Raw genomic sequence first — 112,851 nt, 5'->3', positions numbered from 1 at the left:
GGAAGGTGGTGCTGGTGACCGAGACCGGCCGCCACCGCTACCGCGTCACCGACAACCTCGTCGTCAGCTACGAGGACGTCGCCGAGAACGCCCGCGACATCTTCGGACAGACCGAGGAGTCGGCGGACGGGGCCCGGCTGATCCTGGTCACCTGCACCGACTACAACGGCACGGTCTACGAGAGCAACTCGATCGTCGTCGCCGAGCCGATCGCCTGACCGCCCGGCGAGCGGCGGGCGGTCAGCCGCCGGCGACGGCGGGGATGACCGAGACCTGGGTGCCGTCGGGGGTCGGTGTCGCCAGGTCGTCGAGGAAGCGCACGTCGTCGTTGCCGACGTAGACGTTGACGAAGCGGCGCAGCTTGCCGTCCTCGTCGACGATGCGGCCCTTGATCCCGGCGTACGACGCGTCGAGGTCGTCGAGCACGTCGGCCAGCGTCGCGCCCGCGGCGCTGACCTGGGACTCGCCGCCGGTGTAGGTGCGCAGGATGGTCGGGACGCGGACGGAGACGCTCACGGGGTTCCTCCTCGGCTTCGGGGGTCAGGCGCCCAGGCCGGTGGCCTGGAAGGCGGCGTACGACGGGTCGATCGTGGCGGCGGCGGAGACCCGGTCCGAGATGGAGTCGAGGGTCTTCAGGCCGTGGCCGGTGTTGATGACGACGGTGTCGAGGTCGGGGTCGAGCTGGCCGGTCTCGACGAGCTTCTTCAGGACGCCGACCGTCGTGCCGCCGGCGGTCTCGGTGAAGATGCCCTCGGTGCGGGCCAGCAGCACGATGCCGTCGCGGACCTCGTCGTCGGTGATGTCCTCCACCGCGCCGCCGGTCTCGCGGCAGATGTCGAGGACGTAGATGCCGTCGGCGGGGTTGCCGATCGCCAGGCTCTTGGCGATGGTGTCGGGCTTGACCGGGCGGATCGCGTCGACGCCGGCCTTGTAGGCGACCGAGACCGGCGAGCAGCCGGCTGCCTGGGCGCCGAAGACCCGGTAGGGCTTGTCCTCGACGAGGCCGAGCGCGATCAGCTCCTGGAACGCCTTGTGCACCTTGGTCAGCTGCGAGCCGGAGGCGACCGGGATCACGATCTGGTCGGGCAGCCGCCAGCCGAGCTGCTCGGCGATCTCGTAGCCCAGCGTCTTGGAGCCCTCGGCGTAGTAGGGACGCACGTTGACGTTGACGAACGCCCAGCCGTCCTCCTCGCCCGCGATCTCCGAGGCGAGCTTGTTGACGTCGTCGTAGTTGCCGTTCACGGCGACCAGCGAGTCGGTGAAGATCGCGGAGTTGACCTGCTTGGGCTGCTCGAGGTTGCTCGGGATGAACACCACGGTCCGGATGCCGGCGCGGGCGCCGGCCGCGGCCACGGCGTTGGCGAGGTTGCCGGTGGACGGGCAGGCGAAGACCTTGGCGTCCAGCTCGCGGGCCGCGCTCAGCGCACAGGCGACCACGCGGTCCTTGAAGGAGTTGGTGGGGTTGGTCGAGTCGTCCTTGACCCACAGGTTGGCGATGCCGAGCTCGGCGCCGAGGTTGTGGGCCTTGAGCAGCCGGGTGAACCCGGGCTCGGTGTTGGGGCTGGTCTCGATGTCGTCCGGCACCGGCAGCAGCGCCTTGTAGCGCCAGATGTTGCGCGGGCCGGCCTCGATCTGCTCGCGGGTCACGGCCGGGAAGGCGTAGGCGACCTCGAGCGGGCCGAAGCACTCCGGACACGCGTAGAAGGGGCCCAAGGTGACCTGGTGGCCGCACTCGCGGCACGCGAGGCCGGTGGCGTTGCCGAAGGCGCCCTCGCGGGGCCCGGCCGGGGCGGTACCCGGGGTGGTGTCGGTGGTGGTCTGGACGACGGTGCTCATGGATCCTCCTCCTCATCTTCCCCGGGGCGACCGTCGCACCCGGGCGGAATTAGCACCGTTTCCACTCTTCCGTCCGGATCTTCCGGAGGCGGAGGTCGAGTGGCGGTTGCCGGGACTTCACTGGGCCGTTCCCTCAGTCCCTCTTGATGAGCAGGGCTCACTCTAGACAGGGCCGTCTCAGCATGCGTCCACCGGTCCCGCCATCTGGACCGTCGAGGAGCGCAAACCTCGAGACTCGTGCCTCGCTCCCGCGACGCCGGGAGCCGCTACCCCGAGCGGCCGAGCAGCCGCAGCGCGTGCTCGGACGGCGAGCCGGGGGCGGCGCTGAGCAGGAGGAGGCGGTGGCCGGTGCCGTCGGCCACGGTGGTGACGGTGAAGGCGAGCTCGAGCGCTCCCACGACGGGGTGCCGGTAGCGCTTGGTGCCCTCGGTGCAGCTGCCGACGGGATGCTGCGCCCACAGCCGTGCGAAGTGGTCGCTGGCCATGCTCAGCTCTCCGACGAGCGAGGCGAGCGCCGGGTCTCCGGGGTGCTGACCGGCGACCAGCCGCAGGGACGCGACGGATCGGCGTGCCTCCTGCTCCCAGTCGTCGTGCAGCTCGCGGGTGTGGAGGTCGAGGAAGAGCATCCGCACCGTGTTCGGTCGGGTGGTGCGCTCCGCCGGCGCCTCGAGCGGCAGGTGACCGGCGAGGAGGGCGTGGGCGAGCCCGTTCCAGGCGAGCACGTCATTGCGCCGGTCCAGGGCCACGACGGGGACGTCGCCGACAGCGGCGACGAGCTGAGCGGTGCCGGCACCCAGCGACGCCGCCGGCGTGGGCGCCGGACGCGAGCGCGGGGCTCGCGCCAGTCGGTGCAGGTGACCGCGCTCGTCCTCGCTCAGCCGCAGCGCCCCCGCGACGGCGTCGAGCACCGACGCGGAGGCGCCGTCCCCCAGCCCTGCTCGAGGCGGGTGTAGTACGTCGGGCTGACCCCGGCCAGCTGGGCGAGCTCCTCGCGGCGCAGCCCCGGCACCCGCCGCCGGCCGTAGGACGTCACGCCGACCTCGGCGGGGTCCAGACCCGCGCGCCGGGCCCTCAGGAAGCTGCCGAGCTCGGTGTTGGACTCCACTCACCCACTGCCGCCCCGGATCACGGGCCGGAGGGTGACCCTGTCAGTGGTGGCCATGTCAGTGGTGGCCATGTCAGTGGTGGCCATGTCAGTGGTGGCCATGTCAGTGGTGGCCATGTCAGTGGTGGCCAGGGCGGTGGTGGGTCCGCCGGTCCTGCCCCGGCAGGGGCGTGGCACCCGTCGCCTCCCACGACCACCGTGGGTGACGGCCCGCACCGTGCGGGACCACCACGTCCCCGGAGGTAGTTCGTTGAGCTCGTCCCGCAACACCGCCCTCGTCGTCGGCGCCCACGGCGTCATCGGCTCGACCCTGCTCGACCACCTCGTGTCGCTGCCCGACTTCGACGTCGTGGGGCTCTCGCGCCGCGGCGGCCGCGACACCGCCTCGGTGCGACACGTCGCCGTCGACCTCCTCGACGCCGACGCCACCCGCGCGGCGCTCGCGCTCCACCCGGAGATCACCCACGTCTTCTACGCCGCGTTCCAGGACCGGCCCACGTGGTCCGAGCTGGTCGCACCGAACCTCGCGATGCTCGTCCACACCGTGGAGGCGGTCACCGCGGTCGCTGACGACCTCCGCCACGTGAGCCTGATGCAGGGCTATAAGGTGTACGGCGCGCACCTCGGGCCGTTCCAGACCCCGGCGCGCGAGGACGACCCCGGCCACCTGCCGCCGGAGTTCAACCTCGACCAGCAGCGCTACCTCGTCGAGCGCCGCGCCGGCCAGGCCTGGACCTGGTCGGCCCTGCGCCCGTCGGTCGTGTGCGGCACCGCGCTCGGCAACCCGATGAGCCTGGTCGCGGTCCTGGCCGTGTACGCCACGTTGAGCAAGGAGCTCGGCGTCCCGCTCCGCTTCCCCGGGCGCCCGGGGGCCTACGACACCCTGCTCGAGCTCACCGACGCCGGACTGCTGGCCCGGGCGACCGTCTGGGCGGCCACCGACCCCGCCGCGGCGGACCAGGCGTTCAACATCACCAACGGCGACCTGTTCCGGTGGAACCAGATGTGGCCCCACCTCGCCGAAGTCTTCGACATCCCCGTCGGGGCGCCGCTGCCGATGTCCCTCAGCGACGTGATGGCTGACAAGGAGCCGGTCTGGGACCGCGTCGTGGCCGAGCACGACCTCGCCCCCACGCCGTGGTCCGACGTGTCGTCGTGGCCGTTCGGGGACGCGGTGTTCTCCTGGGACTACGACTTCCTCAGCGACGGCTCCAAGGCCCGGCGCCACGGCTTCGTCGAGCACGTCGACACCCGGGTGATGTTCTCCGACCTGGTCGCCGACCTGCGGGCTCGGCGCGTCATCCCGTGAGCGGACCGCCCGACCCCGGGGACCCCTCACCGTCCCCGCTCGCCGCGTTCACCGGGACGCCACCTGGGCGCGGCCTGGGTGCCACCTCGCCGCAGTTGGGTCGACGTGATCGGCACGTGCCGGTCCCACCTGCCTCGGAGGACCCGTGACCCACCACCACCCGCACGACCACGCGCACGACCACGACCACGAGCACGACCACGAGCACGACCACGAGCACGCCGGACCGGACGACGCGGCGATCGTCGCGGCCGACCCGTCGGTGCCCGACGCCGAGCTGTCGGCGAACGAGCTGAGCCGCCGCGGCCTGATGCGCGCGGCGGGCGTCTTCGGCGCGGTCACCGCCGGCATGGCCGGGATGACCGGCGTCAGCCCGGCGACGGCGGCGGCCGCCGAGCGGGGCGAGCACCCCGGTGGCCCCGGACGCGGCGGCGCCCGGTTCTGGTTGGCCGGCGACCACCACATCCACACCCAGTTCAGCTCCGACGCGCAGTACCGGGTCATCGACCAGGCCCAGCACGCCGCGGCGTACGGCCTGGACTGGCTGGTCATCACCGACCACGGCGGCGCCACCCACGCCCGGATCGGCGTCGACCTCGTCAACCCCGAGATCCGCGCCGCCCGCGAGGAGCTGCCGGACACCCTGATCTTCCAGGGCCTGGAGTGGAACATCCCGGCCGCCGAGCACGGCACCGTGTTCGTCGCGCCGGGCCGCAACGAGGTCAGCGTGCTGAAGCAGTTCGAGAACGACTTCGACGGCAGCGTCAAGGGCGCCAGCGGCAACAGCCCGGCCAGCGAGCAGCTCGCCGTGGCGGGTGTCCAGTGGCTCGGGCAGCAGGTCGACCGCCGCCGCGTCGACGACGCGCTGTTCCTGGCCAACCACCCGGCCCGCAACGGCATCGACAGCCCCCACGAGATCCGCGCGTGGCGTGACGCCGACCCGCGGGTCGCCATCGGCTTCGAGGGCGCCCCGGGCCACCAGGCCGCCGGACTGCCGGCCGGGGTGGGTCCGGGCTCGGCCCGCGGCTTCTACGGCAACGCCCCGCGGCCCGACTCCTTCGTCGGCTACCCGCCCGAGAGCTACCGCACCTGGGGCGGCTTCGACTGGATGACCTCGACCGTCGGCGGCCTGTGGGACTCCCTGCTCTCCGAGGGCAAGCCGTGGTCGATCACCGCCAACTCCGACTCGCACGTGAACTGGACCGACACCTCCCGACGCCCCGACGGCTCGTCGTCGGAGCAGTTCAACCGCGACGGCCAGTACGGCGACCCGGTCTACTCGGGCGCGGTCAACCTCACCGCCGGCGACTTCTGGCCCGGCTTCTACAGCCGCACCCACGTCGGTGCCGCCACGCGCGGCTACCGCGACGTGATGCGCGGCATGCGCGACGGCCGGATCTGGGTCGACCACGGCGGGCTGGTCAAGTCGGTCGACGTCTCGGTCGTGGCCGGCCACGGCCGCGGGCGCGCCGAGACCCTGGGGGGCACCCTGCTGGCCAAGCGCGGCACCCGCGCCCGGCTGGTCGTCACCATCACCGCCCAGGACGTGCCGAACTGGTCGCAGTTCGTGCCGAGGCTCAACCGCGTCGACCTGGTCCGCGGCATCGTCGACCCGCGCCCCGCCCGGGCCGACCGCGACCTGTTCCTGGCCCCCGACACCCGGGTGGTCGAGCAGTGGGACACCTCGGGCCGCACCGGCACGTTCACCATCAGCCACGACCTCGGCCCGGTGGAGGAGCCGTTCTACGTGCGCCTGCGCGGCACCGACGGCAACCGGACGGCTCCCGGCTACCTCGGCCGCGACGTCGACCCGGAGGGTCCCGCCATCGACGTCGTCGGCGACGCCGACCCGTGGCGCGACCTGTGGTTCTACACCAACCCGGTCTGGGTCGTGCCGACCCGGTGACGACGCTCCTGGTCGCCGTCGACGCCGGTACCACCGACGTCGGCGGCGCCGAGCACCTCGTCGCCGTGCTCGACCGCGTGCTCCCCGCCGCCGACCCGTCGTACGTCGCGAGCACCCACGTGGTGCCCGGCGCGCGCACCGCGGTGGCGGCGTCGTGGGACACCGGCGGGCAGGACGCGTCCGCCGTCGGCGACTGGCCGGCGGCGGTGGGCGCGGCCGTGCCGGGGGCCCGGGTCGTGGTCACCGCCGACGGCCGCGAGGCCGCCGGCGACCCCGATGCCGTCGGTGCCCGCGCGGCCGCCGCGCAGCACGGCAGCCGGTCGGCCGGTCGGCTCGTCCGGTACGCCGGGCGCGAGGCCGTCGAGGCGCAGGTGGAGGTGGGCGAGGTGCTGGCCGGCACGCTCGTCGACGAGGTCCGTGAGCTCGGCGGCGGCCCCCTGCCGCCCTCGACCGAGGTCGACCTGCGCGAGTGGGCGCGGCCGACCTGGCACGACGGCCGGGCGGTGCTGCTGGTGCAGCGCGCCCGGTCCGGCCTCGTGCCGTTCGAGTCCCGCCACCAGATCGCCTGCTGCGCCGACCACTAGCGGCACCGTGGGGCGCAGCGGGGTGGGTCCTACGCGCGCAGCGCGGCGGCGTCGGCGGTGAGCTGGGCGAGCAGCCCGAGGACCCCCTCGGGACCCGGGACCACGACGTCGGAGAGGTCGAGCAGCGCGTTCTCCTCCTCCGAGGAGGAGCAGACCAGCAGGGTCGGCAGGCCGCCCTCGCCCAGCTCGCGGACGGCGTCGAAGGCCTCCAGGTCACCGAGGTCGTCGCCGGCGAAGAGGAAGCCACCCGCGTCGAGCTCGTCGACGAGCGTGCGCACGGCCTGGCCCTTGTGGACCCCGGGCGAGCGCACCTCGATGACCGAGCGGCCGGGCTCGACCACGAGGCCGTGGCGCGAGGCCAGCTCGCGCAGCGCGGGCAGCAGCCGCGCGAAGGCGCCCTCGGCGTCGTCGAGCCGCCGCGTGTGGACGGCGACCGCGAGCCCCTTGTCCTCGATCCACGCCTCGGCGGCGCCGGTGCGGCGCAGCACCCGCGGCAGCTCGCGCTCGAACGTCGCCAGCCCGGCGGGCGGGCGGGGTGAGACGACGCGGCGCTGCGTGGAGCTCCAGCGCTCGTTGCCGTACTGGCCGAACAGGTAGAGGTCCTTGCCGGCGTCGCCGATCGCGTTGCCGACCACCTCGAGGCCGCCGAGGTCGAGGGCCTGACGAGCCGGGCGACCGGTGATCACCGCGATCGCGCGCACCTGGGAGGCCAGGGCGGTGAGCACCGGCCCGGCGTCGGGGTGGATGTGCGCCCGGGTGGGGTCGTCGACGATCGGCGAGAGCGTGCCGTCGAAGTCGAGGCCGACGACGGTCTCGGCTGCCACGCGGACCAGTGCGGCGTACCGCTGCTCACCTCGCGGCGACGTGAACTCCACGAACCCACCCAACCAGACCCCGGCGACCTCCGGACGACGGGTGGGTGACCGGCAGGACGCGCCTCAGAGCTCGCCGGTGAGGATGACCGTGAGCCGGTCGAGCCTCATCGCGCCGTCGGCGGGGGCGGTGCGGTCGACGCCCAGGTCGAGCGCCAGCTGCTTGGCGGCACGCTCGAGCGGGGGCGGGAAGTAGACGGTGTTGGTGGGGATGGTGCCGTACCAGTTGTCGGTGCCGACGACCCTCCACCCGGCCTCGGCGGCGCGGTCGCCGACGGTGCCGGCGAGACCGCTGATGCCGGAGTTGTTGTAGACCTCGACGTAGACCGTGGCGCGGTCGACCGGGGGCGGCTTGCGCGGCTTGGGCCGGGGCTTGGCGGCCTCGGTGGTCGCGGTGTCCGACGGCGACGCCTCCTCGCGCACCGGGGCGACGATCTCGCGCTCGGCCGGCTCACCGCCGCGGGTGGCGACGAAGGCGACCACGGCCATCACGACCGCGACGATGCTCAGCAGCACGACCGGGGACGGGAAGACCACGCTGCGCTGGGAACCGGGCGTGGGACGGTCGCCCACGGCTCAGACCTCGAAACCGAGGCGCCGGGCCGAACGCTGCCGCTGCCGCTCGGAACGCAGCCGGCGCAGCCGGCGCACCAGGAGCGGGTCGGCCTCGAGGGCCTCGGGGCGGTCGATGAGCGCGTTGAGCACCTGGTAGTAGCGGGTGGAGCTCATGTCGAACTTCTCGCGGACCGCGGTCTCCTTGGCGCCGGCGTACTTCCACCACTGCCGCTCGAACTCGAGGATCTCGCGGTCGCGGTCGCTGAGGGACTCGACGGCGTCGCGCCCGCCGTCGGGTGCATCGTCGTGCCGCTGGGCTTCCATCGCTGGGTCTCCCGGGGAGGATCGGGCGCGGGTGGGTGGTCGGGCACCACTGTAGACGGCTAATCACACCGATGTCATTCAGACCGCCCGACACGCCGTACCGTGATCACATGGACGACGAGCGGACCATCGGGTGGGGCGTGCTGGCGACCGGCAAGATCGCCCGCAAGGTGGCCACCGACCTGGCCCTGGTGCCGGGTGCCCGGCTGGCTGCGGTCGGGTCGCGGTCGAGCGGCCCGGCCCAGACCTTCGCGGCGACGTACGGCGACGACGCCACGCGGGCCCACGGATCCTACGAGGACCTGGTGGCCGACCCCGACGTCGAGGTCGTCTACGTCGCGAGCCCGCACGCGCTCCACCTCGAGCACGCCCGGCTCGCCCTCGAGGCCGGCAAGCACGTCCTGTGCGAGAAGCCGCTCGCCGTGACCGTGGCCGAGGCCGAGCAGCTGGTGGCGCTGGCCCGCGAGCACGACCGGTTCCTGATGGAGGCGATGTGGACGGCGACCCACCCCGTCGTCCGCGCCGTGGCCGAGGGCCTGCGCGAAGGGCGGTACGGCGTCCCGCGCCACCTGCACGCCGAGCTCGGGTTCGTCGTCGACGCCGACCCGGGCGACCGGCTGCTCGACCCCGCGCTGGGCGCCGGGGCGATGCTCGACATGGGCATCTACCCGCTCACCCTGGCCCACCTGCTGCTCGGCGAGGCCGAGTCGCTGGCCGCGACGGCCACGCTGTCCGAGTCCGGCATCGACCTCGACGTCGCGGTCGCCGGTCGCTACCCCGGCGGCGCCCTGGCCACGATGACGGCCTCGATGACCTCGTGGTCCTCGCGGGCCGCGACCATCGCCACCGACCGCGGCCGGATCGACCTCGCCGACTTCCACCACCCGACCGCTGCCACCTGGACCGCCCTGGCCAAGGACGCCGACGGCGCCACCACCGCGGCCGAGCCCGTGCCCATCGAGGGAGCCGAGCCGGTGATCGGGGTCGGCTACGGCAACGAGCTCGCCGAGGTCGGCCGCTGCCTGCGCGCCGGCCTGCGCGAGAGCCCGCTGGTCCCGCACGCCCAGACCCTCACGCTGATGCGGCAGATGGAGGCGGTGCTGGCCTCGGTCGGCGTGCGCTACGCCTGACCCGGGCCCGCCGCCACCCGGGCGCGGGTGCCGAGCAGCGCGTCGGCCGTGCCGGCGTGCAGGGTCGCGCAGCCGCGCACCACCCACGGCAGGGTCACCAGCGCGACGACGCCGATGCCCAGCTGCAGCAGGCTCTCGTCGCGGCGACCCTCGCCCCAGCCGATCAGCTCGACCAGCGTCGTGTCCTGGTGGGGCAGCCACTGCTGCCAGAGCCAGTACGTCGTGCCGCCCACCGCGGCGGTCCACCAGGCGGTGACGACCGCGAACGCCACGGTGCCGGTCACCAGCGACACCACGGCCCACAGGCAGTCGAGCCACGACTGCGGGTCGCGCAGCGGGGTGAGCAGCCGCCGCAGCGGTGCGGCGTCGGCCGGCGCGACGACGTACGACGCGGGGGCGAGGTCGCGGCCCTGCAGCGTCACCAGGCGGTGCCGCTCGAGGTGGGCGAGCCCGCGCGCCAGGAGGACCGTGCCCACCAGCACCACCAGCCCGACCCAGACCACGACCAGGCCGACCCCGAGGGCCAGGCCGGGGACCACCACCGAGAAGCCGACGACACCCAGGACGAAGCCGGACACGACGTACGCCGTGTCGAGGCCGAGCCGGCGCACGAAGCCGGGAGCGTCACCGGTCCGGGTGGTGGGGGCGTCGGTGGCGGGCTGGTCGAGCGTGAGCGTCTGGTCCATGCCCGCAGCCTGGCGCGGCAGGCCGGGTCGGCGCGGTGGTGCAGGCACCCCTCTTCGCGGTGGTGCTGCCGGTGGGGCGGGTCCCCTCGGGTGAAGCCGGGCCGTCCCGGGTGACTAGGCTCGACGGGTGTCCGCAGACCTCGTGATCGTCGCCAACCGGCTCCCGGTCGACCGGGTCACGCTCCCCGACGGCACTCCCGGCTGGCGTCGTTCGCCCGGCGGCCTGGTGAGTGCGATCGAGCCGGTGATGCGTGCCAACGACGGCACCTGGATCGGCTGGCCCGGCAGCGACGACCAGGACCTCGAGCCGTTCGAGGACGACGGCCTGCGCCTGGTGCCGATCGGCCTCGAGCCGAGCGAGATCGAGCTGTTCTACGAGGGCTTCAGCAACGCCACGATCTGGCCGATCTACCACGACCTGGTGGCCAAGCCGGAGTTCCACCGCGAGTGGTGGGACAGCTACGTCAAGGTCAACGAGAAGTTCGCCGAGAAGGCGGTCTCGATCGCCTCCGAGGGCGCCACCGTGTGGGTGCACGACTACCAGCTGCAGCTGGTGCCGCAGATGCTGCGCGAGATGCGCCCCGACCTGCGCATCGGCTTCTACCTGCACATCCCGTTCCCCCCGGCCGAGCTGTTCCAGCAGCTGCCGTGGCGACGCCAGATCCTCGAGGGGCTGCTCGGCGCCGACCTGGTCGGCTTCCAGCTGCCCGGCGGTGCCCAGAACTTCGTGCGGCTCGTGCGGCAGCGGGTCGGTCACAAGACCCACCGCGACCTCGTCTACCTCCCCGACGGTCGCACCGTCCGCGCGATGGCGTTCCCGATCTCCATCGACGCCGGCGGCTTCGAGAAGCTCGCGCTCACCGACGCCGTCGTCGACCGCGCTGCCGAGATCCGCGAGGCGCTCGGCAACCCCCGCAAGATCTTCCTGGGCATCGACCGCCTCGACTACACCAAGGGCATCTACGCCCGGCTGCGCGCCTTCAGCGAGCTCATCGCCGACGGCCACTTCGACGTCGAGGACGCCGTGTTCGTGCAGGTCGCGGTGCCCTCGCGCGAGCAGGTCGAGCAGTACCGCATCCTGCGCGACGACATCGAGCGCCTCGTCGGCCGGATCAACGGCGACCTGGGCCGGATCGGGCGGCCGGCGATCAGCTACCTGCACACCTCCTACCCGCGCGAGGAGATGGCGGCGCTCTACACGGCCGCCGACATCATGGTCGTCACGCCCTACCGCGACGGCATGAACCTGGTCGCCAAGGAGTTCGTCGCCTGCCGCCCGCACGACGACGGGGCGCTGGTGCTCTCCGAGTTCGCCGGAGCCGCCGACGAGCTGCGGCAGGCCTGGCTGGTCAACCCCTACGACCTCAACGGCATGAAGTCGGCCCTCCTCGAGGCCTACCGTGCCGAGGACCGCGAGCTGACCCGCCGGATGAAGGCCATGCGCAAGACCATCCGCACCCACGACGTCGCCGCCTGGGCCGACTCGTTCATGGCCGAGCTGGCCACCGTCTCCCACAGTGCCCACGCCAAGGCCGTGCGTCCCGCCAAGCGCTCGTGACCGCCCGCGCCCCCCTGTGGGACGACGTCGTGCTGATGAGCGACGACGCCGTCACCTCGATCGCGGTGGTCGACGACGGCAGCCGGCTCGTCGACACCGACGGGGTGGTCGCGTTCACCGGCGAGACCCCCGAGGCCCGGCTGCTGCGGTCGCCCGTGCTCGACCGGCTCGCCGACGCGGCGTCGGCGCTGCCCGCCGACCTGGTGCTCGCGCTCAACGAGGGCTGGCGCCCCCCGGCCCTGCAGCGCCACTACTTCGAGCGGTACGCCGCCCGGCTGACGGCCGAGCGCCCCCACCTCGACGCCGACGCGGTGCGCCGCCTCGCGAGCCGGTTCATCGCACCCCCGGAGGTCGCGCCCCACACCGCCGGCGCGGCCGTCGACGTGCTGCTGCTCTCGCCCGAGGGCGAGGTGCTCGACGTCGGGTGCCCGGTCGACGCCGGCCCCGAGGACAGCGAGGGGCGCTGCTACACCGACCACCCCGGTGTCACCGGCGAGGCCCTGGCACTGCGGCGTGAGCTGGTGCGGGCGCTCAGCGGCGCCGGGCTGGTCAACTACCCCACCGAGTGGTGGCACTGGTCGTGGGGCGACCGCTACTGGGCGCACGCGACCGGCGCGACGCGCGCGGTGCTGGGCCCCGTCTCGCCCTGACCCGGACCTGACCCGGCCCTGACCCGGCCGACCCGGCCGACCCGGCCCCGGCGCTGCGAACCCGACGGTTCGACCCGGCCGCTCGCGGGTATCACGATCACGTGCCCGACGTCCCTCCGCCGCCGCCCCACGGCTCGCAGCCCCCCTACGGTCCCCCCTACGGACCGCCCGCCGGTCCGCCCTACGGACCGCCCGCCGGTCCGCCCTACGGCCAGCCCGCCGGTCCGCCCCACGGCCAGCCCGCGGGTCCCCCGCCGGCCTGGCGACCGCCGCCGCCCTCGGGTCCCCCGCCGTCGTACGGACCCCCGCCGGGGTACGGCCCCCCACCCCCGCGCAAGCGCCGGACCGGCCTGCTGGTCGCCGCCGTGGCCGTCGTGCTGCTGCTCATCGGCGGCGCCGTGACCGGGATCGTGCTGTGGCAGGAGGACGACGGCGACGACCCGCCGCCGACGGCCGCCACCGACCCGACGTCCGAGCCCACGGCCGACCCGTCGACCGCGAGCGAGCCCGCCGAGCCCGAGACGAGCGATGCACCGACCGAGCCGACCGAGCCCACCGAGCCGACGGAGCCCACCGACCCCGAGCCCGGCGACGGCCTCCCGGTCGACCCGCCGAGCGAGCCCGCCGAGCCCGCCGAGCCCGAGATCGGCCCGCTGAGCGACAAGCCGCTGAGCTACCGCGAGTTCGACGGTGACTGGGACTTCGCGTTCGGCGAGGTGAAGCTGCAGGCGACCTTCGAGCGCGGCGTCGACCACGACGGGTGCGCGCCGGCCGAGCGGGAGCAGGCCCTGGCCCGGATCGGCTGCGTCGACGCCACCGAGTGGAGCTACCGCGCCAAGCGCGGCAGCCTCGCGATGGCCCACCTCGTGCTCACCATGCGCAACCCCCAGGCGGCGACGCGCGCGATCGAGGACGACCGGATCACCGAGGAGTCGTGGCGGCTGCAGCCGTCGTCCTACCTGGCCAACCAGCCCGGGGCGTGGAAGGCGACGTCGGTCGGTCAGTTCGTCGTCCTGACCGTCGTCACGCACCAGCCGTCGGTCAAGGGACGGCAGGCGGCGACGTACCTCGACAACGGCAACTGGGACGTCAAGGGCGCGCTCGGCTTCCGCTTCTGAGGTACGACGCCGCGGCCGCAGGTACCTTCGGGGGGTGGACCTCATCCCCAAGCCCGACCAGCTGGTCTCGGCCGCGAGCAACGTCGCGCACCAGGTGTTCTACGGCGGGCTGGCCGACCTGCGGCCGATGCCGCGCACGCTGATCGACGACGGCACGCTGCGCGAGGTCTACCACTACCGGCCGCGCGCGACGGTGCAGGAGCAGGGCGACCCGGTGCTGCTCGTGACCCCGCTGGCCGCGCCCGCGACCTGCTACGACCTGCGCCGCGGATGCTCGCTGGTCGAGCACGTCGTCGACGCCGGGCGGCCGACGTACCTGGTGGAGTACGGCGAGGTCTCGTTCCGCGACCGCAACCTCGGGATGGAGCACTGGATCGAGGAGGTCGTGCCGACCGCGATCCGCGAGGTGTCGGCCCACGCCGGCGGCCGGCCGGTGCACGTGGTCGGGTGGAGCCTGGGCGGGGTGTTCTCGCTGCTCGCCGCGGCCGCCGACGACGCGCTGCCGATCGCGTCGCTGACCGTCCTCGGCGCCCCGGTCGACGTCAGCCAGGTGCCGCTGGTCGCGCCGCTGCGACCCCTGCTCAACCTCAGCAGCCCCGCGCGCGGACCGATCACCCGTGCCTACCAGGCCTTCGGCGGTGCGCCGGCGCCGCTGGTGCGCTGGGCCTACCAGCTCTCGTCGTTCCAGAAGCTGGTGACCAAGCCCGTCGCCAAGGCCACCCGCCTCGACGACCGGGAGTTCCTGGCGCAGCTGGAGGCGGTCGACCGGTTCACCGCCGCCATGACGGCCTACCCCGGCCGCACGTTCGGCCAGCTCTACCACCGCTTCGTCAAGGGCAACGCGCTGGTCGGCGGCACCTTCGACCTCGGCGCGACCACCGGTGAGGCGCCCTCGGGGCGCACCGTCTCCTTCGCCGACATCGACGTTCCCGTGCTGGTCTTCGCCGGCGCCACCGACGGGATCGCGCCGGTCAACGCCGTCAAGGCCGTCGTGCCGCTGCTCACCGGGTCCCCCGAGGTGCGCTTCGAGATCGTGCCCGGCGGCCACCTCGGGATGCTCACCGGCCGCGCCGCCCGCGACACCACCTGGGCCGTGCTCGACGAGTGGATCACCCAGTGGTCCACCGACGCCCCCGACGGCGACCCCGACGACACCTCCCCCGCGACCCCCGAGACCGCCGCGATCGGCACCGGGCGTCGTCGGCACGGCTCCGCGGCGTCGCGCGCCCTCACCCAGGGATAGTCCGAGACGTCATCGACGGGTGAGGAGCCGTCTCACGTCGATGGTGTCACGAACTATCCCCCGCCCCCCGCCCGAGATGGCCTAACCTCGGCGGGTGCCCGAGCCCGCGACCACGGACGCGACGGTGCTGCCGCGGCGGGTGCGGGTGGGCTACGGGCTGGGGTCGGTCGCGACGGGCGCGTTCGGCACCGTGCCCGGGTTGATGCTGCTGCCCTACCTCACCGACACCCTCGGGGTCGCCGCGGTCGTCGCCGGCGTGGTGGTGGTGCTCCCCAAGGCGTGGGACGTCGTCCTCAACCCGATCGCCGGGCGCATCAGCGACCGCACCTCCGACCCGCGCGGGCCGCGCCGGCCGTGGCTGCTGCGCGCCGGGATCGCGCTCGCACTCACCTTTGCGCTGCTCTTCGCCGGGCCCGACGTCGACTCGCGGGTGCTCGAGACCGCGTGGGTGCTCGTGGTGTTCCTGGCCTGCGCCTCGGCGTACGCGTTCTTCCAGGTGCCGTTCGTGGCGATGCCGGCCGAGATGACGCAGGGCTACGCCGAGCGCACCCGGCTGATGACCTGGCGGGTCGCCATCCTGGCCCTCACGATCCTGCTCGCCGGCGCCACGGCGCCCGCGCTGCGCGACGCCGTCGGCGGGCGTGACGGCTACCGGCTGATGGGCGTGGCGATGGCCCTGGTCATCCTCGTCGGTGTCGTCGGTGCCTACGTCGGCACCCGCGACGCCCCGGTCGGCACGGTGGACCCCGGCCCCGGGTCGTTGCGCGACCAGCTGCGCGTGGTCGCCGGTGCGCCGGCGTTCCGGTTGCTGCTGACGACGTGGGTGCTGCAGGCGCTGGCCACCGGCTGCATGCTCGCCGGGGTCGACTACCTCGCGGGCGACGTCCTCGGTCGCGACGGCGCGGCCACCGCCCTGTTCGTCTGCTTCGTGGGTCCCGCCCTGCTGCTGACACCGGTGTGGTCGGCGATCGGCGCGCGGGTCGGCAAGCAGCGCGGCTACGTCGCCGCCTCCGTCATCCTCGCCGTCGGCGCCGCGCTCGCCGCGACCGCGCAGGTGGCCCCGAGCGGCGTCGTGTTCGCGGCCGTCGCCCTGGTCGGCGTCGGCTACGCCGGCTGCCAGGTGTTCCCGCTGGCGATGCTGCCCGACGTGGCCGCCGCCGACGCCCGGGCGACCGGGGAGAACCGGGCCGGGGTCTACACCGGTGTCTGGACCGCCGGCGAGACCCTCGGCCTCGCGCTCGGGCCCGGGTTGTTCGCGCTCGTGCTGGCCCTCGGCTCCTACCGCTCCGGCACCGACGACGACCTCGCGCAGCCCGACAGCGCCCTCACCGCCATCACCCTCGGCTTCTCGCTGCTGCCGGCGCTGCTCGTGGTGGCCAGCCTGTGGTGGCTGACCCGCTACCGCCTCGACCGACCGGAGGAGCCCGCCTCGTGACCACCGACGTCCCCGCGCGGTTGCGCGCCCTGCAGAGCCGCGACCTGCCGGTCCACGGCGGACGCACCCTGGCCTACGTCTACGACTCCGGGCTCGCCGAGGTCGACCAGGTCGGGCGCGACGCCGTCGCCGCGTTCGCCGGGTCCAACGGGCTCGACCCGACGGCCTTCCCGAGCCTGCTCGCGATGGAGAACGACCTGGTCGGCTTCGCAGCGCGCCTGACCGACGGCCCCGACGGCCCCGACGGCGTGGTCGGCACCGTCACCTCCGGCGGCACCGAGTCGGTGCTGCTCGCCGTGCAGGGTGCCCGTGACGCCCACCGGGCCGCCCACCCCGACGTCGACCGGCCGGCGATGGTGCTGCCCGCGACGGCGCACGCGGCGTTCCACAAGGCCGCGCACTACTTCGGCGTCGAGGCCGTGCTCGTGCCCACCGGCGACGACTTCCGCGCCGACCTCGACGCGACCGCGCGGGCGCTCGACGAGCTGGGCGACCGGGCCGCGTTGGTGGTGGCCAGCGCGCCGTCGTACGCCCACGGCGTCGTCGACCCGGTCACCGGTCTCGCCGCGCTGGCCGCCGAGCGCGGGACCCGGTGCCACGTCGACGCCTGCATCGGCGGCTGGGTGCTGCCGTACGCCGCCCGGCTGGGCCGCGACGTGCCGCCGTGGACGTTCGCCGTCGCGGGTGTCACCTCGATCTCGGTCGACCTGCACAAGTACGCCTACGCGCCCAAGGGCACCTCGGTGCTGCTGCACCGCACCGCGGCCCTGCGCCGCCCGCAGCTCTTCGCGAGTGCTGCCTGGCCGGGCTACACGATGCTCAACTCGACCATGCAGTCGACGCGCTCGGGCGGGCCCCTGGCCGGCGCCTGGGCCGTGGTGCAGTCGATCGGGGACACGGGTTACGAGCTCCTCTCCCGCGAGGTCTTCGCCGCCGTCGACGCCATCGTGGCCGGGACCAGGGACATCCCCGGCCTGCACGTCGTCGTCCCGCCCGACTCCACGCTGGTCGCGCTGGCCACCGACGCGTCCTGCGACCCGTTCACCGTCTGCGACGAGATGGCCGTCCGCGGGTGGTACGTGCAGCCCCAGCTGTCCCACGCCGGCCGGCCCGCGACCATCCACCTCTCCGTCTCGGCGGCGACCCGGCCCCACGTCCCGGAGCTGCTCGGCGCGCTCGCCGACGCCGTGCGGGCCGCCCAGGACGCCGGGCCGGTCGCGGTCGACCCGGGCGTGGCGGCGTACGTCGCCGCGCTCGACCCCGCGACCCTGTCGGACGCCGACTTCGACGGGCTGCTGACCGCGGCCGGGCTCGTCGGCGAGGGCGACGACGGCGGGCTGGAGCTGCCGGGACGGATGGCCGAGGTCAACGCGCTGCTCGACCTCGCCACGCCGGCGCTGCGGGAGGCCGTGCTGGTCTCGTTCCTCGACCGCCTGCAGCGCCCGACGGGTCAGCCGGGTCAGCCGACCAGCGCCTCCACCGACGCCAGCGAGTAGTCGCCCGCGTCGGTGCCGAGGCCGCGTGCCACCTGGTGGGCGGTCGCGCAGCCGAGCCGGGCGGCGTCCTCGAGCGAGCGACCGAGGCCGACCCCGCGCAGGAACCCGGCGCTGAAGGCGTCGCCGCAGCCGGTGGTGTCGACGAGGTCCTCGGCCGCGACCGGGTAGGCCGGCACCTCGACCACGGCGTCAGCGGTGACGACCAGCGCGCCCCTCGAACCCTGCGTCAGGGCCACGCACGCCGCACCGGCCGCGACCAGCGCCCGGCCCCCCGCCACCAGGTCGGCCTCGCCGGTGAAGCCGCGCACCTGCTCGTCGTTGGGCAGCAGGTAGTCGGTGTGCGGCAGCACGTCGGCGATCCAGGCGAGCATGTCGGGGTCGCCGGGGGCGAGCACGTCGACCGAGGTGGTCATTCCCTGCTCGCGCGCCCACGCGAGCAGCTCGCCGGCGGCGGCGCCGCCGAGGAACTCCGGCCCGCCGAGGTGCAGGTGGGTGACGCCGGCGAGCCGGCTGCGGTCGAGGTCGTCGAGGGTGAACGCGCCGTTGGCGCCGATGCAGTGCCAGGCCGGCCGGTCGCCGCCCGGCCGCACCGGGATCACCGAGGCCGAGGTCTGGTGGTCGGCCTTGCGCACCAGGCCGCGGGTGTCGACGCCCTCCTGCCGCAGCAGGGCGGTCAGGACGGCGGCCAGCGGGTCGCTGCCGACGGCGCCGTACGACGCCACCTCGGCACCGAGGCGCGCGAGGACGAGTGCGGTGCCGCCGGCGGTGCCGGCGGCGGAGGTGCGGATGGTCTCGACGAGCTGGCCGTCGGAGCCGTCGGGGATCGACTCGATCCCGACGACGTGGGTGTCGAGCACGTGCACACCGACGCAGGCTGCTCTCACGGGGCGTCCTCCTGGGACTGGTCGGACGGGTCGGACTGCTGGACGGTCCCGTACCCGCGGGAGAGGGCGGCCAGGACGACGGCCTCCTGCTCGGCATCGGTGAGCACGCGCGGCGTGCCGAGGGCCGAGGCCCGGTGGTGCAGGGCGGCGAGCCACTCGAGCAGCACCGCGTGCTCCACCGCCTTGTCGAGGGTGGCCCCGATGGCGACGGAGCCGTGGTTGCCGAGCAGCGCCGCCTGCCGGCCCTCGAGCGCCGCCCGCACCGAGCCGGCGAGCTCGGAGGAGCCGAAGGTCGCGTACGGCGCCACCCGCACCGCCCCGCCGAGCAGCAGCTGCTGGTAGTGCAGGACCGGCAGCTCGGGCAGGACGCACGCCACCGCGGTCGACCACGGCGCGTGGGTGTGGACCACGGCCCCGACGCCGGGCTGGTCGGCGTACACGCCGAGGTGGAGCCCGAGCTCGGAGGTCGGCACCAGCCCCCCGTCGACGAGCGTGCCGTCGGGATCGACGAGGACCACCTCGTGGGGCCGGCAGTCGGCGAGCACGACCCCCGACGCCGTGACCGCCACCAGGTCGCGCACCCGCATGCTCACGTTGCCGGCGGTGCCGACCAGCAGGCCCTCGGCGGCCAGGCGCCGGGCGGCGGCGGCGACGTCGTCCCGGGCGCTCATCGGCGCGCTCCCGGCTCGACGGCGTAGCGCTCGAGGTAGGCGGTCAGCAGCACGATGCCTTCCTCGACCAGCGCGGCGTCGCCGCGGTGGTCGTGCTCGTAGGCGAGCTGGAAGACCCGGTCGCCGACCTCGATCGCCAGCACCGCCGCCTCGGGTGGGAAGTCGGGCCGGGCGAGCCCGCGGTCGATCGCGAGGTCGCGCAGGGCGTGGGCGATGCGCACGTTGTGCTCGCGGCCGAACGCGTGGACCGCGGAGTTGGTGCGGCCGCGCAGGTAGATCTCGACGAACGCCCGCCGGCGCTCGTAGACCTGGACGAACGCGCGCACGGCCGTCTCGACCAGCGTCGCCATGGTCAGGTCGCCCCGCTCGTCGACCGCGGCCAGGTCGGCGAGGACCTGCTCGTCCATCTCGGCCATGTCGCGCCCGGCGAGCGCGAGCAGCACGCCCTCCTTGTCGGCGAAGTACTGGTAGAGCGAGGCGACCGGCACCCCCGCGGCCACCGCGATCTGACGCGTGGTCAGTGCCTCGACGCCACGCTCGACGACCAGGCGCTCGGCGGCGTCGAGGATCGCCTCGACCCGGCGCCGGCTGCGTTCCTGCACCGGTTCGCGTCGTGCGGGTGCCTTCTCGACCGTCGCCATCTTCCTCTTCCGTCGTTGGACGGGCACAGCGTAAGGTACGAGACCCGAACATGACACATGTTCAGGTATGACGATCCAGGGAGCGTCCCCATGACCCACCTCGACCTCTCCCGCCGCACCCTCCTCGGCGGGGCCGGGCTCGGCACGGCGGCCCTGGGGGTGGGCGGCCTGACCGAGGCCGACGCCGCCGGGCGCCAGGGCCGGCTGCCGCGGCACGTCGACGTCGTCGTCGTAGGCGGCGGGCTCGCCGGCCTGGTCGCCGCCCGTGACGTCGCGCGCGGCGGACGGTCGGTGCTGCTGGTCGAGGCCCGCCGCCGCGTCGGCGGGCGGCTGCTCAACCACGAGCTGCGGACCAAGGGCGCCGTCATCGAGGCCGGCGGCGCGTTCATCGGCCCGACCCAGGACCACATCGCCCGGCTGGCCCGCGAGATGGGCGTGCCGACGTTCCGCGAGCACGTCCGGGGCAACAGTGTCTACGTCTCCTCGACGACCGGCCGGACGGAGTACCAGGGCACCGTCCCACCCGACCCCACGATCCTGGCCGACGCCGCGATCCTGCTCCAGCTCATCGACTCCTACGCCGCCGAGATCGCCGTCGACGCCCCGTGGAGCCACCCGCGCGCCCGGGAGTGGGACGCGATGTCGCTGCACGACTTCATCCGCGCCAGCTCGGTGCTCAACCCGGCCGGCGTCTCCAACCTCATCGAGTGCTGGAGCCAGCCCGGCTTCGGCGCCGACCCGCGCGAGCTCTCGTTCCTCTTCGTGCTCTGGTACGTCGCCTGCTCCGGCAACGAGCGCACCGTCGGCACCTTCGCCCGCAACTCCGACACCGTCGGCGGCGCGCAGGAGCGCCGGTTCGTCGGCGGCTCGCAGCTGGTGCCGCTGCGCCTGGCCAAGCGGCTCGGCGACATCGTCGCGCTCGACGCGCCGGTACGGCGCATCGAGCAGCGCGACCACCGGGTGCGGGTGCACACAGGTCGCGGCGTGGTCACCGCGCGCCGCGTCGTCGTCGCCGCTCCCCCGCCGATGGTGCTCGGCATCGACTGGTTCCCGCGGCTCCCCGACCGTCGCGCCCGGCTGCTGCGCAAGGCCCACATGGGGAAGCTGATGAAGTGCGACGCGGTCTACCGCACGCCGTTCTGGCGCGAGGACGGCCTCAACGGCTTCGGCATCAACGACGCCGGCGCCGCGCGCGCCGTCTTCGACAACTCCCCCCGCAACGGCGAGCCCGGCGTCCTCCTCGCCTTCGTCGGCGGCGACACCTGGCGCCGCTACGGTCGGCTGCCGCGCGACCAACGGCGGCGCGCGGTGCTCGAGGGCTTCGCCGAGATGTTCGGGCCACGGGCGCTGCGTCCGGTCGAGTACACCGAGCACGACTGGACCACCGAGCGCTGGACCGGTGGCGGGCCGACGGCCATCCACGCCGCCGACGGGTCCTTCCGCACCCTCGGCCCCGCGATCCGGCGGCCGTTCGGCCGGGTGCACTGGGCCGGCACGGAGACCTCGACGTACTGGAGCGGCTACATGGACGGCGCGGTGCGCTCGGGCGAGCGGGCCGCCGTCGAGGTGCTGGAGAGACTCCGGTGAGGCGGCTCGTCCTCCCGGTCCTGCTGGTCCTGGCGTCGTCACTGCTCGGGGTCGCGCCCGCCCCTGCGGCGCCGACCGCGGCCGCTGCGGCCGCTGCGGCCGCCGGGCCCCGCGCGGCGCCGGACGACCCGCGGTGGCAGACCCGGGTCTTCTCGCTCGTCCCGTCGCCGGGCTTCCCGGCGTACACCCACGTGGGCACCAACGGGCGCGTCTACGCCGGCACCTACGTCGCCGGCGACCGCCGCCGCTCGCGGGTCTTCGAGTGGCGCCGCGACGGCACCCTGCTGCGCTCGTGGACCGTGCCCGGGCAGCGGCTCGGCGCCGACCACGGCGTCCAGGTGGCCCAGCAGACCCGCGACGGCAAGCTCGTGCTGCTCGAGACCTCGACCCGGGCCGTGCTCACCCTCGACGTGCGCACGGGCCGGTTCCGGCGGGTCGCGACCCTGCCGCGCGGCGCCGTCCCCAACTACGCCACCTGGGGTCCGCGCCACCTCTTCGTCACCGACTACGCCCACGGCGTGGTCTACCGGGTCTTCCGCACCGGCCGGGTCCAGCGGTGGTTCACCTCACCGGCGCTGGAGGGCGTGGCCGGCTTCGGCACCACCGGCATCGTCTACCGGCCCCGGCAGCGCGACCTGCTGATCACCCAGCAGACGGTGTCCGACGGCAGCGCGGTGCCGACCAACGGCCGGCTCTACTCGCTGCCGCTGCGCCACGGCCGGCCCGGCCGCCTCCGCACCCTGTGGACCTCGCAGCCGACCGACCTGCCCGACGGCTTCGGCATCGGCCGCTCCGGACGCATCTACGTCGCCAACGCCGGCCTCACCGCCCAGCTCGTCGAGCTGTCGCCGACCGGGCGCGAGCTGCGCCGCTTCCCCGACGTCCCGTTCACCGGCGACAACGGGTCGCCGATCCCGTTCGACACCCCGTGCAGCGCGACGTTCCTCAGCACCCGGGTGCTGGTCGCCAACCAGTCCGCGATCGCCGGCGACGCCTCGCACCAGGCGATCCTCTCGGTCGAGGTCGGCGAGCGGGGCATGCGGCCCTTCATCCCCCGCTCGGCGACGTTCTCGGTGGGGCGGGGGTGAGGGCCGGCGCAGGATTCCCCGGCGCACCGGGAAACCTGCGCTCCGCGGGCAAGGCTTCACCCCCGAACCGCCAGGACAAGCCGCGAACCCCCACTAGCCTCGGCCCATGAGCGCGCTGGCCGGACTCGTCGACCGCGGGCTGATGGCCCCCGACTGGGCCGAGGCGTTGACCCCGGTCGACGACCGGGTGGCGGCGCTGCAGGAGTTCCTGCGTGGCGAGGTGGCGGCTGGGAGGGCCTACCTGCCGGCCGAGGACGCCGTCTTCCGGGCCTTCCGGGCACCGCTGGCCGGGGTCAAGGTGCTCGTCGTGGGCCAGGACCCCTACCCGACACCCGGGCACCCGATCGGGCTCAGCTTCGCCGTCGAGCGCCACGTGCGACCGCCGCCGCCAAGCCTGCGCAACATCTACGCCGAGCTGCAGGCCGACGTGGGCGTCGTACCCCCCGAGCACGGCGACCTCACCGGGTGGGCCGACCAGGGCGTGATGCTGCTCAACCGGGTCCTCACGGTGCAGTCGGGAGCCTCGGACTCCCACCGCGGGAAGGGCTGGGAGGAGGTGACCGACCGCGCGATCGGGGCGCTCGCCGACCGCGCGCGCGCCGGTACGCCGTTCGTCGCCGTGCTGTGGGGCAAGCCGGCGCAGTCGCTCGAGCCGCTGCTCGGCGGCGCGCCCTGCGTCCAGTCGGTGCACCCCTCGCCGCTCTCGGCCTGGCGCGGGTTCTCGGGATCGAGACCGTTCAGCCAGGTCGACACCCTGCTCGCCGGGCTCGGGCTGGAGCCGGTGCGGTGGGACGCGATCCGCGACGCGCCGGAATAAAGTGCAATTTTCAACTATTATGTCGACATGACCGATCGGATGCCCGCCCTCTACCTCGGCCACGGTGCGCCGCCGCTGCTCGACGACCCGGTGTGGTCGGGCCAGCTGGCCGCGTGGGCGCGCGACCTGCCGCGTCCGCGCGCGATCCTGATCGTCAGCGCCCACTGGGAGTCGGCGCCGGTCTCGCTCAGCGCGAGCCGGGCGCCGCTGGTCTACGACTTCGGCGGGTTCGACCGCAAGTACTACGAGATGACCTACGAGACCCCTGACGCCACCTGGCTCGCCGACCGGGTCGCGGCGATGATGCCGGCGTCCGAGCCCGTGCACCAGCACGCGCGGCGCGGACTCGACCACGGGGCCTGGGTGCCGCTGCGGATCATGTACCCCGCCGGCGACGTCCCCGTGCTGCAGATGTCGCTGCCCACCCACGACCCCGAGCGGCTGCTCGCCCTCGGCGCCCGGCTCCGCTCGCTGCGCGACGAGGGCGTGCTGATCGTCGGGTCGGGGTTCCTCACCCACGGGTTGCCGTTCCTGAAGGAGTTCCGCATCGAGGCCACGCCGCCCGGGTGGTCGCGCGAGTTCGACGCCTGGGCCGGGGAGGCCATGGCCCGCGGCGACGTCGACGCCCTCGCCGACTACGCCCACCGCGCGCCGGGCATGCCCTACGCCCACCCCACCGTCGAGCACTACTCGCCGCTCTTCGTCACCCTCGGCGCCGCCAGCGACCCCGCCGACCCCGGCATCCAGGTGATCGACGGGTTCTGGATGGGTCTGTCGAAGCGGTCGCTCCAGGTCGCCTAGTCGGCTGGTCGCCTAGCCGGCGCCGGTGATCTCGTCGAGCTCGACGAGGTCGTCCTCGGTCGGCGCCCAGGCCAGGGCGGCGGCGTTGCGGCGCACCTGGTCGCCCGAGGTGGCGCCCGAGATCACCGACGAGACGGCCGGCTGCGCGGCCAACCCGGCGATGGCGACGTCGATCGGCTCGAGGTCGCGCGCGGCGGCGTACGCCTCGAGGGCCTCGATCCGGTCCCAGTCGGCGTTCTCGAGCCACGCCGAGGGCGTGGAGGCGGCACGCGAGCCGGCGGGCGCGGCCTCACCGCGGCGGTACTTGCCGGTGAGCAGTCCGTACTCGAGCGGGAAGAACGGCAGCACGCCCAGGCCGTACTCCTCGCACGCCGGGACGACCTCCTCCTCGATCGTGCGGTCGAGCAGCGAGTAGCGGTTCTGCACGCTCACGAACCGCTCCAGCCCGCCGCTGCGCGAGGTCCACTCGGCGTCGGCCACCTGCCACCCGGCGAAGTTCGACGACCCGAGGTAGAGCACCTTGCCCTCGTGCACCAGGTCGGTCAGCACCGACAGCGTCTCCTCGATCGGGGTCACGCCGTCGGGCTCGTGCAGCTGGTAGAGGTCGATGTGGTCGGTGCGCAGCCGGCGCAGGCTCTCCTCGACGGCGCGACGCACGTAGCGCCGCGACGCCCGGACGCCGTGGTCGTCGCCGTAGGTCCCGCGCATGTCCATGCCGAACTTGGTGGCCAGCACGAAGTCGTCTCGGCGCCCCTGCATCGCCTCGCCGATGAGCTCCTCGCTGGCACCGGCCGGGTCGCCGTAGATGTCGGCCGTGTCGAGCAGCGTCACGCCGACGTCGGTCGCCGCGACGAGGATGTCGCGGACGCCGTCGAGGTCGACGCGCCTGCTGAACGCGTTGCACCCGACGCCGACCGCGCTCACCATGAGGCCCGAGTCGCCGAGGGGGCGGTAGTCCATGTCCAGGGTCATGCGTCGAGCCTAGGGCTGGGCGGGCCCCAGCAGGTCCCACGTGCCGCCGTGGAGGTCGCGGAAGACAGCGACGGTGCCGTACGGCTCGTGGCGCGGCTCCTCGAGGAACTCCACCCCGGCCTCGACCATCCGGCGGTGCTGGGTGGCGAAGTCGTCGACGTGCAGGAAGTGCCCGACGCGTCCACCCGCCTGGCGGCCCACCGCGGCGCACTGTTCCTCACCGTCGGCCACCGCCAGCAGCAGGCCGCTACCGCCGCCCGGCGGCCGGACGACGACCCAGCGCTTGGGCCGGCCGTCGTCGGTGGTGCTCGGGGAGTCCTCGGCCAGCTCGAAGCCGAGGGCACCGGTGAAGAAGGCGATGGCCTCGTCGTGGTCGGTGACCAGGAAGGTCGTCAGGTCGATGCGCACCCGGGACACCGTAGTCAGCGGAAGCGAGCACCCGCCTCCAGCGTCCGCAGCGCTCCCGGGAGCGCGACGACCGTGTTGACGAAGCCCGGCGCACAGTCGAGGTCGGGACGCACCGCGGCGCCCTCGAGGCCCCAGACCTTGGTGCCGTTGCGCTGCACCCACGACGTCGTACGCCGCACCCAGCGCACGTAGTCGGCGCCGAGCGAGGCGGGGTGGTCGGCCTGGCTCCCGATGTCTCCCGCGGTCAGGACGCCGTCGACGTGGGTGCCGCGCTGCCACAGCAGGACCGGCGCACGGTTGGAGTCGACGAGTCCGCGGGTCGAGCCGGCCGGCGGCGGCACCGGTGGAAGCTGCCGGTGCCGCGCGAAGATGCCCACCGCCGGCAGAGGGTCCGGGTCGTCGACCGTGCCGGGCAGGCCCACCAGCGGGATGGCGCCGAGCGCCGGCAGCGCGACCGTGAGCCGCTGGTGGAGCGCGACGTCGGCGGCGGCCAGGGGCGGGTCGGAGAGGTCGACGGCCGGCCACGGCCGCAGCTGCACCCCCTCGCGCTCGAAGCGTCCGACCAGCATCGCCTCGTCGTCCTCGGTGGCCAGGAAGTAGGCGGCTCCGACCACGGCTCAGACCCAGTAGGTGTCGTGGCGGACCATGAACTCCGCGCGCTGCTCCTCGGTCATCTCCTCGCCGCGGGCGAGCGTCTCGAAGTAGTCCTCGCGCGGGCCGCCGGGCGCGAACATCAGCAGCATCGAGGCGTGGTCGCTGCCCCGGAAGCCGTGCAGCCCGCCCTCGGGCACGTAGAGGAAGTCACCGGACCGCGCGGTGACCCACGCGCGCCCGTCGTAGAGGCGCACCTCGCCGGAGAGCACGTAGAACTGCTCGGAGATGGCGCGGTGGAAGTGCGGGTCGGGGCCGGTCTCGGTCTCGCCGAAGGTCCAGCGGTAGAGCCCGAACCGCCCGTCGGTGCGGTCGCCGGTGGCGAGGTACTCGCAGGTGCCGCCGGTGCGGTAGGTGATGTCGGGCGGCTCGGCGTCGCGGCGCAGCCACGCCGAGGCCTCGCCGGCCGGGCCGCGGTAGCGGTCGGGCGGGTAGTGCCGGTGCAGGGGCAGGGACATGGCCCTCACCCTGCCATTGCCGTTCGATCGCGCGGGAACGACACTTCTCGACGCCCCAGACCTGCCATTGCCGGTCGATCGCGCGGGAACGGCAACTCGCGAGGCCCAGACCTGCCATTGCCGTTCGATCGAACGGGAACGACACTTCTCGACGCCCCAGACCTGCCATTACCGTTCGATCGCGCGGGACTCCGACCCCGACCCTGACGACGCCTACCGGATCCGGGTCCGCCGCATCATCGTCAGCCCCTGCAGCATGCCCTTCACGTAGTCCTCGTAGGGCTGGCCCGGGCGCGGGCCCAGCACCTGCTTCTTGAGCACGGCGAGGTTCTGCACGTCGGTGTACTTCGTGAGGCCCTGGTCGCCGTGCCGAGCGCCGACGCCCGACTGCTTCACGCCGCCGGACGGCGTCGCCTTGGAGGCGTAGGCGGTGGCGAGGATGTCGTTGATGTTGACGTTGCCGGAGTGGATGCGCTTCCCGACGGCCGTCGCGGCGGCGATGTCGCTGCCCCACACCGAGGCGTTGAGGCCGTAGTCGGTGTCGTTGGCGAGCGCGACCGCCTCGTCGACGGTGCGGTAGCGGTGCAGGGCGACGACCGGCCCGAAGGTCTCGCAGGAGCCGGCAAGCATGTCGGGGGTGACGCCCTCCAGGATCGTCGGCTCGAAGAACGCCGGGCCGAGGTCGGGCCGGGCCCTGCCGCCGGCGAGCAGCGTCGCGCCCTTGGCCAGGGCGTCGTCGACGTGGGACTGCACGCGAGCCTGGTGGTCGGGCGAGACGAGGGAGCCCATCTCGGGACCGAAGTCGTACGACGCCCGCACGTCGAGCTCGCGGGCCCGGGCCACGAGCTTGTCGCGGAACTCGTCGTAGCGCGACTCCGGCAGGTAGATCCGCTCGATGTGCATGCAGATCTGGCCGGTGTTGCCGAAGACGCCGAAGACGGCGCCCTCGACGGCCTCGTCGATGTCGGCGTCGTCGAGGACGATCATCGGGTTCTTGCCGCCGAGCTCGAGGCAGCAGCCGATGAGGTTGCGTCCGGCGCGCTCGCCGATCGCTCGGCCGGTGGCGGTCGAGCCGGTGAACATCACGTAGTTGGCGTTGTCGATCAGGGTCGGGCCGACGTCGGGGCCCTCGCCGCAGACGACCTGGAACAGCCCCTTCGGCAGCCCGGCCTCCTCGAGCATCGTGATGCCCCACAGCGGCGAGAGCGCCGTCTTGTTGTCGGGCTTCAGCACGACGCCGTTGCCGGCGATGATCGCGGTGACCGCGTCGGAGATGCCGGTGGCGAACGGGAAGTTCCAGGGCGCGATCACCCCGACGACACCCTTGGGCTGGCGGATCGCGGTCGAGGTGGTGAGGAACGGGACCGGCCCGCCCTTGGTCACAGGAGCCAGCAGCCGCTTGGCGTGCTTGGCGTAGTGGCTCATCACCATCGGCGGGTCGCAGGACTCCTCGATGGCCATCCGTCGGTTCTTGCCGCTCTCGACCTGGATCAGGTCGGCGGTGGTCTCGGCGTTGCTCACGAACAGCGCGTGGGCCCGGCGGATCACCTTGAGCCGCTTGGCCAGCGGCCACTGCGACCACTCGGCCTGGGCGGCGCGGGCGGCGACGAAGGCCTGCTCGATGTCGGCCGGCGTCGACTGCGGCAGCTCGACGAGGACCTCGCCGGTGTAGACCTCGGTCAGCGGCCAGCGGCCGCCGCCCGTCGACGGCACCCGCGCGACGAGCCGCTCGAGGAAGGCGTCGGTGACCGACGCCGGGCGCTCCAGGGACGGCGTCCCGGTGCCGGTGCTGGTGGTCGTGCTGGTGCTGGTCATGTCAGCCCCTCCCGAGCACGAGGTCGGCCCCGCGCTCCCCGATCATGATGGCCGGTGCGTTGGTGTTGCCGCCGGTGATCGACGGCATGATCGAGGCGTCGCAGACGCGCAGGCCCTCGACGCCGCGCACGGTGAGGTCGGGCGAGACCACCGCGAGCTCGTCGACGCCCATCCGACAGGTGCCGACGCCGTGGTAGACCGACGTGGCGCGGTTGAGGATCGCGTCGCGCAGCGCCTGGCCCTTCAGCCCCGTGCCGGGGTGGATCTCCTCCTTGATCGAGCCACCGAACGCCGAGCCGGCCATGATGTCGCGCACCATCTCCGACCCCTCGGTGAGCACGTCGAGGTCGCCGGGGTCGGCGAGGTACTGGTAGTCGATCAGCGGCGCCGCGCTGGGGTCGGCCGACGCCAGGCGCAGGGTGCCGCGGCTGCGGGGGTAGATCAGCGTGGTGAGGACGGTCAGCGCCGTCCGCGGGTCGACGTCGTGGCGGATCGGCTCGTCCTGGTTGGGCGAGACGTAGGCCCACGGCAGCAGGTGCAGCTGGAGGTCGGGCAGGTTGCCGGTCGAGGGGGCCTGGGAGGTCTTGAGGAACGCGAGCACCTCGAAGACCGAGTTGGCCAGGAACGTCGTCCCGGGGCGGGCGACCTCGCGGACGATCCCCTGGGCGAAGTACGGCGCCGTGCCGCGGTTCTTGCTCGACGTCGCGTGGAAGGTCAGCGCGTGGAACATGTGGTCGTGCAGGTTGTCGCCCACCGGCAGGTCGGCGACGACCTGGATGCCGTGGTCCTTGAGGTGCTGGGCGTGACCGATGCCCGAGAGCATCAGCAGCTGCGCGGAGCCGACGAAGCCGGCCGAGAGGATGACCTCCTTGCCGGCCCGGATCGTGCGGGTGGCGCCGCCGCCGCGCTTGCTCACGTCGCGGACCTCGACGCCGGTCGCCCGGCCGCCGTCGACGACCACCTTGGTGACCAGCACCTCCGACTGCAGCTGCAGGGTGCGGGGGGCGAGGTCGTGGATGTAGCCGCGCGACGCGCTGTAGCGCAGACCCTTGGCGGCGTTCTGCTGCATCCGGCTCACGCCCTCCTGCGACTCCCCGTTGTAGTCGTCGAGGATCGGGCAGCCGGTGGCGTCGGCGGTGGCCTGGAGGAACTGCAGCGAGCCCTCCTGGGGGATCTTGTTGCGGGTGATCTTGATCGGGCCGCCCGCGCCCCGGAAGGCGTTCTCGCCGTCCTCGAAGTCCTCCATCTTCTTGTACGCCGCGTTGACGTTGTCGGCGTCCCAGCCCACGTTGCCCGCGGCGGCCCAGGAGTCGAAGTTGGCGCGGTTGCCGCGCACGTAGACCATGCCGTTGACCGAGCTCGAGCCACCGACGACCTTGCCGCGCGGGACCGGCATCTTGCGGTCGAGGATGTGCTTCTGCGGCACCGAGTAGTAGCCCCAGTCGACGGTCCGCTTGATCTCCGGCACCGAGTGCATCGGACCGATCATCCCGGGCTTCCTGGTCAGGAACTTCAGGTCGGTCTTCCCGGCCTCCAGCACGATCACGCTCGCGCCCGACTCGGCCAGGCGGCCGGCGATGGCCGCGCCCGAGCTGCCGGACCCCACCACGATGTAGTCGGCCTCGTTCTGGTACTCGGGCTTCTTCGCCATGCTCGTCCTCGCCACGCCGTCGGGTCTGCAGATGACAGAACTGTAACGCGTTCTAGTTTGTCTCAGCCAGCGTTTCGCCGCGCGTGCTGGCCGTGGGCGCAGGTGCGCGAGAATCGGCGTCGTGAAGATCCTGTCGATCCAGTCCTCGGTCGCCTACGGCCACGTCGGCAACTCCGCCGCGGTGTTCCCGCTGCAGCGGCTCGGCCACGAGGTCTGGCCCGTCCTCACCGTGCACTTCTCCAACCACACCGGGTACGGCGCGTGGCGCGGCCCGCTGCTCGACCCCGCCGACGTCCGCGAGGTGATCGCCGGCATCGACGACCGTGGCGTCCTCGGCACCGCCGACGCGGTGCTCTCGGGCTACCAGGGCGACCCCGCGGTCGGCATGGTCGTGCTCGACGCGGTCGCCCGCGTCAAGGAGCTCAACCCCGCCGCGGTCTACTGCTGCGACCCGGTGATGGGCGACGTGGGCCGCGGGATGTTCGTCAAGCCGGGCATCCCGGCGTACCTGCGCGACGAGGTCGTGCCGCGCGCCGACATCGTCACCCCCAACCACTTCGAGCTCGACTTCCTCGCCGGCCGCACCACGACCACGCTCGCCGAGGTGCTCGACGCCGCCGACGCCGTCCGCGCCACCGGGCCGAGCGACGTGCTCGTCACCTCGGTGCTGCACACCGACTCCGAGCCCGACACCCTCGACGTCGTCGCCGTCTCCGACGCCGGCGCCTGGGCGGTCACGACCCCGCTGCTGCCGATCACGCCCAACGGCTGCGGCGACGTCACCGCCGCGCTCTACCTGGCGCACCTGCGCACCACCGGCTCCCCCGCCCGGGCGCTCGAGCTCACCACCTCGGCGGTGTACGCCGTCCTGGAGGCCACGATCGCCGCCGGGACCCGCGAGATCCAGCTGGTCGCCGCCCAGGACGAGATCGCGTCGCCGCCGGAGCGGTTCGCGGCACGGCAGCTGCGCTGAGAGGTCTCGCGCACGAGGTGGAGCCGGTGGAGCCGGTGACAGGAGTCGAACCCGCGACATCTTCTTTACAAGAGAAGCGCTCTACCAACTGAGCTACACCGGCGTGCAGTCCAGATGCTAGTGCCCGTCAGCTCATGCCCCCGTCGAAGGCCAGCACCGACCCGGTGACCATCCGGGCCTCCCTCGAGGCCAGGTAGACCACCGCCGAGCCGATCTCGGCGGGGGCGATGCTGCGGCCGGGCAGCATCATCACCAGCCGGTCGGCGACCCGCGGGTCGAGGTCGTCGGGGAACCTGGCGGCCACCTCGTCGACCAGGGGCGTCGCGGTCGTGCCGGGGCAGATCGCGTTGACCCGGACCCGGTCGGGCGCCAGCTCGAGGGCGAGCGACCGCGTCATCATGGTCAGCCCGCCCTTGGCGGCGGAGTACGCCGCGGAGTACGGCTGCGGCACGTTGCCGGCCACCGACGACACGTTGACCACGCAGCCGCGGGAGGCCTTCAGCCAGGGCAGCGCCGCCTGCATCAGCATGAACGGGCCCTTGAGGTCGATCGCGTGCACGCGGTCCCACTCGGCGTCGGTGATGGTGTGGAACCGCCCGAACTGGACGACGCCGGCGACGTTGGCCAGCACGTCGATGCGGTCGCGCTCGGCGGTGACGGTGGCGATCGCCGCGTCGACGGCCGTCCGGTCGCTGACGTCGCAGGCCACGTGGGTCACGCCGTCGGGGACGCCCGGTGCGACGTCGAGGCCGAACACCGCGTCGCCGAGGTCGCGGAACAGCACCGCGGTGGCGTGGCCGATGCCCGACGCGGCCCCGGTGATGACGACGACTCTCGGCTCGCTCATGCTGGGACGGTACAACGCCGACTAGAACACGTTCTAGTCCTGCCGTCGCCGGACGGGTCTACGGTGAGCCCATGGCGCTCCACATCGTCGCCAACCGTCCCGACCCGGCGCTGCTCACCCTGCCCTGGGCGACGCCGCTCGAGGAGTGGACCGACGAGCACGTCGTCCCGCTCCCCCGTGGGCTGAGCCGGCACGTCGTCCGGATCGTCCGGCTGCGCGACCGCGTGTACGCCGTCAAGGAGACCGTCGAGGAGATCGCGTTCCGGGAGTACCGGCTGCTGCGCGACCTGCACCGGATGGGCCTGCCGGCCGTCGTGCCGCAGGGCGTCGTCACCGGCCGCACCGACACCGCCGGCGAGCCGCTGCCCAGCGCGCTGCTGACCGAGCACCTGCGGTTCTCCCTGCCCTACCGCAGCCTGTTCGCGCACGGCATGACCGCCGACAACCTGCCCTCGCTGGTCGACGCGGTGGTGGTGCTGCTGGTGCGGCTCCACCTCGCCGGCTTCTACTGGGGCGACGTGTCGCTGAGCAACGTGCTGTTCCGGCGCAGCGCCGGTGGGTTCGCGGCCTACCTGGTCGACGCCGAGACCGGTGAGCTGCGCCCCGAGCTGTCGACCGGGATGCGCGAGCACGACGTCACGGTGGCCACCGAGAACATCTTCGCCGAGCTCCTCGACCTCCAGGCCAGCGAGTTCGACGTCCAGGTCGCGGCCCACGACATCATCGACCTGCTCGCCGAGCGCTACGAGGCGCTGTGGTCCGAGCTCACCGGCGCGGAGGAGTTCGGGTCCGACGAGATGTGGCGCATCGAGCAGCGCATCGAACGGCTCAACGACCTCGGCTTCGACGTCGAGGAGCTCGAGATCATCACCGACATCGGCGGCGACTCGGTCCGCATCCAGCCGCGGGTGGTCGAGCTGGGCCACCACTGCCGCGAGCTGCAGGCCCTCACCGGCCTCAACGTCGAGGACGCCCAGGCCCGCCGGCTGCTCAACGACCTGGCGTCCTACACCGCCCACCGCGACCTGGGGCGCGAGGACCGCAGCCTGGTCGCGCACCGCTGGCTGACCGAGATCTACGAGCCGGTGACCACGCTGGTCCCGCCCCAGGCCCGCGGCAAGCTGGAGGCGCCCGAGGTGTTCCACGAGGTGCTGGTGCACCGGTGGTACCTCTCGGAGCGGGCCGGTCACGAGGTCGACATCCACGAGGCCGCCCGCGACTACGTCGCCAACGTGCTCAGCCACAAGCCCGAGGAGGTCGCGCTCGCGCCGCTGCCCGACGCGTGAGCGCCGGTGGGCCGTCCGGCGACCCACGCTGGTCGAGCCGAGGCAGCCTGCGGGAGTGGTCTCGAGACGGCCGTGGCCGGCCTCCTCGACCACCGTCGGTGACCCACGCTGGTCGAGCCGGGCGAGCGCCGGCGAGCCCGAGTCGAGACCCGGCGAGGGAAGGCACCCTGCGGGGTCTCGACTCGACCGCTCTCAGCGACCGGCCGTCGTACGACGCCTCAGGCGCGGGCCTGGCTGATCGCGTAGAGGCAGATGGAGGCGGCCACGCCGGCGTTGAGGGACTCCAGGCTGGTGGCCATCGGGATGGAGACCAGGTGGTCGCAGGTCTCGGAGACCAGGCGGGACAGGCCGCCGCCCTCGGCGCCGACGACCACGACGAGCGGGCCGCGGGCCAGGTCGGCGTCGGCCGCCAGGTCGGGGAGGGTGAGGTCGCCGTCGGCAGCGAGGCCGATGACGGTGAGGCCCTCCTCCTGGTACTCCTTGAGCTGGCGCGTCAGGTTGACCGTCTGCGCGACCGGGATGCGCGCGGCGGCACCGGCGCTGGTCTTCCACGCCGAGGCCGTCATACCGGCGGCCCGGCGCTCGGGGATCACCACGCCGTGGGCGCCGAGGCCCGAGGCGCTGCGGATGATCGCGCCCAGGTTGCGGGGGTCGGTGATCGAGTCGAGGACGACGATCAGCGGCTTCTCGCGGTTCTGCTCGGCCAGGTCGAGCAGGTCGTCGGGGTGGGCGTACGTGTACGGCGGGATGCGGGCCGCGAGGCCCTGGTGGACCGCGCCGTCGGTCATCCGGTCGAGCTCGCCCTTGCTGACCTCCAGCAGGCTGATGCCCTTGTCCTGGGCCAGCCGGAACGCCTCGCGCAGCCGCCCGTCGCGCTCGGCGCCCTCGGCGACGTACAGCCCGTTGACCGGGATGCCCTCGCGCAGCGCCTCGACGACGGAGTTGCGGCCGGCGACCCACTCGGCCTCGGTGCCCTTGCGGCGCGGACCGCCCTTGGACGCCGCACGCTTCTTGGCCTGCAGGGACTTGTGCGCCTTGTGGTACTCGCGCTCGGTGGCCTTGGGCGTCGGCCCCCGACCCTCGAGCCCGCGCTTGACGCGACCCCCGGACCCGGCGGTCGGCTTCTTGGCGGTCTTGCGGACCGATCCCTTGCGTTGCGAGTTACCTGGCATTACTTCAAGCTCCACTTCGGGCCGGACGGGGTGTCCTCCACCTCGATGCCGGCCGCCTTGATCTGGTCACGGATGGTGTCTGCGCGGGCGAAGTCCTTGGCCGCGCGGGCCTCGGCGCGCTGCTCGAGCAGGCTGGCGACGAGCACGTCGACGGCGGCGGTGAGCGCGGCGTCGTCGCCGCCGGTGGCCCAGGCGGGGTCGGCCGGGTCGAGGCCGAGGACGTCGAGCATCGCGCGGACCTGCGCGGCGTGCTCCCGCACGGCGGCGGGGTCGTCGGCGCGGTTGCCGTCGCGGACGGTGTCGAACAGGACGGCGACCGCGGCCGGCGTGCCGAGGTCGTCGTCCATGGCGGCGGCGAAGGCCTCGGGCACCTCGCCGACCTCGACCGCGCCGGCCTTGTCGAGGAAGGTCTCGATGCGCCGGAACCCGACGGCGGCCTCGTCGAGCGCCTCGAAGCTGAACTCGACGTGCGAGCGGTAGTGGGCGCTGACCATGTAGAACCGCAGCTCGATGCCGCGCACCCGCTCGAGCACCCGCGGCACCTGCAGCGAGTTGCCGAGGGACTTGCTCATCTTCTCGCCGGCGGTGGTGATCCACGCGTTGTGCATCCAGTACGACGCGAACGGGTGCCCGGCCGCGCGCGACTGCGCCTGCTCGTTCTCGTGGTGGGGGAAGCGCAGGTCGACGCCGCCGCCGTGGATGTCGAAGGCGTGGCCGAGGTACTTCCCGGCCATCGCGGAGCACTCGATGTGCCAGCCCGGGCGGCCCGGCCCGTAGGGGCTGGGCCAGGCGGCGGTCTCGGGCTCGCTGTCCTTCTTCCACCCCTTCCACAGCGCGAAGTCGCGCGGGTCGCGCTTGCCGCGCGGGTCGGCGTCGGTGGCCGGCTCCATGTCGTCGACGGCCTGCCCGGTGAGCTCGCCGTACGACGGCCACGAGCGGACGTCGAAGTAGACGTCGCCCGACCCGTCGTCGGCGGCGTAGGCGTGGCCGCGGGCGATCAGCGTCGAGATGAGCTCGAGCATCTCGGGCACGTGCCCGGTGGCGCCGGGCTCGTAGGTCGGCGGCTGGACGTTGATCGCCGCGAGCGCCCGGGTCAGCTCGGCGTGCATCGCGTAGGCGAGGTTGAACCACGGGCGGCCCTGCTCGGCCGCCTTGGCCAGGATCTTGTCGTCGATGTCGGTGACGTTGCGGATGAAGGTGACGTCGTAGCCGGTGTGGGTCAGCCAGCGCCGCAGCACGTCGAAGTTGACCGCCGACCGGACGTGCCCCACGTGCGGCTCGCTCTGCACCGTGAGGCCGCAGACGTAGATGCCCGCCCGACCCTCCTCGAGGGGGACGAAGTCGCGCACCTCGCGCGTCGCGGTGTCGTAGAGCCGGAATGCCACCCGCCGAGTCTAGGGACTGCGCGCCCGTGTCGCTCATCGGCGAAGCGTGTGACGCGTGGTACGGAAGTGACGTACGGTGACGCGGTGCGCCTTCCCCTCACCCGCGTCCTGCTCGGTACCGCCCTGCTGGGTTGCTACGTTGCCGTCGTGCCCAGCGGTACGACGACCGGCGTCACCGCAACCACCGCGAGCGCCGTGGCCCCCGTCGCGGCGCAGGGCCGGGCGATCGACTACCACCAGTGGGACTCCGCCGCCGAGCTCGCCACCGGACGTGCCTACGGCGCCCGCCTGGCCGGCGGCCGCGCGCAGTTCGAGACCTCCGCCGCCCGCCGCACGGTCGGCGCGACGACGTACGAGACCGCGCGGTGGGAGTCGGCGTGGGTCACCCCCGGCTTCGCGTTCACCGAGCTGATCCCGTCGTGGTCGGCCGTCACGCCGTCCGACAGCTTCGTGGAGGTGCGCGTGCGCGGCCGCAACGCGGCCGGCAGGACCTCGTCGTGGGACCTGATGGCGCGCTGGGCGCTGTGGGACTCCTACACCGAGCGCACCACCGACTCCGGCCAGGGCGACGACCTGGCCTCGGTCAACGTCGACACCTGGAAGGCACCGGCCGGGCTCACCTCCTGGCAGGTCCGCGTCGTCCTCGCCCGCCGGGCCGGTACGACGGCCCGGCCGTCGATCGACACGGTCGGCGCGGTCGCCTCGGCGCTGCCGAGCAGCACCCCCGCCGTGTCGAAGCCCGGCGTCGCCCGCGGCACCGTGCTCGACGTGCCGCGCTACTCCCAGATGATCCACCGCGGGCACTACCCGCAGTGGGGCAACGGCGGCGAGGCCTGGTGCTCGCCGACGTCGACCTCGATGGTGCTCGGCTACTACCGCCGCCTGCCGCGCGCGACGTCGTACAACTGGGTGCCGCGGGGGCACACCGACCCGTGGGTCGACTACGCCGCCCGGATGACCTACGACCACGACTACCGGGGCACCGGCAACTGGCCGTTCAACACCGCGTACGCCGCGCCGCTGGCCGGCAAGGCGTTCGTCACCCGGCTGCGCTCGCTGCGCGAGGCCGAGCGGTTCATCGCCGCCGGCATCCCGCTGGTCGCCTCGGTCTCGTTCGGGTCCGGTGAGCTCGACGGTGCGCCGATCGGCTCGACGGCCGGCCACCTGCTGGTCGTCGTGGGCTTCACCAGCGACGGCGACGTGGTGGTCAACGACCCGGCGGCCTCGACCCGGCGCGGCGTACGACGCACCTACGACCGCGCGCAGTTCGAGCGCGCCTGGCTGCCGCGGTCGGGCGGGCTGGTCTACGTGATCCGCGACGCCGCGCACCCGCTCCCGACGGGCTCGCCCGGCAACTGGTGACGCCGACGTCCGGTGGGCGGCTGGTCAGACGCCGTAGCCGCCGTCGACGTCGAGCTTCTGCCCGCTGACGAACCCCGCGCGGTCGGAGGCGAGGAAGCAGACGGCCTCGGCCACGTCGGCCGCCGTACCGAACCGGCGCAGCGGGATGTTGCGCCGGGTGACCTCCAGGTCGGCGTCGGACAGGTCACCGGAGGCCGTCAGCCGCTCGGCCATGCCGTCGGTGAGCATGCCGGGGCCGACGGCGTTGACGCGGACGCCGAAGCGGCCCTCCTCGGCCGCGAGCGCGCGCACCATCGCCTCGACGGCCGCCTTGGGCGCCGACGACAGCCCGTCGCGCACGGGGTAGCGCGCGGTGGCGGCGGTGGTGACCGCGACGACCGACCCGTGCGACGCGCGCAGGTGGGGCAGCGCGGCGTGCACGACGGCGAAGAACGCGGCGGCGTCGGCGGCGAGCTGGGCGGCCATCGCCACGGGGTCGACGCGGGACAGGTGGACCATCGGCACGTGCGGCCCGGCGGCGTGCACCAGCGTGTGCAGGCCGCCGCCATCGGCCGCGACGCGGTCGACGACGTCGGGCACCGACGCCAGGTCGTCGAGGTCGAGCCGGTACGCCGACCCGCCGGCAGGCGGCGTGCGCCGGTAGGTCACGGCGACCCGGGCGCCGCGGGCGGCCAGCATCGCGGCGACCGGTGCACCGAGGCCGCCGTTGCCGCCGACGACGAGCGCCACCCCGGCGCGGCCGCCGAAGTCGGTCACGCGACGCTGAACTCGACCGAGTGCCACCCGGTCGCGCCGTCGGGGAAGTCGTCGGCCACCACGGCCGTCTGCACCTCGCCGTCCTGGTCGGTCGCGCGGACCGTCACCACGTGGTCGCCGGACCCGAGGTCGGCGGTCGCCCGCCACTGGACCCACGTGTCGGTGCTCGGCACCCGCGCGAGCTCGGCCGCCGTCCAGGCGCCGCCGTCGACCTGCACCTCGACCGTGGCGATGCCGGTGTGCTGGTGCCAGGCCGTGCCGGCGATGACGACCTCGCCCGCGTCGACCTCGTCGCCGTCGCCGGGCACCTCGACGGTCGAGGACATCTTGACCGGGCCCAGCTCGCTCCACTCCTGGTCGGTCCAGTAGGCGCTGACCTGGTCGAACCGGGTGACCTCGAGGTCGACGACCCACTTCGTCGCCGAGACGTAGCCGTAGAGGCCGGGCACGATCGTGCGCACCGGGTAGCCGTGCTCCTTGGTCAGCGGCCGGCCGTTCATGGCGACGGCGAGCATCGCGTCGCGGTCGTCGGTCATGGCCTCGAGCGGCGTCGCGCAGGTCCAACCGTCGGAGGAGGTCTGCAGGACGGCGTCGGCCCCCGCCAGCGGACCGGCCTGGGCGAGGATCGGCGCGAGCCGCGCGCCGCTCCACCAGGCGTTGCCGACGAGGTCGCCGCCGACCTGGTTGGACACGCAGCTGAGCGTGATCCAGGCCTCCACGCCCTGACGCTCGACGAGGTCGTTGAAGGTCAGCTCGAGCTCGCGCTCGACCATGCCGTGGATCCGCAGGGTCCACTCCTCGGCCAGCAGCACGGGGTAGGAGAACGAGGTGTCGATCAGGTAGAAGTCGTCGGCCGGGGTCATCCAGGGCTGGACGCCCTCGACGCCGATCGGCGCCCCCTCGGGCACGTCGGGCTTGGTCACCGGGAGGCGCAGGGTGTCGCGCTCCTGCTTCTGCTTGCGGGCGTCCTGGCTGAGGAACCGCCCGGCGACTGCCGAGATGCCGGCCACGCCCACCACGGCGCCGACCGCGATCAGGAAGCCGCGGCGCCGGCCGCGCCAGGTCGCGCCGAAGACCTCGTGGTCCTCGAGCGACTGCAACCGCCGCAACCGCTCGCCGAGCAGCGACATGGCCAGGGACATCGCCGCGAAGCCGATCGCGAGCGCGAGCAGCTGCGGGAGGACGCCGGCGGTCGCGTCGAGGATGGCGACGACGCCGACGGCCGCCACGGCGCCGTAGCCGACCACCGGCACCCACCAGTGGCGCCGGGTCAGCCGGCCGATGACGGCGAAGACGACGGTGAGCACCACCATCGCGCCCGGCACGGTCAGCGCCTTGCCGTGGTGGTCGCGACCCCAGTTGACCAGGTCGGCCGGGGCGTGGGCGACGACCGCGTCGGCGACGGCGATGACGGCGTAGTTCTGGTTCCACCACTCGGCGAGCGCGTAGTCGACCGCCAGTCCGGCGAACCCGGCGACCACGCCGGCGAGCGACCAGGCGGCCGAGGACCTCTTCATGGCCGCATTGTGGCTCAGGCATGATCAGGACGTGACTTCCGCAGGGACACCGCTGCCGCGGACCGGCATCGGCGTCGACGTCCACCGCTACGCCGACGGCGTCCCGATGCGGCTCGCGGGGCTCTCCTTCCCCGACGAGCCGCGCGGCCTCGAGGGCCACTCCGACGCCGACGTCGCCGCGCACGCCGCCTGCGACGCCCTGCTCTCGGCCGCCGGCCTCGGCGACCTCGGCTCCAACTTCGGCACCAGCGAGCCCGCGTGGGCCGGCGCCGCCGGCGTCACGCTGCTCGCCGAGACCACCCGCCGCGTGCGCGAGGCCGGCTACGCCGTCGGCAACGTCGCGGTCCAGGTGATCGGCGACCGCCCCCGGCTCGGCGCCCGCAGGCGTGAGGCCGAGGAGGTCCTCTCCGCAGCGGTCGGCGCCCCCGTCTCGGTCGCGGCCACCACCACCGACGGCCTGGGCCTCACCGGCCGCGGCGAGGGCGCCGCCGCCATCGCCACCGCCCTGGTCGTCCCGCTCGGCTGACGCCGGTCGAGGAGGTCGGCCACGACCGTCTCGAGACCACTCCCACGCTGGTAGAGCCGGGCGAGGTACGCACCTTCCCCGTTCAGGCAGCAGCGGCCTTGCGGTGCCCGACCAGGACGACGCCCTCGACGACCCGGACGGCGTAGACCGGGACCGTGACGTGCGCGTCGTCGAGGCAGCGGCCGGTGCGCAGGTCGAAGGCGTGCTTGTGCGTCGGGGAGGCGACGAAGGGCACGCCGTGGCGGACCCCCACGATCCCGCGGGCGATCATCGAGGCCTTGGCGAAGGGGTCGTGGTTGCCGAGGGCGTAGACGGTGTCGTCGGCGCCGCGGAAGATCGCGACCGACTGACCGTGCACGAGCGCGGCGACCCCGCGCTCGACCTCGAGCTCCGCGATGCGGCACACGGGGTGCCACTCCTCCCGAGAGGGCGACCGGGGCGTCATGCTCCGGACCGTAGGTCGGCCCGGCACACCCCCACGTTTCGCCGTGTTACGGCCGTGAAAATGATGCGGACGGAGTCCCAGTACGGCGAACAGATCTGGCACTCGATCGACTGAGCGAGATACGCGGTACGTCAGCGAACGCCTTTCGAGCCACTGCAGAACGACGTGGTCTCCGCAGCCGCCCCAGGCCGACACTGACCGTCGATCAAGTCCCGGTCGCCGATCGGCTCAGACAGGTCGACCTGCACATCGACCGGGTCGTTGCTCGGGCACCGTCCACCGTCACGGTCGGCGGCTACCTCGAAGGTCACGATGATCTGATCTGGCCTGTAATCGACTCGGGGTTCAAGGACGTCACCGGTCACTCCGCTGTTGCAGCCGAGTCGCGAAACGGCTGCCGTGAAGGCTGTTGACGTCGGCGTGGGCCGTTCGCCTGGTGCGACGGACCAGACCGCCGGGTCACCGGAGGTCTCCACACCGTCTACGTCGGCGTCGGTCACCGTCACTGTGCGCGGTTCGCCGTTCTCGATCACGGTGAGTTCAGCCGGGGCCTCGGCGAGACCGTTGATGGTCGCCACCATGGCGGGAGGGTCTGCTGTGCACACCCGATCGGTGGTCGCGGCTAGCACCAGGGTAAGTGTCCCTCCGTCTTGTTCGACGGTGCCCGATGGAGGACATGAGCCGCTGTAACCGAACCGCGAGAGGTAGGTGATGGTTCGCGAGCGCGGCTCCCAACGGGCCGCGCCCGGTCGAATCTCGATGTTGAGTGCAAGCGGGTCGTAACGGGTCACGGTCACTGCGAGTTCTTGGGGTGCGTCCGGTGGGTTACTGGTTCCGACGTAGGCGAGCGTGATCGTCGAACCCGCCCGCACGGGGCTACCTACCTCAGGACTCGTTTCGAGCGGCTCCCGGCTGTTGCGGCCATCAGGTCCGTCGACCTGGAACCCGGCTCCTTCCAACGCGGCAACGCGTTGATTCACGGTCAGACCCCAGGTGAACGGCACAGTGGTCCAACCGTCAGGAAGAACCATGGCGCTGTCGAGAATCCGCTCAACCTGTGCAGCGGCTGCGTGGACATCACCTTCGTCATCGTCGGCCTGAACCCGAACCCGGATTCCGACGTTCTGGTCGTGGAAGGTCGCGCCGCCGAAGCAGGTTGGGGGTGCCACCTCCTCGCAGCTACGTTCCGTCCCGAACTCCGGCCCGCTACTCAGTGGCGCAAGCGTCACTCGGGCGTCGCCTCCGCCGCTCCTCTGACAGCGGACTGCGGCAGCCCCTGTGCCGTTGACGACCTCAGACGCCGCCTCGCTTCCGCAGGGCGAATCTGTGACCGGCCACTCGGCAGGGACAGCCACCACCACGCGGTTCATACCGATCCACTTCTCACCGGGCGGCGGGCCAGGGAACGGCTGTGCGTCCGAGGTGCTCGTGGCATCAGCGGCGTCCACAGACCTGTTGGGGCCTGCATCGGTTCCGGCGGTGGCGGCAACTGAAACTCCGGTAGCCAGCACCGCTACGACGGCAACGCTGGCGAAAATGGTGCGGCGTCGACGCTTGGCGGCATGTCCCGCGTCGATGACGGCCCGGACAGGCGGAGGACCGACGTGAAGGTTGTCGAGTTCCTCGATGGCCGGTGGTCGGTCGCCTGTGGTGTCGTCGGTCATGTCTGCGGTCCTTCGATGAGGTGGCTGTTGGTAGCGAGCTGGGCGACGGCTCTCGACAGGCGGCTCTTGACGGTGCCGGGGGCAATATCGAGCACGTCAGCGATCTGGGCTTCGGTGAGGTTGGCGTAGTAGCGCAGCACCACGGCTTCACGGTTGACGACGCTGAGGTCGTCAAGAGCACGCTGCACGGCGTCGGTGGTCGCGACCTGAACGGTCGCATCTTGGATCGCCTGGTCGGGAAGTGTCTCCGTGGGCTGTTCTCCCCACCAACGACGTCGACGGCTGTCGCGGTGACAGTTCAACAGGATGCGATAGACGTAGGCGTCGCGGTTGTCAGCGCGCTCAACCTTGCGCCATGCGTTGTAGCAGCGCAGCAGCGTTGTCTGGGCCAGGTCGTGGGCCTCATCGACAGTGCAGCCGAGGACCATGCCGGACCGCACGAGTGCACCCCATCGTGCGCTCGCGTAGGCCGAGAACTCCCCGTCTTGATCCAACTTCTTCTCCCGGCGATAGGTCCCCCTACTTGTCCGACGAGACGCTCGTAACCCCGGGTTCCATCAACACCAAACCAGGCACCTTGCGTTGCCGAAGTCGAACCGCTATCGCGCTGACCAGCGCGTAGTAGCTTTCTGTGTAAGTGCGGAGTTCCATCTCGCGCCCACACCAACGCTGGAGACCGAACCGGTCCGCGACCCGTGCAAGAACCTCGGCTCGCCCGCTTCGACGGCTGCTTCGTCATGAGCTCGCACGGCTTGCCCGACTCGTGGGGAACCGGGTCCGGAACCGGTCCGCAGTCGGATCCACCACCCCGGCAGGGGAGACCGGGCTCAATGGGACAGGTCAGCCTGTCGATACCCCCAGCATGGAACCCTCCCCAGCACGGAACCGCAGAGCGCGAGGACCGGCGTTCCTCAGCCTGGCCGTCGCCATGCTCCTCGGGCTCGCCACCCTTGCCGCCGTCACTGTCGCAGCTCCCTCTCCGGCGAACGCAGCAGCCAAACGCCTCACCGTCTCCCCCACCTCCTACGTCGCAGGACAGAACCTCACCTGGACCGGCAACGTCGGAGCCCGAGGAGTCCGCACCTTCGTGCTGCAGCTGCACATGGCGCGCCCGGGCGACCAGTGGACCACCATCCCGGGCTTGCGAGGCAAGACCCGCGCCGACGGCAGCTTCCGGTTCGCACACCTGGCCCCCGGCATGTTCGGGATCCTCTACCGCGTCAAGGCAGGCAGGTACACCTCAGCCGTCAAGACCTTCAACGCGAAGACTCAAGAGGTGGCGCTGGCTGTCACCGGCCAGGGCAACGGCGTCACCGGCGAACCTGGATTCGTCGACGAAGGTGACACCTTCGGCATCACCGCCGACACCACACCCAACGGCATCTTCCGCAGCCCTCAGACCAACGGGATCCCTGCGTTCCCCGGTCGAGTCCTCACCCTCCTCGAACGCGTCGACGGGGACACCTGGTCGCTGGTCGCCCGCACCAAGGCCAACAGTGACGGCGTCGGCTACTTCCAGAACCTCACCGCACCAGCGGGGATCGCTGCCTACAAGGTCCGCCAGGAGAACGTCACCACCGGCGGCAGCAAGATCGGTTGGACCCAGTCGTTCCCCCTCCACGTCCTTGTCGGACGTGAAGCACGGAGCTCCTACTACACGAGCCAGGACAACGCACCCAGCTCCACACCGGTCACCCCTTCCTACGGTGCCGGGGTCCGCGCAACACCCAACGCAGCCGCTACCCAGGGCTGGTACCCGGTCCTGTGGGACTTCGACTGGGAAGGCGGACAATCGCTGTCCAGTCCCCCTGGACGCGGTTCCAACCTCAAGGCCCGGTGGCTGGACTACTCCGACGGTTCCGGACGAGTCAGCAAGCACAACGGCGGCATCATGCTCGACAGCAAGCGCTACAACGGTGCAGGTCTGGGCGACTTCGGCACCACCAGAGCCACCATCCACCACGCTGGCGTCACCCAAGGACGTTGGGAAGCCCGCATGCGTGTACGCAGCGCCTTCGAGCGCGGCGGCAACCCCTACAACATCGTCGCCGAGCTCGTCCCCGCGCGGCCCTCCGACTACGCCTGCGGCACTCGCAACATCACCATCGCCAAGATCTCGCCGTTCTCGAAGAACTTCCAGTACGGCGCACGATCAAGTTCCTACCAGTGGACCGGCACCAGAGCAGCCACCAACGTGCCCGTGCACGCCTCAGATGCCTTCGGTGTCGAGCTCACCAGCAAGCGCATCACCTGGTTCCACAACGGAGAGCCCATCGGTACCGTCACCGACCCGGCCGCGATCCCCGGCGTCCCCATGACCTTCCGGTTCTCCCTCGAGGGCGACGGGCACCAGGAGATGGACCAGGCCAGTCTCATCTCAGACTGGGTGCGAGGTTTCCCGGTACACACCGGCAAGCACCCCGTCAGCCCCCACCGGCTCGCCCGCACCGGCGCAGCCACAGCCTGCTGAACGCGCACCACACAGGACCAGGACGGGTCTGCATCCCGGACGCGGCCAGGACAGACCCCCGGCGGCCCGGCGGGTCAGGCGCCGAGGCCGGCGGCGTCGCGATGGCCGAAGAGCCCGGGCAGGCCGCCGGTGGCGAGGAGGACGACGTGGTCGTCCCTGCCGATGTCGCCGGCGGCGACGGCCGCCACCAGCCCGGCCAGGGCGCGGCCGGAGTAGACGGGGTCGAGCACCAGGCCGTGGGTGCGGGCGGCGAGGACCAGGGCGTCGGCCGTGGCCGGGGTGAGGGTGTCGTAGCCGTCGCCCACCTGGCCGAGGTCCAGCCGCAGCTCCTCGGGGGCGACGTCCGTCCCCATCTCCGCCAGCAGGGTGGCGATGCGCTCGCGGGGGTCGGGGACGGCGCCGGCGTGGACACCCAGGACGCGGTGGTGCCCGAGCCCGGCGACGAGTCCGGCCATGGTGCCGCCCGAGCCGACGGCGGTGACCACGTGGTCGATCGAGGCGGCCTGGGTGGTGAGCTCGGCGGCCGCCAGGCGGTAGCCGTGCGCACCGGTGGCGTCGGTGCCGCCGAACGGGATGATCGCGGGACGGCGTCCGCGCGCCCGCAGCCGGTCGGCGACGGTGCGCGCGGCGCGGGCCAGGAGCTCCCGGTCGTCGGTGCCGTCGTCGCCGACCCACTCGATGGTCGCACCGAGGAGCTGGTCGAGGACGAGGTTCCCGGTGGGCTCCTGACCCGGCCCGCCCGGGAAGACCAGCACGCACCCGAGGCCGGTCCGGGCGGCCGCGGCGGCGGTGAGCCGGGCGTGGTTGGACTGCGGCGCCCCCGTGGTGACGAGGGTGTCGGCGCCCTCGGCGAGCGCCGCGGCCACCGTCCACTCGAGCTTGCGGACCTTGTTGCCGCCCGCGCCGAGGCCGGTGAGGTCGTCGCGCTTGACCGACAGGCAGCCGGGAGCCAGCCCGACCGCCTCGGCCAGCCGGGGCGCCGGTTCGAGCGGGGTGGGCCAGGAGGCCAGGGGGACACGGACCTCCGGCACCGGTGGGGTCATGGCGTGACGTCTCCGATCTCTGCGTCGCACGTGCCCGGACGGTCCCACCCTGCCGCACCGGCGCCGGCCGGGCGCTGGTGGTGCAGACTCGCCGCGTGCCCGCTGCCGTCGTGATCCTCGCCGCCGGCTCCGGCACCCGCGTGGGGGCGGGCGTCAACAAGGTGCTGCTGCCGCTCGGCGACCTGCCGGTGCTGGCGTGGTCGGTGCGCACGGTGCTCGGGCTCGCCGAGGTGGCGCGGGTGGTGGTCGTGGTGCGCGACGGCGAGCAGGACGCCGTGGGGGCCGCACTTGCCCCCCACCTGGGCGCCGCGGAGGTGCTCGTCGTGGCCGGCGGCACGACCCGGCACGACTCGGAGTGGGCAGCGCTGCGGGTGCTGCGCCCCGACGTCGAGGACGGCGTCGTCGACGTGGTCACGATCCACGACGGCGCCCGCCCGCTCGCCCCGGCCGCGCTCTTCGAGACGGTGCTGGCCGCCGCGCGCGAGCACGGCGGCGCCATCCCCGTGGTCGCCGCTCCCCCGCTGCTCGGCGACGACGGTCCGGTGACCGGGCTGGCCGGCGTCCAGACGCCCCAGGCGTTCGACGCGGTGCGACTGCTGGCGGCGTACGCCGCGGCCGACGCCGACGACTTCGCCGGCACCGACACCGCGGCCTGCCTCGAGCGCTACGACCCCGGGGTGCGGATCGCGGCCGTGCCGAGCAGCGCGGTCAACCTCAAGGTGACCTGGCCGCACGACCTAGCCCTGGCCGAGGCCCTCCAGCACGCGCACGTCGTCGGGTCCTGAGACCCGCGCGGCCGACGAGGGCGCCTCGACGGTGACCACCTCGTGGTCGGCGCGCAGCGCCACCACGAGCTCGGTGAGGTCGGACGACGGGGCGGACGGCAGCGCCGCGACGACACCGGCCGGCAGCACCACGGGCGAGCAGACCAGCAGCAGCGACTCCCGGTCGACGGTCGCGCCGACGTAGCCGCCCTCGACGTGCTTGACGGTGTCGGTGACCGGGCGGACGCCGACCACGACGACGTCGTCGGCCACGGCCCGCGCGAGGCAGGCGGCGATGAACTCGGGAGGGGTGAGCGGGCAGAGGCTGTCGTGCAGCACGAACGGCTCGCCGGCCTCCTGGATCGAGTCCCAGGGCACGGTGTCGTCGACGAGGGTCACGCCGGCCTCGCCGAGGCCCCATGCGGCGGCCGCGACGAGCGACTCGCCGTGGACGAGCAGGAACGGCAGCGATCCGCGGTCGTCGGTGAGGACGGCGCCGAGGGCGGTGGGCTCGTCGTCGTCCAGGTGGTCCATGCCCGCAAGCCTAGGGAAGGCCCGGACGCAGCACGGCCCCGGCAGGAGCCGGGGCCGTGGTGATGACGCTGGGTGGTGCTGGTGGGGCTGTGATCAGGAGGCGAGGACCTCGTCGAGGATGGTCTCGGCCTTGTCCTCGTTGGTGTGCTCGGCCAGGGCCAGCTCGGAGACGAGGATCTGGCGCGCCTTGGCCAGCATCCGCTTCTCGCCGGCGGACAGGCCGCGGTCGCGCTCGCGACGCCACAGGTCGCGGACGACCTCCGACACCTTCATCACGTCACCGCTGTGCAGCTTCTCGAGGTTGGCCTTGTAGCGACGCGACCAGTTGGTCGGCTCCTCGACGTGCTCGGCGCGCAGGACGTCGAAGACGCGGTCGAGGCCGGCCTTGTCGACGACGTCGCGGACGCCGACGAGGTCGAGGTTGCACGCGGGCACCCGGACGACAAGGTCTTGCTGGGCGACGATCCGGAGTACGAGGTACTCACGGTCCTCTCCCTTGATCTTCCGCATCTCGATGTCCTCGATGACAGCGGCCCCGTGATTGGGATAGACGACCGTTTCGCCGACGGTGAAAGTCATAGGTGATAGACCCCTTTCTAGGCTCCTATCCTAGCACGCGATCTACGTCTCCTCTTCGGCGTTTGTGCAGGTCAGAGGCCCTATGGGTCCGATCTGACATCTTGACAGAACCCGGTAAGTGTGGTGGCGAGGAGCCATCGGGCATGGCACCACCACGCGGGACGCCGGGTGGTCGATACTGCTCGGCATGGCCAAGCTGCAGCGCTGGAAGCGGCGCGACCCCGCCCCGGCGCGACCCGTCGAGGCGTCCCGTGCCGCGTCCGGCGCCCCGTCCGACGACCCGTCCGACGAGGGCCCTGCCACCGCCCCGTCCGGGGCTCGGCCGAGCCTGGTGAAGGAGGCGGAGCCGGAGCCCCGGACCGAGGTCCTCGCCGAGTCCGAGCACCCCCGACGAGGGGGAAGGCTCCGCTCGGCGGTCGCCGACTCCGGCCCCGTCGCGCTCCTGCTGGCCGCGCACCCGCGCCAGGCGCTGGCCACCGGGGCCGGGCTCGGCCTGGTGGCGCTGGCCGCCGACCGGCCGCTGCGCGAGGTCGCGGTCGTGGCCGCCACCGGTCTGGTCGGCCAGACCGTCCTGGGCTGGCACAACGACATCGTCGACCGCTCCCGCGACCACCACCACCGCACGCCGCGCAAGCCGGTGGCCGACGGGCGGCTCGAGCCGGGCAGCGTCTGGTTCGCCCTGGTCGTGGGGGTGCTGCTCGTCATCCCGCTGTCCATCTCGACCGGTGTGACGGCCGGGACCTACTACCTCGGAGCGCTCGCCGTCGGCCTGCTCGGCAACGTCGTGCTCCGGCGGGGCAAGCTCTCGTGGGTCTCCTGGGCGGCGCAGTACGCGCTCTACGTGCCCTACCTGACCTACGGCGGCTGGGGCGGGAGCGCCGAGGGCAGCGCGCCCGAGGTGGCCATGGTGGTGTTGTTCGCGCTGCTCGGGATCGGCGTCCACTTCCTGCGCGCGATCTGGGGCCTGGTCGCCGACGACGCCGACGGGTGGACCTACCTGCCGCTCGTGCTCGGCCGCCGGCTGGGCGCCAGCCGGCTGCTCGCGGTGGCGGCGGCGTACACGCTGCTGGTGGTCGGCGCGATCGTGGTCGTCGGCAGTGCGGTCGGGCTGCGTCGGTGACCCGCTCCCGTGCGCACCGGCGGGCGACGCCCCACTAGGCTGGACCTGCTCCGCCCGTCCCACGCGAAGGTGCGCCCATGACCCGCCGGCTCCACCCGTCCCGACTCCCCCTCCTCGCCGCCGGCGCCCTGCTGGCGGCGCCGCTGCTCGGGGGCTGCGGCTTCGACTACGCGACCGACCGCGTCAACACGATCAGCGCCGGCGTCAATGACCGTGACGACACCGTCGACGTCCTCGGCGCCGTCGTGATCGCCAACCAGGACGACGTCGGCGCGTTCGGGGCGACGCTGGTCAACAACGACCCGTCGGCCGAGGCCACGCTGGAGTCGGTCTCGCTCGAGGGCCAGGAGGCCGAGCTCCCGACGGACGCCGGCGAGCCCATCGCGGCCCGGGGCCTGCTCGACCTGTTCGACGTCGGCGGGGTCGAGGTGAGCGGCGACTTCACCGTGGGCGAGTTCGTCGAGGTGGAGCTCTCCTTCGCCGGCGGCCAGACCACCACCCTGCAGGTCAACGTCGTCCCGGCGTGCCGGCAGTTCTCCCCCGACCGGCTGCCCAACCTCGAGCTGCCCGAGTCGACCGAGTCCGAGCCCACCGAGTCCACCGAGACCACCGAGACCACCGAGACGACCGAGGAGGCGGAGGGCGAGGCGCACAGCGAGGAGCTGCCCGACGCCTACTCCTGCGACCCGATCCCGCCCGTCGACCACCACGCGGAGTGACCCGATGACCTACACCCTCGTCCTGCTGCGCCACGGCCAGAGCGACTGGAACGCCAAGAACCTGTTCACCGGCTGGGTCGACGTCGACCTCACCGAGCAGGGCCGCGCCGAGGCGGTGGCCGGCGGCCGGTTGATGGCCGAGGCCGGGCTGCTGCCCGACGTCGTGCACACCTCGCTGCAGCGGCGCGCGATCACCACCGCCCACCTCTCGCTCGACGCGTGCGACCGGCACTGGATCCCGGTGCGCCGGTCCTGGCGCCTCAACGAGCGCCACTACGGCGCGCTGCAGGGCAAGGACAAGAAGCAGGTCAAGGAGGAGTTCGGCGAGGAGCAGTTCATGCTGTGGCGCCGCTCGTTCGACGTACCCCCGCCGCCGCTGGCCGACGACGACGAGTACTCCCAGGCCGGCCTGCTGCAGTACGCCGACCTCGGCGACGAGCTGCCCCGCAGCGAGTGCCTCAAGGACGTCATCACGCGGATGCTCCCCTACTGGGAGTCCGACGTCGTCCCCGACCTGCGGGCCGGACGGACCGTGCTGGTCGCCGCGCACGGAAACAGCCTGCGCGGCATCGTCAAGCACCTCGACGGCATCAGCGACGCCGACATCGCCGGCCTCAACATCCCCACCGGCATGCCACTGCTCTACGAGCTCGACGACTCCCTGGCCCCGACCACCCCCGGCGGCCGCTACCTCGACCCCGAGGCCGCCGCCGAGGCCGCCGAGGCCGTGGCCAACCAGGGCAAGTAGGTCCCGAGACGGGCGTGACCGACGCCGGTGGAGGAGGTTGCGCTGGCAACCGTCTCGAGACCGCCGCAGCGTCCGTGCCCCCCCGTGGGCGGGCGCCTCGCCGGGTCTCGACTCGGGCTCGCTGGCGCTCGCCCGGCTCGACCAGCGCGGGTCGGCCGACGGTGGTCGAGCCGCGGGGACGAAGTCTCCGCGAGTCGAGACCCCCGCAGGGTGCGCACCTCGCCGGGTCTCGACTCGGGCTCGCTGGCGCTCGCCCGGCTCGACCAGCGTCAGGCGGGCTGGCGTCAGGTGACGGCGTGGGGGCTCTCGCCGGTGACCACGAAGACGACGCGGTTGGCGACCGAGACGGCGTGGTCGGCGATCCGCTCGTAGTAGCGGCCGAGCAGGGCGATGTCGACGGCGGCCTCGACGCCGTGGCCCCAGTCGTCGGCGAGCAGCACCGAGAAGCTGGTGCGGCGCAGCTGGTCCATCTCCTCGTCAGCGCGACCCAGCGCGATGGCCGCCTCGACGTCACGGCTGATGATGATGTCGGCGACCCGGCGGACCATGTCCTCGGCGACGGTGGCCATCCGGCTCATCGTCGGGCGGACGTCGTCGGGCACGGCGATCTCGGGCACCCGCAGGCGCGCGATCTTGGCGACGTGGACCGACAGGTCGCCCATCCGCTCGAGCTCGCTGACCATCCGCAGCGCGGCGACGATGGTGCGCAGGTCGCCGGCGACCGGCTGCTGCAAGGAGAGGATCTCGAACGCGGACTCCTCGACGGCCTCGCGGGCCCGGTCGATGTCGATGTCGGCGCTGATCACCTCCTCGGCGGTGATCACGTCACCGTTCATCAGGGCGGAGGTGGCCTTCGACACCGCGACCTCGACCTGACGGCAGATGGAACCGAGGTCGTCGAAGATGCTCTGGAGCTGGTCCTGGAACTGATCGCGCATGCGGACGAGCCTAGGTGGGGGCCGGGCCCGCTCCGGGCGCAACGGGTGAACGCCTGGTGAACAGAGGACGGTCACACCGCGGGTGGCCGGTGGGGCCGTCGCGCGGCCGTACCATCGTGATCGTGGATCCGACGACGCAGGCGTTCCTCGCCGCGGTGCTCGGGGCCGTCGTGGCGGGCGCCGCCGTGCTGGCCTGGCACGTCAGCGACCGCCAGCAGCACGTCGAGCCCGTCGTCGACCAGCCCGCGGTGCCGGCGCCGGTCGCGGCCGTGCTGTCGGTGCTGCGCAGCAGCGCGGTGATCGTCGACGACGCCGACGTCGTCCTCAAGGCCTCGGCGCCGGCGTACGCGATGGGGCTGGTCCGCGGCACGTCGCTGGTGACCGCCGAGCTGGCCACGCTGGTCACCGAGGTACGCCGCGACGGGCAGATCCGCGAGACCGAGCTGGTGATGCCGCGCGAGCAGGCCCCCAGCCGGCACGTCACCGTGCGGGTCGCCCCGCTCGGCTCGCGGCTGGTGCTCGCCCTGGTCGAGGACCGCACCCGCGAGCGCCGCGTCGAGGCGGTGCGCCGCGACTTCGTGGCCAACGTCAGCCACGAGCTCAAGACCCCGGTCGGCGCGATCCGGCTGCTGGCCGACGCCGTCCGCGAGGCCGCCGACGACCCCGAGGCCGTGCGCCGCTTCTCCGACCGGATGGTGCTCGAGAGCGACCGCTTGACCGTCCTGGTCCAGCAGGTCATCGAGCTCTCCCGCCTGCAGGGCGACGAGCCGCTGGAGTCGCCGCTGCCGATGTCGGTCGACGAGGTGATCAGCCTGGCGGTCGACACGAGCGCGATCGACGCCGGCACCCGCGGCATCTCCGTGGTGGTCGGCGGCGAGCAGGGCCTCAAGGTGCTCGGCAACGAGGAGCAGGTCACCACCGCGGTGGCCAACCTGGTCGCCAACGCCGTGCACTACTCCGAGCCCGAGTCGACCGTGCTGGTCACCACCCGGCTCGAGGACGCCTACGTCGCGATCAGCGTCGTCGACCAGGGCATCGGCATCCCCCGCGTCGAGATCGACCGCATCTTCGAGCGGTTCTACCGCGTCGACCCGGCGCGCCACCGCTCCACCGGCGGCACCGGCCTGGGGCTGTCGATCGTCAAGCACGTCGCCGCCACCCACGGCGGCGAGGTGAAGGTCTGGTCGGTCGAGGGCCAGGGCTCCACCTTCACGCTCACCCTGCCCCACGCCGGGGCACCGCCCCAGGGCATCGGGTCCACCCCGTCCCCCGAGACCACCGCTCGACCCGGCGAGGCGCCCCTGGCGTCCGCCCCGACCCAGAAGGATCAACCGTGACCCGGGTACTCGTCGTCGAGGACGAAGAGAGCTACAGCGAGGCGCTCGCCTACATGCTGCGCAAGGAGGGCTTCGAGGTCGCCATCGCGGCCGACGGCAACACCGCCCTGACCGAGTTCGACCGCAACGGTGCCGACATCGTGCTGCTCGACCTGATGCTGCCCGGCCTCCCCGGCACCGAGGTGTGCCGGGCGATCCGGCAGTCGTCGAACGTGCCGGTGATCATGGTCAGCGCCAAGGACGACGAGGTCGACAAGGTCGTCGGGCTCGAGCTGGGCGCCGACGACTACGTCACCAAGCCCTACTCCCCCCGTGAGCTGGTGGCCCGCATCCGCGCGGTCCTGCGCCGCGGCCAGGACCCCGACCTGCTGCCCGACACCCTCGAGGCCGGCCCGGTGCGGATGGACGTCGAGCGCCACGTCGTCACCGTCGACGGCCACGAGCAGCGGCTGCCGCTCAAGGAGTTCGAGCTGCTCGAGATGTTCCTGCGCAACCCCGGCCGGGTGCTGACCCGCGGCCAGCTCATCGACCGGGTCTGGGGCTCCGACTACGTCGGCGACACCAAGACCCTCGACGTGCACGTCAAGCGGCTGCGCGCCAAGCTCGAGCCCGACCCGGGCGAGCCGAAGTACCTCGTCACGGTGCGCGGGCTGGGCTACAAGCTCGACCTGTGACGGTGGTGCGGTCTCGAGGCCGGCGCTGGCGCGCCTTCCCCGACCACCGTCGCCCAGCCGGTGGCAGCAATCGGTGCAACGACGTCCGATAACCGCTGGGCGGCGCGTCATCGGCGTCCGTAGCCTTGACCGGTGACGCAGACGCAGGGGACCCGAGCCGACGAACCCGGGTCCGCGGCTCCCCCGGCCTGGCTGCCGCTGGCGGCGGTGAGCGTGACGCTGGTGCTGTGGGCGTCGGCGTTCGTGGCGATCCGCCACCTCAGCGACGACTTCTCCGCCGGGCCGCTCTCGCTCGGCCGGCTGCTCGCGGGCTCGCTGGTGCTGGCCGTCGTCGCGGTCCCACGCGGCGTGCCGCGGCCCACCGGGCGGCAGTGGGTCTCGATCGTGACCATCGGCGTGCTCTGGTTCGGCGTCTACAACGTCGCGCTCAACGAGGGCGAGACGCGCGTCGACGCCGGCACGGCCGCGATGCTCATCCAGGTCTCGCCGGTGCTGATCGCGGTGCTGGCGGCGCTGTTCCTCTCCGAGCGGTTCACCACCCCGCTCGTCGTCGGGCTGACCCTGGCGTTCAGCGGCGTCGCGGTGATCGGCCTGTCCGGCTCCCCCGACGGCGACCGCGACCTGGTCGGCGTCGGGCTGGTGCTGCTGGCCGCGGTCGTCTACTCGGTCAGCCTGGTCCTGCAGAAGCCCCTGGTGGCCAAGCTGTCGGCGCTGCACGTGACCTGGTTGGCCTGCACGGTCGGCGCCGTCGCCTGCCTCCCGTACGCCGGCGGGCTGGTCGACCAGGTCGGCGACGCACCCGCGTCGTCGGTGTGGTGGCTGGTCTACCTCGGCGTGTTCCCCACCGCGATCGCCTTCACCACCTACGCCTTCGCGCTGCGGCACATGACGGCGTCCAGCCTGGGTGTGACGACCTACCTGGTGCCGCCGCTGACGATCGTGATGAGCCTGCTGTTCCTCGGCGAGACCCCGCCCGTCCTGGCCTACGTCGGCGGCGCGCTGGCGCTGGTCGGCGTGGCGGTGGCCCGGCGTACGGCGCGGACCCGGCCGACCCCGCCGACCTGAGCCGTCAGGCGCTGAGCGCCTGCGCCAGCCCGGTGCGCAGCGCGGCCGTGGCCCGGCTCCGCAGCTGGCTGACCCGCGACTCGGTCACCGAGAGCACCTGGCCGATCTCGCCGAGCGTGAGCCCCTCGAAGAAGTAGAGCGCGATCACGATCTGGTCGCGCTCGGGCAGGGTGCGCAGCGCCGCGAGCAGGGTGTCGCGGGTCTCGTCGTCGTCGAGCGCGGCGTCGACCGCGGGCGCGAGGTCGTCGACGGCCGCGACCTCGTCGTCGTCGGCGTGCGACATCGACCGGGGCCGCTCGCGCAGGTCGCGGACCTCGACCAGGGTGAGCCCGGACTCGGCGGCGACCTCGGCGTCGGTGGGCGCGCGCTGGAGCCGGTGCTGGAGGACGTCGCGGGCGCGCTCGAGGTCACGCAGCTTGGTGCGGACCGAGCGCGGCACCCAGTCGGCGGCGCGGATGCTGTCGATGATCGCGCCGCGGATGCGCGGCACGGCGTAGGTCTGGAACTGCAGCCCGCGCTGGGGCTCGAACTTGTCGATGGCGTCCATCAGCCCGATCACGCCCTCGGAGACGAGGTCGGCCGACTCGACGGTCTGCGGGAGCCCGCTGCGGACGCGGCCGGCGACGTACTTGACCAGCGGTGAGTACTGCAGGACGAGCTGGTTGCGCAGCTCGACCGCGCCGGTCTCCTTGTAGCGACGCCAGAGCTCGTCGACGTCGCCTGCCTCGACGGTCATTGGTGCTCCCCTCCTCCGGGCCCGATGTCCGGACCCTAGCGGCTGGGGCTCAGGCGTCGAGGAAGGCCAGCTCGTCCAGGATCGTGCTCGGCGTGCTCCGCGGGGGCGGTACGTCGAGGGGGGCCGGCACCTCGACGAGGGACGGGACCTCCACCAGTGGCGGGACCTCGACCAGGGACGGGACCTGCACCAGGGGCGCGACCTCGACCACCGGCGGGGCCACGAACGCCATCGCGTCGTCCTCGGGAGCGGTCTCGACGGGCACCGGTGCGAGCAGCACCGGCTCGGGCAGCGCGGGCTCGGGCAGCGGGGGCTCGGCGAGCAGGGGCTGCGGCGACGCCACCGGGGCGTCGGTGACGCCGAGGAGCACCCGGGTCAGGGCCGCGAGCTCACCGCCGATCCGCGCGGCGAGCAGGACGTCGGCCGACTCGGGCAGCGCGGCGGGCTCGGGCGCCTCGACCAGGGTGGGGATCAGGGCGAGGACGGGCTGGTCGGTGAGGACGGGCTGGTCGGTGAGGGCGGCCGGCGGGTCGACCTGCTGGGCGTGGGCGTGCCAGTCGTGGACGGTCATCGGGGGCTCCTTCGGGACGGGGGTGGTACGCCGAACGGCGGCGCGTCGCTCTCGCTGCGACGCGCCGCCGTTCGGGCCGTGGGGGGAAGCGGTGACGCTGACGATCAGGGGCAGCCGTCGGCGACGACGGCACCGTCGGCCGAGGTCAGGTGGAACTCGTTGCCGGTCTCGCCGACGCCCTCGATGCAGTAGCTGTCATTGTCCGCGCCGACGACGGTGATGTCGTTGTCGCCGGAGGGCTTGAAGCCCGGGCCGGTCTCGGTCTGGTCGTCGAGGTAGGCCTGCGCGCCGGTGTAGGTGGCCTTGTCGACGAAGAAGGTCTCCAGGTAGGTGGAGGCGTTCTTGATGTCGCTCTTGACGCTGGCCTCGGCGGCCTTGTCCTTCTGCGAGAGGAACAGCGGGATCGCGATCGCGGCCAGGATGCCGATGATGACGACGACGACGAGGAGCTCGATGAGGGTGAAGCCCTCGTCGTCCTTGGACTTCTGGAGACGGTTCAGCATGGGGGATCCTTCGTGGGGGGCGGCGGGCTCGGCCGCAGCGGACGGTGTGTGGTGCTTGCACCAGGGATGTCGGAGGGCCCGGGGACCCGCTTGAGGCTGGTCTGGACCACTGGCGCAAAGTGTCAAGTGCGCCCCTCCGGCGACCGACAACCGCCGACCCGTCGCATCGTGGCGACGGGTCACCGCGAGAACGACGCTGACCCGTCGCATCGTTACGACGGGTCACCGCGAAATGGAGGCTGACCCGTCGCATCGTTGCGACGGGTCACCGCGAGAACGACGCTGACCCGTCGTACATGTACGACGGGTCAGCGTGGGTGGGGGTCAGTAGCGGGGGGTGAGCTCGCCGAAGGTCTTCTGGCCCCAGCCGGAGCGGACGGGGTCGAGGAAGTACGGCGGTGGGGCGTAGCGCAGCCGGGTGTCGTAGTTGTAGTCCTTGAGGTAGCCCGAGGCCGAGCCCAGGCCGACGGGGCCGCGGAAGCGTTGCGCGATGCTGCCGTAGACCCGCAGCGTGCCGAGGCGGGCGCCGAGGTAGTAGGACTGCACGCCGAAGCTGTGTTGCAGGGTCAGGATGGCGGCGCTGAGGTTGACGTTGGTCAGGGTGCCGGGGAGGTTGGCCCACTGGTAGCACTCGCCGTTGTCGTAGCGCCGGGTGCACTTGACCGGGTGGTAGATCTTCACCGAGTTGCGGGCGATCAGCCCCAGCGCGTCGGTGCCGTTCTCGCCGCCGCTGTAGGTGACGTCGCCGGTGACCAGGATGTTGTTGTCGGTGGCGATGGTGACCCGGCCCTTGAGCTGGCCCTGGAGGTAGAGCGTGCCGTAGCGGCAGTTGGACTCGGCGAGGGTGAGGTTGACGTCGTAGTCGGGATAGGTCCCGTAGGTGCCGGTGGCGGCCCGGGGGTACCCGTCGCCGATGCCGCCCTCGGTCTTGCAGCTGCTGCTCGTCGGGGTGCTCCGCGCGGACGGGACGTCCTGGACCAGGATCAGGTTGTCCTGCGGCACGGTGACCGTCTGACCGCCGGTCGACCCGAGCTGGCCCGTGCCGGTGCCGGCACTGCCGCACCCGGCGTTGAGGTCGGCCGACGTCGTCCACTTGCTCCAGACCTGCATCTTGGGCACGGCGCCGGCCGCCGTGGGGAGGAACTTGATCCGGGTCGGGCCGGTGTAGAGGCAGCCCGGCTGCGGGGTCTGTCCGGGGGTGACGTACTTGCGCAGGTCACCGATGCTGGTGGGCAGCTCGACCTCGGCGCGGTAGGCGATGCCGCGCTCGAAGATCGGCGAGGCCGCCGAGGTCCGCACGTAGCACGACGTGACCGGCGGCGGGACGCCGTTGTGGGCACGGCACGACGGCAGCGACGTCGTGGTGGTGCCCTGGAAGCGCGGCGACCCGGTCATCAAGATGGCGTCGTTGCTGTGCAGCGGACCGCTGATCCGGTCGCCGGTGACGAAGGTGATGTCCACGCAGCTGGCGGCCCGCCGCTGGGACGACGGCAGCGACGGCCAGTCGTAGCGGGTGCAGACGGCCTGTGCGGTGGTGTTGCCGACGCCGTACTCGTTCTCGTCGGCGGGGTCGAGGGTCTCGTAGACGGTGTAGTAGAGGAACTCCCCGAAGCCGCCACGGCGCAGCCGCACCTGCACCGACCGCGTGGTCTCCCCGACGCGACCGGTGGAGGTCAGCACGATCGCCCCCGCGGTGTGGGTCGAGGCGGTGTCGACGTCGTAGTGGAACGACGCCCGCGTCGACCCGTTGACCGGCAGCCAGCCGACCGTGGTCGACGACGCGCTCCAGCCGCAGGACTGCGACCCGGACGGCATCACCCGGCGCAGGGCGACGTTGGAGCAGTCGACGGTCTGCCAGTACTGGTCGTTGCGGTTGAGGCGGGCCAGGTAGTCGGCGACGCCGGCCTCGGCCGCCGCGAGGGCCTGGTTCCAGTCGTCAGACCGGTCGACCTTCTTCAGGGTCTGCACGGCGGCGTTGAGGGCGACGGTCGCGAACAGCGCCAGCAGGGTCATCGTCACCAGCACCACGAGCACCGAGGACCCGCGGTCCCGGACGTGGGGGGTGGGGTGGAGCTCGCTCACGAGGCCTCCGTCAGCTTGTTGATCTCGACGTTGGGCAGCCGCACCCGGCTGACCACGGTGCGCGCGGGGAACCGGCTGTCGCCGGGGCGGCGCTGCACGGTGATGACGAGGTCGACGCTGGAGATGCGGGGCAGGTCGGACGCCGTGAGCGCCAGGGTGCTCGGCATCCGCAGTCCCTCGTAGTCGTAGTAGGACAGGACCCCGGGCGAGGGCCAGCGCAGGCCCCGGGCCGCGACGCGGGTGCTGAACGCGCAGCCCGACGCCGAGCGCGAGCAGAAGGTGTAGCTGCCGTTGCCGACCGCGATCGGTGGCTGGGTCTCCTGCACGAGCTTGCCGGTGCCGGGGTGGGCGGGGTCCGCGGCGACGTACAGGGTGACCAGGCTGGGTCCGATCGGCGAGTCGCCGGTGTTGGCGTAGAAGGTGACCCGCGTCGGCGACGCCACCACGACCGCCGTGTCCTCGCAGTCGGTGCAGGTGCGGGACTCGAGCTGCTCGGGCAGCACCGCGGCGCGCAGCACCTTGCCGGCCGCGGCCATCCCGAGCTCGGCCTGGATCGTGTTCTCGCCCCGCGCCTGGAGCCCGTCGGAGGTCCGCAGGGTGATCACCGCGACGGTCCCGACCATGGCGGTGATGAGGACGAACAGGGTCATCGAGACCAGCAGCTCGGCCAGCGACATGCCCGCGTCGGGGGCGGGGCGCTCGTCGGGGTTCACGGCAGCGTCACCACCGGCGGCGGCAGGGGCGTGGTCGGCGGGTCGGTGACCGGCGTGGGGGTGAGCGTCACCGAGGTCTGCGTCGCGCTGCCCGACCTGGTCAGCCGCCACTGCCCGTAGGGCAGGCTCGTGCGCAGCTGTCCGGTGGCCGGCACCGCCCCCAGGGAGACGGTGGCGCCGGCGGAGCAGGCGCTGTCGGCGAGCTGCCGGGCGGTCACGGTGACCCCGGGAGCGGCGTTGACCTGCACGGGCGCGAGGTACGCCGTGGCGGGGGTGCTGCCGCCGGGGGTGGCGTCGACCGGGACGTCGCGCGCGTCGCCCGGGTCGTTGGCGACGCACCCGCCGGCCCAGACCTGGTAGCCGCTCGGGTAGGGCCACAGCCGGTCGATCAGCCGGGACCGTCCGGTGCCGGTGATCGAGCGGAAGCCGGACGGTGGGATCGCGCTGTTGCCCAGCGAGACCGGCACGGCGATGCCGGGCGGCACCTCGTGGCCGACGAGGGTCTCGAACGACACCGAGATCGTCGCGGACTCGGCGTACTCGACGGTGCCGCGCCACAGCTGGCCCTGCTGGACCTGGGCGGTGGTGGCGCCGGTGGGGTCGCCGGCGGGGTTGACGTGGCCGCCGCGGCTCAGGGTGATCGTGTAGGTGCCGGCGTCGAGGAAGGCCAGCAGCACGCAGCCGTCGGCCGAGGTCGACCCGGTGCGGGTGACGCCGGTGCTGGTGGACCGGGCGGTGACCGGGACGCCGTCGACAGGGCTACCGAGGTGGTCGAGCACCTTGAGACCGATGTGCCCGTTGAGCGCCGAGTAGGTGCCCTTGGGCGGGGTCATCACCGTCTCCATCGTCACCGGGTTGCGACCGTCGAGCGAGGGCCACGTCACCTGGACCTCGACGCGCAGGTAGGCCAGCTCGGCGGTCGAGCCCTCGTCGCACGCGCTGGCGGCGGCGCTGCCGACCGAGGCCCACTGGGCGGTGCGCTCGACGGTGAACGGCGTCCCGTCGACGACCAGCGGCTGCCCCACGGTGCCGCCCGGGAGCGGGCTCGGGTTCAGCACCTTGTTGACCAGCACCCGGTCGGGTCCGCGGGTGGCGCCGCTGAAGGTGTCGCGGACGATCTCGAGCTCGCGCACCGCCAGGTTGACCGCCGCCGAGCGGGCGGCGTCCTCGCTGGTGATCCGGGCCGCCGTGGTGACCGTGACGAGGACGGCGGTCGCCATCACCGCGAAGAGGGTGAAGGCCACCATCACCTCGACCAGGGACATCCCGGCGTCGCGCGGGCGAGCGCGCGGCTGGTGGTCGACGGGGGGCACGTGGGGTACATCGGCGCCGGACGTCCCTGGCTTGAGGGCCGCGGCGAGCTACTCGATGAGCTCGAAGACGGAGAAGATCGGGAGGTAGAGCGCGATGATCATGCCGCCGACGACGACGCCGAGGAACGCGATCATCAACGGCTCGATGAGGGCCGTGAGCGCGTCGGTCATCGCCTCCACCTCCTCGTCGTAGAACTGCGCGATCCGCGCCAGCATCGTGTCGATGGCGCCGGCCTCCTCGCCGGAGGCGATCATCTGCACCACCATCGGCGGGAACACGTCGTGGCGGGCCAGGGGGCCCGAGACCGAGTCGCCCTGCGAGACCGACCGGGCGACGTCCTCCAGCGCGCGGCTGATCACGACCGAGCCGGTGGTCTCGGAGACGATGTCGAGGGAGGCCAGGATCGGCACGCCCGAGCTGAGCAGCGTCGAGAGGTTGCGGGCGAAGCGGGTGAGCGCGATCTTGGCGAACAGCTTGCCGAAGACCGGCAGCTTGAGCTTGAGCGGGTCGAGGACCCCGCGGACGGCGGCGTCGTGGCGGTGCTTGCGCCACCACAGCACGAAGGCGGAGCTGCTGACGACGATCACCGGGACGGCGTACTTCATCCCGTCGCTGAGGGTGACCAGCACCTGGGTGGGCAGCGGCAGCGCGCCGCCGAGGCCCGCGAACATCTCCTCGAAGATCGGGACGATGAACAGCAGCATGCCGATGCACATCACGATCGCCATCACCAGCACGACGATCGGGTAGGTCATCGCGGACTTGATCTTGCCGCGCAGCTTGACCTCGGCCTCGAAGGTCTCGGCGACCTGGAGCATCGCGACGTCGAGGAACCCGCCGGTCTCACCGGCGCGGGTCATGCTGATCATGAACGGCGGGAACGTGTGGTGCTCGTCGTTGGCGAGCGCACTGGAGAGGCTGTGGCCGGCCTCGACGTCGGCCTTCACCTTGGCCAGCACCTCGCGCAGCGAGGGGTTGTCGAGCTGCTCGGCGAGGATGGAGAGAGCGCGCATGAGGGTCAGCCCGGCGTCGACCATCGTCGCCAGCTGACGCGCCATGACGGCGAGGTCCTTCATCGTGACGCGCTTGCGGCCGAAGCTGATCTCCTTGCTCAGGCCGGTGCCCGCGGCCTTGACCTCGAGGGGCACGTAGCCCATCGACATCAGGCGCTCGGCGACCGCGGTCTCGTTCTCGGCCTTGACTCGGCCCTCGCGGAAGCGGCCCTCGGGATCGCGGACCTTGTAGTCGTAGTGGGTGACGGCGGGCATCAGCGCGCGCCCGTCGGGGTCTGGCCCGAGGCGACCCGCCACGGGTCGGACGCGTCGGGCCGGGAGGCGGCCGACGCGCCCCCGCTCGGGGCGGAGACGGCCGCGGCGGTCGCGGCCTCGGACGCGGCCTTGCTGCTGCCGCCGAGCAGGGTGATGAAGTCGCCGATGTTGGAGCAGTGCTCCAGGCCCATGTCCTGGCTGATCCGGCCGGCCTTGACGTGCTCGGCGAGGTGGGCGTTGAGGGTCTGCATGCCCTGGCGGCCGCCGGCCTGGAGCGAGCCGGGGATCTGCTGGAGCTTGTCGTCGCGGATCATCGCGCGGATGCCCTCGGTGCAGACCATCACCTCGACGGCAGGCACCCGGCCACGGCCGTCGACCGACGGCACCAGGGTCTGGCAGACCACGGCCTGCAGGGTCGCGGCGAGCTGGGTGCGGATCTGCTGCTGCTGCTGGGCCGGGAAGACGTCGACGATCCGGCTGACGGTGTCCTGGGCGCTCTGCGTGTGCAGGGTCGCCAGCACGAGGTGGCCGGTCTCGGCGGCGCTGATCGCGACCGAGATGGTCTCCAGGTCGCGCAGCTCGCCGACCAGGATCACGTCGGGGTCCTGGCGGAGCACGTGCTTGAGGGCGGTCCGGAAGTCGTGGGTGTCGGCGCCGACCTCGCGCTGGTTGACCAGGCAGCCGCGGTGCTGGTGCAGGAACTCGATCGGGTCCTCGACGGTCATGATGTGGCCGCGCCGGGTCCGGTTGACCTGGTCGACGACCGCCGCGAGCGTCGTCGACTTGCCCGAGCCGGTGGGGCCGGTGACGAGCACCAGACCGCGCTTGAGGTTGGCAAAGGTGCTGAGCACCGGCGGCATGCCGAGGTCCTCCAGCGGCTTGATCTCCCACGGGATCATCCGCAGCACGGCGCCGATGGCGTCGCGCTGCCAGAAGATGTTGACCCGGAACCGGCCGACACCGTGGACCGAGTGGGCGAGGTCGAGCTCGCGCTTCTCCTCCAGCACCTTGCGCTGCTGCTCGGTGAGGACGGCGTACAGGCACTCCTGGAGCTGGCGGCGCTCGAGGGGGCCGACGCCGGAGTCGGGCAGGGGCGCCATGGTGCCGCGGATCCGCACGGTCGGCGGGGCCCCGATCGTCAGGTGCAGGTCGGAGGCGCCGGTCGCGGCAGCGCGCGCCAGCAGCTGGTCGAGGTCGAGCGGCGGGGCGGCGGGGCCGCCGGCGCGCTCGGGGTCACCCCACGACACGGAGCACCTCCTCGATCGTGGTCAGGCCCTGCACGACCTTCTGGCAACCGTCGTCACGCAACGTCGTCATCCCTTCAGCACGGGCCAGGCGCCCGATCTCGTCGGTGGAGGCCCGGCGGATCGTCAGGCGCTCGATCTCCTCGGTCACGGGCATCACCTCGTGCAGCGCCATCCGGCCGCGGTAGCCGGTGCCGGCGCACGACGTGCAGCCGACCGGGCGGTAGAGGCGCGGCACGTCGTCCGGCAGCGTCATCCCGACCGAGGCGAGCTCGGCGGGGTCGGGGACGTAGGCCTCGCGGCAGCGCTTGCACAGCGACCGGCAGAGCCGCTGGGCGACGATGGCGTCGAGCGCCGAGCCGACCAGGAACGGCTCGATGCCCATCTCGACCAGCCGGGTCAGGGCGCTGGGGGCGTCGTTGGTGTGCAGGGTCGAGAGCACCAGGTGGCCGGTGAGCGACGCCTCGATCGCGATGTTGGCGGTCTCGTGGTCGCGGATCTCGCCGATCAGCACGATGTCGGGGTCCGAGCGCAGGATGCTGCGCAGCGCGGAGGCAAAGGTGAGGCCGGCCTTGGGGTTGGTCTGCACCTGGTTGATGCCGGGCAGCCGGTACTCGACCGGGTCCTCGACCGTGATCACGTTGACGTGCGGCTGGTTGAGGATGTTGAGGGTCGCGTAGAGGGTGGTGCTCTTGCCCGACCCGGTGGGGCCGGTGACCAGGATCATCCCGTAGGGCTTGGAGTACGACGTCCGGAACTTGCCGAAGTTGTGGTCGCTGAACCCGAGGTCGTCGAGGCCGAGGCGGGTGTTGGAGTTGTCGAGCACGCGGGCGACGATCTTCTCGCCCCACACGGTCGGCAGCGTCGCCACGCGCAGGTCGATCGCCTGGTTGCCGTGCATCACCGAGAGCCGGCCGTCCTGGGGGATGCGGCGCTCGGCGATGTTGATGTCGGCCATGATCTTGAGCCGGCTGATGACGCCGTTGGTGATCGAGCGGGGCGCCCGGTGGGCGTCGGCGAGGACGCCGTCGATGCGGTAGCGCACCCGCAGGTCGTGCTCGGTGGGCTCGAGGTGGATGTCGGAGGCGCGGTCGCTGATGGCCTGGCTGATGAGCAGGTTGACGAACCGGACGACCGGCGCGTCCTCGGTGACCTCGGTGAAGGAGTCGAGGTCCTCGGTCTCCTCGGCGACGTCGAAGTCGCTGCTCAGCGTCGCCAGCTCGCCCTCGGCGCGGTAGTGCCGGTTGAGCTGCGCCTCGATCTCGGCGCGCCCGGAGAGCACGAAGACGACGCGCTGGCGGGTGAGCCGCGCGATGTCGTCCTTGAGGTCGAGGTCCTTGACCGCCCGCATCGGGACGGCGACCAGCAGCGCCCCGTCGCGGCGGGCGTACGGCAGCACCACCGACCGGCGGGCGAAGTCACCCGGCAGCAGGGCCGCGGCCGTCGCGTCGATCTGCAGGTCGGTCAGGTCGACGTACTCGAGGCCGGCGGACTCGGCCGCCAGCCGCAGCAGGGCGCCGCGGTCGACGAGACCGCGGTCGACGAGGGCCTCGACCACCGTCTGGTGCTCGCCGGCTGCGGCGCTGGCCAGCGCCACGTCGTCGACGGTGACCAGGCCTGCCTGCAGCAGGGCGTCGATGGTGTCGCCGCTGGTGAGCACGTCGCCTCCTGGCCTCGAGAAGTTTGAGGAGACCGAGGAGGGGGGTCCCGGTCTCCACCGAGGTTGTCGGCGGACCGGAGGGGCCACTTGAGGGCCGGTGCTGCTCCGTCGTGGACGGGTCCTACGCGAGGACGTCGAGGGCGCGCTTGGGGTCCTGCTGGTAGCGGACGATGAGCTCGGCGGTCGCCTCGTCGATGCGCTCGTGGAGCCCACGCCGGTAGGACGTCAGCGTCGCCTCCGCCGCGCCCAGCCGCTCCAGGGCCTCGGCCGTGCCGGCCTCGTCGACGGGCGTCGTCCACACCTCGCCCAGGTCGGGCAGGTCGGGCAGGGGGTCGGCCGCCCGGACCCGCAGCAGCTGCTCGCGCACCTGGCCGCTGCCGGTGTCGCCCAGGACCCGGCCGAGCGCATCGACGTCGATCGGGCTGTCGCTGACCGTCCCGGCCCGCAGCAGGTCGACCCGGGCGTGGATCAACCGGCGCCAGTAGGAGATGCGCTCCTCCTCGGCCCGCAGCTTCTCCCGGTAGGTGCGCAGCTCGGGGAGGCCGACGTCGGCGAGGTGGGGCGACGGCTTCGCGGCCGTGATCGTGCGTCGCTGCCCGCTGGGCGGGAGCTGCTCGTCGTCCGTCACGGTGCAGCAGCCTAGGCGATGCGATGCGGGGCGGGTTGCGGGACGGTCGGCGGAGGAGGGGTCCCGAGACGGTTCCTTGCCGAACCTCCTCGACCAGCGTCGGTGCGCGACCGGTGCGCCTCAGACCGTGACCGGGTTCCAGCCGGCGCGGCGCAGGCGGACGGCGAGGTCGTGGGGGTTGGAGGCGGCGTGGGAGGCGGTGGTCTCGGTGAGCACGCCGTCCATCACCAGGGTCAGCAGGTGCTGGTCGAAGGTCTGCATGCCGGAGTACTCGCCGGAGGCGAGGATGTCGGGGACCTGGTGGGTCTTGTCGGGGTCGGCGATGGCCTCGGCGAGGCGGGCGTCGTGGACGGCGACCTCCATCACGCACACCCGGCCGGCGCCGTCGTCGCGCGGGACCAGGCGCTGGCAGACGACGCCCTCGAGGGTCCCGGACAGCACCGAGCGGACGCGCTGCTGCTCGTCGGCGGGGAAGAACTCGATGAGCCGGTGGATGGTCTCGCGGGCGTCGTTGGTGTGCATCGAGCCGAGGACGAGGTGCCCGGTCTCGGCGGCGGTGAGGGCGGCGTGCACGGTCTCCTGGTCGCGGAGCTCGCCGATCAGGATGACGTCGGGGTCCTGCCGCATCGCCGAGCGCAGGGCCGCGGACCAGTCGAGGGTGTCGCTGCCCAGCTCGCGCTGGGTGACGGCGGCGAGGTGGTCGGTGTGCATCACCTCGATCGGGTCCTCCAGCGTCAGCACGTGGACGGCGCGCTCGCGGTTGATCAGGTCGACCATCGCGGCCAGGGTCGTGGACTTGCCCGACCCCGTCGGTCCGGTCACCAGCACCAGGCCGCGCGACCGTCGGGCCAGGTCGTGGACCGAGGACGGCATGTCGAGGTCCTTGAGCGCGATCGGGCTGTCGCGCACCAGCCGCAGCACGCAGGCGTCGGCGCCGCGGGTGCGGAACGCGTTGGCGCGGAACCGGCCGACCCCGTCGACGACGACGGCGTAGTCGGCCTCGCGCCGCACGGCGTACTCCTCGCGGACGCCGTCGGTCATCGACGCCGCGACCAGGTCGGTGACCAGGGCTGCGTCGAGCGGGGCGTTGGTGGCGTCCTCCAGGGTGCCGGCGACCCGGATCTTGGCCACGGCGCCGGGACGCAGGTGCAGGTCGCTCGCGCCGCGGCGCACGACGAGCTCGAAGAGGCTGTGCAGGAAGTCGACGGCGCGGGTGTCGGCAGTGGTGGTCACGCCCGGATCATCGGTCGGCAACCCGCGCGGCTTGACGGCTCAAGTGCGAGACGCCCCCGACCGATGCCCCTGGTGCCCAACGGCTCAGCCCCTGAGCCAGCCCATGCCCCGCAGGAGAAGCCCCATGGCCATCGTCGTCGGACTCGACATCGGCAGCTCGGCCGTGCGCGCCGTCGAGGTCGTCAGCCACGGCCGCTCGGCCCGCGTACGACGCGCCGGCCGCGTGCCGCTGCCGCCCGGTGCCGTCGAGGGCGGCCAGGTCCGCGAGCCGGTCGAGGTCACCAAGGCGGTCCGCCGGCTGTGGCACGAGACCAAGTTCAGCACCCGCAGCGTCCGGCTCGGTGTCGGCAGCGGCTCGGTGCTGGTGCGGCCGGTCGAGCTGGAGTGGATGCCGCCGGCCGACCTGAAGAAGGCGATGCGCTACCTGGTCGCCGACCTGCTGCCCGTCCCGGTCGACGAGGCCAACATCGACCACGTGCTGCTCGGCGAGACCGAGAAGGACGGACGCCGGATGGCCCGGGTGCTGCTCGTCGCCACCGCGCGGGACGGCGTCGACGACGTCGTCCGCGCCGTCGCCGCCGCCGGGCTGCGACCGAGCACCGCCGACCTCTCGCCCCTCGCCCTGGTCCGGGCCGCCGCCCGCGCCCCGTCGGCGGCCGGCCCCGAGACCACCGAGGCCGTCATCGACGTCGGGGCCGACAAGGTCTCGGTCGCCGTGCACACCCACGGCCTCCCCCGCTTCGTGCGGGTGATCCCCGGCCTGGGCGGGACGACGCTGACCCGCGCCCTGAGCGCCGCGACCGGCGCCGACGAGCCGGCCTGCGAGCACCTCAAGCACACGAGCCGGCTCGACGCCACCGACGGCGGGTCGCTCGCCCTGCGCGCGGCCACGGTGCGCCTGGCGCAGGAGGTCCGCGACACCCTGCAGTTCCACGCCGCCGCCGACCCGCTCCACCCCGCGGCCCGGCTGGTGCTCACCGGCATGGGCGGTTCCAACCCCGGTTTCGCCGACGTCGTCGCGGCCACGGTCGGACTTCCCACCACCGTGCTCGCGCCGCCCGACTCGGGCCGCAAGAAGTCGGTCGACCTCGACCTCACCGTCTCCTACGGACTGTGCCTGGGAGCCGTGGCATGAGCCTGCTGACCACCTCCCGCGCCGGACGCACGCCCGGGGACGAGCCGTCCCCCGACAAGCCGGCGAGCGGCCGCCGCGCCACCACGACGACGAGCGCGGCCGTCAACCTCCTCTCGCCGTGGGTCTTCGAGGAGCTGCGCGTACGACGCCTGCGCCGCCGGTTCGCCTTCGGCGCGGTCGCGCTGGTGGTCACCATGGCCGCCGTGTGGGGCGTGCTGCGTCTCGACCTGGCCCGCGGCCAGCAGGACCTGCGCGACGACGAGTCGGTGGGCGACGGGCTGCGCAGCCAGATCGACGACCTCGGCGACGTCAAGCGGTACGTCGCCGACGTGCGGCTGCGGGTCATCGGCGTCGAGGAGACGATGTCCACGCAGATCGGGCTGGCCCAGGTCATGCGCGAGCTCGACGCGGCGATGCCCGACGGTGCCGCGCTGACCGACCTCCAGCTGAGCCTGCCCATCGACCCCGCCACCGCCGACCAGCCCGCCGCCACGGAGGTGGCCCTGTGCCCCGGTGCTGACCCCTTCGGCGCCCGCGTGGTCGTCGCGTGCCTCGAGCTCGGCGGGATCGCGGACACCCGCGACGACATCAGCGCCCTGGTGGAGGCCCTGGACCGCTCCGACCTCTTCGTCGAGCCGTTCGTCTCCGACACCACCCGCGACGCCGACGACGGGGGCCTGGTGACCTTCGCCGGCACCCTCGGCCTCGACCCCGCGACGTACACCGGCCGGTTCGCCGACATCGACGGTTCCGAGGACCCCGACTCCGAGAAGAAGACGAAGCGAGGCTCGCGATGAACCTCAAGAGCGCGTCCGCCACCCTCCTGCTCGGCGCCGTCGGCCTGCTCGCGCTCGCCGCGCTGGGCTGGGTGGCGCTGATCGGCCCGGCGCTCGGGGACCGCGGGGCGGCCGCGGAGTCGCGGACCGACGCGCAGGACCGCAACCAGGCGATGCGACTCGAGCTCGTGCGGCTGCGGCAGCAGGCCGACGAGCTGCCCGAGACCGACGCCCTCGCCCGCCGGCTCGACGAGGTCTTCCCCCCGACCGCCGACCAGCCCGGCTTCTTCGCGCAGGTCGCCGAGATCACCGACGCCGCCGACATCCCCGCCACCGGCGTCACCGTGCTCAGTCCCGGTGTCCCGGAGGTGCTCGTGGACCCCGCGGCGCCGGCCGACCCCGCCGACGAGGGGGCAGCCGGGGCCACCGGGGCCGCCCCCGCCCCCGAGGCGCCGCCCCCCGCCACGGCCGACACCGTGGCGGTGCAGACGGTCACCGTCGAGGTGCGCGGCGACTACGCCGCGCTCACGGAGGTCCTGCAGGGCATCGAGGAGATGGAGCGCGGGTTCCTGGTCAGCACCGCGACGATCGAGTCCGACGAGGACCGCGGCCTCACGCTCGTCGTCGTCGGCCGCACCTTCGTGGCCCCGCCGCTCGTGCCGGCGCCGTCGTGACGGTGAGCACCGTGACCGGCACCGCCCTGACGCGCTGGTTCACCGGCCGCCGGGCCGCGGGCGCGCGGGACCCGCTGACCGGGCTTGCGCAGCGCGACGACCTGCTGCGCCGGGGGCCGGGCATGCTCGGCCAGGCCCGGGTCGCCCGGCGTCCGGCCGTGCTGCTGGTGCTCGACCTCGACGGTTTCAAGGGCGTCAACGACACCGCCGGCCACCACATCGGTGACCGCGTGCTGACCGCGATCGCCTCGCGGCTCCGGACCGTCTGCGACCCCGGCGACCTCGTGGTCCGCCTCGGCGGCGACGAGTTCGCCGTGCTGACCGGCCGGCTCGGCCGCGGTGACGACGGGTCCACGCTGGCCGGCGCCATCATCGACGCCGTCGGCGAACCGATGGAGATCGACGACCTGCAGGTCACGGTGCCGGTCTCGATCGGCGTGGCGACGTACGGCGACGACGGCGGCAGCGTCGAGGCACTGCTCCTCGCCGCCGACCAGGCGATGTACGTCGCCAAGGCGGCCGGACCCGGCCAGTGGCGGGCCAGCACGCCCCGCGACCAGGGGCTGGCCGACCGCTCGCAGCGACTCCTGGCCGACCTCGCGTCGGGCCAGGCCCCCCGGCAGCTCGTCCTGCACTACCAGCCGCAGGTCGCGCTCTCCACCGGCGACGTGGTCGGCTTCGAGGCACTGGTCCGGTGGGCCCACCCCGAGCTCGGGCTGCTGGCGCCGCGGCAGTTCATCCCGCTCGCCGAGCGGTCGGGCCTGATGAGCCCGATCACCAGCGCCGTCCTCGACCGGGCGCTCGGCGACCTGCACCTGCTCCAGCGCGCCGTCCCCGACGCACGGATGTCGGTCAACGTGACCCGACGCCACGTCCTGGGGCGCGGGCTGGTCGACGACCTGCGCGCCCGGGTGCACAGCCACGGGCACGAGCCGCGGCACGTCGTCCTCGAGATCACCGAGCCCCTCACGCGGGCCTCCTCGCAGACCGCGGCGACCTTCGACGCGCTGAGCCGGCGCGGGTTCGAGATCAGCATCCGCGGCTTCGGCACCGCCCGGTCGTCCCTGACCGCGCTGTGGGGCAACCCTGCCGTGGGCGAGGTCAAGCTCGCCCCGACGATCGTCGAGGCCCTCCAGGACCGCGGCGGCGAGACCGACCACGAGGCCGTCCGGCTGCTGCGGGCGCTGACCAGCGCGGCGCACGGGCTGGGCATCCGGGTGGTCGCCGAGGGCGTCGAGGACCACGCGTCGGTCCGCGGCCTGCGCGAGCTGGGCTGCGACGTCGCCCAGGGGTTCTGGGTCTGCCCGCCCCTCGACCTCGACGCCGTCGACGCCTGGAGCCGGGCCTGGCCCGGACGCCGCGACCTCGTCCTGGGCTGACCCCGAGCGCCCGGGTCAAGTGGGCGTGCGCCGCAGCCGATGACTCCGGTGACCCCCCACCCTCGACCGAACCCGGAGGGCACCGTGCCTCCCACCTTGATGATCGCGCCGGCGCTGCTGCTGGTGCTCCTCGTGCTGCTCGTGCTGCTCCGGCGCCAGAAGGCCGCCGCCGCCGCGCCGGCGCGCGAGCCGGAGGAGGTCCGGCTGCAACGCCTGCAGGCCGAGACCCTGGCCGGGCTGCAGCGCGAGTCCGCCGCGGGTGCCGCGGCCGCCGCGACCCTGCCGGCCGGGACCGAGGACGTGGCCCGCGTCGAGACCCAGCCCGAGCCTGCGGTCGAGCCCCCGCTCGAGCCGCACGCCGTGACCCAGCCCGTGCCGTCCGGGACACCGAGCCCGTGGGTCGTGCCGGAGCCGGCGGTCGACCACGCCGCCCACGACTACGCCCACGACTACACCGAGCTCTCCCGGTCGCTGGCCGCGGCCGGCCGGCTGCGCGAGGCGGCCCTGGCCCAGTGGGCCGGCGACCTGCGCATCCTCGCGCCGCTGCTGGAGGGCCGCGGCGCCGAGCTCGTCGACGGTCTTGCCGCGCTCGCCCCGGTCGACGCCGCCACGGCCGTGACGGCCGCCCGCGCGGTCGCCGCCGGACTGGTCGGACCCGACTTCGCGGTGGCCGCGGTGCTGCCCGACGCCGCCCACCTGGCCGGCCAGGGCGACCACCTCGCCGACGCGGCGGCGTACCCCGGCTGCGACGTGTCCCCCGACGTGCTGCCCGACGCGGTCGTGCACGCCCTCGAGTCGGTGCTCGTCGGGTCCGCCGAGCGCTCCGGCGACGACGGCCGGGTCTCGGTCGGCCTGCGCTGCGACCTGGTCGCCCAGGTGGTCTCCGACCACCCCGCGGCCGACGCCGCCGCCCTGGCCCGCGGCGTCCTCGAGCCGCACGAGCGGGCCGCCTTCGACGCCCGGCTGGCGTCGTGACGGGTGAGCTGACGCCGTACGCCGTGGGGCTGGCCGGCGTCCTCGGTCTGCTGGTCGGCTCCTTCCTCAACGTCGTGGTGCACCGGGTGCCGGCCGGGATGTCGGTGGTCCACCCGCCGTCGGCGTGCCCCGGCTGCGGCCACGAGGTCCGGGCCCGCGACAACGTGCCGGTCGTCTCGTGGCTGCTGCTCCGCGGCCGGTGCCGCGACTGCGCCGCGCCGATCTCCGTGCGCTACCCCCTGGTCGAGGCCGGCACCGGCGCCGCGTTCGCCCTCACCGCCTGGCGCCTCACCGACCCCGTCGTGCTCGCCGCGGCGCTCGTGGTGGTCGGCGCCGGCATCGGGCTGGCGCTGATCGACCTGGAGCACCAGCGGCTCCCGTTCGCGATCACCCGGGTGACGACCGTCCTGGTCGTCCTGGTCGTCGTGGCCGGCTCGGCGACCGGGCTGACCACGATCGACTGGACCGCGGTCGCGGTCTCGGTGGTGGGGTGGACCGGGCTCTACGCCCTCCTGCACTACGGCTCCGGCGGCCGGGCGATGGGGTTCGGCGACGTCGCGCTCGCGCCAGTGCTCGGGCTGGTGCTGGGCCTGGTCGGGTGGCCGGCCGCGCTGATCGGCCTGTTCGCCGGGTTCGTGGTCGGCGCCGCCGTCCTGGTCCCGCTGCGGGCCACCGGCCGCATCGGCCGGCGGACGCCGGTGCCGCACGGGCCGTTCATGCTGGTCGGCGCGGCCCTCGGGCTGTTCGCCGGGATGCCGCTGAGCCAGGCCTACCTGGCCACGGTCGGGCTCGGTTGAGGCCCCACTAGTCCTTTCGGTCAGGTGGCATGACCCGCCCGGGTAGTCAGGCCGGAGACCACCCAGGTGGACTATCGCGAGATCGGCTCGAGGATCCCCACGGGGCCCAGACTTGCGCCTATCTTGAGGTGACGGGGCGCAGCCGGGTCACACCGGTGAATCTGCGTCTTGGCCAGAACCCCCGCGCACGCCCGACGCGCGGTCCCCCCACGGAGGCCCCCCACCATGCAATCCCCTGTGCTCGTCGTCGGTCATGACGACACCCGGCTCCAGGCCACCCGCGACGCCTTGTCGCTGGGCCGCCTGACCAACCCCGTGCTGGCCTGCCGTGACGCGCAGGACGCCGGCGACTACGTGCTCGGGCGCGCGCAGTACGCCGACCGGTCGGCGTATCCGCTGCCGGCCGTCGTGGTCACCGACCTCCGGCTCACCCGCGGCAGCGGCCTCGACGTGGTCCGGGTCGTCCGCAGCCACCTCACGCTGCGTCGTACGCCGGTGATCGTCGTCGCCGCCGTGGCCGACGGTGCCGACGACCACGAGATCGCCGAGGTCCAGCACCTGGGGGCCGCCGCCTTCCTGGCCCAGCACGTCGCCGCCGACGTGCTGTGCGACGTCATCCGGGACACGGGCGTCCCCTGGTCCGTCGGCCGCGTCGGGCTGGGCGCATGAGCACCCCGACCTCGACGCCCGGTCGCGGCTCGTCGGCCGCGCTCGCCCTGGGCCTCGACCAGCACGGCGCCACCCTGCCGACCACGACGTCGCTGGTGTCGTCGATCGCCGAGCTGCGCGCCGAGCACTGCGACCGGCGGCACACGCTGGTGCTGATCGCCGCGTCGCTGTCCAACGCCGCCGAGATCGCCGACGTGCACGGCTCCCACGCCCTGGAGGTGGTGACCGCCGAGGTGGCCCGCCGCACGCTCCAGCACGACGTGCTGCCGGTCCGGCTGCTGCGCGCCTCGCCGCTCGGCGGCATCCTGGCCGCGGTCGTCGTCGACCGCGACGTGACCCGCGCCCAGGTCGACGACCTGATGAGCGACGTACGCCGCCTCGTCACCCTGCCCGACGGCCTGGTGTGGCCCGTCGTCACGGTGGGGGCCACCGACTGTGACACCGGGGACGAGATCTGGGCCGCGGTCCGCGACGTCCGTGCCGCCGTCGTCGCCGCCGGTCGCGAGGCCCCGGGGGCCACGCGCTGGCACGAGGGCGCCTCGGTCGGCGTCGCCGACGAGCTGAGCCGGGTGCGCGACCTCGCCCTGGCGATCACCGCCGACCCCGACCAGCTCTCGCTGCACTACCAGCCCGTCCACGACCTGCGCGACAACCGCGTCGTCGGCGCCGAGGCGCTGCTGCGCTGGACCCACCCCGAGCACGGCCCGGTGTCGCCGATGCTCGCCGTCGAGGCCGCCGAGCGCACCGGGCTGATCGTGCCCCTGGGCCGACTGGTCCTCGACAAGGCCCTCGCCCAGGTGGCGGCGTGGGGCGACCGCGTCAGCCCGGGCTTCCGGCTGCACGTCAACGTCTCCCCCCTCGAGCTGCGCGAGCCGGCGTACGTCGACCGCGTCGAGGCCGCCCTGGCCCGCTACGGCGTCAGCCCGTCGATGCTGCTCCTGGAGATCACCGAGACCGCCGCCCTGGTCGACTCGGCCGACGTGCGCGACACCCTCGACGCGCTGCACGAGCTCGGCGTCGGCCTCGGCATCGACGACTTCGGCACCGGCTACTCCTCGATCGCCCACCTGCGCCGGCTGCCGGTCGACGTCGTCAAGGTCGACCGGTCGCTGATCAGCTGCGTCGCCGACGGCGCCAGCGACTTCATGCTCACCCGCGCGGTGCTCGGCCTGGTCGCCAGCCTGGGCGTGACCATCGTCGCCGAGGGCATCGAGAACGCCCTCGAGGCCGCGCACCTGCGGTCGATGGGCTGCGTCTACGGCCAGGGCTACCACCTCGGCCGCCCCGTGCCGGGCGAGGAGTTCCTCGTCGCCGAGACCGCCCGCAGCGCGAGCGCCTAGGGCCCCGGCTCTCGATCAGGGCTGGCCCTCGCGGGCGTGGTCCTCGGCCTCGAGCCACCCGCGGAAGGCCTCGAGGTTGTGGGTCGGCTCACCCCGCAGCTTGCGCCACTCCCACTCCTTGCGGATGGAGGAGGCGAAGCCCAGCTCGAGGAGCGTGTTGAACGACTCGTCGGCGGTGGTCAGGACGGCGCCGAGCACCCGGTCGAGCTCGTCGAGGGTCACCGTGGCCAGCGGCAGCCGGGCGTCGAGGTAGATGTCGCCCAGCCGGTCGAGGGCGAACGAGACGGCGTAGGTGCGCAGGTTCTTCTGGAGCAGCCACCGGTAGACGGCCTCGTGGTTCTCGTCGGGCTGGCGGCACACGAACGCGTGCACCGCCAGGTGGTGCGGGCCGACGTCGAGCCGCACGGCGGTCTGCAGCTTCTTCACCCCCGGCAGGGCGAACCCGAAGACGTCGGCGTCCGGGCCGCCCGGCTCGTCGAACTCGATGCCGCTGTCGACGAGGTAGGCACGGATCGTCTCGGCGGCCTCGCTCACCCGGCCGACTCTCGCATGAGGGTCCGGGCCCGGCGGTACACCCCGAGCGTCTGCTCGGCGGTCACGTCCCAGGAGAACTCCGTGGCGTGGACGAGCGCTCCGGCGGCCAGCCGGGCGCGCAGGTCGTCGTCGGCGACGACGCGGCGCAGGGCCGCGGCCCAGGTCTCGGCCCGGTGGCCGTCGACGAGCAGGCCGCTGACGCCGTCGCGCACCACCGTGGTCAGCCCGCCGACCGCGGCGGCGACCACGGGCGTGCCGCACGCCTGCGCCTCGACGGCGACCAGGCCGAACGACTCGTTGTGCGACGGTACGGCGACCAGGGTGGCGGCGGCGTACCAGCGGGCCAGCTCAGTCTGGGTCACCGGCGGCACGAACCGCACCACGTCGGCGATCCCGAGGGACTCGGCGAGGGCCGCCAGGGCCGTGGGCCGGTCGAGGCCGCTGCCCGACGGTCCGCCGACCACCGGCACGACGAGCCGGGCGCGCAGCGACGGGTCGTGCTCGATCAGCACCGCGACCGCGCGCAGCAGCACGTCGGGCGCCTTGAGCGGCTGGATCCGCCCGGCGAAGAGGAGCACCACCGCGTCGGCGGGGAGGCCGAGCGCCACCCGGGCGCCGACCGGGCCGCCCGGGTCGGGCCGGAAGACCTCGAGGTCGACGCCGGGGTGCACGACCTCGACCCGGCCGGCCTCGGCGTCGTAGAGGTTGATCAGCTGCTTGGCCTCGAGGTCGGTGTTGGCCACCAGCACGTCGGCGGCCTCGACGACCTGCTGCTCGCCGATCAGCCGCGCGGCCGGCTCGGGCGTGTCGTCGGCCGCGAGCGCGTCGTTCTTGACCTTGGCCATCGTGTGCATGCTGTGCACCAGCGGCACGCCCCAGCGGTCGCGGGCGAGCGCGCCGACCTGCCCGGACAGCCAGTAGTGGGAGTGCACGGCGTCGTAGTGCCCGACCGGGTGGGCCGCCTCGGTGCGCAGCACCTCGCGGGCGAAGACGCACAGCTGCCCCGGGAGCTCGTGCTTGGTCAGGCCCTCGAACGGGCCGGCGGTGATGTGCCGGACCAGCACCCCGTCGGCCAGGGGGACGACGGGCGCGTGCGTCGAGCTGGTGGCGCGGGTGAACACGTCGACCTCGACGCCGCGGGCCGCGAGCCGGCGCGCGAGCTCGACGACGTAGACGTTCATGCCGCCGGCGTCGCCGGTGCCGGGCTGGTCGAGGGGTGAGGTGTGCAGGCTGATCATCGCCAGCCGTCGCAGCTCCCCCGCGTCACGCACCTCGTCCACGTGCACCGCAACCCCGCGTCAGGACCGATGATTCCCGGACGCCGCCGGAGCCGGCCGTCGGACCACGCCGATCGCGACGCACAACGTGGCCACGCCACCGACGACGGCCTCGGTCTCGCGGTCGGGCGCGGCCTCGTGGAGCACCGCCAGCACCGACCACGCCAGGCCCACCGAGCCGGCCGCGCAGACCGCGGCGAGCCACGGCGCGCGCACCAGCCGGGCCCCGGCAGCGGCGACCGCGACCGCGAGCAGGAGCAGGCCGGCCCACGACAGCGCCGGCCCGTCGACGTACAGGTTGGCGGCCAGGCAGATCCCCCCGAGGAGCGCGGCACCCAGCGTGACCGACTGCACCCGCGCACCCCCCTGGACCCGACCCGACGACCGCACAGTGTGCCAGGCCGGGAATGATCGCCCACATGAGCCAAGCCACCCAGGGCCGGCGCACGGCCGTCGTGACCGGGGCCAGCAGCGGCATCGGGGCCGCCACGGCCCGCGCCCTCGCCGCCGAGGGGTTCCACGTCGTATGCGCCGCGCGTCGTACCGACCGGATCGAGTCGCTCGCCGCCGAGATCGGCGGCACGGCGGTGACCTGCGACGTCACCGACGCCGCCTCCGTCGACGCGCTGGCGGCCGCCGTCGGCGACACGCTCGACGTGCTGGTCAACAACGCCGGTGGCGCGTTCGGGGCGTCGCCGGTCGCGCAGGCCGACGTCGAGGAGTGGCGCCGGATGTACGACGTCAACGTGATCGGCCTGGTGCAGGTCACCCGCGCGCTCCTCCCCGCGCTGCTGCGCGCCGACGACGGCGCCGGCGTCATCTGCAACGTCGGCTCGACCGCCGGGCGGGTCGCCTACGAGGGCGGCGGCGGCTACACGGCCGCCAAGCACGGCACCCAGGTCGTCACCGAGACGCTGCGCCTGGAGCTGTGGGACCAGCCCGTGCGCGTCTGCGAGGTCGCCCCCGGCATGGTCCGGACCGACGAGTTCGCGATGGTCCGCTTCGACGGCGACGCCGACAGGGCCGCCGCCGTGTACGCCGGCGTGGCCGAGCCCCTGGTCGCCGAGGACGTCGCCGACGCGATCGCCTGGATGGTCACCCGCCCGCGGCACGTCAACGTCGACGAGCTGGTGATCCGCCCCCGCGCCCAGGCCGCCCAGCACAAGGTCGACCGCCAGTCGACCGACTCCGACGCTCGATAGGGTTTTGGTCATGCAGACCATCGGGCTGATCGGCGGGATGAGCTGGGAGTCCAGCGCCGTGTACTACGAGGCGCTCAACCGTGGCGTGCGGCAACGCCTCGGCGGCCTGTCCTCGGCGAGGACGGTGCTGGTCTCGGTCGACCTGGCCGAGCTGACCGCCCTGCAGCAGCAGGAGCGGTGGGACGACGTGGCCGAGGTGCTGGCCACGGCCGGGCGCCAGGCCGAGGCGGCCGGGGCCGACTTCCTGCTGCTGTGCACCACGACGTTCCACCGGGTCGCCGAGCAGGTCGAGGCCGCGGTCTCGATCCCGCTGCTCCACCTCGGCGACGTCATCGCCGACGCGGTGGTGGCGCGCGGCCTCGACTCGGTGGGACTGCTCGCCACCGCGTTCCCGATGTCCCGCAGCTTCTTCGTCGACCGGATCGCCTCGCACGGCCTCACCGTCCACGTGCCCGACGCCGCGCACCACGAGGCCGTCAACCGGATCGTCTACGACGAGCTGTTGCAGGGCCGGGTCCTCGACGGCTCGCGGCGCACGCTCGTCGGCCTCGTCGACGAGCTGTGGGACGCCGGCGCCAAGGGCCTCGTCGTCGGCTCCACCGAGCTCGAGCTGCTGGTGCGCCAGCACGACGTCGAGCTGCCGCTGTTCCCGGCCACGACGCTGCACGTCGACGCCGCGCTCGACCTCGCCCTGGGCTGAGGCGCGCCGGGCGTCGAGGCCGTCACGCCCAGGTGTCGCGCAGCACCAGCTCGACGAGCCGCCGCAGGTCGGGATCGAGGTCGCCGTCGGTGAGCCGGGCGGTGCGGCCGTCGAGGTCGAGCTCGTAGGTGAAGCCGTCGGGGTGGGGGGACGCGGCGGGCGGGGGCAGGGCGGCGGTCCGGCCGAGCAGGTCGCGCAGCTCGGGCACCCGGTCGTCGTCGGTGTCGAGGTCGACCTCGCCCTCCACGGTGCGCCCGACGAACCCGCCGCTGCGCCGGACCCGGACCCGGGGTCGCCCGGTCGGCGCGACCCCGACCTGGGTCCAGGCCTCGCGCACCGCCTCGGCGTGCTCGCCGGCGGCCGCCACCGTGGCCGCGGCGAACCCGGCGAAGTCGGTGTCGGGACCGACCGCCCCGCCGGTGAGGGCGGCGTACCAGATCGGGCCGGCGCCCTCCCACGTGCGACCGCCGATGCCCACCGCGGCCAGGTGGAAGGCGCGGTTGGGGATGCCGGAGTTGAGGTGGACGCCGCCGTTGTCGTCGCTGGTCTCGACGTAGTCGTCGAGGTGGCCGACCTGGGGGTCGCGACCCAGGCGGGGGTCGTCGTAGGCCGTGCCGGGCGCCCGCATGTCGCGCAGCCCGCGCGCCGCGACGCCGGGGCGGAACAGCCCGGCACCGATGAGCCAGTCGGCCTCGGCGGCGCTCTGGCCGCGCAGCCGCTGGAGCAGGCAGGCCGCGACCACGTCGGAGACCGACTCGTTGAGCGCGCCCGGCTGGCCCTGGTAGACCAGCCCGGCCGTGTGCTCGGTGAGGGCGTGGGCGAGCTCGTGCCCGACCACGTCGACCGGCTTGGTGAACCGCTCGAAGAGCGTGCCGTCGCCGTCGCCGAAGACCAGCTGCGCGCCGTCCCAGAACGCGTTGACGTAGTCGCGGCCGTAGTGGACGGTCGCCAGCACGGGCGCGCCGGCGCCGTCGTAGGACTCGCGGCCGAAGACCTCCGACAGCAGGGCCAGCGAGGCCGCCACGCCGTCGGCGGCCTCGTCGACGGCGGCGTCACCGGTGGCCGGCTCGCCGGCCCGGCGCGCCGGGCGGCCGGGGAGGTCCGTGGCGCCGCCGGCGTCGTGGACCGTCCAGGCGGGATCGGCGGCGACCCGGCCCGGGACGGGGGCGCCGCCGGGCCCGGCGGCCGCGCGGGCGGCGCGGATCTGCTCGTCGGTGGCGAGCGTCGCGGCCGCGGCGAGGTCGGTCGCGGCCAGCCGGCGGAGCAGGTGGGGTGGCAGGAAGGAGCAGTGCGTCCGAGACATGCGACCTGTCTACCCCCGACCGCCGACGTCCCGCACCCACCGCGGGCAGCGAGACCGTCGTCACACCGACGCCGACGAATCGGCCCAGCGGCGCGGCGCACCTAGACTCGACAAGGCCTCCGGGCCGCTCTCACCCCGACCCGACAGGACGCCGTACCAGCTGATGACCACCCGCGCCGATCTCCGCAACGTCGCCATCGTGGCCCACGTCGACCACGGCAAGACCACCCTCGTCGACGCGATGCTCCGCCAGGCAGGGGCGTTCACCGCCCACCAGGCCGAGAGCGTCGCCGACCGCGTCATGGACTCCGGTGACCTCGAGCGCGAGAAGGGCATCACCATCCTCGCGAAGAACACCGCCGTCCACTACGAGGGCCCGGCGGGCGGCGGCAAGCCGATGGTCATCAACATCATCGACACCCCCGGCCACGCCGACTTCGGCGGCGAGGTCGAGCGCGGCCTGTCGATGGTCGACGGCATCGTGCTGCTCGTCGACGCCTCCGAGGGTCCGCTCCCCCAGACCCGCTTCGTGCTGCGCAAGGCGCTCAACGCCGACATGCCGGTGATCCTGGTCGTCAACAAGACCGACCGCTCCGACGCCCGCATCGCCGAGGTGGTCGACGAGACCTACGAGCTGTTCATGGACCTGCTCGACGACTCCCACAGCCAGGACGCGCTCGACTTCCCGGTCGTCTACGCCTCCGGTCGCGCCGGCATCGCCAGCCTCTCGGCGCCCGAGAACGGCACCATGCCCGAGGGCACCGACCTCGAGCCGCTGTTCAAGACGATCCTCGACACCATCCCGGCCCCGGAGTACACCGAGGGCGCGCCCCTGCAGGCCCACGTCACCAACCTCGACGCCTCCCCGTTCCTCGGCCGGCTTGCGCTGGTCCGCGTGCACGAGGGCACCCTGAAGAAGGGTCAGCAGGTCGCCTGGATGCGCCGCAACGGCGACGTCAAGAACGTCAAGATCACCGAGCTGCTGGTCACCGAGGGTCTCGAGCGCCAGCCGGGCGAGTCCGCCGGCCCCGGCGACATCGTCGCCATCGCGGGCATCCCCGAGATCACCATCGGCGAGACCCTCGCCGACCCGGAGAACCCGGTCGCGCTGCCGCTCATCCACGTCGACGAGCCGGCCATCTCGATGACGATCGGCACCAACACCTCGCCGCTGGTCGGCCGGGTCAAGGGCGGCAAGGTCACCGCCCGCCTGGTCAAGGACCGCCTCGACTCCGAGCTCATCGGCAACGTGTCGCTGCGCATCCTGCCCACCGAGCGTCCCGACGCCTGGGAGGTGCAGGGCCGCGGCGAGCTGGCGCTGGCGATCCTGGTCGAGCAGATGCGTCGCGAGGGCTTCGAGCTCACCGTCGGCAAGCCGCAGGTGGTCACCAAGGAGATCGACGGCAAGCTGCACGAGCCGTTCGAGCGCCTCACCATCGACGCGCCCGAGGAGTACCTCGGCACCATCACCGAGCTGCTCGCCGCCCGCAAGGGCCGGATGGAGCAGATGACCAACCACGGCACCGGCTGGGTGCGCATGGAGTTCCTGGTCCCGGCGCGCGGCCTGATCGGCTTCCGGACCCAGTTTCTCACCGACACCCGCGGCACCGGCATTGCCCACGGCATCTCCGAGGGCTACGAGCCGTGGGCCGGCGAGATCCGCTCGCGCAACAACGGCTCGCTGGTCGCCGACCGCAAGGGCGCGGCCACGGCGTACGCGATGACCTCGCTGCAGGAGCGCGGCACGATGTTCGTCGAGCCCACGACCGAGGTCTACGAGGGCATGATCATCGGCGAGAACTCCCGCAACGACGACATGGACGTCAACATCACCAAGGAGAAGCAGCAGACCAACATCCGGTCCGCCACCTCCGACAACTTCGAGAAGCTGATCCCGCCGCGCAAGCTGTCGCTGGAGCAGTGCCTGGAGTTCTGCCGCGACGACGAGTGCGTCGAGGTCACCCCCGACGCCGTCCGCATCCGCAAGGTCGTCCTCGACGCCAACGAGCGCGCCAAGACCGCGAGCCGGGCCCGCAAGGGCACCAAGTAGCGGAGCCGGGCGAGCGTCGGCGAGCCCGTACGACGATCCCCGATCCCCCACGTCGGCGATGATCACGTCCCCAGACCCGACGTAGGGTCCGGACATGGGGGCAGAGACGCAGGCGTGGGTGCAGCTGGTGGCGCAGACCGCGGAGGCGGTGGTGTGGCTCGCGCTGACGGTGTGGAGCCTCGAGCGGATGCGGGCCCACGTCTGGGCCCGTCCGGCCGCGCTCGGCGCGGTGCTGCTGCTCATCCCGGCCACCACGCTGACCTCCGCGCGCGCCCAGCTCCTGATCGGCGACGACCCCACGATCCTGCAGGCCTACGCCACCGGTCCGCTGCCCACGACGTACGCCGTGCTCCGCGTGGTCGCCGCCGTCCTGCTGCTCACGGCGGTGGTGCTGGGGCGCGGCTCCGGCCGGCCGAGCGCCGCCTGACCTCGTCGTGCTCCTCGACGTCCAGCTCGACGCCCGTCCCGACGCCGTCGCCGACCGGGCCCGCGAGCTCGTCGGGGCCGGGGTCGACGGCCTGTTCACCTTCGAGGGCCCCCACGACGTGTACCTCCCGCTCGCGGTGGCGTCCCAGGTGGTCGAGACCGACCTGATGACCAACGTCGCGATCGCGATCCCCCGCTCCCCCGTGCACCTGGCCCACGCGGCCTGGGACCTGCAGCTGATGAGCCGCGGCCGGTTCCGCCTCGGCCTCGGGTCGCAGATCAAGGTGCACGTCGAGAAGCGGTACGGCGCCACCTGGTCGCCGCCCGCGGCGCGGATGCGCGAGATCGTGCTGGCGACGAAGGCGATCCTCGCCTCCTGGCAGGACGGCACCCGCCTCGACTTCCGGGGCGAGCACACCCAGCACACGCTGATGCCGCCGACGTTCGTGCCCGGCCCCCACCCCCACGGCGCACCGCCGGTGCTCCTCGGCGCCCTCGGCCCGCTGATGACCCGCACGGCCGCCGAGGTGGCCGACGGCCTGCTGGTGATGCCGTTCCACAGCCACCGGCACGTGCGCGGGCGCACCCTGCCGGCCGTCTCGGAGGGACTCGCCGCCGCCGGTCGCACCGAGGTCGCGATCTACCCCCAGGCCATCACCGCGATGGGCCGCACCCCCGACGAGCAGGCCGCCGCCGACGCCGGCGTCCGGATGCTGCTCGCCTTCTACGGCTCCACCCCGGCCTACCGGCCGGTCCTCGACATCGAGGGGTGGGGCGACCTGCAGCCGCGGCTGAACGCACTGTCCAAGACCGGCGACGTCGCCGCGATGACCGCCCTCGTCACCGACGAGATGCTCGAGACCCTCGCCGTCCGCGGCACCCCCGAGGACTGCGCGGCCGAGCTCGTCCGCCGGTTCGGTGACCTCACCGACCGGGTCTGCTGCTACTTCCCCGGCTACGACCCCCCGCTCGCGCAGGTCGGCGCGCTGCGGGCGGCGTTGGCGTCGGGCTGAGGCGGGAACACCGCCGCAGCGCCGGCGGTTCTCCCCGCATGCGCATCGAGATCTGGTCCGACGTCGTCTGCCCCTGGTGCTACATCGGCAAGCGCCGGCTCGAGGAGGCCCTCGCCGGCTTCGAGCACCGCGACGAGGTCGAGGTGGTGTGGCGCTCGTTCCAGCTCGACCCGTCCGCGCCCACCGAGCCGACCGAGAACGTCGCCGAGATGCTCGGCCGCAAGTACGGCGGCGGCCCCGACCGCGCCCGGCAGATGATGGCGCAGGTGCAGCAGGTCGCGGCCGAGGTCGGGCTCGACTTCACCAGGCACGCCGACGGCCTGCACCTCAACACCGTCGACGCCCACCGGCTCCTCCACGCCGCCGGTGACCGCCGCGCGGAGCTGAAGGAGGCGATGCTGAACGCCTACTTCGTCGAGGCCCGCAACCTCGCCGACCACGACGTCCTCGTCGAGCTCGCCACCGCCGCCGGCCTCGACGCCGGCGAGGCGCGCGCCGTCCTCGCAGGAGACGCCCACGCCGAGGAGGTGGCGGCCGACGCCGCCCAGGCCGCGGCGTACGGCGCTACGGGCGTGCCGTTCTTCGTCGTCGACCAGAAGTTCGGCGTCAGCGGCGCCCAGGCCACCGAGGTCTTCGCCCAGCTGCTCGAGCGCGCCTGGGCCGAGCGGTCCCCGATCCAGATGGTCTCCGCCGGAGGTGTCGCCCCCGGCTGCGAGGGCGACGAGTGCGCGCTGCCGGAGTGAGGCCGACGACGTAGGTTCGGGGGCATGACGCCGCTCCCGGACCCGGTCAGCACCGCCCGTCAGCACGCGCTCGGCGACCTGCCCCGGCGTACGGCGCAGCGCTTCCCCGACAAGCCCGCGCTCGTCGACGGCAACACGTCGTACACGTTCGCCGAGCTCGGCGCCGTCGTCGACCGGGCCGCCGCGGCGATCGCCGACGCCGGCCTGCGTCCGGGCGACAAGCTGGCGCTGCTCTGCCACAACTCCTGGCAGTACGCCGTGCTGGTCTTCGCGACCGCCCGCGTCGGCGTGGTGCTGGTGCCGATCAACTTCATGCTCGGCGCCGACGAGGTGGCCTTCATCCTCGACCACAGCGAGGCCGCGGCGTTCGTGGCCGAGGACGCGCTCCTCGAGGTGGCGACCCAGGCCCTCGACGGCCTCGACCACGACGTGCCGACCCGGGCCGTCGTCCGGCTGACCGGGGGCGACGTGCCCGACGGGTGGGTCGACGCGCAGACCTGGTTCGACCACGCCGGCGTGCCGCCGGCGGTGCTCGTCGGCGACGACGACCCGGTCCGCCTGATGTACACCTCCGGCACCGAGTCGCGACCCAAGGGGGCGCTGCTCAGCAGCCGCTCCCTGATGTGGCAGTACGCCAGCTGCGCCCTCGACGGCGACTACCGGCCCGACGACGTCGACCTGCACACGCTGCCGCTCTACCACTGCGCCCAGCTCGACGTCTTCCTCGGTCCCGACGTCTGGCTCGGCACCACCTCGGTGGTCCTCCCGGGACCCGACCCGGCCGCGATCCTGCGCGCGGTCGAGGAGCACCGGGTGACGAAGTTCTTCGCGCCGCCGACCGTCTGGATCGCGCTGCTCCGCCACCCGGGCTTCGACGACGCCGACCTGTCGTCGCTGCAGAAGGGCTACTACGGCGCCTCGCCGATGCCGGTCGAGGTGCTCAAGGAGATCCAGGAGCGGCTGCCCGCCGTCCGGCTCTGGAACTTCTACGGCCAGACCGAGATGGCGCCGCTGGCCACCTCGCTCGGCCCCGACGAGCAGCTCTCCCACCCCGGGTCGGCCGGTCGCGCGTCGCTCAACGTCGAGACCCGGGTCGTCGACCCCGACGGCGCGTCGGTCGACCCGCTCCCGCCCGGCGAGGTCGGCGAGATCGTGCACCGCTCGCCGCACGCGACCCTGGGCTACTTCAAGGACGAGGAGAAGACCGCCGAGGCGTTCGCGCACGGCTGGTTCCACTCCGGCGACCTCGGCTACCTCGACGACGGCGGCCGCCTCTACGTCGTCGACCGCAAGAAGGACATGATCAAGACCGGCGGCGAGAACGTCGCCAGCCGCGAGGTCGAGGAAGCCGTCTACACGATGCCCGGCGTCGCCGAGGTCGCGGTCTTCGGCGTCAGCCACCCGCGCTGGGTCGAGGCCGTGGTCGCGGTCGTGGTGCCCAAGGACGGCGAGCAGCTCGCGCCCGACGACGTGATCGCCCACTCGCGGTCGGTCCTGGCCGGCTACAAAACGCCCAAGTACGTCGTCGTCGCCGACGGGCTGCCCAAGAACCCCAGCGGCAAGATCCTCAAGCGCCAGCTGCGCGACGAGCATGCCGACCTGGCCGCCGGCGCGGCGGACGGGTAGCCGTCACCCGAACGGCGAGCTGCGCACGATGGCCAGGGCGCGGTCCATCTGGAACGGCTCGTTCTGGCGGTAGAGCCACGGCCGACCGAACCACAGGTAGGCGTCGACGTGCCGGCGCGCCAGCCGCTCGACGTCGTCGGGCAGGCCCCAGCGGTCGGCACCGACGGCGGTCGTCGGCGGGATGCCGAGGGCCACGCAGGTGCGGGTGTCGGTCCGGCTGCGGCACGGGTAGGCGTTGTCGGGGTCGGGGCCGGTGTACGTCCCGAACTCGAAGCCCTTGCCGTTGCTGCTGGTGTTGATCACGACCTTCTTGCCGGGCAGGCCGCGCTCGGCGAGCTCGGCGACCAGCTCGGCGCCGCGGCGTACCTCTGCCTCGGTCGGGGAGTAGTGCGTGCTGTTGAGCGCGACGCCACGGGCGTGGCGGATGCCGCCGGCCACCAGGAAGTCGGCCGCGGCGGACGCCCCGCCCTGACCGCTGGCGGAGGGCCAGTCGCCGGCGCCGCCGTCGATGTAGACGCTGGTGTGCGGCAGGGCGCCGAGCTTGCGGGCGGAGTAGGCGATCAGCTGCGAGGGCAGCCGCGAGCCGCGCGGGGCGCACAGCGCGAACGGCCCGTCGGGCTGCAGGATCACCGCGGTGTGCGTCGACCCGATCGCGCGGGCGAAGTTGTCGGTCCACCGCTTGTACGACGCCTGCTCGGCCGCCGTGGGCAGCCGGCGGCAGGCGTCGTGCTCCCACGGCACCATCCGGAACATCGACATCTGCACGAGCTTCGCCGGGTCGCCGGCCTGGGAGACGCGGATGTAGTCGCGGGTCTTCTGGAAGATCTCGCCGACGGGGATCCAGTCCCCCATCCACTTGGCCTTGGGTCGCAGCGCGATCTTGGCGAGCGTGGCACGGGTAGCGCCACGGGAGCGCTCGTAGGGCTCCCACACCATCTCCTGCGGACCCTGGTAGACGCCCCAGGGGCGTCCGGCGAGAGGGTTGGCGTCCCGCGCGGCCCGCGCGGCCCGGGCGGCCCGGGCAGCCCGGGCGGCACGCTGCTCCTCGAGCGTGCGGCGCAGCTGGTCGCGCCGGCGCTGCTGGCGCTCCGCCTGGGCCTGGGCCTTGCGCCGCAGGTCGGTCAGCGACGGCTCCTCGACCGGGGCGGGCGAGGGGGCGTCGAGGGTCGGCGACGGTGACGTCGTGGCACTGGTGCTGCGACCGGACGCCGCGGGCTCGGCCCGGTCGGGGGTGGACCCGCTCCCGCAGGCGGTCACCCCCAGCACGAGGCCGGTCAGGACGGCGGTGACGCGCAGGCGCATCGCCCCTGTCTACACGACGTCGGCCACGACCTCGGCGACGCGGTGCACCTGGTCGACGTCGGACCCGGTGGGGATCAGGTGCACCTCGTCGGCGCCGACGTCGGCGAACGACCGCAGCACGGCGCGCAGCTCGGCGGGGGTCCCGGCGAAGCCCGTGGTGGGCGCCATCGCGTCGACGAGGTCGGCCGGCAGCCAGTTCATGTAGTGCCGCAGGTGGCGGTGGACCTGGGCGCGGGCGCTCCCATCGGCACCCGTCGGTGGCTCGAGGGCGACCCAGAACGACGTCGTCAGCCGCGGCGGCTGCCGGCCGGCGTCGGCCCAGGCGGAGCGCGCGAGGTCGAAGAGCCCACCGACCGCCACCGGGTCGAGGTCGAGGGTGACGCCGGCCAGGCCGTCGGCCCACACGGCCGCGCTGCGGATGGTCCGGGGTCCCATGGTGCCGACCAGCAGCTCGGGGCCGCCCTCCTGCACCGGCGGCGGTCCGACGGGGCGGACCGCCTCGGTGACCGGCTCGCCACGCCACACCCGCTGCATCACGGCGACCCGCTCGGCCATGCCGCGCCTGGTCTGGGTGGCGGTGTCGGCACCGACGGCGCGGTAGTCCTCCTCGCGGCCGCCGACACCGAGACCCACGGTCAGCCGTCCCCGGGCCAGCTGGTCGCCGGTGGCCAGCGACTTGGCCAGCAGCACCGGGTCGTGCAGCTGCGGCACGACCACCGTGGTCACCAGCCGCACCCGCGACGTCCACGCGGCCACCGCGCCCAGCAGGGTCAGCGTCTCGGGGTTGTCGAACGCCATCCGCTCGCCGAAGCAGAGCGACGCGAACGGTCCCTCGTCGGTGGCGCGCGCCCACGCCTCCAGGGTCTCCGGACCGCGGGCCCACAGGTCGGGCTCCATCACGGGCAGGGTCATCCCGACGCGCATGGGCGTCACTCTCGCAGAGCGGCCTTCCGGCTGGAGCGGAGCTCGGGGGCGAGCACGGCCAGGCCGAGGAGCGGCAGCAGCGCGAGCACGGCCAGGCTGCGGTCGACGCCGACCACGTCGCCGAGGCCGCCGACTATCGCCGAGCCGATGCTGCCGCCGACGAGGAACACGAGGGTGGCCACGCCGAGCGCCACTCCGCGGACGTCGGGCTCGACCGCGTCGGCGACGGCGGCGGTCATCGCCGGCTGGCCCAGGCCGAAGGCCATCGTCACCAGCAGCACGCCGACGGCGAGCAACGGCGCCGACGTCAGCGACGCGCCGAGCGCGGCCACCAGCAGGGCGACCGCGGCCACCGCGCCCGACACCGCGACCGCCCGCGCCGGGCCGAAGCGGTCGATGGCACGGCCCGCGAAGCGGGGCACGACGAGCGCGACCGCGGCGCTGGGCAGCAGGAGCAGGCCCACCTGCCAGGGCTCCCAGCCGTCCCCGACGAGCACGGCCGGCACCCCGACGAGCAGGGCGAACCAGGCGGCCGGCACCGCCGCCGCCGACGACGCCGTCCGCACCACGAAGCCGTTGCCCACGACCTCCAGCGGTAGGAACCCGTGGGGTCGGCGGCGTACCCAGGCCGCCGTCACCGGCGCCCCGAGCACCAGCAGCAGCACCCCGGCGACCGCGACCACGAGGCCGGTCGACGGCGACTGCACCAGCAGCACCACCCCGGCAGCTGTGAGCGCCACCAGCACGGCCCCGACCAGGTCGAGGCGCGCGCCGGTGCCGTCGCGGGTCAGCGCCGGCCAGAGCACCGGGATGACCAGGAGGCCGAGCACGGGCAGCGCCATCACGGCCCGCCAGCCGAAGGCGTGCTCGACGACCCCGCCGACCAGGGGACCCAGGCAGCTCACGGCCGCGGCGACCCCCGCGAGCCGGCCGAGGGCGAGGCCACGCACGGGGCCGGCGTACCGCCCGTTGAGCACGGCGACGCCGAGCGTCGGCACCGCGGCCGCGCCGGCGCCCTGGACCAACCGGGCCAGCAGCAGCACCGAGAACGACGGCGCCGCGGCAGCCAGCACCGCCCCGGCCGTCATCAGCCCCACCCCCACCAGCAGCGGGATCCGGATGCCGATCAGGTCGGAGACCCGGCCGTAGACGGCGGTGGTCACCGCGAGCATCAGCGCGTAGAGGCTGATCGTCCACGTCGCGACGCCGGCACTGGTGCCGAGGTCGTCGGCGATCAGCGGCACCGCGACCGCCGCCGACGACGAACCCATGCCGGCCAGCCCGAACAGCAGCCCGAGCAGCAGCGACACCCGGCGGGAGTCGTCGGGGGGGTCGGAGGTCACGAAAGGATTGAACACGAGCGGCGAGACGGTTGTTCCCGACAACCGTCGAGGACAGCGATCAGCGGATCCGGAACGTCCGGGGGCTGACGGCGTAGAAGTGGTTGCCGGCGGCGGCCACGATGATCCGGGCCCGCTGGGTGCGGACGCCGCGGGGCAGGGTGACCCGCTTGGCGCCGTCGTTGGCCGTGGCGCCGGCCAGGGTGCGGTTCCAGGTGGTGCCGCCGTCGGTGGAGAGGTAGATCGTCACCCGCTCGGACAGCTTGCGGGTGCCGTTGACCTTCCAGCGCACGTCGAGGGAGGTGCCACGCGCCTTGGTGATGCCCTTGCGGGACTGGGAGGTGACCAGGAACGGCCCGGCCGAGGGCACGACCCGCATCGTCACCCGGCGGGTCGCCACGCCGCCGCGCTGGTCTCGGACGGTGTAGCGGAAGTGCATGACCCGCTTGCCGGCGCCCTGGGTGCCGAGGTAGCCCTTGGTCGGCAGGTACTCGCTGAAGCACTCGACCACCGCGGGCCGGACCGGGACGTAGTCGTCGAGGTCGTCGGGCAGGGGCGCGACCCTGGGGCAGGTGCCGGTGCGGGCGTTGGTGTTGCCCGAGAGCACCTGGGCGAGGTCGGGGAAGTAGCGGGTGCCGTTGCGGCCGGCGATGTTCTGGCCCGGGGACGGAGACTCGAGCGAGGCCTCGTCGCTGACCCGTGCCGCGGTGCCGAAGACCCGGAACAGCGGGCCGTAGATCTTGCGGTTGCTGACCAGGGAGGTGCCCTTGCCGTCGAGGCCGCGGTCGGCCTGCTCCCACAGGTGGACCAGGCGGTCGCCGTCGGGGTCGGCGGCGCGGCCGCTGAGCCGGAACGGGGTGCGGATCGGGAGCCTGCGGGTGACGCTGGTGGAGACCACCCGCGGCGCCCGGTCGTCGGTGGTGACGGTGTCGTCGCCGCCGTTGTCGGCCGCACCGCCCGTGGCGGTCTCGCCGACGAACCCGTCGACCCCGGCGCTGCCGCCCTCGTAGGTCAGCGGAGGGACGTCGACGTGGTCGCCCGCGACGTCGGGGGCCGGGCTCGGCGCGAAGATCACCTGGAAGCCGGTCGGCCCGACCGGGGTGAGCGGCGCCGGGTAGACCTCGTAGTCGCCGTAGGGGTCGTAGCCCCAGCCGGCGATGGTCACGTCGCGGCCGGTGAGGTCCTCGACGGCCGCCTCGACGGTCGCGGCGTCGTAGGCCCCCGCGGTGATGGTCACCGGCGGCTGGTCGCCGAAGCCGAGGTCGAAGCTCGAGCCCGGGCCACCGAACCCGCTGAGCGAGACGGTCTGCACCTCGACCACGGGCGGCAGCGACGTGCGGGTGTAGCCGTTGACCTCGTCGAGGGTCTGGAAGGAGAAGTAGGGGTCGGTGTGGGGCTGCAGGTCGTCCTGCAGGCAGAGGCCGGCGTAGGCCATCACCGAGGACCCCGAGCCGGGCTCGACGGAGGTCCCGCCATTGCGGTTGGGGCCGGCACAGGCGTACTGCACGCCTTCGAAGGTGAATTGCACCCCGTTGAAGGTGTGGTTGCCGGAGAACTGGTGGCCCAGCTCGTGGGCGACGTAGTCGATGGCGAAGAAGTCGCCCTTCGGCTCGGGCAGGCCGGTGCAGCCACCGCCCTTGTAGTCGGCCCCGACGACGCCGAGGTAGGCGACGCCGCCGCCGTTGTTGCCGAGCGCGATGTGTCCGACGTCGTAGCCGGCGGCGCCGATGACCTGGCCGAGGACGACGCGGTTGCGGCCGAGGGTCTCGGTGGAGCAGAAGTCGAGGTCGCCGTACTGCTCGGCGGGCGGGGCGCCGGGGTCGACCACGGTGCGGAAGCAGGGCTCGCCGCCGCACGGGCCGTCGGGGCCGGTGGCCTCGGCGGCGGTGTCGAAGTTGAGCTGGTCGGTCTCGTTGATCAGCTGCAGGGTGATCGCGAGGTCCTGGCGGTAGATCTGGTTGACCCGGTTGATCAGCGTGGCCTTCTCGGCCAGCACGTTGTCGGTGCCGAAGTAGGTGGCGTAGGTGGGGTCGGAGGTGAGCGCGAGCCGGTAGCGCTTCTCGACGACGGCCCCGCCGGCGCGGGACTGCGCCGTCCGGTCGCGGCGCAGGACCTCGCGGCGCAGCTCGGGTGCCTGGCGCTCGACGAACGCCTCCTCCGGGCGCGTGGTGGCGGCGCCGTAGAAGGCGAGGTGGGTGGTGGTCCCGCGGCGGTCGTGGGCCGGGTCGACGTACCAGGAGCGCTGCCCCTGCGGACCGCGGACCGCGGCGTGGAAGCCCATCGGCGTGACGTCGAGCGCCACCGTGGTGGTGGGGTCGTCGACGGCGTGGCCGGTGTAGGTGGCGATCTCGGGGTGCGCGGCCGCGAGCCCGGGAGCGAGCACCTCGGTGCGGGTCACCGAGAAGTCCTCGGTGTCGCCGGTGGGGGTCGGGACGGCGAAGACCGTGCCGCCGCCGCTGCCCTCGGCGGGCGCGTCGGCGAGGCGGTCGCGCACCTCGCCGAGGTCGACCCGCACCGCGACGAAGCGCTCGGGGTCGACCCGCACCTTGGCACCGGTGGGCTCGAAGCCGCTGACCGGGCGGAACGCCGGGTCGTCGGGCACGGCGGACGTCGACGGGTCGGCCGAGGACGCCAGTGCCGGAAGCAGGCCCACGGCCGCGACCACGGTGGTGGCGACGGCGAGGCGGGCGAGGCGGGTGTGACGCATCGGGGGGCTCCCTTCCCTGCCCGGCCGCACGACCGGGCTGTCCAGCACCCTAGGCCTGTCCACCGACAGTGACCACGGGGTGGGCTGCGGAAGCTGCCGCTGCGCCTAGCCTCGGACGGGTGGAGATGATCTGGGGTCCGCGCCGCGGCGAGCTCGACGACGACGCGGTGCTGGCGGCGTACCCCTGGCCGGCGTCGGGGCCGTGGGTGCGCGCGATGATGGTGACGACGCTCGACGGCGCCAGCGCCGGGCCCGACGGGCTCAGCGGGTCGATCTCGTCGGCGGTCGACAAGGCCGTCTTCGACGCCGTACGACGCCTGGCCGACGCCGTGCTCGTCGGGGCCGGCACGATCCGCGCCGAGCGCTACGGCGCGCTGCTGACCAAGCCCGCCGACGCGGTGACCCGGCGCGAGGCCGGGCAGCGCCCGGCACCGGTCGTGGCCGTCGTCAGCCCCTCGCTCGACCTGCCGTGGGACGGTGACCTGTTCACCGGCTCGACCGAGGAGCCCCTGGTGCTCACCGTGGCCCGGCCCCCGGCCGAAGCCCTGGCCCGGGCCCGCGAGGCCCGCGCGACCGTCGTCCACGCGCCAGGCGACGACGTACCGGCGCACTTCGTGCTCGACACGCTCCTCGAGCGCGGCCTGCGTCGCGTGGTCTGCGAGGGCGGGCCGCGGTTGCTGGAGTCGATGGTGCGCGCCGGGCTCGTCGACGAGGCCGACATCACCCTCTCCCCCGCGTTCGCCGGCCTCGGTCACGCCTCGCGCACCGACGGGCTCGACGAGGTCATCGGCTTCGGGCTGGAGCACGTGCTGACCGCCGAGGGCTTCCTGATGAACCGCTACGTGCGGGCCGACGGGTCGTCCGTGGGAGCCTGACGGCCGTGATCAGCCTCTCCGGGCTCGCCCGGCTCGCCTCCGACCACGCCGACGACCTCGACCGACCCGTCGAGCCGCTGCGGGTCGGCGACCGGGTCCTCGACACCGACGCCCGGCCCGTGGTGATGGGGGTGGTCAACCTGTCGCAGGACTCCACCTACCGCGAGAGCGTCGTGGTCTCCCGCGCGACGGCCGTACGTCGCGGCAAGGTGCTGGCCGCCCAGGGCGCCGACGTCGTCGACGTCGGCGCCGAGTCGAGCAAGGCGACCGCCGCCCGCGTCGACGCCGAGGGCCAGCGGGCGACGCTGGTGCCGGTGGTCGAGGAGCTCGCGGCGGCGGGCCTCACGGTCTCGGTCGAGAGCTACGAACCCGGCGTGGTCGCCGACTGCCTGGCCGCCGGCGCGCAGGTGCTCAACCTGACCGGCTCGGCCGAGGACGCCGCGATGTTCGACCTCGCCGCCGAGCACGGCGCCACCGTCGTGCTGTGCCACGTGCTCGGCGCCCACGCCCGCGACCTCGACCGCACCGTCGACGACGCCGACCCGGTCCCGCGGATGCTCGACCAGTTCGCCCGCCGCATCGACGACGCCCGCGCCCGCGGTGTCCGGGGCATCGCGATCGACCCCGGCCTCGGGTTCGCGTTCTCGCCGACCGACCAGCTCGCCCGGGTGCAGCACCAGACGGCCGTGCTGCTCGGCTCGTTCCGGCTGCGGCGGCTCGGCGTCCCGGTCTGCCACCAGCTGCCGCACTCGTTCGAGCTGTTCGAGGACCAGTTCCGCGGCGCCGAGGGCGTCTTCGCCGTGCTCGCCCACCTCGGCGGCACCGGCGTCTACCGCACCCACGAGGTGCCGCACGTGGTCGCCGTCCTCGACGCGATGCGGCGGCTGCCGGTGCGCGCGCCCGGGTCGGCCGCGAACCCGGCCTAGTCCTCCTCCGGCTCCTCGGCCGCCAGGTCGTCGACGGCCTCGACGACCTCGGCCGGCGACTCGGCGAGGACCACGTCGGCGCCGATGTCCCGCAGGCCCGTGACCTGGGCCAGCAGGTTGCCGCGGGCGGCCGGGTCGTCGCCGGTGCGGAACCCGGGTGCGAGCCGGGCGTTCTCGTAGGAGATGGGCGTGACCACCAGGGCGAGGTCACGCTCGTGGAGCCGCTCGGCCAGCTCGAAGGGCTCTCGGCCCTCGAAGGCGTCGACCTCCACCACGACCGCGTCGATCGTGTCGGGCAGCTCGTCGAGCGCCTCGGGCTCGAGACGGTCGGCCGACGCGGCGTCGACGACGTACGCCGAGAGCACGTTGTCGCCCAGGTTGTCCTCGAGCCGTCGCAGGACCCCGAGGTCGGCCGACTCCACGGTGACCAGCTCGGGCTCGATGACCAGGCGGGCCTTGCGCAGCGCCTTGGCCAGGGCGGGCTCGATCGGCTTCCCCGCCTCACGGAAGTACGTCGGCCGCTGCGGGTGCACGAACAGCCCGATCTCGCGGCCCTGCTCCTCCGAGAGCTCCAGGACCCGGACGAGGAGGTCGTCGAACCCGACCACCCCCAGCTCGCCGTCGTAGGAGGTGTTTCCGGGGCGCAGCTCGGGTTCGGGCTCCACCAGGCGCAGGGTCTGCAGCTCCTCGAGCGTGAAGTCCTCGGAGAACCAGCCGGTGACCTCGACGTCGTCGACGACCTTGGTCGTCTCGCGGTCGGCGAACTCGGCCCGGTCGGCGACGTCGGTGGCGGCGCTCAGCTCGTGGTCGGTGAGGGCGACGAGCTGCTCGTCGGAGGTGGCGACGACGTCGACCTCGAGGTGGTCGACGCCGGCCTCGACGGCGAGCTCGAAGGACTCCAGGCTGTGCGCGGGGCGCTCGACCGGCGACCCGTACCGGCCGGCGACCAGCACCTCGCCGAGCCGGAGCGGCCCGTCCGAGACCTCCGGCTCCGAGGGCACGAACGTCGTGACGGCCTCGCCGGCCTCGGTCGGGGCCTCGCTGTCGGAGGGGGCGTCCCCGGAGAGCACCGAGACGGTGGCGAAGACCGCGGTGACGACGCCGACGACCGCGACGACCGCCAGCACCGCGCGGCGCACCCACCACTGCTCGTCCACGAGCGCCGACTGTAGTGCCCTGTGCCGATCGTCACGCGGGGTTCGGCTCAGGCGCGCAGGAGCGCGCCGATCCGCGCGGCGACGTCGTCGAGGGCCGCGTCGGCGGCGGGGCTCATCGGGCCCATGTCGATGAAGCCGTGCACGAGGCCGTCGTAGCGGACCCGGTCAACGGCGACGCCGGCCCCGGCGAGCCGGTCGGCGAAGGTCTCGCCCTCGTCGCACAGCGGGTCGTACTCGGCGGTGACCACCAGCGCCGGCGCGACCCCGGTGAGGTCGCCGAGCAGGGGCGAGTGGCGGGGGTCCTCGAGGTCGGTGGCGTCGCCCAGGTAGTGCCCCGCGAACCAGGTCATCGTGGGCATGTCGAGGAAGTAGCCCTCGGCGTTGCGGGTGCGGGAGGGGTAGTCGCCGGCCATGTGGGTGGCCGGGTAGATCAGCACCTGGGCGTCGACCTGGTCGCGCAGCGCCTGGGCCGCCACCGCGGCGAGGTTGCCGCCCGCGGAGTCGCCACCGACCCCCAGGACGCCGCTGCCGCCGAGCTCGGCGTCGTGGTCGGCCGCCCAGGACACCGCGGCCAGCGCGTCCTCGACCGCGGCCGGGAACGGCGACTCGGGCGCGAGCCGGTAGTCGATCGCGAGGACGACGGTCCCGGCCTGGCGGCAGATCCGGCGGCAGGTCTGGTCGTGGGTGTCGAGGTCGCCGATCACGAACCCGCCGCCGTGCAGGAACACCAGGGTCGGGACCGGGCCATCCCCCTCGGGCCGGTAGAGCCGCGCGGGGCGCCCGCCGACGGTGAGGTCCTCCACGCTGCCGACCGGCACCCGCGTCTCGGGCGTCACGAGGTCGACGGTCATCGCCCGGAACGCCCGGCGCGCGTCCTCGGGCGAGCTCTCGTGCATCGGCGGGTACGGCGCCGCCTCGATCAGCTGGAGCAGTGCGGCGGTCCCCGGGTCGAGTGGCATGGCCCGACCCTACCGACCGGTAGCCAGACCGTTGGCCAGACCGGTGGCCAGGTCGGTCAGCGCAGGAACGCGCGGGCCGCGGCGGCCAGCGCGCCGGCGTACCGCGCCCGGCCGGCGGGGCGGGTCATCGCCCGGGCGTCGACGTCGGCGCGCATGTTGCCCAGCTCGACCATCACGGTCGGGACGTCGGAGAGGTTGAGGGTGCCGAGGTCGGCGCGCACGTCGATCCCGTCGCCACCGGCGGTGTAGGTCGACACCGGGACGTCGGCCCGCCGCAGCGCCCGTCGTACGTCGAGGGCGAGGCGGCGCGAGGGCCGCCAGATGTCGTCGGTCCACGGCGCCCGGTCGGGCGGGCGGATGACGTGGAAGCCGTGGGCGCCGGCGGCGTAGGACCCGTCGGCGTGGACGCTGAGCTTGAGGTCGGCGTCGATCCGGTTGCCTGCGCGGCCGCGGGCGTCGACGCACGGGCCCCACCGGCGCTCGGAGTTGGTGGTGCGGGTGAGCGTGACGCGGGCGCCGAGGGCGCGCAGCCGCCGGGCGACGAGCCGGGAGACGGTCCAGGTGAACGTCGCCTCGGGGTAGCCGCCGTCGGTGGAGGTGCCGGTGGTGTTGCAGGGCTTGCGGAGCCCGCCGGCCGGCACCGCCCGGTTGACCTGCTCGGGGAAGTTGCGGTTGCCGAGCTGGTGGCCGGGGTCGATGACGACGACCCGGCCGGCGAGCGGTTTCGCGTCCGGCCGGGGCTCGTCGGTCGGCCGGGTCGCGGTGGGGGTGGTGGCGGTGCTGGTCGGGGCGTCGGGTGGCGCCGCGCGGTCCGCGCCGTCGCCGGCGCAGCCCGTCGCGAGCACGAGGACGGCCGTCGCCGCGGCGACCCTCACTCGTAGCCCAGGATCTCCTGGCGCTTGTCGGCCCAGGCCAGCGCCGAGGCGATCGCGTCGTCGATGCCGAGCTCGGTGCGCCAGTCGAGCAGGGCCGCCGCGCGGTCGACGTTGGCGTAGGCGCCGACGGCGTCGCCGGGCCGGGGCCCGGCCTCGGTGATCGGCACCTCCGAGCCGAAGACCCGCTCGAAGGAGGCCACCAGCTCGCGCACCGTGACGCCGTCGCCGGCGCCGACGTTGAGGATCGTGGACGTGGAGTCGACGTCGGTGAGCACCTGGTCGAAGCGCTCGACCGCGCGCACGTGGGCACGGGCGAGGTCCCAGACGTGGATGTAGTCGCGGATGCCGGTGCCGTCGCGGGTCGGCAGGTCGGTGCCGGTGACGGTGAACGACGGCTTCTGGCCGCGCGCCGCCAGCACCAGCTGCCCGAGCACGTGGCTGGGCTCCTTGACGTAGATGCCCGACTCGAGCCCCGGGTCGGAGCCGATCGGGTTGAAGTAGCGCAGGATCACGGCCCGCAGGTCGGTGGCCGCGGCGAGGTCGACGAGGACCTCCTCGATCATCCGCTTGGTGCGCGCGTACGGCGAGGGCGGGTCGAGCGGGTCGTCCTCGGTGACCTCGAAGCCGTCCTTGGTCGCGTAGAGGCTCGCCGAGGAGCTGAAGACCACGCGCGGCAGCCCGAGCGCGGTGAGCTCGTCGAAGAGCTCGAGCGACTTCGCGACGTTGTCGCGGTAGTAGAGGTAGGGCTGCTGGACCGACTCCGGGACGACGATCCGTGCCGCCATGTGGATGGTCGCGTCGAGGTCGGGGTGCTCCTCGGCGACGCGGCGCAGCAGCGCGCGGTCGGCGATGTCGCCCTCGTAGAAGGCCCGGTCGCGCACGAAGGCCCGCGGGCCGCTCAGCAACGAGTCGAGCACGACCGGCGTGTGGCCGGCCTCCTCGAGGGCCTTGCAGGTGATCGAGCCGATGTAGCCGGCTCCGCCGGTGACCAGGACCTTCATCCCGGCAGGCTATCCGGCGGCCTGGCGCGGCCGGGCGCGACCTGGCACGACGTGGCGCGACCTGTGGTGCCGGTCCGCGCCCGCGCGGCGCCGACGACCTCCCTCCAGTCGTCGGCGTCGCGCCGAGCGCGCAGGCACGGGTAGACCCGCGCCGCGGCTCGCCTTCGTCCTCGTGGCCGGTTCCCCGGCTCCGATGGGCAGGAGCACCATCACGACGAGTGTGCTCGCCCGCCGCCGTGGGCGCCTCCGCCCGACGGCTCGGTGCGTCTGGTCATTCGGGGTCAGGTGGGAGTGCCGAACGGGGGTGGGAGCCGGGGGGAGCCGGGGGTGGCGAGGGGTTCGGACGGCGGCGTCGGACCCCGCCGCTCGCACCAGCCCTCGACCCAACGCCGGGTGGGCAGAACCGGCGGTTCGGGGGTGATGCTTCGGCCCCGGAGTGCAGGATTCCCCGGTGCACCGGGGAAACCTGCACCAGCCGCCGAGCACCCTCAGCGCGGCTCGTCGAGCAGCCCGAGCAGGTAGCCGCCGTACCCGCTCTTGGCCAGCGAGCCCGCGATCTCCCGCAGGTCGTCGTCGCCGATGTAGCCCATCCGCCACGCGACCTCCTCCGGCGCGCCGACCTTGGTGCCCTGTCGGGCCTCGATGGCGCGGACGTAGTTGCTGGCGTCGTTGAGGTCGTCGAAGGTGCCGGTGTCGAGCCAGGCGGAGCCGCGGGGCAGCACCTCGACCTGGAGTCGGCCCTCCTCGAGGTAGAGCCGGTTGAGGTCGGTGATCTCGAGCTCGCCACGGGCCGAGGGCCGCAGCCCGCGGGCCTTCTCGACGACGTCGTTGCCGTAGAAGTACAGCCCCGGCACGGCGTACGGGCTGCGGGGGTGGGCGGGCTTCTCCTCCAGCGAGATCGCCGTGAAACCGGCGTCGAACTCCACCACGCCGTACGCTGTGGGGTCGGCGACGCGGTAGCCGAAGACCGCCGCGCCGTCGAGGTCGGCGAAGCGGCGCAGCCGGGTGCCCAGGCCGCCGCCGTAGAAGATGTTGTCGCCGAGCACGAGCCCCACCGGGTCGTCGCCGACGTGGTCGGCCCCGATCAGGAAGGCCTGGGCGAGCCCGTCGGGGCTCGGCTGGACGGCGTAGGTGATCGAGATGCCGAGGCGGGAGCCGTCGCCCAGCAGCCGCACGAACTGCTCGGCCTCGTGCGGGGTGGTGATGACCAGCACGTCGCGGATGCCGGCGAGCATCAGCGTCGACAGCGGGTAGTGGATCATCGGCTTGTCGTAGACGGGCATCAGCTGCTTGCTCACTGCGTGCGTGATCGGGTGCAACCGGCTGCCGGTGCCACCGGCCAGGATGATGCCTCGCATGCGCGCCATTGTGGTGCACACCCCGCGGTCCGGGCGCACGCCCCGCGGTGCCGCGGCGCATACTGACCGCCATGCCTTCCGCGCTGATCACCGGCATCACCGGCCAGGACGGCCTCTACCTCGCCGAGCTGCTGGTGCAGAAGGGGTACGCCGTCCACGGCGTCATCCGCGGTCAGAACAACCCCAAGCGCGACCTGGTCCAGGAGCTGCTGCCGACCGTCACGCTGCACAACGGCGACCTCACCGACATGTCCAGCCTGCTGCGGGCGCTGCGCGACTCCGACCCCGACGAGGTCTACAACCTCGGCGCCGTCTCGTTCGTGGCCTACTCCTGGGAGCAGGCGACGCTGACCACCGACGTGACCGCCAAGGGCGTGCTCACCCTCCTCGAGGCGCTGCGCCTGCACACCGGCGACGACCCGAGCCGGGTGCGGTTCTACCAGGCGTCGAGCTCGGAGATGTTCGGCAAGGTGCAGGAGGTCCCGCAGCACGAGCGCACCCTGCTGTGGCCGCGCTCGCCGTACGGCGTGGCCAAGGTGTTCGGGCACCACATGACGGTCAACTACCGCGAGTCCTACGGCATGCACGCCTCGTCGGGGATCCTGTTCAACCACGAGTCACCACGCCGCGGACCGGAGTTCGTGACCCGCAAGGTGAGCCAGGCCGTGGCCCGGATCCACCTGGGGCTGCAGGACGAGCTGGTGATGGGCAACCTCGACGCCGAGCGCGACTGGGGCTTCGCCGGCGACTACGTCGAGGCGATGTGGCTGATGCTGCAGCAGCCCGAGGCCGACGACTACGTGATCGCCACCGGCGAGACCCACTCGGTGCGCGAGTTCGTCCAGGCCGCGTTCGCCCACGTCGCCATCGACGACTGGCAGCGCTTCGTCCGCTTCGACGAGCGGTTCACCCGCCCGGCCGAGGTCGACCACCTCATCGGCGACGCGAGCAAGGCCCGCGAGGTGCTCGGTTGGAAGCCCAAGGTCGGCTTCGCCGAGCTGGTGCGGCTGATGGTGGACGCCGACATCGAGGCCTTCCGGACCGGCTGGTGACCCGGGCGCTCGTCACCGGCGTCGGCGGTCAGGACGGCGGCTACCTCGCCGAGACGCTGCTCGCCCGCGGCGTCGAGGTGCACGCGCTCGTGCTGCGCGACGACGCCGTCGTCGACGTGCCGGGTGACGTCGTCACCCACGTCGGCGACGTCACCGACGTCGAGGGCACGCGGGCGCTGCTGGCCGACCTGGCCCCCGACCACGTCTACAACCTCGCGGCCATCTCGTCGGTCGCGCAGTCGTGGGAGCAGCCCGACCTCGTGGCCCGGGTCAACGGCGGCGCGGCGGTCGCGCTGCTCGAGAGCGCATACCGGGTGGGGGCCCGCTTCGTGCAGGCCTCCAGCGCCGAGATCTTCGGCCAGCCCGCGACCGCACCCCAGGACGAGTCGACCCCGGTGCACCCCCTCAACCCGTACGGCGCCGCCAAGGCCTACGCCCACCTGATGGTCGACGTCTACCGCCGCCGCGGCCTGCACGCCTCGAGCCTGGTGCTCTACAACCACGAGTCGCCGCGGCGCCCACCCCACTTCGTCACCCGCAAGATCACCTCCACCGTCGCCGCCATCAGCCAGGGCCGCGCCGACCGCCTCACCCTCGGCAACCTCGACGCCCGCCGCGACTGGGGCTGGGCGCCCGACTACGTCGACGCCCTCGTGCGCGCCGCCGAGGCCGACACCCCCGACGACTACGTGATCGCCACCGGCCGGTCCCACGCCGTGCGCGACTTCGTGGCCGCCGCCTTCGCCCGCGTCGGCATCGACGACTGGGCCGAGCTGGTCGCCGTCGACGCCGACCTGGTCCGCCCCGCCGACGCCACCGAGCTCGTCGGCGACGCCACCCGCGCCCGCACCACCCTCGGCTGGACCCCCACCGTCGAGTTCGACGAGATCGTCGGCCGCATGGTCGCCGCCGACCTGGTTCAGGGAGACTGACCCCGTGCAGCGCATCCTCGTGACCGGTGGCGCCGGGTTCATCGGCTCCAACTTCGTCCACCACCTGGTGTCGCAGACCGAGGCGGTGGTCACCGTCCTCGACAAGCTGACGTACGCCGCCTCGCGCGAGTCGCTCGACGGGCTCCCGCCCGAGCGGGTCTCGCTCGTGGTCGGCGACGTCGCCGACCAGCCGCTGGTCGACCGGCTGGTGGGCGAGCACGACGCCGTCGTCCACTTCGCGGCGGAGTCGCACAACGACAACTCGCTCTCCGAGCCGGGGCCGTTCATCCAGACCAACATCGTCGGCACGTTCTGCGTGCTCGAGGCGTGCCGGCGGCACGGCACCCGGCTGCACCACGTCTCCACCGACGAGGTCTACGGCGACCTCGAGCTCGACGACCCGCAGCGGTTCACCGAGTCGACGCCGTACAACCCGAGCAGCCCCTACAGCGCGGCCAAGGCCGGCTCCGACCACCTGGTCCGCGCGTGGGTCCGCAGCATGGGCGTGCAGGCCACGATCAGCAACTGCTCCAACAACTACGGCCCGTGGCAGCACGTCGAGAAGTTCATCCCCCGCCAGATCACCAACGTCCTCGACGGCGGCCGGCCCAAGGTCTACGGCACCGGCGCCAACGTGCGCGACTGGATCCACGCCGCCGACCACAGCTCGGCGGTCTGGACGATCCTCCAGCGCGGACGCATCGGCGAGACCTACCTCATCGGTGCCGACGGCGAGAAGAACAACCTCGAGGTCGTGGCGATGGTCCTCGAGCACCTCGGGCGCCCGGCCGACGACTACGACCTGGTGACCGACCGCGCCGGCCACGACCTGCGCTACGCCATCGACTCCACCAAGCTGCGCACCGAGCTCGGCTGGACGCCGGCCTACCCCGACTTCGCGGCCGGCCTCGCCGCCACGATCGAGTGGTACGCCGCCCACCGCGACTGGTGGGGGCCGCACAAGCAGGCGACGGAGGCGGCGTACGCCGCCAAGGGGCAGGCGTGAACGACCTCGCCGTCGAGACGACCCCCGTCCCCGGCCTCCTGGTCGTCCGCCTGGCCGTGCACGAGGACGCCCGCGGCTGGTTCCGGGAGAACTGGCAGCGCGAGAAGATGGTCGCGCTCGGCCTGCCCGACTTCGACCCCGTCCAGAACAACGTCTCGTTCAACACCCGCCGCGGCTCGACCCGCGGCATCCACACCGAGCCGTGGGACAAGTTCGTCTCCGTCACCGGCGGGCGCGCGTTCGGCGCGTGGGTCGACATGCGCGAGGGGCCGTCGTACGGCGCGACGTTCACCGTCGAGCTCGACGAGCACACCGCGGTCTTCGTGCCGCGCGGGGTCGGCAACAGCTACCAGACCCTCGACGACGGCGTCGCCTACAGCTACCTGGTCAACGAGCACTGGCGACCCGGCCAGGCCTACCCGGCGCTCGACCTGGCCGACCCCGACGCGGCGGTCCCGTGGCCGATCCCGCTGGCCGAGGCCGAGATCTCCGACAAGGACCGCACCAACCCACGGCTGGCCGACGCCGTCCCGATGCGGCCACGCACCACGCTGGTGGTCGGCAGCAAGGGACAGCTCGGCCAGGCGCTGCTCGCGGCGTTCCCCGGCGCCGTCGGCGTCGATCTCGACGAGCTCGACGTCACCGACCCGGCGGCGGTGGCGGCCTGGCCGTGGCACGAGCACGACGTGGTGCTCAACGCGGCGGCCTACACCGCGGTCGACGCGGCCGAGACCCCCGAGGGCCGGGTCGCCGCGTGGGCGGCCAACGCCGCTGCGCCGGCGGCGCTCGCCAAGGTCGCCGACGCCCACCGGCTCACGCTGGTCCACTACTCCACCGAGTACGTGTTCGACGGCACCCGCACCCCGCACGACGAGTCCGAACCCCTGTCGCCACTGGGTGTCTACGCCCAGACCAAGGCCGCCGGCGACCTCGCCGTGAGCACCGCCAAGCGCCACTACGTCGTCCGCACCTCGTGGCTGATCGGCGCCGGCCACAACTTCGTGCGCACCATGGCCAGGCTGGCCCGCGACGGCGTCTCGCCGAGCGTGGTCGACGACCAGGTCGGCCGGCTCACGTTCACCGACGAGCTGGCGCGAGCGACCCGGCACCTGCTGGAGCAGCGCGCGGCGTACGGCGTCTACCACGTCAGCAACGGCGGCGACCCGACCTCGTGGGCCGACGTCGCGACGCGCGTCTTCGAGCTGCTCGGCCGCGACGGCACCGACGTGGGCCGGGTCTCGACGGAGGAGTACTTCGCCGGCAAGTCGCTGGCCCCGCGCCCGCTGCAGAGCACGTTCGACCTCGCCAGGCTGGTCGCGACCGGGTTCGAGCCCGAGGACGCCGTCAGCGCCCTCGACCGCTACGTCGCCGGGCTCTAGCCGGTCGACCTCGTCGACCTCGTCGACCGCTCCGGGTCGAGCAGCTGCGCCAGGTGCAGCGACGGCCGGTCGCGCAGGTCGGCGACCTGGGTGCGGCAGGAGAACCCGTCGGCGAGCACCACCGCGTCGGGGGCGGCGTCGAGGGCCGGGAGCAGCTGCTGCTCGGCGACGGCGACCGACACGTCGTAGTGGCCGATCTCGACGCCGAAGTTGCCGGCGAGACCGCAGCAGCCGGCGAGCCGGGTGACCAGCGCGCCGGTGGAGGCGAGGAGGTCGGCGTCGGCCTGCCAGCCCAGCACGGCGTGGTGGTGGCAGTGCGGCTGGGCGACGACCGTCGTCCCGGTCAGCGAGGGCGGGGTCCAGCCGGGCGTCTCGGCGAGGAGCTCGGCCAGGGTGCGGGTGGCGGCGGCCACCGCCTCGGCGTCGGGCCCCGGCACCAGCTCGCGCACGTCGCTGCGCAGCACGCCGGTGCACGACGGCTCCACCCCCACGATCGGTACGCCGTCGCGCGCGGCCCCGGCGAGCGACGCGACGGTGCGGCCCAGGATCTTCTTCGCGGCGTCCAGCTGGCCGGTGGTGATCCAGGTCAGTCCGCAGCACAGCTGCGAGTCGGGCAGGCGCGGCGCGTAGCCGGCGTCCTCGAGCACCCGCACCGTCGCCGCCAGCACGTCGGGGTCGAAGGCGTTGCCGAAGGAGTCGGCGAAGAGCACGACCGGCTTCCCTCCCGTCGTCCCGCGCCGCTCCCCCGCCTCGAAGGTCCGCCGGAACGAGCGCCGGGCGAACGCCGGCACCGACCGGCGCCGGTCGACGCCGGCGAGCCAGAGCGCCAGCGCGCCGAGCAGGGGCAGCCGCAGCGACAGGTTCGCCAGCCGCGGCACCCGGCCGGCGATCCGCGACCACATCGGCAGCCGACCGAGCGTGTAGTGCGACCGCGGTCGCAGCCGGCGCCGGTAGGTCTGGTGCAGCACCTCGGACTTGTACGTCGCCATGTCGATGCCGGTCGGGCAGTCCGACGCGCACCCCTTGCACGAGAGGCAGAGGTCGAGCGAGTCGTGCACCTCGGGGGCCGACCAGGCGAGCTCGCCGCGGACCACCTCCTGCAGCACCCGCGCCCGCCCCCGGGTCGAGTCCTTCTCCTCGCGCGTGGCCAGGTAGGACGGGCACATCACGCCACCGGCCGCGGTGTTGTCGGCGCGGCACTTGCCGACGCCGGTGCAGCGGTGCACGGCCTGGGCGAGGTCGCCGTCGTCGTGGGGGTAGGCCATCGCGAGCGTGCGCCGGCCCTGCGGGCGCCCCAGCGGGAAGGTGCCGGCCACCCGGACGTCGGCGTCGACCGGGTCGGGGTCGACCAGGACGCCGGGGTTGAGCAGGTTGCCCGGGTCGAAGGCGTGCTTGATGCCGGCGAACATCGCGATCGCCTCGGCGGAGTACATGTGCGGCAGCAGCTCCGAGCGGGCGCGCCCGTCGCCGTGCTCGCCCGACAGCGATCCGCCGTACTCCCCCACCAGCCGGGCCGCGTCGTCGAGGAACGCCCGCAGCACGGCGGTGCCGTCGGGCCGGTCGAGCGGGTAGTCGAGGCGCACGTGCATGCAGCCGTCGCCGAAGTGCCCGAAGGGCGCCGACGTCATGCCGTACGACGTCACCAGCTCGTCGAAGCGGGCCAGGTAGGAGCCGAGCATGTGCGGCGGCACCGCGGCGTCCTCCCACCCGGGCCAGGCGGGGCGGTCGGCCGGCGAGCGCCCGGCCATCCCGGCGCCGTCCTCGCGGATGCGCCAGAGGCGGGCCTGGGTGACCGGGTCCGGTACGACGAGCGTGTCGACGCCCAGCCCGGCGGCGGCGAGCCGCTCGGCGCGGGCCAGCACCTCGTCGCGGTCGTCACCGGCGAGCTCGACGAACAGCCAGGCCGCGCCCCGCGGCAGCGGCGGCACCGCGTCGTCGCCGCGGCGTGCCCGCAGCACCGACAGCAGCCGCGAGTCGAGGCCCTCGCACGACGTCGGGCCGTGCTCGACCACCGCCGGGGCGGCCTCCCCCGCCGCGACGATGTCGTCGAAGCCGAGCACCACCACGACCCGCACCGGGGCGTCGGCCACCAGCCTCACGGTGGCCTCGGTGACCACGACGAGAGTTCCCTCCGAGCCGACCAGCGCCTGGGTCAGGTCGAAGCGTTCGGGCAGCAGGTGGTGGGCGGCGTAGCCCGACACCTGCCGGCCGAACCGGTCGAGCTCGGTGCGCGCCGTCGCGAGATGGGCGCCCATCACGTCGCGGACGCCGGCCAGCACGGTCGCGCCGCCGGTCACGACCGGGCGCCCGGTGGCGTCGTACGACGTGACGACCTCGTCGCCGGCCGCGGTGAGCAGGCGCAGCCCCGCGACGTTGTCGGAGGTGCGGCCGTAGGCCAGCGACCGGGAGCCGCACGCGTTGTTGCCGATCATCCCGCCGATCGTGCAACGGGGGTGGGTCGAGGGGTCGGGGCCGAACCGGACCCCGTGCGGCGCCACGGCCTTCTGCAGCACGGCGTGCACCGTGCCGGGCTCGACCACGGCGGTGCGGGCCTCGGGGTCCACCGAGAGCACCCGGCCGAGGTGGCGGGAGAAGTCGAGCACGATGCCGCGGCCGACGGCGTTGCCGGCCACCGACGTACCGGCACCGCGCGACGTCAGCGGCACCCCGGTCTCGCGGGCGACGGCCAGCGCCGCGGCCACCTCGTCGACCGAGCGCGGCCGGACGACGGCCAGCGGCGGGATCCGGTAGAGCGAGGCGTCGGAGGAGTACATCCCCCGGGTGCCGGCGTCGTCGCGGACCTCGAGGCCTGCGTCGCGGAGCGCGGTCGCGACGTCGTGGGTCGCGGTCGTCGCGTCCAGGGTCCCGGTCATGAGTAACATGTTACCGGTGTACGGACTCCGCCTGCCACCGGACGCCGCGTCGCTGACCGACGCCGTGGTCGCGGCGGTCCGCGACGGCGTCCAGCGCGGCGAGCTCCGCGACGACCGGGTCTACTCCGTCTACCAGCTGGCGACGGTCCTCGGGGTCTCGCGCAGCCCGGTTCGCGAGGCGATGCTGCGCCTGGCCGAGGTGGGGCTGGTCGAGATCGCGCGCAACCGCGGCTTCCGCGTGGTGCTGCCGACCACCCACGACGTCGAGGAGATCTTCGAGATCCGGTTGGCGCTCGAGCCCCCCGCCGCGGGCCGGGCCGCCGCCCGCGGCTGCCCCGACCTGGCCGACCTCCACGAGGCGATGGCCGACGCCGCCGCGCACGGTGACGAACCAGCGTTCTGGGCCGCCGACCGCGCCCTGCACCGAGCCGTGCTGGTGGCCGCCGGCAACGCCCGCGCGGCCGCGATCGTCGAGCAGCTGCGCGCCACCACCGCCCTCCTGGGCCCACCCACCACGGCCACCGGCCGCTCGCTCGCCGAGATCCACACCGAGCACACCCCGATCGTCGACGCCGTCCTGGCCGGCGACCCCGTGGCCGCCGAGCGCGCGATGCGCGACCACCTCGAGCACACCCGGCGCCTGCTCACCGCCGGCTGATCTCGCAGAAGTCACCCAGATCACATCCACACGTTTTGCACTCGTCACCAGGCGAGTGCAACACTGCACTCTGTGACCAAGAGTGCAAGGCGTGACCGGGCTGCCACGTCGCAGCGCATCACGCTGTACGCGCTGCGGCTCACCGACGAGCACGGCCTCGACGGCTTCACCATGGAGGACCTGGCCACCGCGGCCGGGGTGTCCCGGCGCACCCTGTTCAACTACTTCCCCGGCAAGCTCGACGCCGTCCTGGGCGACTGGCCTGGTTTCGACGACGACGACGTCGTCGAGTTCCGCGCCGGCGGCCCCGACGGCGACCTGCTGGCCGACCTCCGCACGCTCGTCCTGCCCCTGCTGGGCGAGTCGTCGGTCGACCGGGAGGTCCTGGCGATGACCAGGCGGGCCCTCCGGTCCAACCCGCGGCTGATGGGCGCGATCCACCAGCGCTACGAGGCCATCTGCACCGACGTGATCGACCACGTCGTCGCCCGCGAGGGCAGCACCTTCGGCAAGACCGGCGCGAAGGTCGCGATCACCCTGCTCGCGGCCCTCTTCGACGCCTCGCTCGACGCGTTCCTCGACGACTCGCGCACCCGCGCCTTCTCCCACCACTTCGACCAGAGCCTCCGCACCGCCCGTTCCCTGCTCGGCGCCTGAGCGCCGGACTCCACCCACGCCAGCACAGGAGACCCCCATGGCCACCTATCTCTACCGGCTCGGCAAGACGGCCTACCGTCGCTGGCCCTTCTTCGTGGCGGGCTGGCTCGTGCTGCTGGTCGCCGTCGGCGCCTTCGCCGCGGCGTTCTCCAAGCCGAGCACCGACGCGTTCACCATCCCGGGCATCCCGTCCGAGGAGGCCGCCGACCTGCAGGCCGAGCTGTTCCCCGACAGCCGGGACGCCTTCGACGAGGCCACGGTCAACGTCGTGGTCGCCGCGCCGGAGGGCGAGCGCCTCGACCAGGCGCCGTACGACGCCGCGGTCTCCGACCTGGTGGCCGACCTGGTCGACGGGCCCCAGATGCCGACGGAGCTCGCGGACCAGGAGGCCCAGGACGCGATCAACCCGGTGCTCGCACTCGAGGGCCCGGCCCCCGAGGGTGCGGCGGCGTCCTTCGCGCCCGTCACCGAGGACGGCCGCATCGGCGTGATCACGTTCGTCTTCGACGTCGAGACGATCACCGACGTCGAGCCCGAGAGCCAGGACGCGGTCATCGACGCCATGGAGCAGGCACGCGACGCCGGCCTGGTGGCCGAGGCCAACGGCCAGGGCATGGGCGAGTTCGCTCCCCCGGGCGGGACGGCCGAGCTGATCGGCATCGGCCTGGCCCTGCTCGTGCTGGTGCTGACCTTCGGCTCGATGGTGGCCGCCGGGCTCCCCATCCTCAGCGCGATCTTCGGTGTCGGCCTCGGCCTGTCGGGCATCACCGCGATGTCGGCGTTCGTCGACCTCGGCTCGAGCGCGCCCACGCTGGCCACGATGATCGGCCTGGCCGTCGGCATCGACTACTCGTTGTTCATCCTCGCCCGCTACCGCAGCGAGCTCGAGCACACCGAGGACCGCGAGGAGGCGGTCGGGGTTGCCACCGGCACCGCCGGGTCGGCCGTCGTCTTCGCCGGCCTGACCGTCCTCATCGCCCTCGCGGCCCTCACGGTCGTGCGCATCCCGTTCCTCACCACGATGGGCCTCGCCGCCGCCGCGACGGTGCTGCTCGCGGTGCTGGTCGCCCTCACCCTGCTGCCCGCGATCCTGGGCATGCTGAAGTCCAAGGCGTTCGGCGGCCGGGTCCGCCGCTACGAGCCCAAGCGCGAGGCCGACGGCAAGATCGTCAACAACGGCGTGCGCTGGGCGCGCATCGTCGGCAAGCGCCCGGTCGCCGCGGCGATCCTGGTCGTCGTCGCCCTCGGCGCGCTCGCCCTCCCGCTCAAGGACCTCTTCCTCGCGTTCCCGACCGACAGCACCGCCCCGAGCGACACCACGCAGCGCAAGGCGAGCGACCTGCTCACCGACGGCTTCGGCCCCGGCCGCGAGGCGCCGTTCCAGCTGGTCATCGACGGTCGCGGCATCGAGGACGACGCCGAGCGCGCCCGGGCCTTCGACGACGTCGTCGCCTGGGCCAGCGAGCAGGGCGGCGTCCAGGCCGCCGCCGACGCCGCAGCCCTGGGGGGCACCCCGGCCGAGGGCGAGACGCCGCCCGGCACCACGGCCCTGATCGTCCCGGAGTACGGCCCCGACGAGCCGGCGACCCAGGACCTGCTCGACGACCTGCGCTCGGGCGAGGCCGGCATCGAGGACGAGACCGGCACCGACATCGGCATCACCGGTCTCACCGCGATCACCACCGACGTCTCCGACCGCCTCAACGGCGCCCTGCCGATCTACCTCGCGGTCGTCGTCGGGCTCGCGTTCCTGCTGCTGATGCTGGTCTTCCGCTCGATCCTGGTGCCCCTGACGGCGACCCTGGGCTTCGTGCTCTCCGTGCTGGCCACCCTGGGCGCGACCGTGGCGATCTTCCAGGAGGGCACCTTCGGCCTGATGGAGGGCCAGCCGATCGTCAGCTTCATCCCGATCTTCCTGATCGGCGTCGTGTTCGGCCTCGCGATGGACTACCAGGTCTTCCTGGTGACCCGGATGCGCGAGGCGCACGTGCACGGCGCATCGACCAGCGAGGCCGTCGTCGACGGCTTCCGCAGCTCGGCCCGGGTGGTGGCCGCCGCGGCGGTGATCATGACGGCGGTGTTCTCCGGGTTCATCCTCGAGGACGACCCCATCATCAAGTCGCTGGGCTTCGCCCTGGCAGCCGCGGTCGTCTTCGACGCCTTCGTCGTGCGGATGACGCTGATCCCGGCCCTGATGTACCTGCTCGGCGAGAAGGCCTGGTGGCTGCCGGCCTGGCTCGACCGGATCCTGCCCAACGTCGACGTGGAGGGCGAGAAGCTCGACCGCCCGCACCTCGACGAGCAGCGCGCCGAGCGCGAGATGGCCACCCAGCACCAGGGCTGATCCACCCGCGCACGAACGCCGGCCACGACACGCCCACCCGGCCCGGGACAGGTCGGACGACGTCCCCGCTGGCAACTGGTCGGATGTCCAACTAAACTGGTTGGACGTCCGACCAGTTGACCGAGGAGCCTCCGTGGCCGACCGACCCGATCTCTACGTGCCCACCCACCCCGTGCGGCTCGTGACGGCCTCGAGCCTGTTCGACGGCCACGACGCCTCCATCAACATCATGCGGCGGATCTTCCAGGGCCAGGGCTGCGAGGTGATCCACCTCGGCCACAACCGCTCGGTCCAGGAGGTCGTCGACGCGGCCCTCGAGGAGGACGTGCAGGGCGTCGCCGTGTCGTCCTACCAGGGCGGCCACATCGAGTACTTCGAGTACCTCGTGGAGTCGCTGCGCGAGCGCGGCGCCGGTCACGTGCGGGTCGTCGGCGGCGGGGGCGGGGTGATCGTGCGCGACGAGATCGACCGGCTGCGCGCGAGCGGCGTGACCATCTTCAGCCCGGAGGACGGCCAGCGGATGGGGCTGGCCGGGATGATCAACTCCGTCGTCCGCGACTGCGACCTCGACCTGTGGGCCGACCGCCAGGTCGACGCCGAGCAGGTGCTCAGCGGCGACCGGTTCGCGATCGCCCGCGCCATCACCGGCGCCGAGCAGGGCCGGCTCGGCGACGACGTCCTCGCCGCCGTGCGCGCAGCCGCCGAGCGGTCCACCTCCCCCGTCCTGGGCATCACCGGCACCGGTGGCTCCGGCAAGTCGTCGCTCACCGACGAGCTCGTACGCCGCTTCCGCGTCGACCAGCACGACAAGCTCCGGGTCGCAGTGCTCGCGGTCGACCCGACCCGGCGCAAGGGCGGCGGCGCGCTGCTCGGCGACCGGATCCGGATGAACTCCCTCGACGGCGACCGGGTCTACTTCCGCTCCCTCGCGACCCGCGGCGCCCACGAGCTGCCCGCGGCGCTGCCCGACGTGATCGCCATCCTCAAGGCGTCCGGGTTCGACCTCGTGGTCGTCGAGACCCCCGGCATCGGGCAGGGCGACGCCGCGATCGTGCCGTTCGTCGACACCTCCATGTACGTGATGACACTCGAGTTCGGCGCGGCCTCACAGCTGGAGAAGATCGACATGCTCGACTTCGCCGACGTCGTCGCGATCAACAAGTTCGAGCGCCGCGGCGCCGCCGACGCGCTGCGGGACGTCGGACGCCAGCTGGTGCGCAACCGCGAGGCGTTCGGCCAGCAGCCCTCCGACATGCCGGTCTTCGGCACCTCCGCCGCCCGCTTCGACGACGACGGCGTCACCGCCCTCTACCAGCACCTGCGCGACCTGCTCGCCGAGCAGGGACTCCCCGTCGACGAGGGCACCCTCGCGCCGGCCACGGGTCGCACCTCCTCCGAGCTGCACCCCTCGATCCCCGGCGACCGGGTCCGCTACCTCGCCGAGATCACCCAGACGGTGCGCGACTACCACGCCACGACCGAGGCGCTCGCCGAGCAGGCGCGACGGCTGCAGCGGCTCGAGGCGGTCGCCGGCGAGCTGGAGTCGCGTGACGAGATCGACCGGCTCGTCGAGGGCGCGCGCGACGAGCTGCCCCGCGAGGTCCGCGACCAGGTCGAGGCGTGGCCGTCGGTGGTCGAGTCCTACTCCGGCACCGAGCAGGTCGTGGTGGTCCGCGACCGCGAGATCCACACCGCCCTGACCCGCGAGTCGCTCAGCGGCAACCACATCCGCCGCGTCGCGCTGCCGTCGTACGACGACCACGGCGAGCTGGTCCGCTTCTGGCGACGCGAGAACCTGCCGGGCTTCTTCCCCTTCACCGCCGGGGTGTTCAAGTTCAAGCGCGACGGCGAGGACCCCGCCCGGATGTTCGCCGGCGAGGGCGACCCCGCGCGCACCAACCGCCGGTTCAAGGTGCTCTCCGCCGACGGCGAGGCCACTCGTCTCTCGACGGCGTTCGACTCGGTCACCCTCTACGGCCGCGACCCCGACGAGCGTCCCGACATCTACGGCAAGGTCGGCACCTCGGGCGTCTCCGTCGCCACGCTGGAGGACATGAAGATCCTCTACGACGGCTTCGACCTGCTCGCGCCGTCGACGAGCGTATCGATGACCATCAACGGCCCCGCCCCCACGGTGCTGGCGTTCTTCCTCAACACCGTCCTCGACCAGGCGCGCGAGCGTGGCATCGACGAGGCCACCGCGCTGTCGACGGTGCGCGGCACCGTGCAGGCCGACATCCTCAAGGAGGACCAGGGCCAGAACACCTGCCTGTTCTCCACCGAGTTCTCGCTGCGGATGATGGCCGACATCCAGGAGTGGTTCATCGACAACGCCGTGCGCAACTTCTACTCGGTCTCGATCTCGGGCTACCACATCGCCGAGGCCGGGGCCAACCCCATCAGCCAGCTCGCGTTCACCCTCGCCAACGGCTTCACCTACGTCGAGTCCTACCTCGCCCGCGGCCTCGACATCGACGACTTCGCGCCCAACCTGTCGTTCTTCTTCTCCAACGGCATGGACCCCGAGTACACCGTCATCGGCCGCGTCGCCCGCCGCGTCTGGGCGATCGCGATGCGCGACCGCTACGGCGCCAACGAGCGCAGCCAGAAGCTGAAGTACCACGTGCAGACCTCCGGCCGGTCGCTGCACGCGCAGGAGATGGACTTCAACGACATCCGCACCACCCTGCAGGCGCTGATCGCGATCTACGACAACGCCAACAGCCTGCACACCAACGCCTACGACGAGGCGGTCACCACCCCCACCGAGGAGTCCGTACGCCGCGCGCTGGCGATCCAGCTGATCATCAACCGCGAGTGGGGCCTGGCCATGAACGAGAACCCCCTCCAGGGCTCGTTCATCGTCGACCAGCTCACCGACCTCGTCGAGGAGGGCGTGCTGCGCGAGTTCGAGGCGATCAGCGAGCGCGGCGGCGTCCTCGGCGCGATGGAGACCGGCTACCAGCGCGGCCGCATCCAGGACGAGTCGATGCTCTACGAGCACCGCAAGCACGACGGCAGCCTGCCCATCGTCGGCGTCAACACCTTCCTGCGCCCCGCCCGCGACGGCGACGACGGCACCCCCACCCACGTCGAGCTGGCCCGCGCCACCGACGAGGAGAAGGAGTCGCAGCTGCGCAAGGTGCGCGAGTTCCAGACCACCCACGCCGAGGACGCCGAGGCGGCGCTCGCGCGCCTCAAGGCGGCCGCCACGTCCGACGACAACGTCTTCGCGGTGCTGATGGACGCCGCCCGCGTCTGCACGCTGGGTCAGGTCACCGAGGCGTTCTTCGAGGTGGGCGGGCAGTACCGGCGAAACGTGTAGTCCCGGCCCGCGCCTAGATGACGGGAAGCTGGCCGCCGTCGATGGTCAGGGTCGCTCCGGTCACCCACTGCGCACGGTCCGAGGCGAGGTAGGCGACGGCCTCGGCGATGTCACGCGGGTCCCCCGGACGCCCCAGGGGGACATCGGCGGTGATGTCGGCGAGCGAGACGCCCGCCGCGTCCGCGAAGTCCTGGCGGATCGCGTCGGCGCCGGGGGTGAGCACGTTGCCGGGCACGATCGTGGTGACGCGGATCCCGGCGGGGGCGAGCTCGGTCGCCAACGCCTTGCCGTAGGCGTTGAGCGCGGCCTTGGCAGCGCCGTAGTGGGCCAGCGGCGGCGCAGGGATGAGCGCCGCGGAGGAGGAGATGTTGACGATCGCGCTGCCCGCGCCGGCCTCCCGCAGGGCCGGCAGCAGCGCGTTGGTGACCCGGACGGCGGAGAGGTAGTTGAGGGCG

Annotated in this window: 108 protein-coding genes, 1 tRNA gene and 1 riboswitch (2 of these 110 only partly in view); of the genes, 53 read left to right on the top strand and 56 right to left on the bottom strand. The window is 73.3% G+C overall.

The genetic code is table 11. The features are described 5' to 3' along the window. Positions 1-218 carry the 3' portion of a class F sortase gene (locus AC4MBH_RS02430; protein ID WP_491792743.1) on the top strand. It extends 379 nt beyond the left edge of the window, so 218 of the gene's 597 nt are visible here — the last part of the coding sequence; the start codon falls outside the window, past its left edge; it ends in the stop codon at positions 216-218. Between the two features lie 22 nt (positions 219-240). Here AC4MBH_RS02430 and AC4MBH_RS02425 read toward each other — a convergent pair whose 3' ends face one another. The 4 genes from AC4MBH_RS02425 to AC4MBH_RS02410 all read right to left on the bottom strand — a co-directional run bounded on the left by AC4MBH_RS02425 (position 241) and on the right by AC4MBH_RS02410 (position 2,941). After that, a complete protein-coding gene (locus tag AC4MBH_RS02425) occupies positions 241-516 on the bottom strand; it encodes a MoaD/ThiS family protein (protein ID WP_491792742.1) in 276 nt (91 codons plus the stop codon). Between the two features lie 24 nt (positions 517-540). After that, positions 541-1,836 carry a threonine synthase gene (gene thrC / locus AC4MBH_RS02420; protein WP_491792741.1) on the bottom strand — a complete coding sequence of 432 codons (1,296 nt, stop codon included), beginning with the start codon at positions 1,834-1,836 and terminating at the stop codon, positions 541-543. A gap of 9 nt (positions 1,837-1,845) precedes the next feature. Beyond that, positions 1,846-1,989, bottom strand: a riboswitch (SAM riboswitch). Positions 1,990-2,102: 113 nt separating this feature from the next. Continuing rightward, positions 2,103-2,744: an MmyB family transcriptional regulator gene (locus AC4MBH_RS02415; protein ID WP_491792740.1), complete on the bottom strand. Its 642-nt coding sequence runs from the start codon at positions 2,742-2,744 to the stop codon at positions 2,103-2,105. Next, positions 2,711-2,941 (bottom strand): transcriptional regulator, encoded by a 231-nt coding sequence (locus tag AC4MBH_RS02410; protein WP_491792739.1) that lies wholly within the window; start codon positions 2,939-2,941, stop codon positions 2,711-2,713. The genes AC4MBH_RS02415 and AC4MBH_RS02410 overlap by 34 nt, the downstream gene beginning before the upstream one ends. Positions 2,942-3,191: 250 nt before the next feature. Here AC4MBH_RS02410 and AC4MBH_RS02405 point away from each other — a divergent pair, with 250 nt between their 5' ends. The 3 genes from AC4MBH_RS02405 (at position 3,192) to AC4MBH_RS02395 (ending at position 6,740) form a co-directional block, all read left to right on the top strand. After that, complete coding sequence (locus AC4MBH_RS02405; RefSeq protein WP_491792738.1) at positions 3,192-4,250, top strand: SDR family oxidoreductase; 1,059 nt, start codon at positions 3,192-3,194, stop codon at positions 4,248-4,250. Between the two features lie 145 nt (positions 4,251-4,395). After that, a complete protein-coding gene (locus AC4MBH_RS02400; protein ID WP_491792737.1) occupies positions 4,396-6,156 on the top strand; it encodes a PHP domain-containing protein in 1,761 nt (586 codons plus the stop codon). Further along, positions 6,153-6,740 carry a hypothetical protein gene (locus AC4MBH_RS02395; protein ID WP_491792736.1) on the top strand — a complete coding sequence of 196 codons (588 nt, stop codon included), beginning with the start codon at positions 6,153-6,155 and terminating at the stop codon, positions 6,738-6,740. Before AC4MBH_RS02400 ends, AC4MBH_RS02395 begins: the two co-directional genes overlap by 4 nt. Before the next feature lie 29 nt (positions 6,741-6,769). Here AC4MBH_RS02395 and otsB read toward each other — a convergent pair whose 3' ends face one another. The 3 genes from otsB to AC4MBH_RS02380 all read right to left on the bottom strand — a co-directional run bounded on the left by otsB (position 6,770) and on the right by AC4MBH_RS02380 (position 8,491). Then, positions 6,770-7,615, bottom strand: coding sequence for a trehalose-phosphatase (gene otsB, locus AC4MBH_RS02390; protein ID WP_491792735.1), 846 nt, complete (start codon positions 7,613-7,615; stop codon positions 6,770-6,772). A 63-nt stretch (positions 7,616-7,678) separates the two neighbouring features. Further along, positions 7,679-8,185, bottom strand: coding sequence for a LytR C-terminal domain-containing protein (locus AC4MBH_RS02385; protein ID WP_491792734.1), 507 nt, complete (start codon positions 8,183-8,185; stop codon positions 7,679-7,681). Positions 8,186-8,188: 3 nt separating this feature from the next. Continuing rightward, positions 8,189-8,491: a DUF3263 domain-containing protein gene (locus AC4MBH_RS02380; RefSeq protein ID WP_491792733.1), complete on the bottom strand. Its 303-nt coding sequence runs from the start codon at positions 8,489-8,491 to the stop codon at positions 8,189-8,191. Between the two features lie 110 nt (positions 8,492-8,601). Between AC4MBH_RS02380 and AC4MBH_RS02375 the strand changes: the two genes are divergently transcribed. Continuing rightward, the gene (locus AC4MBH_RS02375; protein ID WP_491792732.1) at positions 8,602-9,621 is read left to right on the top strand and encodes a Gfo/Idh/MocA family protein; all 1,020 of its coding nucleotides are present in this window, start codon (positions 8,602-8,604) and stop codon (positions 9,619-9,621) included. Here the strand turns inward: AC4MBH_RS02375 and AC4MBH_RS02370 are convergent. Then, the gene (locus AC4MBH_RS02370; RefSeq protein WP_491792731.1) at positions 9,612-10,307 is read right to left on the bottom strand and encodes a sensor domain-containing protein; all 696 of its coding nucleotides are present in this window, start codon (positions 10,305-10,307) and stop codon (positions 9,612-9,614) included. The two genes, AC4MBH_RS02375 and AC4MBH_RS02370, sit on opposite strands and share 10 nt — an antisense overlap. 127 nt (positions 10,308-10,434) lie before the next feature. On the opposite strand from AC4MBH_RS02370, the gene AC4MBH_RS02365 reads away from it, so the two are divergent. From AC4MBH_RS02365 to AC4MBH_RS02340, 6 genes are all read left to right on the top strand, one after another. Continuing rightward, positions 10,435-11,865, top strand: a complete 1,431-nt coding sequence (locus AC4MBH_RS02365) for an alpha,alpha-trehalose-phosphate synthase (UDP-forming) (RefSeq protein WP_491792730.1) — start codon at positions 10,435-10,437, stop codon at positions 11,863-11,865. Beyond that, complete coding sequence (locus AC4MBH_RS02360; protein WP_491792729.1) at positions 11,862-12,515, top strand: M15 family metallopeptidase; 654 nt, start codon at positions 11,862-11,864, stop codon at positions 12,513-12,515. The genes AC4MBH_RS02365 and AC4MBH_RS02360 overlap by 4 nt, the downstream gene beginning before the upstream one ends. Positions 12,516-12,616: 101 nt before the next feature. Further along, complete coding sequence (locus tag AC4MBH_RS02355) at positions 12,617-13,633, top strand: hypothetical protein (RefSeq protein ID WP_491792728.1); 1,017 nt, start codon at positions 12,617-12,619, stop codon at positions 13,631-13,633. A gap of 34 nt (positions 13,634-13,667) precedes the next feature. Beyond that, on the top strand, positions 13,668-14,876 hold the full coding sequence (locus tag AC4MBH_RS02350; RefSeq protein ID WP_491792727.1) for an alpha/beta fold hydrolase: 1,209 nt from the start codon (positions 13,668-13,670) through the stop codon (positions 14,874-14,876). Between the two features lie 94 nt (positions 14,877-14,970). Further along, a complete protein-coding gene (locus AC4MBH_RS02345; protein ID WP_491792726.1) occupies positions 14,971-16,311 on the top strand; it encodes an MFS transporter in 1,341 nt (446 codons plus the stop codon). Further along, positions 16,308-17,807 (top strand): pyridoxal phosphate-dependent decarboxylase family protein, encoded by a 1,500-nt coding sequence (locus tag AC4MBH_RS02340; RefSeq protein ID WP_491792725.1) that lies wholly within the window; start codon positions 16,308-16,310, stop codon positions 17,805-17,807. The genes AC4MBH_RS02345 and AC4MBH_RS02340 overlap by 4 nt, the downstream gene beginning before the upstream one ends. Here AC4MBH_RS02340 and AC4MBH_RS02335 read toward each other — a convergent pair. The 3 genes from AC4MBH_RS02335 to AC4MBH_RS02325 are packed head-to-tail and all read right to left on the bottom strand — an operon-like array spanning position 17,771 to position 20,003. Continuing rightward, the gene (locus AC4MBH_RS02335; protein ID WP_491792724.1) at positions 17,771-18,691 is read right to left on the bottom strand and encodes a carbohydrate kinase family protein; all 921 of its coding nucleotides are present in this window, start codon (positions 18,689-18,691) and stop codon (positions 17,771-17,773) included. The genes AC4MBH_RS02340 and AC4MBH_RS02335 overlap by 37 nt on opposite strands. Beyond that, entirely contained in the window at positions 18,688-19,362 is a 675-nt protein-coding gene (locus AC4MBH_RS02330; protein ID WP_491792723.1) for a class II aldolase/adducin family protein, read from the bottom strand. The genes AC4MBH_RS02335 and AC4MBH_RS02330 overlap by 4 nt, the downstream gene beginning before the upstream one ends. Beyond that, positions 19,359-20,003, bottom strand: coding sequence for a TetR/AcrR family transcriptional regulator (locus AC4MBH_RS02325; protein ID WP_491792722.1), 645 nt, complete (start codon positions 20,001-20,003; stop codon positions 19,359-19,361). The genes AC4MBH_RS02330 and AC4MBH_RS02325 overlap by 4 nt, the downstream gene beginning before the upstream one ends. A 90-nt stretch (positions 20,004-20,093) precedes the next feature. Between AC4MBH_RS02325 and AC4MBH_RS02320 the strand changes: the two genes are divergently transcribed. The 4 genes from AC4MBH_RS02320 to AC4MBH_RS02305 all read left to right on the top strand — a co-directional run bounded on the left by AC4MBH_RS02320 (position 20,094) and on the right by AC4MBH_RS02305 (position 24,296). Continuing rightward, complete coding sequence (locus AC4MBH_RS02320) at positions 20,094-21,590, top strand: flavin monoamine oxidase family protein (RefSeq protein ID WP_491792721.1); 1,497 nt, start codon at positions 20,094-20,096, stop codon at positions 21,588-21,590. After that, positions 21,587-22,678, top strand: a complete 1,092-nt coding sequence (locus AC4MBH_RS02315) for an SMP-30/gluconolactonase/LRE family protein (RefSeq protein WP_491792720.1) — start codon at positions 21,587-21,589, stop codon at positions 22,676-22,678. The genes AC4MBH_RS02320 and AC4MBH_RS02315 overlap by 4 nt, the downstream gene beginning before the upstream one ends. Before the next feature lie 106 nt (positions 22,679-22,784). Next, on the top strand, positions 22,785-23,495 hold the full coding sequence (locus AC4MBH_RS02310; protein ID WP_491792719.1) for a uracil-DNA glycosylase: 711 nt from the start codon (positions 22,785-22,787) through the stop codon (positions 23,493-23,495). 27 nt (positions 23,496-23,522) lie between these two features. Beyond that, the gene (locus AC4MBH_RS02305) at positions 23,523-24,296 is read left to right on the top strand and encodes a dioxygenase family protein (RefSeq protein ID WP_491792718.1); all 774 of its coding nucleotides are present in this window, start codon (positions 23,523-23,525) and stop codon (positions 24,294-24,296) included. 12 nt (positions 24,297-24,308) lie between these two features. Here the strand turns inward: AC4MBH_RS02305 and AC4MBH_RS02300 are convergent, their stop codons facing one another. The 4 genes from AC4MBH_RS02300 to AC4MBH_RS02285 are packed head-to-tail and all read right to left on the bottom strand — an operon-like array spanning position 24,309 to position 26,785. After that, positions 24,309-25,268 carry an aldo/keto reductase gene (locus tag AC4MBH_RS02300; protein WP_491792717.1) on the bottom strand — a complete coding sequence of 320 codons (960 nt, stop codon included), beginning with the start codon at positions 25,266-25,268 and terminating at the stop codon, positions 24,309-24,311. A 9-nt stretch (positions 25,269-25,277) separates the two neighbouring features. Continuing rightward, the gene (locus AC4MBH_RS02295; protein ID WP_491792716.1) at positions 25,278-25,676 is read right to left on the bottom strand and encodes a VOC family protein; all 399 of its coding nucleotides are present in this window, start codon (positions 25,674-25,676) and stop codon (positions 25,278-25,280) included. Positions 25,677-25,690: 14 nt separating this feature from the next. Further along, positions 25,691-26,290: a hypothetical protein gene (locus AC4MBH_RS02290; RefSeq protein ID WP_491792715.1), complete on the bottom strand. Its 600-nt coding sequence runs from the start codon at positions 26,288-26,290 to the stop codon at positions 25,691-25,693. 3 nt (positions 26,291-26,293) lie between these two features. Continuing rightward, positions 26,294-26,785: a cupin domain-containing protein gene (locus tag AC4MBH_RS02285; protein WP_491792714.1), complete on the bottom strand. Its 492-nt coding sequence runs from the start codon at positions 26,783-26,785 to the stop codon at positions 26,294-26,296. On the opposite strand from AC4MBH_RS02285, the gene AC4MBH_RS02280 reads away from it, so the two are divergent. Then, a complete protein-coding gene (locus tag AC4MBH_RS02280) occupies positions 26,784-27,056 on the top strand; it encodes a hypothetical protein (protein ID WP_491792713.1) in 273 nt (90 codons plus the stop codon). The genes AC4MBH_RS02285 and AC4MBH_RS02280 overlap by 2 nt on opposite strands. On the opposite strand, the gene AC4MBH_RS02275 is transcribed toward AC4MBH_RS02280, so the two are convergent. Both AC4MBH_RS02275 and AC4MBH_RS02270 read right to left on the bottom strand, forming a co-directional pair. Beyond that, positions 26,999-28,600 carry a succinic semialdehyde dehydrogenase gene (locus AC4MBH_RS02275; protein WP_491792712.1) on the bottom strand — a complete coding sequence of 534 codons (1,602 nt, stop codon included), beginning with the start codon at positions 28,598-28,600 and terminating at the stop codon, positions 26,999-27,001. The genes AC4MBH_RS02280 and AC4MBH_RS02275 overlap by 58 nt on opposite strands. 1 nt (position 28,601) lies before the next feature. Continuing rightward, a complete protein-coding gene (locus tag AC4MBH_RS02270; protein ID WP_491792711.1) occupies positions 28,602-30,251 on the bottom strand; it encodes a GMC family oxidoreductase in 1,650 nt (549 codons plus the stop codon). A 121-nt stretch (positions 30,252-30,372) separates the two neighbouring features. Here AC4MBH_RS02270 and pdxY point away from each other — a divergent pair, with 121 nt between their 5' ends. After that, positions 30,373-31,224 carry a pyridoxal kinase PdxY gene (gene pdxY, locus AC4MBH_RS02265; RefSeq protein ID WP_491792710.1) on the top strand — a complete coding sequence of 284 codons (852 nt, stop codon included), beginning with the start codon at positions 30,373-30,375 and terminating at the stop codon, positions 31,222-31,224. A gap of 27 nt (positions 31,225-31,251) precedes the next feature. Here the strand turns inward: pdxY and AC4MBH_RS02260 are convergent. Together AC4MBH_RS02260 and AC4MBH_RS02255 are read right to left on the bottom strand one after the other, a co-directional pair. Continuing rightward, positions 31,252-31,327: transfer RNA gene (locus AC4MBH_RS02260), tRNA-Thr, on the bottom strand. A 24-nt stretch (positions 31,328-31,351) separates the two neighbouring features. Further along, positions 31,352-32,071 carry an SDR family NAD(P)-dependent oxidoreductase gene (locus AC4MBH_RS02255; RefSeq protein WP_491792709.1) on the bottom strand — a complete coding sequence of 240 codons (720 nt, stop codon included), beginning with the start codon at positions 32,069-32,071 and terminating at the stop codon, positions 31,352-31,354. 71 nt (positions 32,072-32,142) lie between these two features. Between AC4MBH_RS02255 and AC4MBH_RS02250 the strand changes: the two genes are divergently transcribed. Then, positions 32,143-33,357: a DUF4032 domain-containing protein gene (locus tag AC4MBH_RS02250; protein ID WP_491792708.1), complete on the top strand. Its 1,215-nt coding sequence runs from the start codon at positions 32,143-32,145 to the stop codon at positions 33,355-33,357. A 218-nt stretch (positions 33,358-33,575) separates the two neighbouring features. Here AC4MBH_RS02250 and rlmB read toward each other — a convergent pair whose 3' ends face one another. Both rlmB and cysS read right to left on the bottom strand, forming a co-directional pair. Further along, positions 33,576-34,529: a 23S rRNA (guanosine(2251)-2'-O)-methyltransferase RlmB gene (rlmB, locus tag AC4MBH_RS02245; protein WP_491792707.1), complete on the bottom strand. Its 954-nt coding sequence runs from the start codon at positions 34,527-34,529 to the stop codon at positions 33,576-33,578. After that, positions 34,529-35,914: a cysteine--tRNA ligase gene (cysS, locus tag AC4MBH_RS02240; RefSeq protein WP_491792706.1), complete on the bottom strand. Its 1,386-nt coding sequence runs from the start codon at positions 35,912-35,914 to the stop codon at positions 34,529-34,531. The genes rlmB and cysS overlap by 1 nt, the downstream gene beginning before the upstream one ends. 84 nt (positions 35,915-35,998) lie before the next feature. Between cysS and AC4MBH_RS02235 the strand changes: the two genes are divergently transcribed. Then, entirely contained in the window at positions 35,999-37,276 is a 1,278-nt protein-coding gene (locus AC4MBH_RS02235; protein ID WP_491792705.1) for a C39 family peptidase, read from the top strand. Between the two features lie 24 nt (positions 37,277-37,300). Here the strand turns inward: AC4MBH_RS02235 and AC4MBH_RS02230 are convergent, their stop codons facing one another. Together AC4MBH_RS02230 and AC4MBH_RS02225 are read right to left on the bottom strand one after the other, a co-directional pair. After that, the gene (locus AC4MBH_RS02230) at positions 37,301-38,032 is read right to left on the bottom strand and encodes an SDR family NAD(P)-dependent oxidoreductase (RefSeq protein WP_491792704.1); all 732 of its coding nucleotides are present in this window, start codon (positions 38,030-38,032) and stop codon (positions 37,301-37,303) included. After that, a complete protein-coding gene (locus AC4MBH_RS02225) occupies positions 38,029-39,549 on the bottom strand; it encodes a molybdopterin-dependent oxidoreductase (RefSeq protein WP_491792703.1) in 1,521 nt (506 codons plus the stop codon). The genes AC4MBH_RS02230 and AC4MBH_RS02225 overlap by 4 nt, the downstream gene beginning before the upstream one ends. 31 nt (positions 39,550-39,580) lie before the next feature. Here AC4MBH_RS02225 and ispF point away from each other — a divergent pair, with 31 nt between their 5' ends. After that, positions 39,581-40,075, top strand: coding sequence for a 2-C-methyl-D-erythritol 2,4-cyclodiphosphate synthase (gene ispF / locus AC4MBH_RS02220; protein ID WP_491792702.1), 495 nt, complete (start codon positions 39,581-39,583; stop codon positions 40,073-40,075). A gap of 82 nt (positions 40,076-40,157) precedes the next feature. Here ispF and nirD read toward each other — a convergent pair whose 3' ends face one another. The 3 genes from nirD to AC4MBH_RS02205 form a co-directional block, all read right to left on the bottom strand. After that, entirely contained in the window at positions 40,158-40,520 is a 363-nt protein-coding gene (gene nirD / locus AC4MBH_RS02215; RefSeq protein WP_491792701.1) for a nitrite reductase small subunit NirD, read from the bottom strand. A 131-nt stretch (positions 40,521-40,651) separates the two neighbouring features. Further along, positions 40,652-42,184, bottom strand: a complete 1,533-nt coding sequence (locus tag AC4MBH_RS02210; RefSeq protein ID WP_491792700.1) for a PASTA domain-containing protein — start codon at positions 42,182-42,184, stop codon at positions 40,652-40,654. Next, positions 42,181-42,678 (bottom strand): SigE family RNA polymerase sigma factor, encoded by a 498-nt coding sequence (locus AC4MBH_RS02205; RefSeq protein ID WP_491792699.1) that lies wholly within the window; start codon positions 42,676-42,678, stop codon positions 42,181-42,183. The genes AC4MBH_RS02210 and AC4MBH_RS02205 overlap by 4 nt, the downstream gene beginning before the upstream one ends. Positions 42,679-43,112: 434 nt before the next feature. Here AC4MBH_RS02205 and AC4MBH_RS02200 point away from each other — a divergent pair, with 434 nt between their 5' ends. After that, positions 43,113-44,654 carry a hypothetical protein gene (locus AC4MBH_RS02200; protein ID WP_491792698.1) on the top strand — a complete coding sequence of 514 codons (1,542 nt, stop codon included), beginning with the start codon at positions 43,113-43,115 and terminating at the stop codon, positions 44,652-44,654. A 74-nt stretch (positions 44,655-44,728) separates the two neighbouring features. Here the strand turns inward: AC4MBH_RS02200 and AC4MBH_RS02195 are convergent, their stop codons facing one another. Next, complete coding sequence (locus tag AC4MBH_RS02195) at positions 44,729-45,697, bottom strand: pyridoxal-phosphate dependent enzyme (RefSeq protein ID WP_491792697.1); 969 nt, start codon at positions 45,695-45,697, stop codon at positions 44,729-44,731. A gap of 95 nt (positions 45,698-45,792) precedes the next feature. Between AC4MBH_RS02195 and AC4MBH_RS02190 the strand changes: the two genes are divergently transcribed. Continuing rightward, on the top strand, positions 45,793-46,482 hold the full coding sequence (locus tag AC4MBH_RS02190) for an IspD/TarI family cytidylyltransferase (RefSeq protein WP_491792696.1): 690 nt from the start codon (positions 45,793-45,795) through the stop codon (positions 46,480-46,482). On the opposite strand, the gene AC4MBH_RS02185 is transcribed toward AC4MBH_RS02190, so the two are convergent. Further along, complete coding sequence (locus tag AC4MBH_RS02185) at positions 46,435-46,995, bottom strand: 2-C-methyl-D-erythritol 4-phosphate cytidylyltransferase (RefSeq protein WP_491792695.1); 561 nt, start codon at positions 46,993-46,995, stop codon at positions 46,435-46,437. The two genes, AC4MBH_RS02190 and AC4MBH_RS02185, sit on opposite strands and share 48 nt — an antisense overlap. Before the next feature lie 93 nt (positions 46,996-47,088). Further along, on the bottom strand, positions 47,089-47,574 hold the full coding sequence (locus tag AC4MBH_RS02180; protein ID WP_491792694.1) for a CarD family transcriptional regulator: 486 nt from the start codon (positions 47,572-47,574) through the stop codon (positions 47,089-47,091). Positions 47,575-47,761: 187 nt separating this feature from the next. On the opposite strand from AC4MBH_RS02180, the gene AC4MBH_RS02175 reads away from it, so the two are divergent. The 3 genes from AC4MBH_RS02175 (at position 47,762) to AC4MBH_RS02165 (ending at position 50,161) form a co-directional block, all read left to right on the top strand. Further along, entirely contained in the window at positions 47,762-48,694 is a 933-nt protein-coding gene (locus tag AC4MBH_RS02175) for a UbiA family prenyltransferase (RefSeq protein ID WP_491792693.1), read from the top strand. 77 nt (positions 48,695-48,771) lie between these two features. Continuing rightward, positions 48,772-49,413: a hypothetical protein gene (locus tag AC4MBH_RS02170; RefSeq protein WP_491792692.1), complete on the top strand. Its 642-nt coding sequence runs from the start codon at positions 48,772-48,774 to the stop codon at positions 49,411-49,413. 4 nt (positions 49,414-49,417) lie between these two features. Next, positions 49,418-50,161 carry a phosphoglyceromutase gene (locus tag AC4MBH_RS02165; protein ID WP_491792691.1) on the top strand — a complete coding sequence of 248 codons (744 nt, stop codon included), beginning with the start codon at positions 49,418-49,420 and terminating at the stop codon, positions 50,159-50,161. A gap of 284 nt (positions 50,162-50,445) precedes the next feature. Here AC4MBH_RS02165 and phoU read toward each other — a convergent pair whose 3' ends face one another. After that, positions 50,446-51,099: a phosphate signaling complex protein PhoU gene (gene phoU / locus AC4MBH_RS02160; protein ID WP_491792690.1), complete on the bottom strand. Its 654-nt coding sequence runs from the start codon at positions 51,097-51,099 to the stop codon at positions 50,446-50,448. Between the two features lie 122 nt (positions 51,100-51,221). On the opposite strand from phoU, the gene AC4MBH_RS02155 reads away from it, so the two are divergent. The 3 genes from AC4MBH_RS02155 (at position 51,222) to AC4MBH_RS02145 (ending at position 54,175) form a co-directional block, all read left to right on the top strand. Further along, positions 51,222-52,436, top strand: a complete 1,215-nt coding sequence (locus AC4MBH_RS02155; RefSeq protein ID WP_491792689.1) for a sensor histidine kinase — start codon at positions 51,222-51,224, stop codon at positions 52,434-52,436. Beyond that, a complete protein-coding gene (locus AC4MBH_RS02150) occupies positions 52,433-53,110 on the top strand; it encodes a response regulator (protein WP_491792688.1) in 678 nt (225 codons plus the stop codon). Before AC4MBH_RS02155 ends, AC4MBH_RS02150 begins: the two co-directional genes overlap by 4 nt. Positions 53,111-53,242: 132 nt before the next feature. Beyond that, entirely contained in the window at positions 53,243-54,175 is a 933-nt protein-coding gene (locus AC4MBH_RS02145; protein ID WP_491792687.1) for a DMT family transporter, read from the top strand. 4 nt (positions 54,176-54,179) lie between these two features. On the opposite strand, the gene AC4MBH_RS02140 is transcribed toward AC4MBH_RS02145, so the two are convergent. The 11 genes from AC4MBH_RS02140 to AC4MBH_RS02090 form a co-directional block, all read right to left on the bottom strand. Beyond that, positions 54,180-54,911, bottom strand: a complete 732-nt coding sequence (locus tag AC4MBH_RS02140) for a FliA/WhiG family RNA polymerase sigma factor (RefSeq protein ID WP_491792686.1) — start codon at positions 54,909-54,911, stop codon at positions 54,180-54,182. Positions 54,912-54,960: 49 nt separating this feature from the next. Beyond that, complete coding sequence (locus AC4MBH_RS02135; RefSeq protein ID WP_491792685.1) at positions 54,961-55,482, bottom strand: hypothetical protein; 522 nt, start codon at positions 55,480-55,482, stop codon at positions 54,961-54,963. Between the two features lie 104 nt (positions 55,483-55,586). Continuing rightward, the gene (locus AC4MBH_RS02130) at positions 55,587-55,985 is read right to left on the bottom strand and encodes a type IV pilin protein (protein WP_491792684.1); all 399 of its coding nucleotides are present in this window, start codon (positions 55,983-55,985) and stop codon (positions 55,587-55,589) included. Positions 55,986-56,309: 324 nt separating this feature from the next. Continuing rightward, complete coding sequence (locus AC4MBH_RS02125) at positions 56,310-58,067, bottom strand: hypothetical protein (RefSeq protein WP_491792683.1); 1,758 nt, start codon at positions 58,065-58,067, stop codon at positions 56,310-56,312. Beyond that, positions 58,064-58,780, bottom strand: a complete 717-nt coding sequence (locus tag AC4MBH_RS02120; protein ID WP_491792682.1) for a PulJ/GspJ family protein — start codon at positions 58,778-58,780, stop codon at positions 58,064-58,066. The genes AC4MBH_RS02125 and AC4MBH_RS02120 overlap by 4 nt, the downstream gene beginning before the upstream one ends. Further along, on the bottom strand, positions 58,777-60,093 hold the full coding sequence (locus AC4MBH_RS02115) for a prepilin-type N-terminal cleavage/methylation domain-containing protein (protein ID WP_491792681.1): 1,317 nt from the start codon (positions 60,091-60,093) through the stop codon (positions 58,777-58,779). Before AC4MBH_RS02115 ends, AC4MBH_RS02120 begins: the two co-directional genes overlap by 4 nt. Before the next feature lie 48 nt (positions 60,094-60,141). Beyond that, complete coding sequence (locus AC4MBH_RS02110) at positions 60,142-61,362, bottom strand: type II secretion system F family protein (RefSeq protein ID WP_491792680.1); 1,221 nt, start codon at positions 61,360-61,362, stop codon at positions 60,142-60,144. After that, positions 61,362-62,609: a type IV pilus twitching motility protein PilT gene (locus AC4MBH_RS02105; RefSeq protein ID WP_491792679.1), complete on the bottom strand. Its 1,248-nt coding sequence runs from the start codon at positions 62,607-62,609 to the stop codon at positions 61,362-61,364. The genes AC4MBH_RS02110 and AC4MBH_RS02105 overlap by 1 nt, the downstream gene beginning before the upstream one ends. Further along, entirely contained in the window at positions 62,596-64,266 is a 1,671-nt protein-coding gene (locus AC4MBH_RS02100) for a GspE/PulE family protein (RefSeq protein ID WP_491792678.1), read from the bottom strand. Before AC4MBH_RS02100 ends, AC4MBH_RS02105 begins: the two co-directional genes overlap by 14 nt. Before the next feature lie 121 nt (positions 64,267-64,387). Then, positions 64,388-64,894 (bottom strand): RsiG family protein, encoded by a 507-nt coding sequence (locus AC4MBH_RS02095; RefSeq protein ID WP_491792677.1) that lies wholly within the window; start codon positions 64,892-64,894, stop codon positions 64,388-64,390. A 120-nt stretch (positions 64,895-65,014) separates the two neighbouring features. Beyond that, positions 65,015-66,127: a type IV pilus twitching motility protein PilT gene (locus tag AC4MBH_RS02090; RefSeq protein ID WP_491792676.1), complete on the bottom strand. Its 1,113-nt coding sequence runs from the start codon at positions 66,125-66,127 to the stop codon at positions 65,015-65,017. Between the two features lie 124 nt (positions 66,128-66,251). On the opposite strand from AC4MBH_RS02090, the gene pilM reads away from it, so the two are divergent. From pilM to AC4MBH_RS02050, 8 genes are all read left to right on the top strand, one after another. Then, entirely contained in the window at positions 66,252-67,262 is a 1,011-nt protein-coding gene (pilM, locus tag AC4MBH_RS02085) for a type IV pilus assembly protein PilM (RefSeq protein ID WP_491792675.1), read from the top strand. After that, positions 67,259-68,059: a PilN domain-containing protein gene (locus tag AC4MBH_RS02080; protein ID WP_491792674.1), complete on the top strand. Its 801-nt coding sequence runs from the start codon at positions 67,259-67,261 to the stop codon at positions 68,057-68,059. Before pilM ends, AC4MBH_RS02080 begins: the two co-directional genes overlap by 4 nt. After that, positions 68,056-68,712, top strand: a complete 657-nt coding sequence (locus AC4MBH_RS02075; protein WP_491792672.1) for a hypothetical protein — start codon at positions 68,056-68,058, stop codon at positions 68,710-68,712. The genes AC4MBH_RS02080 and AC4MBH_RS02075 overlap by 4 nt, the downstream gene beginning before the upstream one ends. A gap of 11 nt (positions 68,713-68,723) precedes the next feature. Then, positions 68,724-70,091, top strand: coding sequence for a putative bifunctional diguanylate cyclase/phosphodiesterase (locus AC4MBH_RS02070; protein WP_491792671.1), 1,368 nt, complete (start codon positions 68,724-68,726; stop codon positions 70,089-70,091). Positions 70,092-70,175: 84 nt separating this feature from the next. Next, positions 70,176-71,066: a hypothetical protein gene (locus AC4MBH_RS02065; protein ID WP_491792670.1), complete on the top strand. Its 891-nt coding sequence runs from the start codon at positions 70,176-70,178 to the stop codon at positions 71,064-71,066. After that, positions 71,063-71,863, top strand: a complete 801-nt coding sequence (locus AC4MBH_RS02060; RefSeq protein WP_491792669.1) for a prepilin peptidase — start codon at positions 71,063-71,065, stop codon at positions 71,861-71,863. The genes AC4MBH_RS02065 and AC4MBH_RS02060 overlap by 4 nt, the downstream gene beginning before the upstream one ends. 225 nt (positions 71,864-72,088) lie before the next feature. Next, entirely contained in the window at positions 72,089-72,532 is a 444-nt protein-coding gene (locus AC4MBH_RS02055) for a response regulator (protein ID WP_491792668.1), read from the top strand. Further along, positions 72,529-73,872 (top strand): putative bifunctional diguanylate cyclase/phosphodiesterase, encoded by a 1,344-nt coding sequence (locus tag AC4MBH_RS02050; protein ID WP_491792667.1) that lies wholly within the window; start codon positions 72,529-72,531, stop codon positions 73,870-73,872. Before AC4MBH_RS02055 ends, AC4MBH_RS02050 begins: the two co-directional genes overlap by 4 nt. A gap of 15 nt (positions 73,873-73,887) precedes the next feature. On the opposite strand, the gene AC4MBH_RS02045 is transcribed toward AC4MBH_RS02050, so the two are convergent. Genes AC4MBH_RS02045 through AC4MBH_RS02035 form a run of 3 tightly spaced genes read right to left on the bottom strand, consistent with a single transcriptional unit; the run spans position 73,888 to position 76,037 of the window. Next, positions 73,888-74,406, bottom strand: coding sequence for a type III secretion system chaperone family protein (locus AC4MBH_RS02045; RefSeq protein ID WP_491792666.1), 519 nt, complete (start codon positions 74,404-74,406; stop codon positions 73,888-73,890). Then, positions 74,403-75,686 (bottom strand): D-inositol-3-phosphate glycosyltransferase, encoded by a 1,284-nt coding sequence (gene mshA / locus AC4MBH_RS02040; protein ID WP_491792665.1) that lies wholly within the window; start codon positions 75,684-75,686, stop codon positions 74,403-74,405. The genes AC4MBH_RS02045 and mshA overlap by 4 nt, the downstream gene beginning before the upstream one ends. A gap of 18 nt (positions 75,687-75,704) precedes the next feature. After that, complete coding sequence (locus AC4MBH_RS02035; protein ID WP_491792664.1) at positions 75,705-76,037, bottom strand: hypothetical protein; 333 nt, start codon at positions 76,035-76,037, stop codon at positions 75,705-75,707. A gap of 65 nt (positions 76,038-76,102) precedes the next feature. On the opposite strand from AC4MBH_RS02035, the gene AC4MBH_RS02030 reads away from it, so the two are divergent. Both AC4MBH_RS02030 and AC4MBH_RS02025 read left to right on the top strand, forming a co-directional pair. Then, positions 76,103-76,885: an SDR family oxidoreductase gene (locus tag AC4MBH_RS02030; protein ID WP_491792663.1), complete on the top strand. Its 783-nt coding sequence runs from the start codon at positions 76,103-76,105 to the stop codon at positions 76,883-76,885. A 10-nt stretch (positions 76,886-76,895) separates the two neighbouring features. After that, a complete protein-coding gene (locus AC4MBH_RS02025) occupies positions 76,896-77,585 on the top strand; it encodes an aspartate/glutamate racemase family protein (RefSeq protein ID WP_491792662.1) in 690 nt (229 codons plus the stop codon). 22 nt (positions 77,586-77,607) lie between these two features. Here the strand turns inward: AC4MBH_RS02025 and AC4MBH_RS02020 are convergent, their stop codons facing one another. Continuing rightward, positions 77,608-78,888, bottom strand: a complete 1,281-nt coding sequence (locus tag AC4MBH_RS02020) for a protealysin inhibitor emfourin (protein ID WP_491792661.1) — start codon at positions 78,886-78,888, stop codon at positions 77,608-77,610. Positions 78,889-79,051: 163 nt separating this feature from the next. Between AC4MBH_RS02020 and typA the strand changes: the two genes are divergently transcribed. The 5 genes from typA (at position 79,052) to AC4MBH_RS01995 (ending at position 84,746) form a co-directional block, all read left to right on the top strand. Next, a complete protein-coding gene (gene typA / locus AC4MBH_RS02015; RefSeq protein WP_491792660.1) occupies positions 79,052-80,938 on the top strand; it encodes a translational GTPase TypA in 1,887 nt (628 codons plus the stop codon). 94 nt (positions 80,939-81,032) lie between these two features. Then, positions 81,033-81,365 (top strand): hypothetical protein, encoded by a 333-nt coding sequence (locus AC4MBH_RS02010; RefSeq protein WP_491792659.1) that lies wholly within the window; start codon positions 81,033-81,035, stop codon positions 81,363-81,365. 7 nt (positions 81,366-81,372) lie between these two features. Then, positions 81,373-82,377 (top strand): TIGR03617 family F420-dependent LLM class oxidoreductase, encoded by a 1,005-nt coding sequence (locus AC4MBH_RS02005; protein WP_491792658.1) that lies wholly within the window; start codon positions 81,373-81,375, stop codon positions 82,375-82,377. A 38-nt stretch (positions 82,378-82,415) separates the two neighbouring features. Next, positions 82,416-83,120, top strand: a complete 705-nt coding sequence (locus AC4MBH_RS02000) for a DsbA family oxidoreductase (protein ID WP_491792657.1) — start codon at positions 82,416-82,418, stop codon at positions 83,118-83,120. Positions 83,121-83,144: 24 nt separating this feature from the next. After that, on the top strand, positions 83,145-84,746 hold the full coding sequence (locus AC4MBH_RS01995; RefSeq protein ID WP_491792656.1) for a fatty acyl-CoA synthetase: 1,602 nt from the start codon (positions 83,145-83,147) through the stop codon (positions 84,744-84,746). A 3-nt stretch (positions 84,747-84,749) separates the two neighbouring features. Here AC4MBH_RS01995 and AC4MBH_RS01990 read toward each other — a convergent pair whose 3' ends face one another. Genes AC4MBH_RS01990 through AC4MBH_RS01975 form a run of 4 tightly spaced genes read right to left on the bottom strand, consistent with a single transcriptional unit; the run spans position 84,750 to position 91,019 of the window. Then, complete coding sequence (locus AC4MBH_RS01990; RefSeq protein ID WP_491792655.1) at positions 84,750-86,048, bottom strand: glycoside hydrolase family 6 protein; 1,299 nt, start codon at positions 86,046-86,048, stop codon at positions 84,750-84,752. Positions 86,049-86,057: 9 nt separating this feature from the next. Next, positions 86,058-86,972, bottom strand: a complete 915-nt coding sequence (locus AC4MBH_RS01985; protein WP_491792654.1) for an LLM class flavin-dependent oxidoreductase — start codon at positions 86,970-86,972, stop codon at positions 86,058-86,060. Positions 86,973-86,977: 5 nt separating this feature from the next. Beyond that, the gene (locus AC4MBH_RS01980; protein WP_491792653.1) at positions 86,978-88,315 is read right to left on the bottom strand and encodes an MFS transporter; all 1,338 of its coding nucleotides are present in this window, start codon (positions 88,313-88,315) and stop codon (positions 86,978-86,980) included. Between the two features lie 58 nt (positions 88,316-88,373). Continuing rightward, positions 88,374-91,019: a reprolysin-like metallopeptidase gene (locus AC4MBH_RS01975; protein ID WP_491792652.1), complete on the bottom strand. Its 2,646-nt coding sequence runs from the start codon at positions 91,017-91,019 to the stop codon at positions 88,374-88,376. Between the two features lie 125 nt (positions 91,020-91,144). On the opposite strand from AC4MBH_RS01975, the gene AC4MBH_RS01970 reads away from it, so the two are divergent. Beyond that, a complete protein-coding gene (locus tag AC4MBH_RS01970) occupies positions 91,145-91,894 on the top strand; it encodes a dihydrofolate reductase family protein (RefSeq protein ID WP_491793056.1) in 750 nt (249 codons plus the stop codon). Between the two features lie 5 nt (positions 91,895-91,899). Continuing rightward, positions 91,900-92,820, top strand: a complete 921-nt coding sequence (locus AC4MBH_RS01965; protein WP_491792651.1) for a dihydropteroate synthase — start codon at positions 91,900-91,902, stop codon at positions 92,818-92,820. On the opposite strand, the gene AC4MBH_RS01960 is transcribed toward AC4MBH_RS01965, so the two are convergent. From AC4MBH_RS01960 to rfbA, 5 genes are all read right to left on the bottom strand, one after another. Further along, on the bottom strand, positions 92,817-93,977 hold the full coding sequence (locus tag AC4MBH_RS01960) for a glycerophosphodiester phosphodiesterase family protein (RefSeq protein WP_491792650.1): 1,161 nt from the start codon (positions 93,975-93,977) through the stop codon (positions 92,817-92,819). The genes AC4MBH_RS01965 and AC4MBH_RS01960 overlap by 4 nt on opposite strands. Positions 93,978-94,024: 47 nt before the next feature. Continuing rightward, complete coding sequence (locus AC4MBH_RS01955) at positions 94,025-94,936, bottom strand: alpha/beta hydrolase (RefSeq protein ID WP_491792649.1); 912 nt, start codon at positions 94,934-94,936, stop codon at positions 94,025-94,027. Between the two features lie 56 nt (positions 94,937-94,992). Further along, positions 94,993-95,811, bottom strand: coding sequence for an N-acetylmuramoyl-L-alanine amidase (locus AC4MBH_RS01950; protein WP_491792648.1), 819 nt, complete (start codon positions 95,809-95,811; stop codon positions 94,993-94,995). Further along, positions 95,808-96,812: a UDP-glucose 4-epimerase GalE gene (galE, locus tag AC4MBH_RS01945; RefSeq protein ID WP_491792647.1), complete on the bottom strand. Its 1,005-nt coding sequence runs from the start codon at positions 96,810-96,812 to the stop codon at positions 95,808-95,810. The genes AC4MBH_RS01950 and galE overlap by 4 nt, the downstream gene beginning before the upstream one ends. 488 nt (positions 96,813-97,300) lie before the next feature. Then, positions 97,301-98,170 (bottom strand): glucose-1-phosphate thymidylyltransferase RfbA, encoded by an 870-nt coding sequence (gene rfbA, locus AC4MBH_RS01940; RefSeq protein ID WP_491792646.1) that lies wholly within the window; start codon positions 98,168-98,170, stop codon positions 97,301-97,303. Between the two features lie 71 nt (positions 98,171-98,241). On the opposite strand from rfbA, the gene gmd reads away from it, so the two are divergent. From gmd to AC4MBH_RS01920, 4 genes are read left to right on the top strand one after another with little or no spacing between them, the layout of a single operon-like run. Continuing rightward, on the top strand, positions 98,242-99,222 hold the full coding sequence (gene gmd, locus AC4MBH_RS01935) for a GDP-mannose 4,6-dehydratase (RefSeq protein ID WP_491792645.1): 981 nt from the start codon (positions 98,242-98,244) through the stop codon (positions 99,220-99,222). Beyond that, positions 99,219-100,154 (top strand): GDP-mannose 4,6-dehydratase, encoded by a 936-nt coding sequence (locus tag AC4MBH_RS01930; protein ID WP_491792644.1) that lies wholly within the window; start codon positions 99,219-99,221, stop codon positions 100,152-100,154. The genes gmd and AC4MBH_RS01930 overlap by 4 nt, the downstream gene beginning before the upstream one ends. A gap of 4 nt (positions 100,155-100,158) precedes the next feature. Further along, positions 100,159-101,160: a dTDP-glucose 4,6-dehydratase gene (rfbB, locus tag AC4MBH_RS01925; RefSeq protein ID WP_491792643.1), complete on the top strand. Its 1,002-nt coding sequence runs from the start codon at positions 100,159-100,161 to the stop codon at positions 101,158-101,160. Further along, on the top strand, positions 101,157-102,539 hold the full coding sequence (locus tag AC4MBH_RS01920; protein WP_491792642.1) for a sugar nucleotide-binding protein: 1,383 nt from the start codon (positions 101,157-101,159) through the stop codon (positions 102,537-102,539). Before rfbB ends, AC4MBH_RS01920 begins: the two co-directional genes overlap by 4 nt. On the opposite strand, the gene AC4MBH_RS01915 is transcribed toward AC4MBH_RS01920, so the two are convergent. Further along, positions 102,536-105,412 (bottom strand): FAD-binding and (Fe-S)-binding domain-containing protein, encoded by a 2,877-nt coding sequence (locus AC4MBH_RS01915; protein WP_491792641.1) that lies wholly within the window; start codon positions 105,410-105,412, stop codon positions 102,536-102,538. The two genes, AC4MBH_RS01920 and AC4MBH_RS01915, sit on opposite strands and share 4 nt — an antisense overlap. Here AC4MBH_RS01915 and AC4MBH_RS01910 point away from each other — a divergent pair. From AC4MBH_RS01910 to icmF, 4 genes are all read left to right on the top strand, one after another. Continuing rightward, complete coding sequence (locus tag AC4MBH_RS01910) at positions 105,411-106,070, top strand: GntR family transcriptional regulator (protein WP_491792640.1); 660 nt, start codon at positions 105,411-105,413, stop codon at positions 106,068-106,070. The two genes, AC4MBH_RS01915 and AC4MBH_RS01910, sit on opposite strands and share 2 nt — an antisense overlap. 72 nt (positions 106,071-106,142) lie before the next feature. Beyond that, complete coding sequence (locus AC4MBH_RS01905; protein WP_491792639.1) at positions 106,143-106,727, top strand: TetR/AcrR family transcriptional regulator; 585 nt, start codon at positions 106,143-106,145, stop codon at positions 106,725-106,727. Positions 106,728-106,764: 37 nt separating this feature from the next. Continuing rightward, the gene (locus AC4MBH_RS01900) at positions 106,765-109,071 is read left to right on the top strand and encodes an MMPL family transporter (protein WP_491792638.1); all 2,307 of its coding nucleotides are present in this window, start codon (positions 106,765-106,767) and stop codon (positions 109,069-109,071) included. Between the two features lie 133 nt (positions 109,072-109,204). Beyond that, positions 109,205-112,396 (top strand): fused isobutyryl-CoA mutase/GTPase IcmF, encoded by a 3,192-nt coding sequence (icmF, locus tag AC4MBH_RS01895; RefSeq protein WP_491792637.1) that lies wholly within the window; start codon positions 109,205-109,207, stop codon positions 112,394-112,396. Between the two features lie 13 nt (positions 112,397-112,409). Here icmF and AC4MBH_RS01890 read toward each other — a convergent pair whose 3' ends face one another. Beyond that, a protein-coding gene (locus AC4MBH_RS01890; protein ID WP_491792636.1) for an oxidoreductase crosses the window boundary here: on the bottom strand, positions 112,410-112,851 show its 3' portion. 338 nt of this gene lie beyond the right edge of the window; only the last 442 of its 780 coding nucleotides appear in the window; the start codon falls outside the window, past its right edge; the stop codon is at positions 112,410-112,412.

It is taken from the genome of Nocardioides sp. WJ219 (assembly GCF_058559815.1).
This window is presented reverse-complemented; position numbering and strand designations above follow the sequence as displayed.

Excerpts from the sequence above, each read along its gene's own strand:
- thrC (WP_491792741.1), bottom strand. The coding sequence starts at position 1,836 with ATGAGCACCGTCGTCCAGACCACCACCGACACCACCCCGGGTACCGCC.
- AC4MBH_RS02380 (WP_491792733.1), bottom strand. The coding sequence starts at position 8,491 with ATGGAAGCCCAGCGGCACGACGATGCACCCGACGGCGGGCGCGACGCC.
- AC4MBH_RS02375 (WP_491792732.1), top strand. The coding sequence starts at position 8,602 with ATGGACGACGAGCGGACCATCGGGTGGGGCGTGCTGGCGACCGGCAAG.
- AC4MBH_RS02370 (WP_491792731.1), bottom strand. The coding sequence starts at position 10,307 with ATGGACCAGACGCTCACGCTCGACCAGCCCGCCACCGACGCCCCCACC.
- AC4MBH_RS02330 (WP_491792723.1), bottom strand. The coding sequence starts at position 19,362 with ATGAGCGCCCGGGACGACGTCGCCGCCGCCGCCCGGCGCCTGGCCGCC.
- AC4MBH_RS02325 (WP_491792722.1), bottom strand. The coding sequence starts at position 20,003 with ATGGCGACGGTCGAGAAGGCACCCGCACGACGCGAACCGGTGCAGGAA.
- AC4MBH_RS02320 (WP_491792721.1), top strand. The coding sequence starts at position 20,094 with ATGACCCACCTCGACCTCTCCCGCCGCACCCTCCTCGGCGGGGCCGGG.
- AC4MBH_RS02310 (WP_491792719.1), top strand. The coding sequence starts at position 22,785 with ATGAGCGCGCTGGCCGGACTCGTCGACCGCGGGCTGATGGCCCCCGAC.
- AC4MBH_RS02305 (WP_491792718.1), top strand. The coding sequence starts at position 23,523 with ATGACCGATCGGATGCCCGCCCTCTACCTCGGCCACGGTGCGCCGCCG.
- AC4MBH_RS02300 (WP_491792717.1), bottom strand. The coding sequence starts at position 25,268 with ATGACCCTGGACATGGACTACCGCCCCCTCGGCGACTCGGGCCTCATG.
- AC4MBH_RS02280 (WP_491792713.1), top strand. The coding sequence starts at position 26,784 with ATGGCCCTCACCCTGCCATTGCCGTTCGATCGCGCGGGAACGACACTT.
- AC4MBH_RS02285 (WP_491792714.1), bottom strand. The coding sequence starts at position 26,785 with ATGTCCCTGCCCCTGCACCGGCACTACCCGCCCGACCGCTACCGCGGC.
- AC4MBH_RS02275 (WP_491792712.1), bottom strand. The coding sequence starts at position 28,600 with ATGACCAGCACCAGCACGACCACCAGCACCGGCACCGGGACGCCGTCC.
- AC4MBH_RS02270 (WP_491792711.1), bottom strand. The coding sequence starts at position 30,251 with ATGGCGAAGAAGCCCGAGTACCAGAACGAGGCCGACTACATCGTGGTG.
- AC4MBH_RS02255 (WP_491792709.1), bottom strand. The coding sequence starts at position 32,071 with ATGAGCGAGCCGAGAGTCGTCGTCATCACCGGGGCCGCGTCGGGCATC.
- AC4MBH_RS02250 (WP_491792708.1), top strand. The coding sequence starts at position 32,143 with ATGGCGCTCCACATCGTCGCCAACCGTCCCGACCCGGCGCTGCTCACC.
- rlmB (WP_491792707.1), bottom strand. The coding sequence starts at position 34,529 with ATGCCAGGTAACTCGCAACGCAAGGGATCGGTCCGCAAGACCGCCAAG.
- AC4MBH_RS02225 (WP_491792703.1), bottom strand. The coding sequence starts at position 39,549 with ATGAAGAGGTCCTCGGCCGCCTGGTCGCTCGCCGGCGTGGTCGCCGGG.
- nirD (WP_491792701.1), bottom strand. The coding sequence starts at position 40,520 with ATGACGCCCCGGTCGCCCTCTCGGGAGGAGTGGCACCCCGTGTGCCGC.
- AC4MBH_RS02210 (WP_491792700.1), bottom strand. The coding sequence starts at position 42,184 with ATGACCGACGACACCACAGGCGACCGACCACCGGCCATCGAGGAACTC.
- AC4MBH_RS02200 (WP_491792698.1), top strand. The coding sequence starts at position 43,113 with ATGCTCCTCGGGCTCGCCACCCTTGCCGCCGTCACTGTCGCAGCTCCC.
- AC4MBH_RS02195 (WP_491792697.1), bottom strand. The coding sequence starts at position 45,697 with ATGACCCCACCGGTGCCGGAGGTCCGTGTCCCCCTGGCCTCCTGGCCC.
- AC4MBH_RS02185 (WP_491792695.1), bottom strand. The coding sequence starts at position 46,995 with ATGGACCACCTGGACGACGACGAGCCCACCGCCCTCGGCGCCGTCCTC.
- AC4MBH_RS02180 (WP_491792694.1), bottom strand. The coding sequence starts at position 47,574 with ATGACTTTCACCGTCGGCGAAACGGTCGTCTATCCCAATCACGGGGCC.
- AC4MBH_RS02175 (WP_491792693.1), top strand. The coding sequence starts at position 47,762 with ATGGCCAAGCTGCAGCGCTGGAAGCGGCGCGACCCCGCCCCGGCGCGA.
- AC4MBH_RS02170 (WP_491792692.1), top strand. The coding sequence starts at position 48,772 with ATGACCCGCCGGCTCCACCCGTCCCGACTCCCCCTCCTCGCCGCCGGC.
- AC4MBH_RS02165 (WP_491792691.1), top strand. The coding sequence starts at position 49,418 with ATGACCTACACCCTCGTCCTGCTGCGCCACGGCCAGAGCGACTGGAAC.
- phoU (WP_491792690.1), bottom strand. The coding sequence starts at position 51,099 with ATGCGCGATCAGTTCCAGGACCAGCTCCAGAGCATCTTCGACGACCTC.
- AC4MBH_RS02140 (WP_491792686.1), bottom strand. The coding sequence starts at position 54,911 with ATGACCGTCGAGGCAGGCGACGTCGACGAGCTCTGGCGTCGCTACAAG.
- AC4MBH_RS02135 (WP_491792685.1), bottom strand. The coding sequence starts at position 55,482 with ATGACCGTCCACGACTGGCACGCCCACGCCCAGCAGGTCGACCCGCCG.
- AC4MBH_RS02130 (WP_491792684.1), bottom strand. The coding sequence starts at position 55,985 with ATGCTGAACCGTCTCCAGAAGTCCAAGGACGACGAGGGCTTCACCCTC.
- AC4MBH_RS02110 (WP_491792680.1), bottom strand. The coding sequence starts at position 61,362 with ATGCCCGCCGTCACCCACTACGACTACAAGGTCCGCGATCCCGAGGGC.
- pilM (WP_491792675.1), top strand. The coding sequence starts at position 66,252 with ATGGCCATCGTCGTCGGACTCGACATCGGCAGCTCGGCCGTGCGCGCC.
- AC4MBH_RS02080 (WP_491792674.1), top strand. The coding sequence starts at position 67,259 with ATGAGCCTGCTGACCACCTCCCGCGCCGGACGCACGCCCGGGGACGAG.
- AC4MBH_RS02075 (WP_491792672.1), top strand. The coding sequence starts at position 68,056 with ATGAACCTCAAGAGCGCGTCCGCCACCCTCCTGCTCGGCGCCGTCGGC.
- AC4MBH_RS02055 (WP_491792668.1), top strand. The coding sequence starts at position 72,089 with ATGCAATCCCCTGTGCTCGTCGTCGGTCATGACGACACCCGGCTCCAG.
- AC4MBH_RS02050 (WP_491792667.1), top strand. The coding sequence starts at position 72,529 with ATGAGCACCCCGACCTCGACGCCCGGTCGCGGCTCGTCGGCCGCGCTC.
- AC4MBH_RS02030 (WP_491792663.1), top strand. The coding sequence starts at position 76,103 with ATGAGCCAAGCCACCCAGGGCCGGCGCACGGCCGTCGTGACCGGGGCC.
- AC4MBH_RS02025 (WP_491792662.1), top strand. The coding sequence starts at position 76,896 with ATGCAGACCATCGGGCTGATCGGCGGGATGAGCTGGGAGTCCAGCGCC.
- AC4MBH_RS02020 (WP_491792661.1), bottom strand. The coding sequence starts at position 78,888 with ATGTCTCGGACGCACTGCTCCTTCCTGCCACCCCACCTGCTCCGCCGG.
- typA (WP_491792660.1), top strand. The coding sequence starts at position 79,052 with ATGACCACCCGCGCCGATCTCCGCAACGTCGCCATCGTGGCCCACGTC.
- AC4MBH_RS02010 (WP_491792659.1), top strand. The coding sequence starts at position 81,033 with ATGGGGGCAGAGACGCAGGCGTGGGTGCAGCTGGTGGCGCAGACCGCG.
- AC4MBH_RS02000 (WP_491792657.1), top strand. The coding sequence starts at position 82,416 with ATGCGCATCGAGATCTGGTCCGACGTCGTCTGCCCCTGGTGCTACATC.
- AC4MBH_RS01995 (WP_491792656.1), top strand. The coding sequence starts at position 83,145 with ATGACGCCGCTCCCGGACCCGGTCAGCACCGCCCGTCAGCACGCGCTC.
- AC4MBH_RS01990 (WP_491792655.1), bottom strand. The coding sequence starts at position 86,048 with ATGCGCCTGCGCGTCACCGCCGTCCTGACCGGCCTCGTGCTGGGGGTG.
- AC4MBH_RS01985 (WP_491792654.1), bottom strand. The coding sequence starts at position 86,972 with ATGCGCGTCGGGATGACCCTGCCCGTGATGGAGCCCGACCTGTGGGCC.
- AC4MBH_RS01975 (WP_491792652.1), bottom strand. The coding sequence starts at position 91,019 with ATGCGTCACACCCGCCTCGCCCGCCTCGCCGTCGCCACCACCGTGGTC.
- AC4MBH_RS01970 (WP_491793056.1), top strand. The coding sequence starts at position 91,145 with ATGATCTGGGGTCCGCGCCGCGGCGAGCTCGACGACGACGCGGTGCTG.
- AC4MBH_RS01955 (WP_491792649.1), bottom strand. The coding sequence starts at position 94,936 with ATGCCACTCGACCCGGGGACCGCCGCACTGCTCCAGCTGATCGAGGCG.
- galE (WP_491792647.1), bottom strand. The coding sequence starts at position 96,812 with ATGAAGGTCCTGGTCACCGGCGGAGCCGGCTACATCGGCTCGATCACC.
- rfbA (WP_491792646.1), bottom strand. The coding sequence starts at position 98,170 with ATGCGAGGCATCATCCTGGCCGGTGGCACCGGCAGCCGGTTGCACCCG.
- gmd (WP_491792645.1), top strand. The coding sequence starts at position 98,242 with ATGCCTTCCGCGCTGATCACCGGCATCACCGGCCAGGACGGCCTCTAC.
- AC4MBH_RS01910 (WP_491792640.1), top strand. The coding sequence starts at position 105,411 with ATGAGTAACATGTTACCGGTGTACGGACTCCGCCTGCCACCGGACGCC.
- AC4MBH_RS01915 (WP_491792641.1), bottom strand. The coding sequence starts at position 105,412 with ATGACCGGGACCCTGGACGCGACGACCGCGACCCACGACGTCGCGACC.
- AC4MBH_RS01900 (WP_491792638.1), top strand. The coding sequence starts at position 106,765 with ATGGCCACCTATCTCTACCGGCTCGGCAAGACGGCCTACCGTCGCTGG.